Origin of the sequence: Mycetocola zhadangensis (genome assembly GCF_003668565.1) — a bacterium.
Classification (GTDB): Bacteria; Actinomycetota; Actinomycetes; order Actinomycetales; family Microbacteriaceae; genus Mycetocola_A; species Mycetocola_A zhadangensis.
The window spans coordinates 1-115,343 of the sequence record NZ_RCWJ01000001.1 but is presented as its reverse complement, the minus strand read 5'-3'; the positions used below and the strand labels follow the sequence as shown (position 1 = coordinate 115,343).

Annotated in this window: 107 protein-coding genes and 2 rRNA genes (1 of these 109 running past the window's edge); 19 read left to right on the top strand and 90 right to left on the bottom strand. The window is 63.1% G+C overall.

Annotation, left to right across the window (positions count from 1 at the left end):
- The 4 genes in view from D9V28_RS00540 to D9V28_RS16005 are tightly spaced (at most 27 nt apart) and all read right to left on the bottom strand, a layout consistent with a single transcriptional unit that may run on beyond the window.
- Positions 1-1,483, bottom strand: partial view of a PTS mannitol transporter subunit IIBC gene (locus tag D9V28_RS00540; RefSeq protein WP_121657787.1) — the 5' portion only. The gene continues 101 nt to the left of window position 1, outside the view; the window shows 1,483 of its 1,584 coding nt (coding positions 1-1,483); it begins with the start codon at positions 1,481-1,483; its stop codon lies off the left edge, out of view.
- Positions 1,480-3,174, bottom strand: a complete 1,695-nt coding sequence (ptsP, locus tag D9V28_RS00535; protein WP_121657786.1) for a phosphoenolpyruvate--protein phosphotransferase — start codon at positions 3,172-3,174, stop codon at positions 1,480-1,482. Before ptsP ends, D9V28_RS00540 begins: the two co-directional genes overlap by 4 nt.
- A 27-nt stretch (positions 3,175-3,201) precedes the next feature.
- Entirely contained in the window at positions 3,202-3,468 is a 267-nt protein-coding gene (locus D9V28_RS00530; protein WP_121657785.1) for an HPr family phosphocarrier protein, read from the bottom strand.
- Positions 3,461-3,820, bottom strand: coding sequence for a PTS sugar transporter subunit IIB (locus D9V28_RS16005; RefSeq protein ID WP_183086381.1), 360 nt, complete (start codon positions 3,818-3,820; stop codon positions 3,461-3,463). Before D9V28_RS16005 ends, D9V28_RS00530 begins: the two co-directional genes overlap by 8 nt.
- A gap of 229 nt (positions 3,821-4,049) precedes the next feature.
- On the opposite strand from D9V28_RS16005, the gene D9V28_RS00520 reads away from it, so the two are divergent.
- On the top strand, positions 4,050-5,966 hold the full coding sequence (locus D9V28_RS00520; protein ID WP_121657784.1) for a BglG family transcription antiterminator: 1,917 nt from the start codon (positions 4,050-4,052) through the stop codon (positions 5,964-5,966).
- 6 nt (positions 5,967-5,972) lie between these two features.
- Here D9V28_RS00520 and D9V28_RS00515 read toward each other — a convergent pair whose 3' ends face one another.
- From D9V28_RS00515 to D9V28_RS00170, 70 genes are all read right to left on the bottom strand, one after another.
- The gene (locus D9V28_RS00515) at positions 5,973-6,851 is read right to left on the bottom strand and encodes an aminodeoxychorismate lyase (RefSeq protein WP_121657783.1); all 879 of its coding nucleotides are present in this window, start codon (positions 6,849-6,851) and stop codon (positions 5,973-5,975) included.
- Positions 6,852-6,883: 32 nt separating this feature from the next.
- Positions 6,884-7,711 carry a type I methionyl aminopeptidase gene (map, locus tag D9V28_RS00510; protein ID WP_121657782.1) on the bottom strand — a complete coding sequence of 276 codons (828 nt, stop codon included), beginning with the start codon at positions 7,709-7,711 and terminating at the stop codon, positions 6,884-6,886.
- Between the two features lie 39 nt (positions 7,712-7,750).
- Entirely contained in the window at positions 7,751-8,338 is a 588-nt protein-coding gene (locus D9V28_RS00505; protein WP_121657781.1) for an adenylate kinase, read from the bottom strand.
- Positions 8,335-9,657, bottom strand: a complete 1,323-nt coding sequence (gene secY, locus D9V28_RS00500) for a preprotein translocase subunit SecY (protein WP_121657780.1) — start codon at positions 9,655-9,657, stop codon at positions 8,335-8,337. Before secY ends, D9V28_RS00505 begins: the two co-directional genes overlap by 4 nt.
- A gap of 160 nt (positions 9,658-9,817) precedes the next feature.
- Entirely contained in the window at positions 9,818-10,486 is a 669-nt protein-coding gene (gene rplO, locus D9V28_RS00495) for a 50S ribosomal protein L15 (protein ID WP_121657779.1), read from the bottom strand.
- A complete protein-coding gene (rpmD, locus tag D9V28_RS00490) occupies positions 10,486-10,668 on the bottom strand; it encodes a 50S ribosomal protein L30 (protein WP_121657778.1) in 183 nt (60 codons plus the stop codon). Before rpmD ends, rplO begins: the two co-directional genes overlap by 1 nt.
- The gene (gene rpsE, locus D9V28_RS00485; RefSeq protein WP_371869980.1) at positions 10,668-11,384 is read right to left on the bottom strand and encodes a 30S ribosomal protein S5; all 717 of its coding nucleotides are present in this window, start codon (positions 11,382-11,384) and stop codon (positions 10,668-10,670) included. Before rpsE ends, rpmD begins: the two co-directional genes overlap by 1 nt.
- On the bottom strand, positions 11,381-11,740 hold the full coding sequence (gene rplR / locus D9V28_RS00480; RefSeq protein WP_121657777.1) for a 50S ribosomal protein L18: 360 nt from the start codon (positions 11,738-11,740) through the stop codon (positions 11,381-11,383). Before rplR ends, rpsE begins: the two co-directional genes overlap by 4 nt.
- A gap of 2 nt (positions 11,741-11,742) precedes the next feature.
- On the bottom strand, positions 11,743-12,279 hold the full coding sequence (rplF, locus tag D9V28_RS00475) for a 50S ribosomal protein L6 (RefSeq protein ID WP_121657776.1): 537 nt from the start codon (positions 12,277-12,279) through the stop codon (positions 11,743-11,745).
- Positions 12,280-12,285: 6 nt separating this feature from the next.
- Positions 12,286-12,684 carry a 30S ribosomal protein S8 gene (gene rpsH, locus D9V28_RS00470; RefSeq protein ID WP_121657775.1) on the bottom strand — a complete coding sequence of 133 codons (399 nt, stop codon included), beginning with the start codon at positions 12,682-12,684 and terminating at the stop codon, positions 12,286-12,288.
- Between the two features lie 223 nt (positions 12,685-12,907).
- Positions 12,908-13,495, bottom strand: coding sequence for a 50S ribosomal protein L5 (gene rplE / locus D9V28_RS00465; RefSeq protein WP_121657774.1), 588 nt, complete (start codon positions 13,493-13,495; stop codon positions 12,908-12,910).
- Positions 13,495-13,854 (bottom strand): 50S ribosomal protein L24, encoded by a 360-nt coding sequence (gene rplX / locus D9V28_RS00460; protein ID WP_121657773.1) that lies wholly within the window; start codon positions 13,852-13,854, stop codon positions 13,495-13,497. Before rplX ends, rplE begins: the two co-directional genes overlap by 1 nt.
- 2 nt (positions 13,855-13,856) lie before the next feature.
- Complete coding sequence (rplN, locus tag D9V28_RS00455; RefSeq protein ID WP_121657772.1) at positions 13,857-14,225, bottom strand: 50S ribosomal protein L14; 369 nt, start codon at positions 14,223-14,225, stop codon at positions 13,857-13,859.
- 34 nt (positions 14,226-14,259) lie between these two features.
- Positions 14,260-14,574: a 30S ribosomal protein S17 gene (gene rpsQ, locus D9V28_RS00450; RefSeq protein WP_121657771.1), complete on the bottom strand. Its 315-nt coding sequence runs from the start codon at positions 14,572-14,574 to the stop codon at positions 14,260-14,262.
- Positions 14,574-14,900: a 50S ribosomal protein L29 gene (gene rpmC, locus D9V28_RS00445; RefSeq protein WP_121657770.1), complete on the bottom strand. Its 327-nt coding sequence runs from the start codon at positions 14,898-14,900 to the stop codon at positions 14,574-14,576. The genes rpsQ and rpmC overlap by 1 nt, the downstream gene beginning before the upstream one ends.
- Positions 14,900-15,319, bottom strand: a complete 420-nt coding sequence (gene rplP / locus D9V28_RS00440; RefSeq protein ID WP_108391772.1) for a 50S ribosomal protein L16 — start codon at positions 15,317-15,319, stop codon at positions 14,900-14,902. The genes rpmC and rplP overlap by 1 nt, the downstream gene beginning before the upstream one ends.
- Before the next feature lie 2 nt (positions 15,320-15,321).
- Positions 15,322-16,077: a 30S ribosomal protein S3 gene (rpsC, locus tag D9V28_RS00435; RefSeq protein ID WP_121657769.1), complete on the bottom strand. Its 756-nt coding sequence runs from the start codon at positions 16,075-16,077 to the stop codon at positions 15,322-15,324.
- Complete coding sequence (gene rplV / locus D9V28_RS00430) at positions 16,077-16,442, bottom strand: 50S ribosomal protein L22 (protein ID WP_121657768.1); 366 nt, start codon at positions 16,440-16,442, stop codon at positions 16,077-16,079. Before rplV ends, rpsC begins: the two co-directional genes overlap by 1 nt.
- A gap of 25 nt (positions 16,443-16,467) precedes the next feature.
- Complete coding sequence (gene rpsS, locus D9V28_RS00425; RefSeq protein WP_108391775.1) at positions 16,468-16,749, bottom strand: 30S ribosomal protein S19; 282 nt, start codon at positions 16,747-16,749, stop codon at positions 16,468-16,470.
- A gap of 12 nt (positions 16,750-16,761) precedes the next feature.
- Positions 16,762-17,601 (bottom strand): 50S ribosomal protein L2, encoded by an 840-nt coding sequence (gene rplB, locus D9V28_RS00420; protein WP_121657767.1) that lies wholly within the window; start codon positions 17,599-17,601, stop codon positions 16,762-16,764.
- 18 nt (positions 17,602-17,619) lie between these two features.
- Positions 17,620-17,919: a 50S ribosomal protein L23 gene (gene rplW, locus D9V28_RS00415; protein WP_121657766.1), complete on the bottom strand. Its 300-nt coding sequence runs from the start codon at positions 17,917-17,919 to the stop codon at positions 17,620-17,622.
- Positions 17,920-17,921: 2 nt separating this feature from the next.
- Positions 17,922-18,620: a 50S ribosomal protein L4 gene (gene rplD / locus D9V28_RS00410; protein WP_121657765.1), complete on the bottom strand. Its 699-nt coding sequence runs from the start codon at positions 18,618-18,620 to the stop codon at positions 17,922-17,924.
- Positions 18,621-18,624: 4 nt separating this feature from the next.
- Complete coding sequence (rplC, locus tag D9V28_RS00405; RefSeq protein ID WP_121657764.1) at positions 18,625-19,281, bottom strand: 50S ribosomal protein L3; 657 nt, start codon at positions 19,279-19,281, stop codon at positions 18,625-18,627.
- An 8-nt stretch (positions 19,282-19,289) separates the two neighbouring features.
- Complete coding sequence (rpsJ, locus tag D9V28_RS00400; protein WP_005050520.1) at positions 19,290-19,598, bottom strand: 30S ribosomal protein S10; 309 nt, start codon at positions 19,596-19,598, stop codon at positions 19,290-19,292.
- Between the two features lie 431 nt (positions 19,599-20,029).
- A complete protein-coding gene (locus D9V28_RS00395; RefSeq protein WP_121657763.1) occupies positions 20,030-20,239 on the bottom strand; it encodes an Rv0909 family putative TA system antitoxin in 210 nt (69 codons plus the stop codon).
- Between the two features lie 363 nt (positions 20,240-20,602).
- On the bottom strand, positions 20,603-21,796 hold the full coding sequence (gene tuf / locus D9V28_RS00390; RefSeq protein ID WP_121657762.1) for an elongation factor Tu: 1,194 nt from the start codon (positions 21,794-21,796) through the stop codon (positions 20,603-20,605).
- Positions 21,797-21,936: 140 nt separating this feature from the next.
- Positions 21,937-24,051 (bottom strand): elongation factor G, encoded by a 2,115-nt coding sequence (gene fusA / locus D9V28_RS00385; protein ID WP_121657761.1) that lies wholly within the window; start codon positions 24,049-24,051, stop codon positions 21,937-21,939.
- A gap of 87 nt (positions 24,052-24,138) precedes the next feature.
- Positions 24,139-24,609 (bottom strand): 30S ribosomal protein S7, encoded by a 471-nt coding sequence (rpsG, locus tag D9V28_RS00380; RefSeq protein ID WP_108391782.1) that lies wholly within the window; start codon positions 24,607-24,609, stop codon positions 24,139-24,141.
- Positions 24,609-24,983, bottom strand: a complete 375-nt coding sequence (gene rpsL, locus D9V28_RS00375) for a 30S ribosomal protein S12 (protein ID WP_108391783.1) — start codon at positions 24,981-24,983, stop codon at positions 24,609-24,611. Before rpsL ends, rpsG begins: the two co-directional genes overlap by 1 nt.
- Positions 24,984-25,383: 400 nt before the next feature.
- Positions 25,384-26,940: a zinc ribbon domain-containing protein gene (locus D9V28_RS00370; protein ID WP_147440886.1), complete on the bottom strand. Its 1,557-nt coding sequence runs from the start codon at positions 26,938-26,940 to the stop codon at positions 25,384-25,386.
- Positions 26,941-27,064: 124 nt separating this feature from the next.
- A complete protein-coding gene (locus D9V28_RS00365; RefSeq protein ID WP_121657759.1) occupies positions 27,065-27,703 on the bottom strand; it encodes a spermidine/putrescine ABC transporter substrate-binding protein in 639 nt (212 codons plus the stop codon).
- 18 nt (positions 27,704-27,721) lie between these two features.
- Positions 27,722-28,261: a DUF6121 family protein gene (locus D9V28_RS00360; RefSeq protein ID WP_121657758.1), complete on the bottom strand. Its 540-nt coding sequence runs from the start codon at positions 28,259-28,261 to the stop codon at positions 27,722-27,724.
- A gap of 11 nt (positions 28,262-28,272) precedes the next feature.
- Complete coding sequence (locus tag D9V28_RS00355) at positions 28,273-28,956, bottom strand: FHA domain-containing protein (protein WP_121657757.1); 684 nt, start codon at positions 28,954-28,956, stop codon at positions 28,273-28,275.
- Positions 28,953-31,370 carry a transglutaminase TgpA family protein gene (locus D9V28_RS00350; RefSeq protein WP_183086380.1) on the bottom strand — a complete coding sequence of 806 codons (2,418 nt, stop codon included), beginning with the start codon at positions 31,368-31,370 and terminating at the stop codon, positions 28,953-28,955. Before D9V28_RS00350 ends, D9V28_RS00355 begins: the two co-directional genes overlap by 4 nt.
- A 128-nt stretch (positions 31,371-31,498) precedes the next feature.
- Entirely contained in the window at positions 31,499-32,854 is a 1,356-nt protein-coding gene (locus D9V28_RS00345; RefSeq protein WP_121657755.1) for a DUF58 domain-containing protein, read from the bottom strand.
- Between the two features lie 15 nt (positions 32,855-32,869).
- Entirely contained in the window at positions 32,870-33,838 is a 969-nt protein-coding gene (locus D9V28_RS00340) for an AAA family ATPase (RefSeq protein ID WP_121657754.1), read from the bottom strand.
- 21 nt (positions 33,839-33,859) lie between these two features.
- Positions 33,860-39,103, bottom strand: a complete 5,244-nt coding sequence (locus D9V28_RS00335) for an Ig-like domain-containing protein (RefSeq protein WP_147440885.1) — start codon at positions 39,101-39,103, stop codon at positions 33,860-33,862.
- 142 nt (positions 39,104-39,245) lie between these two features.
- Positions 39,246-40,052: a hypothetical protein gene (locus tag D9V28_RS00330; protein WP_229727666.1), complete on the bottom strand. Its 807-nt coding sequence runs from the start codon at positions 40,050-40,052 to the stop codon at positions 39,246-39,248.
- Complete coding sequence (locus D9V28_RS00325; protein ID WP_121657752.1) at positions 40,049-41,671, bottom strand: protein kinase domain-containing protein; 1,623 nt, start codon at positions 41,669-41,671, stop codon at positions 40,049-40,051. The genes D9V28_RS00330 and D9V28_RS00325 overlap by 4 nt, the downstream gene beginning before the upstream one ends.
- Position 41,672: 1 nt before the next feature.
- A complete protein-coding gene (locus tag D9V28_RS00320; protein ID WP_183086379.1) occupies positions 41,673-42,953 on the bottom strand; it encodes an FHA domain-containing protein in 1,281 nt (426 codons plus the stop codon).
- Between the two features lie 7 nt (positions 42,954-42,960).
- The gene (locus tag D9V28_RS00315) at positions 42,961-43,794 is read right to left on the bottom strand and encodes a PP2C family protein-serine/threonine phosphatase (protein ID WP_183086378.1); all 834 of its coding nucleotides are present in this window, start codon (positions 43,792-43,794) and stop codon (positions 42,961-42,963) included.
- Between the two features lie 94 nt (positions 43,795-43,888).
- Positions 43,889-44,428: a hypothetical protein gene (locus tag D9V28_RS00310; protein WP_121657749.1), complete on the bottom strand. Its 540-nt coding sequence runs from the start codon at positions 44,426-44,428 to the stop codon at positions 43,889-43,891.
- A complete protein-coding gene (locus D9V28_RS00305; protein WP_121657748.1) occupies positions 44,425-46,014 on the bottom strand; it encodes a lipase family protein in 1,590 nt (529 codons plus the stop codon). Before D9V28_RS00305 ends, D9V28_RS00310 begins: the two co-directional genes overlap by 4 nt.
- A 1-nt stretch (position 46,015) precedes the next feature.
- On the bottom strand, positions 46,016-46,924 hold the full coding sequence (locus tag D9V28_RS00300) for a hypothetical protein (protein ID WP_121657747.1): 909 nt from the start codon (positions 46,922-46,924) through the stop codon (positions 46,016-46,018).
- Positions 46,921-47,415, bottom strand: coding sequence for a hypothetical protein (locus D9V28_RS00295; RefSeq protein ID WP_121657746.1), 495 nt, complete (start codon positions 47,413-47,415; stop codon positions 46,921-46,923). The genes D9V28_RS00300 and D9V28_RS00295 overlap by 4 nt, the downstream gene beginning before the upstream one ends.
- A 178-nt stretch (positions 47,416-47,593) precedes the next feature.
- Positions 47,594-48,193 carry a hypothetical protein gene (locus tag D9V28_RS00290; protein ID WP_121657745.1) on the bottom strand — a complete coding sequence of 200 codons (600 nt, stop codon included), beginning with the start codon at positions 48,191-48,193 and terminating at the stop codon, positions 47,594-47,596.
- A 104-nt stretch (positions 48,194-48,297) separates the two neighbouring features.
- Positions 48,298-49,179, bottom strand: coding sequence for a hypothetical protein (locus D9V28_RS00285; RefSeq protein ID WP_147440884.1), 882 nt, complete (start codon positions 49,177-49,179; stop codon positions 48,298-48,300).
- Positions 49,172-49,795, bottom strand: coding sequence for a hypothetical protein (locus D9V28_RS00280; RefSeq protein WP_121657743.1), 624 nt, complete (start codon positions 49,793-49,795; stop codon positions 49,172-49,174). Before D9V28_RS00280 ends, D9V28_RS00285 begins: the two co-directional genes overlap by 8 nt.
- Positions 49,792-50,391 (bottom strand): hypothetical protein, encoded by a 600-nt coding sequence (locus D9V28_RS00275; RefSeq protein ID WP_121657742.1) that lies wholly within the window; start codon positions 50,389-50,391, stop codon positions 49,792-49,794. The genes D9V28_RS00280 and D9V28_RS00275 overlap by 4 nt, the downstream gene beginning before the upstream one ends.
- A 49-nt stretch (positions 50,392-50,440) precedes the next feature.
- Entirely contained in the window at positions 50,441-51,787 is a 1,347-nt protein-coding gene (locus tag D9V28_RS00270; protein WP_121657741.1) for a hypothetical protein, read from the bottom strand.
- Positions 51,788-51,831: 44 nt separating this feature from the next.
- Complete coding sequence (locus D9V28_RS00265; RefSeq protein WP_121657740.1) at positions 51,832-52,155, bottom strand: hypothetical protein; 324 nt, start codon at positions 52,153-52,155, stop codon at positions 51,832-51,834.
- 86 nt (positions 52,156-52,241) lie between these two features.
- Positions 52,242-52,538, bottom strand: a complete 297-nt coding sequence (locus D9V28_RS00260) for a WXG100 family type VII secretion target (protein WP_121657739.1) — start codon at positions 52,536-52,538, stop codon at positions 52,242-52,244.
- 58 nt (positions 52,539-52,596) lie between these two features.
- Complete coding sequence (locus tag D9V28_RS00255; RefSeq protein WP_121657738.1) at positions 52,597-57,141, bottom strand: type VII secretion EssC family protein; 4,545 nt, start codon at positions 57,139-57,141, stop codon at positions 52,597-52,599.
- 56 nt (positions 57,142-57,197) lie between these two features.
- Positions 57,198-57,644, bottom strand: coding sequence for a hypothetical protein (locus D9V28_RS00250; protein WP_121657737.1), 447 nt, complete (start codon positions 57,642-57,644; stop codon positions 57,198-57,200).
- A gap of 4 nt (positions 57,645-57,648) precedes the next feature.
- On the bottom strand, positions 57,649-58,779 hold the full coding sequence (locus D9V28_RS00245) for a hypothetical protein (RefSeq protein WP_121657736.1): 1,131 nt from the start codon (positions 58,777-58,779) through the stop codon (positions 57,649-57,651).
- A gap of 90 nt (positions 58,780-58,869) precedes the next feature.
- Positions 58,870-59,664 (bottom strand): amino acid ABC transporter ATP-binding protein, encoded by a 795-nt coding sequence (locus D9V28_RS00240; protein WP_121657735.1) that lies wholly within the window; start codon positions 59,662-59,664, stop codon positions 58,870-58,872.
- The gene (locus tag D9V28_RS00235; RefSeq protein ID WP_121657734.1) at positions 59,651-60,385 is read right to left on the bottom strand and encodes an amino acid ABC transporter permease; all 735 of its coding nucleotides are present in this window, start codon (positions 60,383-60,385) and stop codon (positions 59,651-59,653) included. The genes D9V28_RS00240 and D9V28_RS00235 overlap by 14 nt, the downstream gene beginning before the upstream one ends.
- 25 nt (positions 60,386-60,410) lie before the next feature.
- Positions 60,411-61,235, bottom strand: a complete 825-nt coding sequence (locus tag D9V28_RS00230) for an amino acid ABC transporter substrate-binding protein (protein WP_121657733.1) — start codon at positions 61,233-61,235, stop codon at positions 60,411-60,413.
- A gap of 225 nt (positions 61,236-61,460) precedes the next feature.
- Positions 61,461-62,153 carry a hypothetical protein gene (locus D9V28_RS00225; protein ID WP_121657732.1) on the bottom strand — a complete coding sequence of 231 codons (693 nt, stop codon included), beginning with the start codon at positions 62,151-62,153 and terminating at the stop codon, positions 61,461-61,463.
- A gap of 2 nt (positions 62,154-62,155) precedes the next feature.
- Positions 62,156-62,890 carry a hypothetical protein gene (locus tag D9V28_RS00220; RefSeq protein WP_121657731.1) on the bottom strand — a complete coding sequence of 245 codons (735 nt, stop codon included), beginning with the start codon at positions 62,888-62,890 and terminating at the stop codon, positions 62,156-62,158.
- Positions 62,887-63,936, bottom strand: coding sequence for a type IV pilus assembly protein PilM (gene pilM / locus D9V28_RS00215; protein ID WP_121657730.1), 1,050 nt, complete (start codon positions 63,934-63,936; stop codon positions 62,887-62,889). The genes D9V28_RS00220 and pilM overlap by 4 nt, the downstream gene beginning before the upstream one ends.
- A 22-nt stretch (positions 63,937-63,958) precedes the next feature.
- A complete protein-coding gene (locus D9V28_RS00210) occupies positions 63,959-64,813 on the bottom strand; it encodes a prepilin peptidase (RefSeq protein WP_121657729.1) in 855 nt (284 codons plus the stop codon).
- The gene (locus D9V28_RS00205; protein ID WP_121657728.1) at positions 64,810-66,669 is read right to left on the bottom strand and encodes a hypothetical protein; all 1,860 of its coding nucleotides are present in this window, start codon (positions 66,667-66,669) and stop codon (positions 64,810-64,812) included. Before D9V28_RS00205 ends, D9V28_RS00210 begins: the two co-directional genes overlap by 4 nt.
- The gene (locus tag D9V28_RS00200; RefSeq protein WP_121657727.1) at positions 66,669-67,346 is read right to left on the bottom strand and encodes a pilus assembly FimT family protein; all 678 of its coding nucleotides are present in this window, start codon (positions 67,344-67,346) and stop codon (positions 66,669-66,671) included. Before D9V28_RS00200 ends, D9V28_RS00205 begins: the two co-directional genes overlap by 1 nt.
- The gene (locus D9V28_RS00195) at positions 67,346-68,707 is read right to left on the bottom strand and encodes a prepilin-type N-terminal cleavage/methylation domain-containing protein (protein WP_121657726.1); all 1,362 of its coding nucleotides are present in this window, start codon (positions 68,705-68,707) and stop codon (positions 67,346-67,348) included. Before D9V28_RS00195 ends, D9V28_RS00200 begins: the two co-directional genes overlap by 1 nt.
- A gap of 99 nt (positions 68,708-68,806) precedes the next feature.
- On the bottom strand, positions 68,807-69,244 hold the full coding sequence (locus D9V28_RS16395) for a type IV pilin protein (protein ID WP_121657725.1): 438 nt from the start codon (positions 69,242-69,244) through the stop codon (positions 68,807-68,809).
- 178 nt (positions 69,245-69,422) lie between these two features.
- Positions 69,423-70,652: a type II secretion system F family protein gene (locus D9V28_RS00185; RefSeq protein WP_121657724.1), complete on the bottom strand. Its 1,230-nt coding sequence runs from the start codon at positions 70,650-70,652 to the stop codon at positions 69,423-69,425.
- Entirely contained in the window at positions 70,653-72,254 is a 1,602-nt protein-coding gene (locus D9V28_RS00180) for a type IV pilus twitching motility protein PilT (protein WP_280524725.1), read from the bottom strand.
- 76 nt (positions 72,255-72,330) lie between these two features.
- On the bottom strand, positions 72,331-74,001 hold the full coding sequence (locus D9V28_RS00175; RefSeq protein ID WP_121658815.1) for a GspE/PulE family protein: 1,671 nt from the start codon (positions 73,999-74,001) through the stop codon (positions 72,331-72,333).
- 251 nt (positions 74,002-74,252) lie between these two features.
- Positions 74,253-76,733, bottom strand: a complete 2,481-nt coding sequence (locus D9V28_RS00170) for a M66 family metalloprotease (protein WP_183086377.1) — start codon at positions 76,731-76,733, stop codon at positions 74,253-74,255.
- On the opposite strand from D9V28_RS00170, the gene D9V28_RS16000 reads away from it, so the two are divergent.
- Positions 76,717-77,487 (top strand): hypothetical protein, encoded by a 771-nt coding sequence (locus tag D9V28_RS16000; protein ID WP_183086376.1) that lies wholly within the window; start codon positions 76,717-76,719, stop codon positions 77,485-77,487. The genes D9V28_RS00170 and D9V28_RS16000 overlap by 17 nt on opposite strands.
- Before the next feature lie 469 nt (positions 77,488-77,956).
- Here D9V28_RS16000 and D9V28_RS00165 read toward each other — a convergent pair whose 3' ends face one another.
- The 4 genes from D9V28_RS00165 to rpoB all read right to left on the bottom strand — a co-directional run bounded on the left by D9V28_RS00165 (position 77,957) and on the right by rpoB (position 87,047).
- Positions 77,957-78,676 (bottom strand): hypothetical protein, encoded by a 720-nt coding sequence (locus D9V28_RS00165; RefSeq protein ID WP_121657722.1) that lies wholly within the window; start codon positions 78,674-78,676, stop codon positions 77,957-77,959.
- 97 nt (positions 78,677-78,773) lie between these two features.
- A complete protein-coding gene (locus tag D9V28_RS00160) occupies positions 78,774-79,409 on the bottom strand; it encodes a hypothetical protein (protein WP_147440882.1) in 636 nt (211 codons plus the stop codon).
- A gap of 219 nt (positions 79,410-79,628) precedes the next feature.
- Positions 79,629-83,510 carry a DNA-directed RNA polymerase subunit beta' gene (locus D9V28_RS00155; protein WP_121657720.1) on the bottom strand — a complete coding sequence of 1,294 codons (3,882 nt, stop codon included), beginning with the start codon at positions 83,508-83,510 and terminating at the stop codon, positions 79,629-79,631.
- A gap of 45 nt (positions 83,511-83,555) precedes the next feature.
- Positions 83,556-87,047: a DNA-directed RNA polymerase subunit beta gene (gene rpoB, locus D9V28_RS00150; RefSeq protein ID WP_121657719.1), complete on the bottom strand. Its 3,492-nt coding sequence runs from the start codon at positions 87,045-87,047 to the stop codon at positions 83,556-83,558.
- 389 nt (positions 87,048-87,436) lie between these two features.
- Here rpoB and D9V28_RS00145 point away from each other — a divergent pair, with 389 nt between their 5' ends.
- Positions 87,437-88,399, top strand: coding sequence for an endonuclease domain-containing protein (locus tag D9V28_RS00145; protein ID WP_121657718.1), 963 nt, complete (start codon positions 87,437-87,439; stop codon positions 88,397-88,399).
- 694 nt (positions 88,400-89,093) lie between these two features.
- Here the strand turns inward: D9V28_RS00145 and D9V28_RS00140 are convergent.
- Genes D9V28_RS00140 through D9V28_RS00130 form a run of 3 tightly spaced genes read right to left on the bottom strand, consistent with a single transcriptional unit; the run spans position 89,094 to position 91,341 of the window.
- Entirely contained in the window at positions 89,094-89,969 is an 876-nt protein-coding gene (locus D9V28_RS00140; protein ID WP_121657717.1) for a 5-oxoprolinase subunit C family protein, read from the bottom strand.
- Entirely contained in the window at positions 89,966-90,586 is a 621-nt protein-coding gene (locus tag D9V28_RS00135; RefSeq protein WP_121657716.1) for a 5-oxoprolinase subunit B family protein, read from the bottom strand. The genes D9V28_RS00140 and D9V28_RS00135 overlap by 4 nt, the downstream gene beginning before the upstream one ends.
- Positions 90,583-91,341 (bottom strand): LamB/YcsF family protein, encoded by a 759-nt coding sequence (locus D9V28_RS00130; RefSeq protein WP_121657715.1) that lies wholly within the window; start codon positions 91,339-91,341, stop codon positions 90,583-90,585. Before D9V28_RS00130 ends, D9V28_RS00135 begins: the two co-directional genes overlap by 4 nt.
- A gap of 76 nt (positions 91,342-91,417) precedes the next feature.
- Here D9V28_RS00130 and D9V28_RS00125 point away from each other — a divergent pair, with 76 nt between their 5' ends.
- The 5 genes from D9V28_RS00125 to D9V28_RS00105 are packed head-to-tail and all read left to right on the top strand — an operon-like array spanning position 91,418 to position 95,104.
- Positions 91,418-92,293: a spermidine synthase gene (locus tag D9V28_RS00125; RefSeq protein WP_121657714.1), complete on the top strand. Its 876-nt coding sequence runs from the start codon at positions 91,418-91,420 to the stop codon at positions 92,291-92,293.
- Position 92,294: 1 nt separating this feature from the next.
- Entirely contained in the window at positions 92,295-93,461 is a 1,167-nt protein-coding gene (locus tag D9V28_RS00120) for a PQQ-dependent sugar dehydrogenase (protein ID WP_121657713.1), read from the top strand.
- Positions 93,462-93,509: 48 nt separating this feature from the next.
- Complete coding sequence (locus tag D9V28_RS00115; protein ID WP_229727665.1) at positions 93,510-94,040, top strand: hypothetical protein; 531 nt, start codon at positions 93,510-93,512, stop codon at positions 94,038-94,040.
- A 45-nt stretch (positions 94,041-94,085) separates the two neighbouring features.
- On the top strand, positions 94,086-94,580 hold the full coding sequence (locus D9V28_RS00110) for a SprT-like domain-containing protein (protein ID WP_121657712.1): 495 nt from the start codon (positions 94,086-94,088) through the stop codon (positions 94,578-94,580).
- Entirely contained in the window at positions 94,577-95,104 is a 528-nt protein-coding gene (locus D9V28_RS00105; protein WP_121657711.1) for a DUF1697 domain-containing protein, read from the top strand. The genes D9V28_RS00110 and D9V28_RS00105 overlap by 4 nt, the downstream gene beginning before the upstream one ends.
- A gap of 37 nt (positions 95,105-95,141) precedes the next feature.
- On the opposite strand, the gene D9V28_RS00100 is transcribed toward D9V28_RS00105, so the two are convergent.
- Positions 95,142-95,741: a helix-turn-helix domain-containing protein gene (locus D9V28_RS00100; protein ID WP_121658813.1), complete on the bottom strand. Its 600-nt coding sequence runs from the start codon at positions 95,739-95,741 to the stop codon at positions 95,142-95,144.
- 68 nt (positions 95,742-95,809) lie between these two features.
- Here D9V28_RS00100 and D9V28_RS00095 point away from each other — a divergent pair, with 68 nt between their 5' ends.
- From D9V28_RS00095 to D9V28_RS00080, 4 genes are all read left to right on the top strand, one after another.
- On the top strand, positions 95,810-96,868 hold the full coding sequence (locus tag D9V28_RS00095) for an NAD(P)/FAD-dependent oxidoreductase (protein ID WP_183086375.1): 1,059 nt from the start codon (positions 95,810-95,812) through the stop codon (positions 96,866-96,868).
- A gap of 5 nt (positions 96,869-96,873) precedes the next feature.
- Positions 96,874-97,536 (top strand): SAM-dependent methyltransferase, encoded by a 663-nt coding sequence (locus D9V28_RS00090; protein WP_121657709.1) that lies wholly within the window; start codon positions 96,874-96,876, stop codon positions 97,534-97,536.
- Positions 97,537-97,694: 158 nt separating this feature from the next.
- Positions 97,695-98,468 (top strand): helix-turn-helix transcriptional regulator, encoded by a 774-nt coding sequence (locus D9V28_RS00085; protein ID WP_183086374.1) that lies wholly within the window; start codon positions 97,695-97,697, stop codon positions 98,466-98,468.
- A gap of 115 nt (positions 98,469-98,583) precedes the next feature.
- On the top strand, positions 98,584-99,288 hold the full coding sequence (locus D9V28_RS00080) for a hypothetical protein (RefSeq protein ID WP_147440880.1): 705 nt from the start codon (positions 98,584-98,586) through the stop codon (positions 99,286-99,288).
- A gap of 12 nt (positions 99,289-99,300) precedes the next feature.
- Here D9V28_RS00080 and D9V28_RS00075 read toward each other — a convergent pair whose 3' ends face one another.
- Positions 99,301-100,587: an alpha-amylase family protein gene (locus tag D9V28_RS00075; protein WP_121657706.1), complete on the bottom strand. Its 1,287-nt coding sequence runs from the start codon at positions 100,585-100,587 to the stop codon at positions 99,301-99,303.
- Positions 100,588-100,707: 120 nt separating this feature from the next.
- Here D9V28_RS00075 and D9V28_RS00070 point away from each other — a divergent pair, with 120 nt between their 5' ends.
- Positions 100,708-101,394 carry a CGNR zinc finger domain-containing protein gene (locus tag D9V28_RS00070; protein ID WP_121657705.1) on the top strand — a complete coding sequence of 229 codons (687 nt, stop codon included), beginning with the start codon at positions 100,708-100,710 and terminating at the stop codon, positions 101,392-101,394.
- On the opposite strand, the gene D9V28_RS00065 is transcribed toward D9V28_RS00070, so the two are convergent.
- From D9V28_RS00065 to D9V28_RS00055, 3 genes are all read right to left on the bottom strand, one after another.
- Positions 101,384-101,686: a DUF427 domain-containing protein gene (locus tag D9V28_RS00065; RefSeq protein ID WP_121657704.1), complete on the bottom strand. Its 303-nt coding sequence runs from the start codon at positions 101,684-101,686 to the stop codon at positions 101,384-101,386. The genes D9V28_RS00070 and D9V28_RS00065 overlap by 11 nt on opposite strands.
- Positions 101,687-101,757: 71 nt before the next feature.
- Entirely contained in the window at positions 101,758-102,303 is a 546-nt protein-coding gene (locus D9V28_RS00060) for a 2-phosphosulfolactate phosphatase (RefSeq protein ID WP_121657703.1), read from the bottom strand.
- A gap of 51 nt (positions 102,304-102,354) precedes the next feature.
- Entirely contained in the window at positions 102,355-102,813 is a 459-nt protein-coding gene (locus D9V28_RS00055; protein ID WP_121657702.1) for an EVE domain-containing protein, read from the bottom strand.
- A gap of 81 nt (positions 102,814-102,894) precedes the next feature.
- Between D9V28_RS00055 and D9V28_RS00050 the strand changes: the two genes are divergently transcribed.
- The 3 genes from D9V28_RS00050 to D9V28_RS00040 all read left to right on the top strand — a co-directional run bounded on the left by D9V28_RS00050 (position 102,895) and on the right by D9V28_RS00040 (position 105,823).
- Positions 102,895-103,428: a hypothetical protein gene (locus D9V28_RS00050; protein ID WP_121657701.1), complete on the top strand. Its 534-nt coding sequence runs from the start codon at positions 102,895-102,897 to the stop codon at positions 103,426-103,428.
- A 251-nt stretch (positions 103,429-103,679) separates the two neighbouring features.
- Positions 103,680-105,149 carry a DEAD/DEAH box helicase gene (locus D9V28_RS00045; protein ID WP_121658812.1) on the top strand — a complete coding sequence of 490 codons (1,470 nt, stop codon included), beginning with the start codon at positions 103,680-103,682 and terminating at the stop codon, positions 105,147-105,149.
- Between the two features lie 158 nt (positions 105,150-105,307).
- Positions 105,308-105,823 (top strand): GNAT family N-acetyltransferase, encoded by a 516-nt coding sequence (locus tag D9V28_RS00040; RefSeq protein WP_183086373.1) that lies wholly within the window; start codon positions 105,308-105,310, stop codon positions 105,821-105,823.
- Between the two features lie 81 nt (positions 105,824-105,904).
- Here the strand turns inward: D9V28_RS00040 and D9V28_RS00035 are convergent, their stop codons facing one another.
- Positions 105,905-106,474: an NUDIX hydrolase family protein gene (locus tag D9V28_RS00035; protein ID WP_121657699.1), complete on the bottom strand. Its 570-nt coding sequence runs from the start codon at positions 106,472-106,474 to the stop codon at positions 105,905-105,907.
- A 67-nt stretch (positions 106,475-106,541) separates the two neighbouring features.
- On the opposite strand from D9V28_RS00035, the gene D9V28_RS00030 reads away from it, so the two are divergent.
- The 3 genes from D9V28_RS00030 to D9V28_RS00020 are packed head-to-tail and all read left to right on the top strand — an operon-like array spanning position 106,542 to position 112,733.
- A complete protein-coding gene (locus D9V28_RS00030) occupies positions 106,542-107,183 on the top strand; it encodes an alpha/beta hydrolase (protein ID WP_121658810.1) in 642 nt (213 codons plus the stop codon).
- Positions 107,184-107,230: 47 nt separating this feature from the next.
- Positions 107,231-111,964: an Lhr family ATP-dependent helicase gene (locus D9V28_RS00025; protein WP_371869979.1), complete on the top strand. Its 4,734-nt coding sequence runs from the start codon at positions 107,231-107,233 to the stop codon at positions 111,962-111,964.
- Positions 111,957-112,733 (top strand): DNA-formamidopyrimidine glycosylase family protein, encoded by a 777-nt coding sequence (locus D9V28_RS00020; protein WP_121657698.1) that lies wholly within the window; start codon positions 111,957-111,959, stop codon positions 112,731-112,733. Before D9V28_RS00025 ends, D9V28_RS00020 begins: the two co-directional genes overlap by 8 nt.
- A gap of 10 nt (positions 112,734-112,743) precedes the next feature.
- Here the strand turns inward: D9V28_RS00020 and D9V28_RS00015 are convergent, their stop codons facing one another.
- The 3 genes from D9V28_RS00015 to D9V28_RS00005 form a co-directional block, all read right to left on the bottom strand.
- Positions 112,744-113,229 (bottom strand): FBP domain-containing protein, encoded by a 486-nt coding sequence (locus D9V28_RS00015; protein WP_183086372.1) that lies wholly within the window; start codon positions 113,227-113,229, stop codon positions 112,744-112,746.
- A gap of 158 nt (positions 113,230-113,387) precedes the next feature.
- Positions 113,388-113,504 (bottom strand): 5S ribosomal RNA (rrf, locus tag D9V28_RS00010).
- Between the two features lie 170 nt (positions 113,505-113,674).
- Positions 113,675-115,343 (bottom strand): 23S ribosomal RNA (locus tag D9V28_RS00005); the annotation flags it as partial.

Here is a 115,343-nt window from a genome sequence, read left to right as displayed (position 1 = left end):
ACTTGTCACGGGCCCGTTCGGTGAGGTCCTGGTGGGTGATGACCAGGTCAGCGTCGCCGGTGAGGTTGGCGATGGACTGGTTGGTCACCTTCACGTCGGTGACGCCGGCTTTCTTAATCTTGTTGCGGAGAACCGATGCTCCCATGGCGCTTGAGCCCATTCCGGCGTCGCAGGCGAAGACGATGTTCTTCACGAGGGTTGCCGTTGCGGTACCCGTTGCCGAACCGGTGTCTGTTGTCCCCTCGGCGACGAGGCCGCCGAGCACCGAGCTTTCCTTGCCCTTGTTGGCCTGAGTTGCTGCGACAGCAGCACTCATGTCGCCGGCGTTGCCCGAGGCGAGGTCACGCTTGCGAGAGGCACGGAGGAGGACCGCCGCGATGGCGAACGACACAGCTGCTGCAGCGAGCACGGAGAGGATCACGCCGACCATGCTCGGCAACGGCGTCTGGATGATGATGGCGATGATGCTGCCTGGCGAGGCCGGTGCGCGCAGTCCGCTCTGGAAGAGCACGTTGACGGCAACACCGGTCATACCTCCAGCGATCGCCGCGAGGACGAGGATCGGCTTCATCAGCACGTACGGGAAGTAGATCTCGTGGATGCCACCGAAGAACTGGATGATGATCGCGCCTGGAGCACTCGCCTTGGCGATGCCGAGCCCAAAGAACGAGTATGCGAGCAGGATACCGAGGCCGGGGCCGGGGTTCGACTCGAGGAGGAACAGGATGCTCTTGCCGCTCTCCTCCACCTGCTGCACTCCGAGCGGAGTGAAGACACCGTGGTTGATCGCGTTGTTGAGGAAGAGGATCTTGCCTGGTTCAACGAAGATGCTCACGAGAGGAAGCAGCGAAAGGCTGACCAGCCAGTTCACGGCACCCTCGAGCCAGGAGCTCAGGGTCGTGATGATCGGTGCAATACCGAAGAAGGCGACGATCGCGAGGATCGCGCCAAGGATACCTGCCGAGAAGTTGTTCACGAGCATCTCGAAGCCGGCCTTGATCTTGCCTTCCCAGAGAGCGTCGATCTTCTTCATCAGCCATGCAGCGAGCGGGCCCATGATCATGGCGCCGATGAACATCGGGATCGAGGATCCGACGATGACACCCATGGTTGCAATTGTTCCGACAACACCACCGCGCTCACCGTAGATCATGCGTCCGCCGGTGTTGGCGATGAGGAGAGGAAGCAGGTAGGTGATCATCGGACTGACGAGTCCGACGTACTGCTGGAATGTTGCGCCGTCATCGGTCTGGGCGAGCGCTGTTGCAGCACCCTGCCAGCCGATGGCATCGGCGTCGCCGAACCCGCCGAGGATGCCGTTGGGCAGCCAGCCGGTCGCGATGAAGAATGCGGTGATGAGGCCCCAGGCGATGAACGCTGCGATGTTGGGCATCACCATCCCGGAGAGGAACGTGCCGAACCGCTGGACGCGGACGCGGGCACCCCCGGGTTTTGTCGTGGTCGACGTCGTCGTCGTTGTCATGATTGAGCCTCTTTCAGGGTGAGGGCAGCGGCGGCAACCGCTGCTCGGGATTCAGCTGCTCCGTCGGCAGCCAGGGCGATCTCGGCGAGCTGTCGTGCCTCGTCGATGGTGTATTTCAGGAGGGACGCTCGTACGTCGACGAGCGCGGGGGTGGACATGGACAGGGTGGTTGCGCCGAGGCCGACGAGGACAACGGCGAGCAGTGGATCAGCTGCGGCTTCACCACAGATTCCGACCGGCTTTCCGGTTGCGGCGCCTGCAGCTCCCACTTCACCGACGAGTCGGAGGACGGCTGGGTGCCACGGGTCCTGCAGGGCAGCGACGGATCCGAGCATGCGGTCGGCCGCGAGAGTGTACTGGGTGAGGTCGTTGGTTCCGATCGACGCGAAGTCGCTCGCGGCGAGCACCTGGGGTGCAAGCAGCGCAAGCGACGGCACTTCGACCATGACGCCGGCCGTTTTGATGCCGTACTCGCGGGCGATCTCGACAAAGTACCTGGTCTCCTCAACGGTCGACACCATCGGTGCCATCACCCACAGGTCAGCCTCGGTGGCTTTATCGGCGTCGGCGAGCGCTGTGAGCTGTTCACGCAGGATGTCTTCGCTTGCCCGAAGAGCGCGCAGTCCGCGAAGCCCGAGTGCGGGGTTTTCCTCGTGCGCGTCGTTGAGGAACGGCAGTGGCTTGTCAGCACCGGCGTCGAGCACACGCACGACAACCTTCTTGCCGGGGAATGCCTGCAGCAGTCGGGTGTAGTGCTCACGCTGCTGTTCGACGGTCGGAGCCGATCCGCCGGCGTCGAGGAACAGGAACTCGGTGCGGAAGAGCCCAACACCCTCCGCTCCGGCGTCAGCTGCGGCCTGGGCGCCAGCCGATGAGCCGAGGTTGGCGAGCAGTGGAACCGCTGTGCCGTCCGCGAGTGCGCCCGGAGTGACCGGTGCGACCGCTGCCGCTTCGCGCTCGGCGATGCGGCGCTCGGCGTCGGCGACCTGGTCGTCGCTCGGAGCCGCCGTCACGGTGCCTGCCGCCGCGTCGACAACGACAGTCGTCCCGTCTGCGAGCGTCGCAGCATCCGTCACACCAACAACAGCGACGATCGACTTCTCGCGCGCCAGGATGGCGGTGTGGGAGGTTGGGCCGCCGTCACTGGTGACGAGGCCGAGCACCTTGTCGAGGTCGAGCATCGCCGTGTCGGCCGGCGCCAGGTCGCGGGCGACGAGCACGAACGGGTGATCGGGGTTTGGCACGCCTGGAGCGGCAACACCACTCAGGTTGGCGATCACCCGCTGCGAGACGTCGTCGAGGTCGGCTGCGCGCTCCCCCAGGTATCCGCCCATGGCGGCAAGCTGGTCACGGAAGCTGGCGAACGCCTCGAACACGGCGCGCTCGGCTGTGGTGCCTCGAGCGAGGCTCTCGTCGATGATCTCGGAGAGCATCGGGTCCTCGGCCATCATGGCCTGCGCTTCGAGCACGTCGGCGGCTGTTCCACCCGCGGTCTTGCCTCTGGCTTCGAGGTCTCGTGCGACGACGCTGAGCGACGCCCGTGCGCGCTCGGTTTCTTCGTCGACCGTGCGGCTGCTCGGGGTGTCCTGTGGCTCGGGAAGCGGATCGGACATGCGTGCGACGACGCCGACGACGACGCCCTGTCCGATGCCAGTTCCGGTCAGCGTGCTGTGGGTTGCTGTGTCGCTCATGAGTGCCCTCCTCGGCGCTGAGTGCTGTTATTCGTCATGGTCGGTCACGAGCAGTTCGACGAGCTGGTCGAGTACAGCGTCTGCGTTGTCACCGTCAGCGGTCAGCGTGACGTAGTCTCCGAAGTCGACACCGAGTGAGATCACACCGAGGATGCTTGAGGCGTTCACCGGTTTGCCGCTGCCCTTCGCCAGGGTGACCTTCGCGCCTGACGCCGCAGCAGCCTGCGTGAACAGCTTGGCTGGGCGAGCGTGAAGGCCGTGTGATGATCCGATTCGAACAGTTCGTTCAGCCATGAAATGTGTCCTCCGTCGCGTGCCGGTGTGTTTCCCCTCGAGCGACCCCTGCTCCGGCAGCAGTGAGAGCGAGGTCGAGGGCTTCATCGCCTCGAGGCGACGAGAAGACTGAGGCTGGCATCGCGACGACGGCAACGCCAAATCCACGCGCGAGCGAACGGATGCCATCCAGTTGCGTTGTGAGGTGTGTCCCGACGAGAACCACGTCGGCTCCGGCAATTTGAGAGTCGAGCCCACTGAGTGGGCATGCCTGGGCTGAGACATCGATGGCGCGGCTTTTCGCGGCTGTGCGCACACGCTGGGCCACGAACGTGCTTGACGCTCCCGCGCCGCATACCACGAGGATCCTCATTGATCCGCCTCCGAAAGACTTGGTGCCGTTGCTGTGGTTCTGTGCCGGGGAATGCCCAGCCTCACTACTCTGTCTGCACTTGTCAGCCTGCGCCAACATGTTCTCTTCCGCCCGGTAGGAAACCTGCCGGGGAAGTCCCGCGGAAACCGGCGGAAGATGATTGACTCGGTGTAACGACAACACGAGTCGGAACCGGTGGCCGTGAGCTCGGGGTCCGACGGGAGCGCAAGTGACACGCGAGAGACAAGACCGCATTGGGTCGTACTTGGCGCGCGCCGGCGACTGGGTGACCGCAGCTGAACTCGCAGATGCACTCGGGGTGACGACTCGGAGCATCCGCAATTACGTGTTGGCGCTTAAGGAACGCGCGGCGGGGCTCGACCTGATCACGGCTGGCCCGAACGGCTACCGCCTGTCGCCTGACGCGTGGGCCGAATTTCGGCAGGGAGCTGGTGAACCGGCGACCGAGACGCCGCGCGACCGGCTCTACGGAATCGTCCGCCGACTCGTCGACAGCCCGGACGGCCTTGACGTTTTTGATCTCGCATCGGCGCTGCACGTCTCGGAGTCAACACTCGAGGCCGACCTGTCACGGGTGCGACTGCTGCTGTCGGAAGCCGAACTGACCCTCGTTCGTTCGGGCAGCACCGTGACGCTGAGCGGCACCGAGCTTGCCCGCCGTCGCCTGCTCAGCAGGATGTTCCGCGACGAAACCGAGCGCGGACTGATCGAGTTTGAGGCCATCCAGCGGGAGTTCTCATCGCACAGCCTGAGCGAGTTCAAAACGGCACTGCTGTCGATGCTCACCGACCTCGGCTACCTGCTCAACGACTACGGCATCGACAATGTGCTTCTGCACGTCGCGATCGCCGTCGATCGTGTCTCGAAGGACCGGCTGGTGCCAGAGGTCGGCACCGAGCCGCACCTCGCATCCACAGAACTCACCCGTCGTCTCGGCGACCTGATCGAGACCCACCTCGACACCCGCCTGGGCGCGGCAGATGTCGAATACCTGGCCTACCTCCTCGCCACCCGCGGCGTTGCGGCGCCCGGCCCAGCAGACGGGTCTGGGGCACGCCCCGACTACCTCGACTCGTCGGACCTTGAGACAGTGCGCTCGATAGTGCTTTCGGCTGGCAAGGAGTACCTGGTCGACCTCAGCGATGAGGACTTCATCACCCGGCTCACCCTGCACGTGCAGAACCTCCTCCGCCGCGCCCAGGATCACTCCTACTCGCGCAACCCGCTGGCGCGCAGCATCAAGACGTCGTACCCGATGATCTATGAGCTCGCCGTGTTCATCGCCAGCCAGCTGCAGCGGCAGGGTTCGATCGAGATCAACGACGACGAGATCGCCTACATCGCCATGCACGTCGGCGCTCACCTGCAGCAGCAGGTGCGCAGCGATGAACTGATGCGCTGCGTAATTGTCTGCCCGAACTACTACGACATGCACCTCATGCTGCGCGACCGCGTCATGGTGTTGCTCGGTGACGCCCTTGAGGTGGTCAAGGTTGTCACGCGCAGCGACGTGGTGTGGGCGGACCTCGACGCCGACCTCGTGCTGACGACCATCGAGCCGCCGGTGCCGTCCGAAACCATCCTCACCGTGCAGCCGTTCTTCACCGACACCGACGCCGACCGGGTGCGGCAGGCGATCGCACGGCTCAAACGGGTACGACGTCGTGCCCTCATCAAGGATGAGGTGCTCAAGTACTTCGACGGAGCGCTCTTCCTTCGCAACGCCCACGCGAAAGACGAGGAGTCGATGATCCGTGCTCTCGGCGAGCTGATGCGTGAGCGCGGCGTGATCGATGACAGTTACATCGAGGGTGCAATCGAACGCGAACGGATGTCGTCAACCGCGTTCACCGATTCCCTGGCGGTTCCGCACGCAATGGCCATGACCGCAACGAGCACCTCCATCGCCATCGCCGTGAACGAGTCCAGCATGCCCTGGGGCGACAACCGGGTGAACGTGGTCGCGCTCATCGCGTTTAGCGAGGCGGGGCGCGCGAGCTTCCAGCGGGTCTTCGACCAGTTCGTCGAAGTGTTTTCGGAACGTCAGGATGTGCAGCGCATCATCCGAAGGTCGACGAGCTTCCCCGCGTTTATCGATGAGCTCGTGCACACCATGGATTCCTGACCGGACTCAGGACAGCAGCGCCGCGTTCATCCGGCCGGTCAGGCCCAGGTCGGTCGAGATCGTTTGTCCGTCAACCTCGGTCACCGGAATGGCGAGACGCACGCTTGAAACCAGCCAAATGGCATCCGCTTGGTGTAATTCTTCGACTTTGATTTTGCGATAGTCACAGGTGAAGCCCTCGCCCTCGAGGAAGCCGAAGAGGTCGGCCTGGGTGGTGCCGGCAAGGATGCCGAACTGGATGGCCGGGGTGCTGATGGTGTTGCCCTTCCGCACCAGGAGGGAGGAGGTCGGCCCTTCGAGGGCGAAGCCGTCCGTGGAGGTGAAGACGACGTCGTCGGCTCCGCGACGTTTCGCCTCCCGGAGAGCAGCCATGTTGATCGCGTAAGACAGCGTTTTCGCGCCGACGAGCAACCACGGTGAGGATTCCCCCACGTCGTTGGCGTAGCCGCGGCTCAGGGTGACGACGCGGACGCCGGCGGTGCGCTCGGGAAACTCGGCGGTGATCGCCGTACCTGTTACCCAGCAGGTAGGCCCAGCCGCGTCGGTTCCCCTGGTGATGGTGAGCCGGATCGAGGCCTGCCCGTCGCTGGGAAGTTCGGCCATCACCCGGACGATGGCGGAGCGCCACTGGTCGGAATGCGGTGCGGGCAGATCGAGTTTCTCGGCCGAGGCGGCGAGGCGCTGGAGATGCGCGTCGACGCCGCGAACCTGCCCGTCATGCGCTCCGAGGGTCTCGAAGATGCCGTCGCCGCGCCCGGCACCGGCGTCGAGGGCGGTGAGGATCGGTTCGTTCGCCGCAACGAAACGCATCGTCGACTCGAGTTCGACGTGCGTCGGGGTCGTGTCGGCAGGAAGCGGGTCGAGAAGCAGCACGAGCGAGGTCATGGGAAAGACACTAGCGCGGTCGACCGGCCGGCTCAGGCGATGGGTGTGGGCTTCACGCCGAATGGGGCGAGTCCAGCGGCTCCGCCATCTTCGGCTGTCAGCACCCAGATGCCGTCCTTGTGCACGGCGACGCTGTGCTCCCAGTGCGCGGCGGCGAGACCATCGTCTGTCGCGACCGTCCAGTCATCGTCACGAATGTGAGTGTCGATGCCGCCGAGAACAACCATCGGTTCAATCGCGACGACGAGCCCCGGCTTCACCTCGGGGCCTTTCTGGCGCACCCGGTAGTTGAACACGGGAGGTGCTTCGTGCATGGAGCGACCGATTCCGTGGCCGACGTAGTCCGTGAGGATTCCGTACGTGCCGTGCTTCTCGACGTACTCCTGCACGGCTTCGCCGACCTCGTTGAGGTGGCTCGCGCGGGCCAGGCGGGCGATGCCTGCCCACATCGACCCTTCGGTGACGTCCGAAAGCTTCTGACGCTCGGCGACGAGCTCCGGACGTGTCGGGTCGGGCAGCACGACGCTGATCGCGGCGTCGCCGTTCCAGCCGCCGAGGATGGCACCGCTGTCGACCGAGAGGATGTCGCCTGGCTGGAGCGCACGAGAGGTGGGGATGCCGTGAACGACCTCCTCATTCACGGAAGCGCAGATGGTGTGGTGGTAGCCCTGCTCGAGTTTGAAGTTCGGCTGTCCGCCGAGCGCGACGATGGCCGCTTCAGCCGCAGCGTCGACCTCAAGCGTTGAGGCCCCGACCGCGATGGCCTTGCGCGCAGCGACGAGGGATGCTGCTGTTGCGAGTCCTGGCTCCACCATCAGGCGAAGCTGGGCGGGTGATTTATAGATGGACTTGCGCAGCATGTGTTGTATTTCTTGTAGTTCGTCGCGTGAGCGAGGACGTCAGACGGCGACGGTGATTCCGCGGGCAGCGAGAGCGTCCCGCACGCGCGCGGCGACATCGTCGACCGCGCCAAGCCCGTCGACGTCAACAACGAGTCCGCGTTCGGCGTATGCGGCGATCACGGGCTCGGTCTGGTCGAGGTACACGTCCTGACGGTGACGGATGACTTCTTCGGTGTCGTCAGCGCGGCCCTGCTCTGAAGCCCGCTTGAGCAGGCGGGCGACGACCTCGTCTGGGTCAGCGACCAGACGAACGACGGCGTCGAGTTCAGCGCCGGTCTCGGCGAGGATCGAGTCAAGCTCTGACACCTGGTCGACAGTCCGCGGGTATCCGTCGAGGAGAAAGCCATCGACAGCGTCCTGCTGCTGGAGACGATCGCGAACGATCTCGTTGGTTAGCGAGTCGGGAACGTATCCGCCCGAGGACACGATCTCCTGAATCTTGAGACCAAGTTCGGTTTCTTCCTTGATGTTCGCGCGGAAGATGTCACCGGTCGAGATGGCCGGAATGCCGAACGTGTCAGCGATGATCGCCGCCTGGGTTCCTTTACCTGCGCCGGGCGGACCGACGATCAAAAGGCGGGTCATCGGAGCAGCCCTTCGTAGTTCCGCTGTTGCAGCTGCGAGTCGATTTGCTTGACCGTCTCAAGGCCGACACCGACGATGATCAGGATGGACGCGCCACCGAACGGGAAGTTGGCGTTCGCTCCGACCAGGGCGAGAGCGATGAGCGGAATCAACGCGACGAGTCCGAGGTATACCGAACCGGGCAGCGTGACTCGGGTGAGCACGTAGTCGAGGTACTCAGCGGTCGGTCGACCTGCACGAATACCGGGGATGAACCCGCCGTACTTCTTCATGTTGTCTGCGACCTCTTCAGGGTTGAAGGTGATCGCGACGTAGAAGTAGGTGAAGCCAACGATGAGCAGGAAGTACAGCGCCATGTACAGCGGGTGATCGCCCTGAACGAGGTAGCTGGTTACCCAGGTGACCCAGGCGGCCGGCTCTTCACCTGCGGCTGGAGTGTTGAACTGCGCGATGAGTGCGGGCAGGTACAGGAGGGACGAGGCGAAGATAACGGGCACGACACCGGCCATGTTGACCTTGATCGGGATGTACGTGTTATTCCCGCCGTAGGTCCGCCTGCCGACCATGCGCTTCGCGTACTGAACAGGAATGCGTCTCTGCGACTGTTCAACGAAGACCACGAGCATCATGATGACGACACCGACGGCCAGAACGAGGAGGAACGTCTCGAAGCCCTTTGCGGCCCAGATGGCGCCGAGCGAGCTCGGGAAGGTGGCTGCGATGGACGTGAAGATGAGCAACGACATGCCGTTGCCGACGCCGCGCTCGGTGATCATTTCGCCGAACCACATGATGAGGCCGGTTCCTGCTGTCATGGTGACGACCATAAGCAGAACGGCGTACCAGGTGTCGTTCGTCAGCAGCTGGCTGCACTCGGCGCTCGCGTTCGTACCGAACAGCGCGCCGGAGCGGGCAACGGTGATGAGCGTCGTCGACTGCAGGATGCCGAGGAAGATGGTGAGGTACCGGGTGTACTGGGTGAGCTTGCCCTGGCCGGACTGACCCTCCTTGTGGAGCGTCTCAAAGTGAGGGATCACCACGCGCAGCAGCTGCACGATGATCGAGGCCGTGATGTACGGCATGATTCCCAGCGCGAAGATCGACAGCTGCAGAAGCGCGCCACCTGAGAAGAGGTTGACGAGCTCGTAGAGACCGGAGGTTCCCTGGTTCTGCGCCAGGCAGGCCTGGACGTTGCCGAAGTCGACGAACGGTGCGGGAACGAACGAACCGAGGCGGTACAGGGCGATGATGCCCAGTGTGAACCCGATCTTCCGTCGAAGGTCTGGAGTGCGGAAGATCCGCGCAACGGCGCTAAACAAAAAAGGCCTCCTGGTTTTCGAACCGACAATTTCGGCTCTTAATGCCGGTTGATGGCCCCGTATCGAACAGGCCCGGCAATCGAATCTACTCGATTACCGGGCCTGTCGAACAATCGGTGACCTACTCGCTAGTGCGAGCGCTCGACCGGCGTCTCTTTTTTTACTTTACAGAGCCGCCTGCAGCGACGATCTTCTGCTCAGCTGATCCGGAGACTTTGTCAACCGAAATGTTCAGCTTCACGTCGATGTCGCCGTTTCCGAGGACCTTGACCTTCTCGTTCTTGCGAACGGCACCCTTGGCGACGAGGTCGGCGATTGTGACGTCGCCACCCGTCGGGTAGAGCTCGGCGAGGCGCTCGAGGTTGACGACCTGGTACTCGACGCGGAACGGGTTCTTGAACCCGCGCAGCTTCGGAGCACGCATGTGCAGCGGCAGCTGGCCACCGGCGAAGCCGGGGCGAACCGAGTAGCGTGCCTTGGTGCCCTTGGTACCACGGCCAGCAGTCTTACCCTTTGAGCCTTCACCGCGACCAACACGGGTACGTTCCTTCTTCGAGCCCTCAGCGGGACGAAGGTGGTGCACCTTGAGCACCTGCGGGCGAGGAGCGGACTCCTCAGCCTTCTTGGCGGGGGCCTTCTTCGCAGGAGCCTTGGCCACGGGGGCGTCAGCGGCTGCGGAGTCAGCCTTGGCGGAAGCCGCCTTGGCCGGAGCCTTCTTTGCGGGAGCCTTCTTTGCAGCGGGCGCCTTTGTGTCAGCCGTCTTTGCAGCGGCCTTCTTCGCGGGAGCCTTTTTGGTGGTCTCCTCGGTGACGTCGTTCTTGTCAGCCATTAGTCGATCTCCTCAACCTTGACGAGGTGAGCAACAGTGTTGACGTAGCCACGGTTCTGCGAGTTGTCCTCACGGACAACAACAGCACCAATGCGCCTCAGTCCCAGGCTACGCAGTGTGTCGCGCTGGTTCTGCTTCTCACTAATTTTGGATTTGATCTGCGTGATTCGCAATGACGCCATTACGCACCTACCTTTGCGGCTGCGTTAGCAGCGGCCTGGGCCTCGACCTGCAGCAGCTTGGCAGGAGCGATCTCGTCGTACTCCTTGCCACGGCGTGCGGCAACGGCGCGGGGCTCTTCGAGCATCTTCAGCGCCGTAACTGTGGCGTGAACGATGTTGATCGTGTTCGACGAACCGAGTGACTTGCTCAGAACGTCGTGGATGCCTGCGCACTCGAGGACGGCGCGGACAGGACCACCGGCGATAACACCGGTACCCGCAGCGGCCGGACGCAGGAGAACAACACCTGCGGCTGCCTCACCCTGGACGGGGTGCGGGATGGACGAGCCGACGCGAGGAACGCGGAAGAAGTTCTTCTTCGCTTCCTCAACACCCTTGGAGATGGCGAGAGGCACTTCGCGAGCCTTGCCGTAGCCGACGCCGACCATGCCGTTACCGTCTCCGACGACGACGAGTGCGGTGAAGCTGAAGCGACGACCACCCTTGACGACCTTGGAAACGCGGTTGATGGTGACAACGCGCTCGAGGAACTGGTTCTTGTCAGCGTCGCGGCTGTTACGCTCGCGGCCCTGATTGCGCTCTCCGCGTCCACCACGGCGGCTGTCACGTGAGTCGGTGCGACCCGAGCTCTCGGTTCCAGCAGCGGTTTCGACCGGCTTCTCAACGGCTGGCAGTTCTGCAGCAGCCGCAACTTCGGTCTTCTGTACATCACTCACAGGTTCAACCCACCCTCTCGAGCACCTTCAGCGATTGCCGCAACGCGACCCGCGTAACGGTTACCACCGCGGTCAAAAACGACTTCTTCGATACCGGCGCTCTTCGCACGCTCTGCAACGAGTTCACCGACCTTCTTGGCCTTGGCGGTCTTGTCACCGTCAAAGGTACGGAGGTCAGCTTCGAGGGTCGATGCCGATGCGAGGGTGAAGCCCTTGCTGTCATCAACGACCTGCACGAATACGTGACGAGCCGAACGGGTCACGACGAGGCGCGGACGAACCGCTGTTCCCTCGATCTTCTTACGGAGGCGCGCGTGACGACGGTCACGGGCAGCCGACTTGGACTTTACGGCCATGGTTACTTACCAGCCTTTCCGGCCTTGCGGCGAACAATCTCGCCGGCGTAACGCACACCCTTGCCCTTGTACGGCTCAGGCTTGCGAATCTTACGAATGTTGGCAGCAGCCTCGCCGACGGCCTGCTTGTCGATACCAGACACCGTGAGCTTGTTGTTGCCCTCGACGGTGAGTGTGATGCCGGCAGGCGGGTCAATCAGGACCGGGTGGGAGAAACCGAGGGCGAACTCAACCGAGCTGCCCTTCTGTGCCACGCGGTAACCGGTTCCGACAACTTCAAGGCCCTTGGTGTAGCCCTGTGTGACGCCGATGATCTGGTTGCTGATGAGTGTGCGGGTGAGTCCGTGCAGCGAACGCGACTCGCGCTCGTCGTCGGGACGGGTGACCAGAACCTGGCCATCCTCAACCTTGACCTCGATGGGGCTAGCTGCGTTCAGTGCCAGCTCACCCTTCGGGCCCTTGACGGTGACAGCTGAGCCGTCGACCGATACGGTGACCCCTGCAGGGATCTCAATGGGAAGTCTTCCAATACGCGACATATCTGGCTACCACACGTAGGCGAGAATTTCTCCGCCCACGCCCTTCTTCTCAGCCTGCCGGTCTGTGAGCAGACCAGAGGAGGTGGACAGGATGGCGACGCCGAGGCCGCCGAGAACCTTGGGGATCTCCGTCGACTTTGCGTAGACACGGAGGCCGGGCTTCGAAACACGCTTGATGCCCACGATGGAGCGCTCGCGGTTCGGGCCGAACTTAAGGTTCAGCGTGAGGGTCTGTCCGACGCGAGCGTCAGCAACTTCCCACCCTGCGATGTATCCCTCAGAGGTGAGGATGTCTGCGATGTGGCTCTTGAGCTTCGAGTGCGGCATGGACACGGTGTCGTGGTGCGCCGAGTTCGCGTTGCGCAGTCTGGTCAGCATGTCTGCGACCGGATCTGTCATTGTCATGTGTTATTTCCTTTGTTCACCAGGTTTCGTTCACCCGTTACACGAATGACGACCTGTGGTGGTTAGGGGAGAAACGGATGCTCCGCCCCCCTGATCTCCACGCTCGAGTGCGCCGGACACCTGATTGTTGCCAAAAAGGTGCCGGCGCAGCCGTGCGAGAAAAATCTTCAGTTGTCAGCGACCGCAGTGTGGGCCGGCTGCAAGCAACCGACCCACTCTACCGCTACTTTGCTGAGTCTGTTGACGTGAAGGGGAATCCGAGCGCCTTGAGAAGCGCGCGGCCCTGCTCGTCGGACTTCGCCGTCGTAACAACGGTGATGTCCATTCCGCGGACGCGGTCGATTTTGTCCTGGTCGATTTCGTGGAACATCGACTGCTCGGTCAGACCGAAGGTGTAGTTACCCGTGCCATCGAACTGCTTCGGGCTCAGGCCGCGGAAGTCGCGGATACGAGGAAGCGCGAGGCTCAGCAGGCGGTCGAGGAACTCCCACATGCGGTCGCCACGAAGCGTTACGTGGGTTCCAATGGGCTGTCCTTCGCGCAGCTTGAACTGTGCGATCGACTTGCGTGCCTTGGTAACCTGCGGCTTCTGACCGGTGATCTTGGTCAGGTCGGCAACTGCACCGTCGATGATCTTGCCATCGCGGGCTGCCTCGCCGACACCCATGTTCACGACGATCTTGGTGAGCGTCGGAATCTGGTGAACGTTGGTCAGGCCGAGGTCCTTGAGCAGCTGCTGCTGGATCTCTGCCTTGTACTTCTGCTTGAGGCGGGGCTGGATTTTGCCAGCCTCCACTGCCGTGTCAGTCATTAAAGGTCCTTACCTGACTTCTTGGCGTAACGAACGCGGACCGTCTTGGTGACGCCGTTCTTCGTTACTTGCTCATTACGGTGGCCAACTCGCGTCGGCTTCTTGGTCTCGGGGTCAACGAGAGCCACATTCGAGATGTGGATCGGAGCCTCGTGTGTCTCGACGCCACCGGTCTTCGTTCCGCGCTGGGTCTGACCCTGGCGGACGTGCTTGGTGACGTAGTTAACGCCCTCAACGATGACGCGGTTCTTCTCGACCAGGACCTGGAGGACACGACCCTGCTTGCCGCGTGAACCGCCGCGAGCCTGGGTTGCGCCTGAGATGACCTGGACGAGGTCGCCCTTTTTGATCTTCGCCATGACTAAATAACCTCCGGTGCCAGCGAGACGATCTTCATGAACTTCTTGTCGCGAAGCTCGCGACCGACCGGTCCGAAGATACGGGTACCGCGGGGGTCGCCGTCGTTCTTCAAAATCACTGCTGCGTTCTCATCGAACTTGATGTAGGAGCCGTCCTGACGACGAACTTCCTTCTTGGTGCGAACGATGACCGCCTTGACGACGTCACCCTTCTTGACGTTTCCGCCCGGGATCGCGTCCTTCACAGTGGCGACAATCGTGTCGCCAAGGCTGGCGTAACGACGACCGGATCCACCGAGAACGCGGATGGTGAGAAGCTCCTTGGCGCCGGTGTTGTCGGCAACCTTGACTCTGGATTCCTGTTGAATCACTTTTTACTCCTTCGCTCAAGCAAGCCGCGGGGGCTTACTTGGCCTTCTCGAGGATCTCGACCAGGCGCCAGCGCTTGGTAGCGCTGAGCGGACGGGTCTCGCTGATCAGGACGAGGTCGCCGATGCCGGCGCCGTTGAGCTCGTCGTGCACCTTCCTCTTGGAGGTGCGGCGGATGACCTTGCCGTAAAGCGGGTGCTTTACGCGGTCCTCGACCTCAACGACGATGGTCTTGTCCATGCGGTCGCTGATGACATAGCCACGTGCGGTCTTGCGGTAGCCACGGACAACGGCCTCAGCCTCTGCTGCGGCGACCTCGGGAGCTGCGCCCTTAGCGTCAGACTTAGCCATTACTTGGCCTCCTCAGTCTCGGTTTCGGGTGCCGCGTCAACGGCATCCTTCTTCTTGGTCTTCTTCGCAGCCTTGGCCGGAGCCGCAGCAGGGGCCGCAACCGGGGTGGCCCGAATGCCGAGCTCGCGCTCACGGATAACCGTGTAGATGCGAGCGATGTCACGCTTTACAGCGCGCAGGCGGCCGTGTGTCTCGAGCTGGCCGGTAGCCGACTGGAAGCGCAGGTTGAACAGCTCTTCCTTGGCCTTGCGCAGCTCGTCGACAAGACGTTCGTCTTCAAATGTGTCGAGCTCAACGGGGGTGAGCTCCTTGGAACCGATCGCCATTATGCGTCGCCCTCCTCGCGCTTGATGATGCGTGCCTTGAGAGGCAGCTTGTGGATTGCACGGGTCAGTGCTTCGCGGGCGAGTGTCTCGGGGACACCAGCAACCTCGAAGAGCACACGGCCGGGCTTGACGTTAGCGACCCACCACTCGGGCGAACCCTTACCGGAACCCATGCGGGTTTCAGCAGGCTTCTTGGTGAGCGGACGGTCGGGGTAGATGTTGATCCAGACCTTTCCACCACGCTTGATGTGACGCGTCATGGCGATACGAGCGGACTCGATCTGACGGTTGGTCACATAAGCGGGTGTGAGGGCCTGAATGCCGTACTCTCCGAAGCTGACAACGGTTCCACCGGTGGCCTGGCCAGTGCGGTGTGGACGGTGCTGCTTGCGGTGCTTGACACGACGTGGAATAAGCATGATTAAGCCGTAGCCCCTTCTGCAACCGGTGCGTCTGCACGAGGTGCGCGACGCGGACGGTCACTGCGCTCGGGACGGCTCGACTTAGCGTTTGCCTGCTCGCGAGCGAGTTCCTTGTTGGTGATGTCGCCCTTGTAGATCCAGACCTTCACGCCGATACGGCCGAAGGTGGTCTTTGCCTCGTAGAAGCCGTAGTCGATGTTCGCGCGGAGCGTGTGCAGCGGCACACGGCCTTCGCGGTAGAACTCCGAACGGCTCATCTCGGCGCCGCCGAGGCGGCCGGAGACCTGGATGCGGACACCCTTGACTGTCGAGGTGCGCTGGGCGCCCTGCAGACCCTTACGCATCGCGCGGCGGAAAGCCACACGTGCGGAGAGCTGCTCGGCGATGCCCTGTGCAACCAGCTGAGCGTCAGCTTCGGGGTTCTTGACCTCGAGGATGTTCAGCTGGATCTGCTTGCCCGTGAGCTTCTCGAGGTCGGTACGAATACGCTCCGCTTCAGCGCCACGGCGACCGATCACAATACCCGGACGGGCGGTGTGAATGTCGACGCGGACGCGGTCACGGGTGCGCTCGATCTCGATGCGCGAAACACCGGCGCGGTCAAGCGAGGTGCCGAGCAGGCGACGGATCTTGACGTCTTCAGCAACGTAGTCGCTGTAGCGCTGGCCAGGCTTGGTGCTGTCGGCGAACCAACGCGACACGTGGTCGGTGGTGATGCCGAGGCGGAAGCCGTATGGATTTACTTTCTGACCCATTACTTCGTACCCTCCTCAGGAGTGGCGAGCACAACAGTGATGTGGCTGGTGCGCTTCAGAATCTGGAATGCCCGGCCCTGTGCACGCGGCTGGAAACGCTTGAGGGTTGCACCCTCGTCAACGTATGCCTTGGCGATGTACAGGTCCTGCTCGTCCAGGAACTGGTTGTCCTTGTCTGCCTTGACGCGAGCGTTCGCGATAGCAGAAGCAACCAGCTTGTAGACGGGCTCTGACGCACCCTGAGGTGCAAACTTCAGAATGGCCAGGGCCTCGGTGGCCTGCTTTCCGCGGATCATGTTGACGACGCGGCGGGCCTTCATGGGGGTGACGCGGATGTGACGCACTCGTGCGACTGACTCCACCATTTCTCTCCTCCTTTTCGTCACCGCGTTAGCGGCGACGACCCTTCTTGTCATCCTTCACGTGTCCACGGAAGGTGCGGGTGGGTGCAAACTCGCCGAGCTTGTGCCCGACCATCGACTCGGTGATGAACACCGGGATGTGCTTGCGACCGTCGTGCACCGCGATGGTGTGCCCAAGCATGTTGGGGACAATCATCGAACGGCGCGACCAGGTCTTGATGACGTTTTTGCTGTTGGCCTCGTTCGCACGAACCACCTTGCGGAGCAGGTGGTCATCAACGAAGGGGCCCTTCTTAAGACTGCGTGGCATCTTCTACAACTCCTACTTACGCTTCTTGGTGGCGGTACGGCGACGAACGATGAGCTTGTCGCTTTCCTTGTTCGGGTGGCGGGTGCGGCCTTCTTTCTGACCCCACGGGCTGACCGGGTGACGTCCACCGGAGGTCTTGCCCTCACCACCACCGTGCGGGTGGTCGACCGGGTTCATGGCGACACCGCGGACGGTCGGGCGGATGCCCTTCCAGCGGCTGCGGCCGGCCTTACCCCAGTTGATGTTCGACTGCTCGGCGTTGCCGACCTCGCCGATGGTTGCGCGGCAGCGTGCGTCGACGTTGCGGATTTCACCCGACGGCAGGCGGAGCTGCGCGTAGGGGCCGTCCTTGGCGACGAGACGAACCGATGCGCCTGCTGAACGTGCCATCTTGGCGCCTCCACCCGGACGCAATTCGATTGCGTGGATGACGGTACCGGTTGGGATGTTCTTCAGCGGCAGGTTGTTGCCCGGCTTGATGTCAGCGCTTGCGCCCGACTCGACAACGTCGCCCTGTGAGAGCTTGTTGGGAGCGAGGATGTAGCGCTTGGTGCCGTCAACGTAGTGCAGGAGCGCGATGCGCGCCGTGCGGTTGGGGTCGTACTCGATGTGAGCGACACGGGCGTTGACGCCGTCCTTGTCGTTACGACGGAAGTCGATAACGCGGTACTGGCGCTTGTGGCCACCACCGATGTGACGGGTCGTGATGCGGCCCTGGTTGTTGCGACCACCGGTCTTGGAGAGCGGACGCAGAAGCGACTTCTCCGGGGTCGAGCGGGTGATTTCAGCGAAATCAGCAACGCTCGATCCGCGACGACCAGGTGTCGTGGGCTTGTATTTGCGAATAGCCATAGTTTTTCCTTACGCCCCTTAGCCGACAGCCGTGAAGATGTCGATGGAACCGGACTTGAGCGTGACGATCGCACGCTTGGTGTCCTTGCGCTTGCCGATACCGAACTTGGTACGACGAGTCTTACCTGTGCGGTTCAGTGTGTTGACGGACGCGACCTCGACCTTGAAGATCTTCTCGATAGCGAGCTTGATCTCGGTCTTGTTCGAACGGGGGTCGACAACGAAGGTGTACTTACCCTCGTCGATCAAGCCGTAGCTCTTCTCGGAGACCACCGGCGAGATGATGATGTCGCGCGGGTCCTTGTGAATGTTGGACATGACTAGGCCTCCTCAGTGACGTCAGCAGACGAAGCAACTGCCTTGACCGACTTGCCCTTGACCGGACCGGCGACGAAAGCGTCGAACGCGGCCTTGGTGAAGATGATGTCGTCCGAGACGAGAACGTCGTACGCGTTCAGCTGGTCGAAGTTGATGACGTGAACGGATGGGATGTTGCGGACAGCCTTGTAGCTGAGCACATCGTCGCGCTCGAGAACGATGAGAACGTTCTCCGAGTTGGCGATCTGCGTCAGGTACTCGGTGGTTGCCTTGGTGACACGTTCCTCGGCGACGACGAAGGTCTCCACAACGTGGATACGCTCGCCGCGTGCGCGGTCGGAGAGTGCGCCGCGGAGTGCAGCAGCAATCATCTTCTTGGGGGTGCGCTGCGAGTAGTCGCGGGGCACTGGACCGTGGACGATGCCACCGCCGCGCATCTGAGGAGCACGGATCGAGCCCTGACGAGCGCGACCGGTTCCCTTCTGCTTGAACGGCTTGCGGCCTGCACCAGAAACCTCGCCACGACCCTTGGTCTTGTGAGTTCCCTGGCGGGCTGCTGCGAGCTGAGCAACAACGACCTGGTGGATGAGCGGGATGTTGGTCTGGACGTCGAACACCTCGGCGGGAAGATCGACCGATCCGGTCTTCTTTCCCTTGGTGTCGAGAACGTCGACCGTTGCGATGCGAGTTGCGTCGGTCATGTGACTACGCTCCCTTTACTGCGTTGCGGACGAAAACGATGCGGCCACGAGCACCGGGAACGGCACCCTTGACGAGCAGCAGGCCCTTTTCGGCGTCAACCGAGTGGACGTGCAGGTTCAGCACGGTAACGCGCTCTCCACCCATACGACCGGCCATGCGCATGCCCTTGAAGACACGGCTCGGGGTCGACGAAGCACCGATGGAACCGGGCTTGCGGTGGTTACGGTGTGCACCGTGAGATGCGGAAACACCCTTGAAGTTGTGGCGCTTCATGACACCGGCGAAACCCTTACCCTTGCTGGTTCCAACGACGTCGACCTTCTGGCCGGCTTCGAAGGTGCCCTCAACGGTGAGCTCCTGGCCGAGTGTGTAGTTCGATGCATCAGCGGTGCGAACCTCGGTGACGTTGCGGCGAGGCGTGACGCCTGCCTTGTCAAAGTGTCCTGCGTCCGGCTTGTTCACCTTGCGAGGGTCGATCTGGCCGTTGGCGATCTGAACCGCGTTGTAGCCGTCAACCTCTGGCGTGCGAATCTGCGTCACAACGTTCGGGGTGATCTCGATTACGGTCACGGGCACGAGCTTGTTGTTCTCGTCCCAGACCTGAGTCATGCCAAGCTTCTTGCCGAGCAGACCCTTGCTGGTCTTGTTCTGCGTAGACATGCGTTCCCTTAGAGCTTGATCTCGATGTTGACGTCGGCAGGCAGGTCGAGTCGCATGAGCGAGTCAACGGCCTTGGGCGTCGGGTCAATGATGTCGATCAGACGCTTGTGGGTGCGCATTTCGAAGTGCTCCCGGCTGTCCTTGTACTTGTGAGGTGAACGGATGACACACACCACGTTCTTCTCAGTCGGAAGCGGCACCGGGCCAACTACCGTGGCACCCGCGCGGGTTACTGTGTCGACGATCTTGCGCGCCGAGGTGTCAATGACCTCGTGGTCGTATGACTTAAGTCGAATGCGGATCTTCTGTCCCGCCATGTTTGACTCACTCTCTGTCTTGCGTCTTACGAATTGCTTCGCATTGGACGCGCTTCTTAGCGTTTTTCAACGCTGGGCACCACTTGCTGTCGCACCACTATTTTTCTGTCAAGTCTTTGTCGCTCCCCCGCCGCCTGCCGGGCCACACGCACAGCAATGCTCTACGTCTGTGGCTCATCTGCCAGTGTTGGGATTGTCGACCAAGTCGATGCTCTGCTGCCCGCGGCCTAGCTCTACTCTCGAAACGAGGGTGATCTATGCACTACCTGGCAGTGATTCCGGCGCGAAGGCACGGAAATGTTGAACTAGACGAGTCTGACAGATGGATGCCGTTTATGCAACCCGGGCGTGTCGCGTTGGGCGTGGCGGAATTCCGGGGAACGACGAAGCGGCCGATCCGATCGGACCGGCCGCTTCCGTTCGAGGTCGCCCTATTCGTTCCCGACGGCTTTGTCGGCACCGTCACGGGCCCTGTCGATCTGCCCGTCGAACTTTCCGCTCGTCACTCTCTTGGCTGCATCCGCCACCGAATCCAGAAGCTTGTCGCTCGCGCCCTCCGCCTTTTCGCTTTTAAGGGCGTCCTTGACCTGGTCGCTCTGAAGGAAGGCCTGCGCCTTCTTCGTGTAATCGTTGAATCCCATGTGCGTTCTCCTCTACCCGGCTTTCGTCTCAGCCTGTTCGGGCCCGCAAACATTCTGCCTGCTGGCGTCAGCCCGATGCAAAGGAATAGAAGAACGGATGCCAGAACTCACATCGCGAGCGAAATCATCGCCTGTGCGCGTGGGAGGTTCCCCAGCCGGCGGCCCCTGAGGGGGGTGGGGCCGCCGGTGGTCGTGACCGAGGGGGGTGTTGTCACGGTGGACTTCACTCTATCGTTACCTGAGGATTCGTCATATATGGAGACGCGCGTCAGGCTCCCCCAGTTCGGGTGACCGCTTTCGGGCACCAAAAAAGGGGCCGGGCCTGCTGGCCCGACCCCTTTGAGGAATCGTCAGTAGTGAAAACTACTTGATGATCTTGGTGACGGTACCTGCACCGACGGTGCGGCCACCCTCACGGATTGCGTAGCCGAGGCCCTCTTCCATGGCGATGGGCTGGATCAGCTCAACGGTCATAGCGGTGGTGTCGCCAGGCATAACCATCTCGGTGCCCTCGGGCAGCGTGATGACGCCGGTGACGTCCGTGGTGCGGAAGTAGAACTGCGGACGGTAGTTCGCGTAGAACGGGTTGTGACGTCCACCCTCTTCCTTCGACAGGATGTAGGCGGTGCCTTCGAAGTTGGTGTGAGGGGTAACTGAACCCGGCTTCACAACAACCTGTCCACGCTCAACGTCTTCGCGCTTCGTGCCACGGAGAAGAAGACCACAGTTCTCGCCGGCCCATGCCTCGTCGAGCTGCTTGTGGAACATCTCAATACCCGTGACGATGGTCTTCTGCGTCGGGCGGATGCCAACGATTTCGACCTCGGAGTTGAGTGCGAGGGTTCCACGCTCGGCGCGGCCCGTAACAACGGTTCCACGACCGGTGATCGTGAAGACGTCCTCGATCGGCATAAGGAACGGCTTGTCCTTGTCGCGAACCGGGTCAGGAATGTTTGCGTCAGCAGCTTCCATGAGCTCCAGAACAGCGTTGACCCACTTCTCGTCGCCCTCGAGAGCCTTGAGGCCCGAGACGCGAACAACAGGAGCGTCGTCGCCGGGGAAGCCCTGGCTGGAGAGGAGCTCGCGAACCTCGAGCTCAACGAGCTCAAGGATCTCTTCGTCGTCAACCATGTCGGACTTGTTCAGTGCGACCATGAGGTACGGCACGCCGACCTGCTTTGCGAGCAGGACGTGCTCACGGGTCTGGGCCATCGGGCCGTCGGTAGCAGCAACCACGAGGATTGCGCCGTCCATCTGTGCAGCACCGGTGATCATGTTCTTGATGTAGTCGGCGTGGCCGGGTGCATCAACGTGAGCGTAGTGACGGTTAGGCGTCTCGTACTCAACGTGCGAAATGTTGATCGTAATACCGCGCTGGCGCTCTTCAGGAGCCGAGTCGATCGACGCGAAGTCGCGCTGAACGTTCGTTGCCGAAGGGAACTTGTCAGCAAGCACCTTCGAGATGGCGGCGGTAAGGGTGGTCTTGCCGTGGTCGACGTGACCGATCGTACCGATGTTTACGTGCGGCTTGGTCCGCTCGAACTTGGCCTTAGCCACTATGGTCCTCCTCAGGACTGATGTAGCGACGCCGGGCACTGGATTGCAACCGGTTTACTACGGGGATTTATGTTCTTTATGTTACTAGGTCGCGGCTGGGGATCGCACGAGTGCTCGTGTTATCCCCAGCCGCAGGGCGATTACTCGCCCTTGCTCTTCTGGATGATCTCCTCGGCGACAGCCTTCGGAACCTCCGCGTAGCTCTCGAACGCCATCGAGTACACGGCACGGCCGGAGGTTTTGCTCCTCAGGTCGCCGATGTATCCGAACATTTCGGAGAGCGGAACTTTGGCGGTGATGACCTTCACACCGGCAGCATCTTCCATCGCCTGGATCTGTCCACGACGAGAGTTGATGTCACCGATGACGTCACCCATGTACTCCTCGGGGGTACGCACTTCAACGGCCATCAGCGGCTCAAGGAGAACCGGGTCAGCCTTGCGTGCGGCTTCCTTGAAGCCCATGGAACCCGCGATCTTGAACGCCATTTCTGACGAGTCAACATCGTGAGCAGCACCGTCGAGCAGGATCGCCTTGACACCGACGAGCGGGTACCCGGCAAGGATACCGACCTGAAGTGCGTCCTGGAAACCAGCGTCGATGGAAGGGATGTATTCGCGAGGGATACGTCCACCGGTGACCTTGTTGTCGAACTCGTAGGTCTGTTCTGCGGTGATCTCGAGCGGCTCGAGGCCGAACTGGATCTTCGCGAACTGGCCGGAGCCACCGGTCTGCTTCTTGTGGGTGTAGTCGTGCTTGACAACCGCGCGGCGGATCGTTTCGCGGTAAGCAACCTGGGGCTTGCCCACGTTGGCTTCAACCTTGAACTCACGCTTCATGCGGTCGACGAGGATGTCGAGGTGCAGCTCGCCCATTCCGTGAATAACGGTCTGGCCGGTCTCCTGGTTCTGCTCAACGCGGAACGTCGGGTCCTCTTCAGCAAGCTTCTGGATAGCTGTTCCCAGCTTCTCCTGGTCCTGCTTCGTCTTCGGCTCAATTGCAACCGAGATGACGGGCTCAGGGAAGGTCATCGACTCAAGCACAACCTGGTTGTTCGGGTCACAAAGGGTGTCACCGGTAGTGGTGTCCTTGAGGCCGATAACCGCGTAGATGTGACCAGCGGTCACGAAATCCACGGGGTTTTCCTTGTTGGCGTGCATCTGGAAGATCTTGCCGATGCGCTCTTTCTTACCCTTGGTCGAGTTGATGACCTGGGCGCCGGAGTCGAGGTGACCCGAGTACACGCGAACGTAGGTCAGACGACCAAAGAACGGGTGAACGGCAACCTTGAACGCGAGAGCCGCGAACGGCTCAGCAGCGTCGGGGTGACGGAGAATAATCTTCTCTTCGTCGCGCGGGTCGCGAGCCTCGGTTGCCGGCACGTCGAGCGGGTTCGGCAGGTAGTCGATGACAGCGTCAAGCATCGGCTGGACGCCGCGGTTCTTGAACGCCGAGCCGCAGAGAACCGGATAGATCTCACTGTTGACCGTGAGCTTGCGGATCGCAGCCTTGATCTCAGCAACGGTGAGGTCTTCGCCACTGAAGTATTTCTCCATCAGTGCGTCGTCGGTCTCGGCGACGGTCTCGAGGAGAAGCTTGCGGTACTCAGCAGCCTTCTCAGCGAGGTCGGCCGGGATCTCTTCGATGGCGTACTTGGCGCCCATCTCGACGTCACCCTTGCTGTCGCCGCGCCATGTGAGCGCGCGCATCTCAACGAGGTCAACAACACCCTCGAAGTCACTCTCAGCGCCGATGGGCAGCTGGATAACGAGGGGCTTGGCGCCGAGGCGCTTGATGATGGTGTCGACGGTGAAGTAGAAGTCAGCGCCGAGCTTGTCCATCTTGTTGACGAAGCAGATGCGCGGGACGTCGTACTTGTCGGCCTGGCGCCAGACGGTCTCGGACTGGGGCTCTACGCCCTCCTTGCCGTCGAACACTGCGACAGCGCCGTCGAGGACGCGGAGCGAACGCTCCACCTCGACCGTGAAGTCAACGTGGCCGGGGGTGTCGATGATGTTGATCTGATTGTCGCCCCAGAAACAGGTGGTAGCGGCGGAGGTGATCGTGATGCCACGCTCCTGCTCCTGCTCCATCCAGTCCATCGTGGATGCACCGTCGTGCGTCTCACCGATCTTGTGGTTGACGCCCGTGTAGAACAGGATGCGCTCAGTTGTAGTGGTTTTACCGGCATCGATGTGAGCCATGATGCCGATGTTGCGGACCTTGTTCAGGTCGGTGAGCACGTCAAGTGCCACTGGGTTCCTCCAGGAAGTTTGGTGAGATGAGGGTGAACAGGCAGGCGGATGCCCCGGCACAGTTGCCGAGGCATCCTCCCGACGCGACTACCAGCGGTAGTGTGCGAATGCCTTGTTCGACTCGGCCATCTTGTGCGTGTCTTCGCGGCGCTTGACCGCGGCACCGAGGCCGTTTGAGGCGTCGAGGATCTCGTTCATGAGACGCTCGGTCATGGTCTTCTCGCGACGACCCTTGGCGTAGCTGGTGAGCCAGCGGAGTGCCAGGGTGTTTGCGCGGTGCGGCTTGACTTCGATCGGCACCTGGTAGGTCGAACCACCAACGCGGCGTGACCGAACCTCAAGGGTCGGGCGAACGTTGTCGAGCGCCTTCTTGAGTGTGACGACGGCATCCTGGCCGTTCTTAGCCGAAACGCCTTCGAGCGCCGTGTAAACGATGCGCTCTGCGAGGCCCTTCTTGCCGTCAACAAGAATCTTGTTGACGAGCTGGCTGACGATGGGTGCGCCGTAGACGGGGTCTGCGACGACGGGGCGCTTTGGTGCTGGTCCCTTACGAGGCATTACTTCTTCTCCATCTTTGCGCCGTAGCGGCTACGAGCCTGCTTGCGGTTCTTCACGGCCTGCGTGTCGAGAGCGCCGCGGATGATCTTGTAACGGACACCCGGAAGGTCCTTTACACGTCCACCACGAACCAGGACCATCGAGTGCTCCTGGAGGTTGTGGCCTTCACCTGGGATGTAGGCGGTGACCTCGGTGCCGTTGGAGAGCTTCACACGAGCGACCTTACGCATCGCCGAGTTCGGCTTCTTCGGGGTAGTGGTGTACACACGGGTGCATACGCCACGCTGCTGGGGGTTGGCCTTAAGAGCGGGAGCCTTGGTCTTGGTGACCTTCGGCGTGCGACCCTTACGGACCAACTGCTGAATAGTTGGCACTACTTCTCCTTGTTTGTGCTGCACGGTGACAGCGGCAATGTTGCTAGCATTCGCGCGAGGCGAGTTCAATGGACCCACCGGCTGCGCAGAGGAGCGCAGCTTTTGGTGTGGTGGGTATGCCGTGGGAGTCGGCGCTTTCGCTATCCGACCCGGTGTGTGAGAGTTGCCTAACCTCAAGCGGACCGTTTCGGGCTCGAGTTAAGAGCGCGACAAAGCGCACACCCGTGAAATACTACCCGGGGGTCAGGCTGCGGTCAAGCGAACGAGGCGCCGATTGAAGCCCCGTCGCTCACCTCAGCCGACGCAACCCACCCGGTCCCTTTGTTGGTACGGAAAAGGCCGCAGTTCACGCGGAACTGCGGCCTTTGCCACGCTCGATGACCGAGGCTGTGAATGCGCCTTACGGGGCGTAGACGAACATCGCTCCGTCTTCCCCAAACGCTTCGATGACGCCGTCGATATCGAAGTTGAACGGAGGCGTTGATGTCGGGAAGGTCTCACCCGTGGCTGGGTCGCGGCCGTCGGCTGTTGGTTCGGCAGAGCCTTCAGCGTCCGTGGAGACGGGCCAGACGCCATCGGCGAACTCACCGATCGAGAAGGTCGGCTTCGTGACGTTCCACTTGATGTTGCTCAACTCGAAGTTGCGCGGGTTCGTGGTCGCGAACGGGCATCCTGCCGGAGCGAGTTCGGTTGCAGCGATACAGGCGTCGAGCCAGGCATTGACGGCGTCTGTCGCGGCCGCTGTGCCTTCCTCGGTCATCGCGATCTCCAGGACCTGCGCGTCTGCTTCGTCTGCCTCAGCTCCGAAACCGAGCACTGACGCCTCAAGCTCCTCTGCGCTGAACCAGTCTGCGTCTCCCCCGAGTGCAACGGGGTACGTGCCGGGAAGGGCGCGGAGGGTGTAGACACCACCCACCTTTTCGAGCGTTGAGACGTCGACGCCGGCTACATCGATTGGAGTGTCGTCCGGTGCGTTTGCCCCGACGGCGATGCTGGAGATCGGAGGTGACTCCAGCTTCCACTTGTCGAAGAAGACCGCGTCCTTGCCAGCCTTGGTGAGTGTGAACTCCTGGTCGTACTTTTCGCCGCCCTGGGTGATGCTTGCCGTGACGCTCGCTGTTTCGCCCTCGGTCGTGACCTCACCGAGGGTGTACCGGGTGATGCGGTCACCCGCTTCGGCATAAGCCTTCTTGGTGAGCAGGAGATCGGTCTTCTCAACCTTCGTCCCTGACACGTCGAACGCCGCGGCGACATCGCCCTTTTTGAGGGCGTCGAGGTACGCCTTTACCTGCAGCTCAGGCGCGTGAGCTGCGGAGCCGAGGCTGAAGCCGACGACGCCACCGATGATCAAGAGCAGAGCTACGGAGCCACCGGCAATCCACGGTACGAGGCTCTTTTTCTTTTTCGGGTTCGCCGGAGGTGTCTGCGAGCCCGCCGGGTATGCGCCGGCGGGCGGCTGTGGAGGGTAGCCACCCGTTGCGTTGGGCTGGGCGGGGTACGCGGCTGTCGCCTGCTGCGAGTACGCACCCGACTGTTGTGGGTACTGCGGTGCCTGCGCGGGGACCGGCTGTTGCGGGTACTGCTGCGTCGGCTGTGCGGGGACCGGGTACTGCGGTGCCTGCTGCGCGGGGACCGGCTGCTGCGGGTACTGCTCGGTCTGCTGAGTGGGCACCGCCTGCTGCGGATACTGCTCGGTCTGCTGTGCGGGAGTTGGCTGCTGCGGCGTGTTCTGCACGGGAGCCGACGGGTACTGCCCTGGCTGCACGGCGGCAGCGGGTAGCTGCTGTGGATACGGATGCTGCTGGGCGGGCTGCTGATATGGCGGGTGAGTCGGCCCCGGAGCCGGAGCTTGCTGAGTGGAAGCCTGGTCGCCTGAAGGCTGCTGCGCCTGTCCCCATGGGTTCGGCACCGGAGGCCACGGATTCTGCTCGTGTGGGCCTGTGTGGTCGGTAGTCATGTATCCCCCGGGTTCGAGTGCTGGCGTCGGTAGCGCCAGCCTACTGAGCAATCGGCGCCCGGTCGCTGGGGAGAACTCCCCATGCCGCGGGCCGGGGAACTGACGTGCGTTGACGAGTCGCGAGCTACCAGGACGGAGGAGCGTCGAGCTCGAGTGTCAGGTCGGCAAGCAGCGCTTCGATCTGCGGTTCGACATAACGCGCGACGGCTTCGAGGATGCGCTCGCGGTGCGGCTCAATGGCCAAGCACACTAGTTTACCCGCGTGGATGGCGCACTCGTCGGCGAGCCGAATCTCGGTGCGGAGTGCCGCCTTCTCTTCTTCGGTGAGCGGCGCCGGCAGGTCTTCGGCAACGGGCTCCTCCGCTCCGGCGAGACCGGCCAGGGTGAAGAGGTAGGGTTCACCTGGCACCGGGTCAGGGTCGACCGGCAGGCCGTCAAACTCCGGGTCGAGCCCACGGTCTGGCCGATACGACCTGGCCTTGCGCTCCTCGGCCGCGTCGAGCTCACGCTGAAGCAGGGGCAGGTTGCGCACCGTGTACTCGTCGACAACATCGTCGACGATCGACTTGATTCGGGTGGACAGTCCGTGCTGCACGGCGTGCGGCACGTCGTGGTCAAGACCGACGGCAGCCATCACGGGGGATCCGAAGCAGCGGCGGCAGAGCCGCGTTCGGCCCTGGTGCGTCGAGGGTTGCCAGCGAGGAAGCCACTTGAGCCACGCGTCGACCGCCTGGCTGACCCTCGTGTCGAGCGACCGATCCATGATTCTGAGGGTACCTCTCTACTTCTCCCACGGCCACAGTGGACGCGCCGGGTGCGAACCACCCGCTGCGAGGATCAGTGCGAAAGCGAGGTAAATCAGCACCGCCAGGAGACCGACGGCCACAGCGTAAAGCTGCAGGATGGCATCCGCTGCGAAAAGAAGTCCTGAGAACAGTTGGCCAACCGTTTCCCCGTAGAGGAATGAGCCGATCAGGATGTACGCGAAGAATGCGACGACGCCCGTTGTGATGGCGCGACCGAGGGGCACGCGAACCGGGTCACCAATCAACGCTTCCCTGGCCCGGACGACCGAGGCTTCGTAGCCTCGTGCCCCCTGGAGCAACGCGAGCAGCACCGTGAGGACGGCGCTGGCCGTCGCCGCTGGGCCGACGAGGGGGCCAGCGTCAGGTTGGGAGACCACGTCGGTGTTGGTGAGCAGGCTGATGAATCCGAAGGCACAGACGACGAGGGCGAAGTAGGTGAAGGTCGCGAAAACGGCGAGCACATACGAGTAGGCGACCGGCTGTGAGCCGTCGTTCCCTGGCTCGGTGTCGTGCATGGTGCGCTCGCTCAGTCGAGGGCGACGCGGACGCGATATTCACCAAAACGGATGTCAGCACCCGGCTCGAGCGGGGTGGCGACCTCGGGCGGGCAGGGTGTGAGTGTTCCGTTCGCGGCGACCATGTATGTGCCGTTGGTGGAGTTGAGGTCGATGATCCAGACGCGGCCATCGGAGACGCCGAGCACAGCGTGCGTTTTGGAGACGCTGCGTTCGATGTCGTGAAGCGGCGCGAGCGCGGTCACGCCGTATCCGTCCTGCTGCTGAGGGTCGCGACCGACGATGAGGCCGGAGGTGAGCGGAAGCACAACTCCGTCGGGGAGCACGAGTCTGGGGCCGATGTCCGGAGCGGCTGGTGCCACCGGGGCGACGGGCCCCGTCGGTGCAGCCGGCGCTTGCACTGGGGCAAGAGCTTGCACCGGGGCCGGTGCTGCCGGGGGCGGTGGGGTCGGCGTCCGGCCATACAGGGTGGGCGCAGGGCCAAACTCAGGCTTTGCAACGGGGATCGGTACGGCGTGATCCGAAGACGGGACCGTGTCGAGGTTCACGTCCATGCCTGGCGGCATCCCGATCTTAAACTTCGGCGGCTCGGGGGCGGGCTGGGCGTCAGTTGGGGCGCCGGTGGGAGGAAGCGGGGGCCGCGGTGGAATCGACGTGCCGTTCCAGTCAGCGGGGAGGTCGGAGTTGTTCGTCATTTGTCGCTGCTCCCCCTTCGGCGTTTACGCGTTCCCCCGGTCGGTGTCGTCTTGCGTGCTGAGTTCGTTGGCCGCGAACTGATGCGGAATTTACTGAGCTGACGACGCCACCAGCCTACAGCGGAGGCCGCGATCTTGGAGGAGCTCTCCGATGCCGACCAGAGGTCGTCGACGCGGTCGTCTGGCGCGTCGACACCGGCGAACACTGCCTCGTCCGCTCCCGTCGCGAGCCGGGTCAGGAAGCCGGAAGCTGACTCGGGTGCGCTTGGCGCAGCATCCGTTCTCTCACGTTCCAGAGTCGTCGTCGCCGAAACCTGCGCACCGAGATCGCGCGCGAGCATGCCGCGGGTGCCGACAGGCGGAACAGTGAAACCGAGTTCGGCGTAGCTGTCGAGCGCTTCGTCCCAGGCACCGGCGGCGCGGGCGTCAGCCGTCGCGGCCTCCCGCCGCCGAGTGCGGCGCTTCGCCTTCAGCGCAGCGATGATGAGGAGCGGAACAAGGTAGAGAACGAGCGGGATGCCGACGATCCAGAGGATAGCAACCAGCCACCCGGGAAGGGCGAACTCGTCGTCATCCTTCTTGTCGTCGTCGCTGTCGTTGATATCGACGTTGGTGAGCAGGTCTTCGGCCTGCTTCTCGGCACGCGGGGGCTGGCGCACCTGGGGCTGGGGCTCGGTCTTGGGTTTCGGGTTCTGGTCCTGCGGAATCTCTTTTTCGTCAGGCGTCGGCTGGAACGAGATCCACCCGATGCCTTCAAACGGCACTTCGACCCAGGCCGTGACGTCCTCACCCGTGATGGTGACCGCTTCGCCTTCTTCGACGTTCTCGGGGGCGAAGCCCATGACGACGCGCGCCGGGTAACCGAGCGAACGCGCCATGAGTGCGAACGCTGCAGCGAACTGCTCCTCGTCACCGATCATTTGGTTGCGGGTGAAGAGTTCTTCGATCCGGTCGGCGCCGTGGCCGGCACGTGACGGGACGGCGTCGGACGCGAGCCCGTGACTGAGGAAGCCGTTGACCTTGAGCTGGCGCTCGATCTCGCGCAGCTGGCCAATAGGATCGGTTGCGGTTCCGACGTATTCCGCCGCTTTGGCGGCGACGACGTCGGGAACACGGTCGACGGCGGGAAGCGTGACGTCGGCTGTCGGAACGTTCTTCAGTGCGTCGTCCGAATAGGCATCCTGCATGTCGGCATCGAAGCTGTAGCTGTATCCCTTTTTCACGCCAGAGGTGAGGACCGTTGTGGCGGTGGCTGCGTTGTATCGAAGGTCCTGCGTTTTGTCTTCGGGCTCGGTGGGTAGAGCAAGCTGGCTGGGGTAGCCGACGACCGGGAGCCAAACCCCCGAGTAGGCCTCAACGGAGACGGAGACGGAGCGCGTCGATCCCGACTTGAGCAGCGGCGCCTCCGGCATGGTCTCACCGACGAGGGTGAACGAACCGGATCCTCCGGTCTGGGCTTCGGGACCAGCGACATCCCAGAGCCTGCCGTCATAGGTGTCCATGACCGCGAGACGAACCTTGTCTGCAGCTTTCAGGCCTGAGACCTTGAGGAGTTCGGACTCGCCGAGGTCCTTGGTGTACTTTCGGAACCCACCGAGAGGGCTCGGGTAATCCTGTGGGTCGAACGGAGGCACGATTTTCTCACGCAGCACGAACCGGGACTCCGATGCGGGGACGAGCGCGGAGCCGGCGAGACCGGTGACGAGGACAGCCGCTACAGCGATGATGGCAGTCCCGATGAGTTTGTTCTTGTTGAGCCCCTTGCGCTCCTGCAGGCTCGCGTTTGTCGCCGATCCCCGGCGCCAGCCCAGCCAAATCAGGGCGACGACAGCGAATGCGATGCCGCGGACGCTAGCGAGGAACGGCGTCTGGGTCCCGATCAGGACGCCGAGCACGTACAGCGCGATCGGCCCAATGAGAAGGACGGCGAGCCTGCCGGGGGTACGGTCGTGGCGCGGCATCCAGCGCAGCACCAACACCGCCGAAACGAGGCCAACGATCCAGCCAGCGACGTACGGCAACACGGTGATGTAGTCGGGCGCTCCCACCGGCGCGGCGAGGGTCACGATGTCGGCCCAGCCGAAGACGGCTCCGAGCGCGAGGCCACGGATCGTGGTGAGGGTCGGGATCACCCCGAACAGCGCGTAGCCGGGCATCGCGAGAGCACTGCCGAGGACGAAGTAGACGACAATGGCGCCGAGCCCTGTGACGAAGGCGTTCAGACGGAACCGGTGTGAGAGGTACCCGGCGCCGGTTCCAATCAGAACGCCGCCGATTCCGGCGAGCAGGTAGCCGCGTTCGCCGAACGCTGGGGCGAAACCCCATACGCCGATGAGAGACAACGCGGTGACCACGGCGAGGTCTCGCCAGGTTGCCCGAGAAACAGTTCCGCGCGGAAGCGGAGGCTGCGGCACTTTCGGCTCCTTCGGCACGCGCGGCGCTTTCGGTTCCTTCGGAGCCTTGGGCGCCCGCGGTGCTTTGGCAGGCTTGGTCGGCTTTGGGGTCTTACCCGGCTGAGAGTTAGGGGTATTCATCGGCTCACTCATACGGCCCTCGCCATCACTCGAGGCAGATCGGAGAGCGCGCCGATCGTGACAATCGCGAGGCCAGCGACGTCCTGGATACGCGCGCGTGCACCTTCCTCGATCCGGAGGGCCATCACGTTGGTTTCCCCGCCGAACAGGCGCTGGATCGCGCGATAGTCGGAGGCGTCCATGAGCGACCCGGCGATGATGACTACGACACTGGGTGGCGGCAGGCGTTTCGTCGCTTCGCGGGCGAAGTCCCTGGCCGTTGCCGTTGACCCGGTGAGGGGCTCGATCCGGCAGGTGTCATCGAGCAGAGACGTAACCGAATGGGTCTTGAGCACCCGGTTCTCGGTCACAACGCTGATCTGGGTTCCGTCGCGGATGACCTGTGACCCAATGGATGCTGTCACCGAGATCGCGAGCTCCAATTCGGCGTCGCTGGCGAAATAGCGCGTGTCACTCGAGGAGATGATGGTCAGCTGGCTGCGGCGAGACTCTTCAAACTGACGCACCATGAGCTGCCCGGTTCGGGCGGACGTGCGCCAGTGCACATAACGCACGTCGTCGCCTGTGACGTAGGCGCGAAGGGCGTGGAAGGAAATGTCGTTGTTGGTGATCTTCTTGGTGATCTGACCCTCGAGGTCACGAACAAGGCCGGCAGCGGTCGGGTGCAGCCGGGTGGTGATGGGGTGCACGAACAACTCGATCTGGTCGGTCCACCGGACCGCTCGTCGGAACAGACCGAGCTGGTCACCTCGCACCGAGACTGCCGGCCCCGCGAGGATGACTGCGCGGCGGTTGGTCGGTACAGCGAAGAGCTCTTCGGTGTTCTCGCCGGGCTGGAGCCCACCGATGGCGAACTCCGCCAGCCCCTCCCCCACGGGCACTTCGAGTGTGGTGGCCGTCGACGGGCGCTTGCCAATGTTCGTGACCAGCACTCGACCAATCGCACGGTCGCCGACAATCACTCGTCGAGGATTCAACTCGATGTCGATGGAGTAGGTCGACCGACCGATGAGGAACAGCAACGCCACAAGAACGGCCACAAGCAGCGCGATGCCCATAAACGTGAGTTCCGGCCAGCCCAGCAGCAGTCCGAGAACCAGCGCAACGATCCCTGAGAGCAGGACAAGAGCACCAAGCCCTGAAACGACCTCAACGTATGGCGCGACAAGGCCCCAGCCCGCGCGCACCACCCGCGTTGTCGCCCTGGCACCGATCTGAGCGCCAGCGCGGAACGACGCCGCTACAGGCGCGAGGCCGCTGAGCCGCTTCTCCTTCGCGGGAGGCAGCACAAATTCCGGGGTCGCCTGAGCAACGTCCGCGTCTGGTTCAATCGCGATCGGAGGTGCGTCGAGGCTGGTCGTCATTGGGAGTGCGTGCGCCTAGGCGGCGCGGTAAGCGGGAACGGGCAGGTCAACCAGGATGCCGGCGATGATGTCCTCGGCCTTAACTCCGGCGAACTCGCTTTCGGCGTCGACGATCAGACGGTGCGCAAGCACAGGGATCGCCAGAGCATTGACGTCGTCGGGAGTCGCGTACATGCGACCGTGTGCGAGCGCCCATGTCTTGATCATGCGGGCGAGTGAGAGACCGCCGCGCATGCTCACGCCGAGCGCGACATCCTTGTGCGAGCGGGTTGCGTGCACAATGTCGGTCACGTACTCCATCACCGAACGGTCAACATGAACTTCGGATGCCAGTTGAGACATCGCGAGCAGCGAAGGTGCCGCAATAATCGGGCTGATCTTCGACGAACGCGATCGGTTAGCGGCGTCCAAAAGAAGGTCCACGGCAGTGGTGCGGTCCGGGTACCCGAGCGACGTCTTGATCAGGAAGCGGTCGAGCTGAGCTTCCGGAAGCTTGTAGGTACCTGCCTGCTCAACCGGGTTCTGGGTTGCGATCACCATGAACGGCTTTCCGACCGGGTAGCTCTCACCGTCAACGGTGACAACTCCCTCTTCCATTACCTCGAGGAGCGCGGACTGGGTCTTCGGCGACGCACGGTTGATCTCATCGGCGAGCACGACAGACGAGAAGATCGGTCCCTTGTGAAACTCGAACTTGTTGGACGCCTGGTTGTAGATCGTGACACCGGTGACGTCCGACGGCAGCAGGTCGGGCGTGAACTGGATGCGCGAGTTCGTTCCCTCGAGCGTGTTCGCGAGTGCCTTTGCCAGCACCGTCTTTCCGGTTCCCGGGAAGTCCTCGAGCAGCACGTGGCCCTCGCTCAGCATGGCGGCGATGACGAGCTTGATCGTCTCCTCCTTGCCGAGGATCGCCTGGCCCACGTTGTTCACGAGCGAATCGAACGCTCCCGCAAACCAGGCTGACTGTTCCTGTGTGACGCTCACTTTGCAACTTTCTGTTCAAGATTATGGACGGAAATCAACGATTTTCGATTCCTTGTCGGCGACGATCACCTTGGTGTCCGGGAAGCCCGAGAAACAAGTTCTTGGGGCTTCATCAAAGCCACCGTTACCGTTCGTGGTCAGGGAATAAGTACGGAAGACACTGCCGTTTGCATAACAGCTCCAGCTGTATGAGGTGTTGGGCGCCCAGTTGGTCATGGTGATGTGATAGAAGAACTTTCCGCCACCCGCATCCGGGCCCTTCTTCAGCGAGAGGGTGCGCTTGTCCTCGGGCTCCACAGGGGGTGGAGGCGGAGGAGGCGGCTCTTTCTCGATCGCCACGCTGTTTCGTGCCTGAACCGGGTCACTACAACCCACGCGAGAACACGCCTGAACAGTACCGGAGTACGTGCCCTCCTTGGCCTTCGAAACCGTAGCGCTCGTTCGAGTCCCGCTACCGCTCGATCCATCAGTAATCGACCAGCGGTATTCAAACGTCGGGTCACCACCCTTGTCGGACGAAGCTGCCCACTCCATCGTCACCGACGAGCCCTCGTAACGCCCGCTTCGGCTCATATCTGGAACACCCGGCTTGGACGGGACGCCGTACGAAACGGCCGACGCGGAAGGCGATGGGGCGCTGAGCCCGACATTGTTCTTCGCGGTGACGGTGAACGAATAGCTCACTCCGTTGACGCCAGCGAAGTTGACCGGCGCACCCAGGTTTCCCCTTGCCGTGACCGAGCCCTTATCACCACCGGTTCGCGTGATCATGTATTCGGTGATCGGTGCACCGTTGTTAGACGGCGACGGCTTGACGAGCACACTAATGTTCTCGGATCTGGACCCGTCGAGCGTAGGCGCTGGAGGCGCGTCCGGCGCGCTGGTCACAACTACATCCGCGCGACCCTGCGCCTGACGGGTGGCATCTTTGGTCGCATCCTGAACCGTGTAGATGTAACTGATCTGCTGGCTCTTTTCGGGACCAGGAGTGATGATGAGGTTCGATCCGGAGATCGTGTACGACGCGTTGCCCGAGCTGAGCTGAACATCGACGATAGTGAGCGGTTGGCCCGGGAAAGGGTTGTAGTCGTTTCCGAGAACGTTGAGCGTCACCGCCTTGCTGCTGCGACCATTCGGCTCCGAGTCGTCCACCGTCGACGGCATCGGCCGTGACGACGCAACAACACGAACATTCACGGAGCCATCGATCACAAACTCGCGGTACTTGACCTGGAACGTGAGCGTTGCTGCTGTGCCGGTCGGCGTGCCGAACGGCGCAGAGACGGTGATCGTTGACCCCGACAGGTCCGCCGTGATCCCGCCGGCCATGCCACCGAGTCCCGAATAGGCCAGATCTGCGAGAACTTCCGGGTTCTGGTGGAAGCTCGCTGCCCGCAGGTCGAGGGTCTGTGGCTCTCCGTTCGCTTCGATCGTCATGTTGGGGGGCGTGAAGGTTGGAGGTTCGTCCTTCATCTCCGGGTCGCCAACAATGATCGGAAGCACGAGTGTCGCCACGCCCGTCGATGAGCCGTCGGTCGCTTCAAAGGTGATGTTGGCGGGTCCCCGGTAATCAAGAGCCGGTGTGAAGGTCAGCGTCTGGTTGTCCACGAAGCTCGATGCGCCGTTGCTCCTCGCACTGGTGACCTTTTTGGCATCCGTGATCTTGATCTTCTTGCCGGTTGGCGACATCGCAATGTCGTCGAGCTTCCACGTGCGGGTGGCGTTCTTGTCCACGTACTGCGTCGGCAAGTCGCGCATCACCGGAGGCAGCCCGTCGGAGAACGGCGGTACAACGATGAACGCCGCTGAACTGAGGTCGTCGATCGTGTTGGTCAGTCGGTAGGTGATCGCCATGCGGTTGTCGACCAGGGTGACTCGAACCTTGCCGTTTCCGAGGTTTTCGGCGCTTGCGGCGTTGGGTCCTTCAATCGAAATTTCGAGGTCTTCCGTGCGCCCGCCGGAGTTATTCGCGCCTTTGAGCACGTCGATGTCGACGGTTTTCTCACCCACCACGTCGCCGGCCTCGACAATGTGGTCGATCAGTGTCGGTGGCTCTATGGTGGCTTCCTTCGTCACCCGCACCTGAACGAACGCCGTGTCTGTTCCACCGTTGTTGTTGGTGATCTCGTACCGAATCGACAGCGTCGTCTCTTCTTCAGGCGCCTCAATCTCGACGAACTGCTTCTTCTTGACTGTTGCGACGACGCCCTCCGGAACTTCCTTGAGCGCCTTCACGACCTCGATCTCGTACCCGTTGGGATCTGAGTCGTTGCCGAGGACCGGCACGGTGGCGACGCGGCCCGGCTGAACCTCGATGGTGTCATCGACGGCGATGGGCGGTGAGTCCTGCGCCGCGCGCTGAATAACGCCGATGCGCACAGTTCCGATCGCGGTCGCACCGAAGGTGTCTTTGAGAGTGTAGGAAAACACGTCGGTTCCCGCCGAACCGGGAGCCGCCGTATAGGTGAAGGTTGTGCTGTTCGAGTCGGTCACACTTCCGAGCGCCGGCGAACTCGCCAGCCCGTCGAAGACGAGAGAGTCGCCGTTGGGGTCGAGCCCGTCAAGCGGCACGTTAACTTCGACGGACGAGTCGGCGAAAACGCGAGCGGTGAGCGTCTTGGGAGCAGGGGCCTCGTTCTTGTCCTTATCGGCCCCGACCACATTGAAGGTCACCCGTGCGACCGCCTGCTGCTTGAACGCATCCGTCACCATGTAGGCGGCCGTGTACACACCAGGGTCCCGCGGAGCCTGATAACGAACTCGGTCGTCCGTGACGAAGGCAAGACCGCCTGTCGACGGCTCGACGAGGTCAGGAGCAAGAACCATCACCGCGTTGTCGGGGTGAACGTCGTTCTCGAGCACCGGAACGCTCGCGATATCTCCCGCCCGCACGGTAACGGTGTCGTCGGCGGCGATGGGCGCCTGGTGCTTCGTCAGCGGCGGCACCGGAACTATCGAAACGGTTGTTGTCGCTTCGTTCGTGCCGTCAGAGAGGGTGTAGCTGAATTGGAGTTGGTCGGTCACCGCTCCGGATGAAGTCACCCGGATCACCGAGGAGTTGAGCACCTCAATCGAGAGCACCCGCGACTCATCAGGGATGTCGAGCGAGCGAATGGCGAGGACGTTACCGCTGGGCGCCACATCGTTCGTGAGCACGTTGAGCGAGGTCGGCTCGTTCGGTCGCAGGTACCCGGTGTCGTGAACGGCGATCGGTTTCTGCACCTCGGTTGGCGCGTCCCGAACGTCGACCCGCAGCATACCGATGCTGGTGGCAGCGCCGGCGCCGAGTGTGTACTGCACGTAGTAGACACCGGCGTTACCCGCAACGAGCTGCATCGAGTTCGAGTCGGGCTTGAGAGTGATGGTGAGGCCACCGCTCTGCGCCTCTGCACCGAGGAGTGCGAGCTGTGAGCCGTTCGTCGACAGGTCGTTGTCGAGCGGGAACGCATCGATCGGCTCACCCACGAATGTTTGAACGTGGTCGGGTGTTCCGATCGGGCCGAGGGTTCCCGACGGTTTCACATCAACAGTGAAAGTTCCGGATGCTGTTTCGTAGCCGTCGGAAACAACGTAGACAATGTCCCGAGGGCCCTCCTGGGCGGAGGTGTGCGTTACGGTTACGAAACCTTCGTGCGAGAACCGAACGAGATCGCCGTTGTTGGAGACGGCGGACTGGAGAAACACGTCGTCGCCGTCGGGGTCGCGCCAGTCGATGAGCGGGTTGTACGAGATCGACTGTCCGACCTCGACGCTCACGGCTCCCTTGCGCTGTTCGACCGGAGGCGCGTTCGTCTCCATCGGCATGATGGTGACACTCACCGTTGCTTCGGCAACGCCGCCGGTGCGGCCGTCTGACACCGAGTAGCGGAACGAGATGGTTCCGGCAGATTGCTCTGGGTTCGGGGTGAACTGAAGGGCACGGCCACCGTCGATGAACTCGATGAGTCCGGACTCAGGGGCGAGGCCCTGCAGGTTCTCACCGATGGTGAGCACGTCACCGTCAGGGTCTGTGTCGTTGTCGAGCACCGGAAGGATTGTGCTCTTGCCCGGACGAGCACCGAGCGCGTCGTCGCGCGCGATTGGCGGCCGGTTCTGCTCTGTTCGGTCAGCCAGCGTGTCTTCGAATGACTGTGTCGACGCCTTCTCGTCGCCCTCTTCTCCGTCGTCTTCCTGGGGAGGCGTGACCTCTTCCCAGTTTTTGACGAGGCGCATGTTGGCGTCGACGAGCCAGACGTCACCGGTCTGCAGGTTGTTGAGGGCGATGACGTTCTTGTTGACACGGAATTCGAGGGTCGCTCCCTCGGCCAGCGGCTCGATCGGCTGGCGAGACGGCGATGCCTCGCCGCAGACCGCGAGGTACTTGCTCGCGCCAGACCATGCGCCGTGCGCGCAACCGTTGAGGTTGACCGGTGAAGAGATCTCGTTGGCCTTCGTCACCGGGTTGGTGATCTCGGCCTTGATGGTCTGCGGTGAGTCGTCGTTGAGACGGACGCGAAGCAGCGAGGATCCTGTCGCAACAATCACCTCACCTCCTGTCGCACTGACCTGTTGCAACTTCACGCCCTGATCTGGGAGCGAAATGGAGCTTGTGGCATCCGTCAAAATTCGGTTCTTGTCGCGGTCGAGAATGACCGCCTGCTCACCCGCGGCGGTGAGGAGATAGTCGTCGAGCTTCGGCAGCTCGGTGATTGTCGGGTCTCCCCCACCGGCCGGGTAGGCGTAAAGCTTTTTCTTCTCGGGCGACACAGCGAATGTGGTGCCATCGGTGGAAACAACGGCCTTTGCGTTGTCACCGAGCTTCGCCAGCGGTTTGGTGTCGACGGTGGAGAACCGCAGTTCGCCTGCGGTGTTGGTGATCCACAGCTCGCCGGTCTTTGGATCGACGATGCTGAGTTTGGTGTCACCGAGGGAGAGCTCGGCACCTGGCGGCATGTCTGCACGCTCAATCAGGGTGGTGAACGCCGAATCGACGCGCTCGACCGTGGAGCCGGACCTGTCGTGCAGCAGCACGTCCTCGCCGTTCTGCAGCACGTCAATGTCGTTCGACACTGTGGCGACCGAGGCGTTGAGCTCTTCGATCTGACGGTTGAGACGGCCAGCCATGAGCTCGGTGCCGTTGGTCACCCAGACGTCGCGCGCGCTGAGGTCGACGTCGGTGACGGGGAAGCCTTCGTGGAGCACCGCGACGGTGACCGGAACGGCGACGAGAACGGAAAGTGCGACGACCGAGGCCGTGACTTTGCGACCCTTAAGCCATTTCAACACGTTCTTGTCCCCCTGGGTTGACACAGTTGTGGGGTTCTACAACGCTCGACCCTCATCGAGGTGACACAGAAACCCAAGCAACGCTAGCATGTGCGGAACACCGCGATCTCATGCGTTCGCATGGACGGTGCAGTGGTGAGAATTATGGCCGAGTCAGCGCCCGTGGTGAGCTGTCTTCGGCCGCAGCTGAACCGGTGTGAACAATCCCGGTGTCCCCATTGTCGGACGTGGCCTTGGCTGCCTCAGCCGACTCGCGTTCGAACTTCTCGCGATCGAGGAGCACGAGGTCGTTCGCGTCGACGAGTCGTGACGAAACGGCGTACTCGACCAGGCGCGCCCGGCGGCCCGTGGCGAGCTTGCCTCGTCCACCGCGGAGCCCACGCACGCCGATGCGATCGAGCTTGTCGCAGACGTTGTCGAGTTTGCGGTTGAATGCTGTCTGCGTCCAGCCGAGTCGCGCGGCGGCGTCGACCGAAGCGGGGATCTCGCCTCGGCCCGGAAAGTCCTGACGCAGGACGTTCTCTGCCAGAGCGACGATGAGCAACCTCTGGCTGCTCGTGAGGTGCACAGGTCCGACTGTCGTGGTTCCCGCTGACAGTGCCGTCATGTCGTTCGTGCCGAAGTACTCGGCTTCAGCGTGGATGGTGAACTCGTAAGTGGTCGAGCCGGCGCTGAACATCACTGTCAGCTCGGGGAACACGATGGGAAGGCGTGCCCCAGGTGCGAGCCACGCCTGAACCTGACCGGTCGTGTCTGTCACGGTCGCGGAGAGGAGGTTGCCGACGTTTGACAACCACCACAGCCCGTTCTCATCACTGATCGACAGAAATCGGCGGTGCAGGAACGGGTTCTCGTCAATGATCAGGTCGGACTCGCGCCCGACGAAGAACGGCTGCCCAGGCGTGATGTCATACCACTCGCCACAGAATTCAACGCGTGGAGCTTTCACGATGTGCACATCTCCAAAGGGTCCCCCGATACTTTCCCTGAGCTTCGCCGAACGGCGACCTCGATACAAACCTGGCTGCCCGGAGCGAGAGAGTCCAGCGTCACCGTCGGTTCCTTGGTGCTGGTCGGCATCTCATCAGCTGTGCCGCCGGTGCGGCGCCACTGGAATGTGTCACCATCTTCCGGTTCCGGGTTCGACCAGGTGAATGTCACGCTGCTGCCATCGCCGATCGGGGCGACGGAAACCGACTCTGGTGTGGGCACGCCGGTCGTCACAATGTCTGAGGTCGCTTTGGGAGTCGGGTTGGCGTTCGGGTTCTGCGCGTCCGGACCGAGCACGATGGCGGCGATGAGTCCCCCCGCGAGCACGACGACGGCCGCGGCTCCGCCAAGGATCGGCACGAGACGGTTGCGTGTCGGGGCTGGCGGCGCAGTTTCCTCCGCGACCGGCGCCTGGGGGCGCTGGCGAAGAACCGTGTGTTCCGGCGCCTCCGCTGGCGCCGTAGCGCCCTGCGGTTGCACCGTCGGCATTCTCCGAATCACCGTCGGATCGGCCCCATGAGACACCGGCGCCGGGCTCGGGGCAGCTGTCGGCGGACGAATCGGCGCCGACGGCTGGGCGTGAACGGTTGCGACACCGCGAATGCGCGTTTTGTCGCCCGAATCATCGGTTGCGTTGCCTGGGCGGTCGAGAACCGTGAGGTTGGGAACATCGATCGCGGTCGGCGCATAGGAGAGTTCCATCTCCACACGCTGCAGTGCCCGCGCGAAGTCGATGGCCGTTGCGAACCGATTGTCGGCCTGCACAGACATGCCCTTGGCGAGGATCGTCGTCAGGGAGCGCGGGATATCGCTGCGCTCCATCGGTGTGACACTCCCCCGCTCGATCCGTCCAATGAGGTCGACAGTTCCATTGGGCTTGCCCGGGATTTCAAAGGGCGTGTGACCGGCGAGCAGCGTGTACAGGGTGGCGGCCAACGAGAAAACATCGCTGCGCACGTCGGGCTGCGGGTTGTCGTCGAACATCTCCGGCGGTGACCACGGAATGGACATGCCGATCGAGCCAGTCGCTGTCGCTCCTGACGAGTTCAGAGCCTCACGAGTCGTCGTGTTGACGGGCAGTTCGATGTCGACGGCACTCGAGATGCCGAAGTCGGTGAGCGCAGGCCAGCCGTAACCGTTCGTGAGCACGTTGGCCGGTTTGATGTCACGGTGCAGGATGCCAGCGGCGTGTGCGGTGGCGACCGCGCTGGAGAGCCGCACTCCCGTGCGAAGCGCATCGGCCACACTGAACCGGGAGCGCTTGTACTGTTCGGCCAGGCTCGGCCCCGAGCAGTACTCCATCACGAAGTACGGGCGCCCGTCCGGTGCAACAGCGGCGTGGTAAATCGTGACGATGTACGGGTGAGCCGAAAGCTGCGCCATGAGGTTCGCTTCGGCGACGAACGCAGCCCGCGTGCTGTCGGTAAGGTCGTCAGACGCGAGAACCTTCACGGCGACATTGCGCTTCGGCAGCTCCTGCTCGTAGAGGTAGACGTCGCTGAAACCACCGGCTCCGAGCGGACGGACGTAGTGCAGGCCGGGCAGTTCTGGCGGAGTGGCGACCGAGCGACCCGCCACCTTAGGCCTCCGTGATGCGCAGCAGGATATCGCTGCCAAGGTCGATGGTTGTTCCGACGATCACCGGTGTCGGCTCGCCAGCGCGCAGCAACTGCGGTGGCTTGCCGGGCGCGATCACATGGGTGCCGTTGCTCGAGTGCAGGTCGGTCACAACAACTGTGCCGCCCTCAACAGCGACTCGCAGGTGACTGCGCGAGATGTCATCACCGACGAGGGTGACGAGGTGAGGAAGAACGGATGCCGGCACGTTCGACACACTCGGAGCGCGGCCCAGTATGACGGGAGCGCTGAGCGCCTGCCTTCCGCCGTCGGGGAGCTCGAGAACGTACGCGTGCGACGGAGGCAGTACGCTCGACGCCTGCGGAGCGGTCGGCACCGGCGGTGCCTGCGGGGCCGGAGCCTGCGCCTTGGCGCGACGGCGAGCCTCGAGGATGTCAGCGGCGAGCATCGTGTGTCCGTCGTGATCGCCGAGCGTCGGGGCCGCGGGCTGCTGCGGCGGCGCCGCTGCCTGCGCGGGGGCGGGGACCGACGCAGCGGGTGCAGCAGGTGCAGCGGCATCGCTGTCGTCGCTCTCGGCTTCCTCGACCGCGGCGGAACCGACAGTGCGAAACACTGTTGCTCCGAAGAGATAGTCGTATCCGTCGGCTTCAGGTTCACCCTGGTGGCTTACCTTTTCGGCCCGAACCCCGGTCGTGGTGTGAAAGACGCGAGTCTCTTCGGTGCTCTCGGCGAGCACACTCGGTTCGACAGTGGGCTCGGGGCGCTGCGGAACCGGTTCGGGCGAGACTGCCGCACTCACGGCATCCGTCGTCACCGCTTGCGGTGCATCGTTGTCGAGCCGAATCGATGACACCCACGCTGCGCCCTGCGACAGCGGAAGCAACTGATCCGTCGCGCTACTCCCACCGGTCTCGACGGTGAAGCTGACCGCGTTCTCGATCACCTGCTCTGTCCAGGTCGTCACGCCGCGCGACGAGACGACCACTGTGTCGTCGTCGGTGATCACGCTGACGGTCGCACCGCCGCGCACGATGACGCCGAGGCCGTTGCTCCTCATGGCGCCGTCAACCCAGAAGACGAGGGCGAACGGTCCGACGTTCGACAGCCCCTTCGCGGTAAGCATTTCAAGAACATTTTGAACGGATGCTGTTGCGTCACCGGCAGCAGCAACCTGGGCGATACGTTCAGAATCGCCGCCGACCCGGGCGACAAGCACGCGGCCGGCCGTCGCGACAGCGAGCCAGTCGTGTTCAGGCGCGTCGGCGTAGAGATACCCTGTCATGCCACCCTCAGATCCTCGGCAGGGTCTGCTCGAGGAATCCGAGCGACCGATTTTCATGATAGCCCGGGCGCGGCGGCGTCGTATCGACGCTGGTGGAATCGACGATGAGGATCGTCACGTTGTCGTGAGCCCCTGCGTCGAGAGCGAGTTGCAGCAGTCGGTCGGCCGGGTCTTCGACTCCTGAGCGCAGAACCGCTTCGATTTGCTCTGGGGAGACCTCGCGGGTGAGCCCGTCAGAGCAGATTAGGAACGTTTGGTGGTCTGACGCCGGCAGGAGCCACACGTCTGGGTCGGCGTCGGTCTCGACTCCCACCGCCCGGGTGACGACGTTGCGCTCGGGGTGAGTGAGCGCCTCGAACTGTGTGATCGAGCCTGCGTCGATCAGTTCCTGGATCGCCGAGTGGTCGACGGTGACCTGGCGCAGTTCGTGGTCATCCCAGAGGTACACCCGCGAGTCGCCGATGTTGAACGCCATCCAATGGCAGTCGGCCTGGCTTGAGAGCGAGACGAGGGCGAGACCGGCAACCGTTGTTCCGGCGATGCCTGTGGTTTCGGCCCACGACGCGATGAGCGAGTTGGCCGCGGTGATCGCCGTGAATACCGCTTCTGGTGTTGTCGGTTCACCCCGGCGGATGCTGTACGACAGTTGGTGCACCATGGCCTGGCTGGCCAGATCACCACGGGTGTGGCCGCCCATTCCGTCGGCGACAGCGAAGATCGGTGCCTCAGCGATGAGGCTGTCTTCGTTGTGGGCGCGGACGTGTCCGGTCTCACTCCGCCCGGTGACGCTGACCGTCACCTTCGAGCGGGGAGTCGTGATGGTTTCTACGTGGGCAGGCATGTTCATGCAATTCTATGGATGTTGGCTGGCGGTCTCGATGGGGAGGAGTCCCCATCGAACCACGTCGCCGTCGATGACCAGAAACTGAGGGGCGTCACTCACTGACGCCCAGCGAGGCGGGAGGCGGAGGAATTTCACCCGGCCACGCTCCGTATGCGGCAGCAACGTCATCCACCGGGATGCGCACGCTCCAGTCATTCTTATTGTTCTGATCGACCGTGCCTGGGAGTCCGATTTCCGCTGCGAGTGCGACGAGGTCGAGGTCCTGGCCCTCAATGCCGAGTTCGACCCGAACCGTTGTGGTTGGTCTTTGATCCGTTGAGGACCACGCCTGCCGAATGATGTACTCGAGCAGTTCGGCGGGATTCGCAGAATACCCGGCTTCAGCCGATACCCATGCGAGGAGTTTTACCTGGCTCGGAAGCCCGTCGGTCGACGTCGCGATCTCCGCGGAGGTGATCCCCGGCAGCTGGGCGACAGCTTCAGCCGCCTGGACATGGGAATACTCCGCCCGAGCGGGCTCGGATGAGCCTCGGCCTGTCCCCCCGAACGAACAGGCGGCCAGCATGCTCGAGGCAAACAGAGCGGTCAGACAGAGCAAAACGGTGCGCGTTACGACGGTTCGGCCGGTCATGGGCGTTTCGCTCCGTAGTCGACGACGGTTCCGTCTGGCCTGAGAAAGCCTGAGGCCGAGTCGACGAAATGCTCGAAGCTCGGGTCGCCCTGTGTGGCGGCCGCTTGAGCGGTCATACCGTAACGCTCAGCGCTATGGGCTCCAGCGATGCCAGGGGCCTGGTCCTCGCTTGCCAACCAGGGAGCATCGGTTTGCACGGTTGTCCAGTTCGAACCAACTGGGTTTCCCCGTCCGTCGAGCCGCGCAACCGGATCTTCGGAGTGCTCAAGCGCCAGCACTTGAATGTCCGGGTCAATAGGAAACCGGGCGATGGGTGAACCGGCCGTCACCACGTGGGTGACGTTGAAAGGCAGGCTCTTGTCAGCGGCCATCATCCCTGCGGTGATACCGCCGAGGCTGAAGCCCTCAAGCATCACAGGATCTGTCGCACCAATCCCCGCTTCGGCCATCGCCTGCCTCACCGCATCGGCGAGCGCAGTCGGGTACCCAGCCATAGCGTGCAAATCGCTTGTGACATCGTTCGGCGTTGAACCAGCTTCGGTGGCCCAGCCTTGTGTGCTTGGAATCTGCACGACCCAGTGTGGTGGCTCTCCCCCCGCTTCGACAATTCGGATGCGAGCAAAGGAGCCATCGCCGTCCCGATCGTCGATCTCACCTGAGTTGTGCATGAGGTCGGCGATGCTCGTTGGACTGGTGGCAGTGTCAGGGGGCCCCGGATCGAACATCGTCACCGTGCCGTCATCGAACTGGCCGAACTTCTGTCCGCCGCCCAAAATCGCCTGAATCGCTTCTTCGTAGGAGCGCGGTGGCCACGGTCCGCCGGTGATCGACGAAAGCAAGCGACCGGCCTCATCGGGACCGAGCAGCGCAGCGAGAGGAAAGGTCAGCCCGGAGAGGAGCCCTGGTGCACCGTTGGCGATGACGTCGACAAACCAACTCTGATCACCCGCGAGTTCGTTGAGGTCCTGCATGGCGTCGGTCATCGTGTCAGTGAAGTCGGCCGCCACATCGTCGCCCGAGAAGTTCGCTGCGGTGCGCCGAGCCAATTCGGCCAGAAGAGCAGCAGGGTCGCCGGCAAGCCAAGGGTTCTTGATGAGAAGGACAGCGGTGCCGGCCAGACCCGCCTGAACGGCACTCACGGCTTCATCGACGGCGGCATCGACGCCGGCCGCTCCTGTGAAAATGAGGGCACCGCCAGCGCCGATGATCGCGAGTGGCACCGCAAATACTCCGGCGGCGAAGGTGCCAGCGTTCGCCAGCCCTTCGGCAAGAGCGGCCAGGGTCGAATCGGCGAGCCGATAGGCGATAACGGCTCCATCGAGGAACAGGCCGATGACCGTCGTCTCTGTCGCCAGGAGAGCGAGGCCACCCGTGACCACCGCGACCTTGGCTCCGACAAGCGATGCGGTGATCGGAGAGAGCACGACCGACTCCAGGTAGTCCCCGTCCAGCAAAACGCGGCCAGATTCGATCCCTTTGTCGACGAGAAGCCCGCCAAGGTCACGAAGCTTCCCGGCCTGTCTGCTCATATCGTCGAGGTTGGCACCGACGCCACCAACACCACCCGAGACTGTGATCCCACTCATCTCAGTACCCCATCCGGGTCAGGAGCGCGGCGGTGACATCTGCCGTGATCGCGGTCTTGGAAACGGTCCGGCAGCTCACTCGCCCGCTTTCGACGAGGTCGTGGGCTGTGACCGGCTGTGTGCCGATGTCGACGCCGAGTCGGATCCAACCCTCATCGGAGAAGAACCAGGCGGGCGCCCAGGATTCGCCGGTGAGCGTGTCGTGCATTCGCAGAACGAACCCGCCGGTGATGGTCGCAGCGAGCTTCGCGAAGGTCGTGTTGTCCGGGTCAAGGTCCACTCGACGGAGGGATTCCCGCACCACGTCCTGGTTGCCGGTTCGCGCCGCAAGAACGAGTGCGGACGCGTCAGCCAGCGAGACAGTGCAGACCGCTTCCGACCCGGTTGAAGGACTGTTGTCGACCAGATCGAGAGAGCGAAGTGCCTCGTCGATGAGGTCGCTGGTACCGCACGCGGTGATCTCGACCGAGTTCTCGTCGAGAACGCGAGGCGTGGCATCCGTTTCTGTATTTTCACTCTGCACCTGCTGGGTGCGCGCGAGCCCAAGGCAAAAAGAGCCAGCCACTGAAAGCGACTGGAGGACACTTCGCGACGGCCCCCATGCGGCGATGTCAATCACCGTCGTTGCGACCTGCGGCAGAGAGAGCACAGCGCCCAATGCGGGGCGGAGGTTTTCGGTGAGGTCGGGATCGCCGGCCACCGCCTTGTCGTTGACCAGCCGGCGGCGCTGGAGAGAGGCGAGCGCTGCCTCTTCCCGCAATTGCCGCTCGGCAGGAGCAACGGTGTCGCCCCACTCGGAGACGAACTCGACGGGCACACGAATCGCTTCGATACGCGACGTAAGCAGGTGCCACTCGTCGGCCGAGAGAAGAATGCGGGTGCGCCGCGTCTCTGTGTGTGGTGCGCTCATTCGGCCCATCCGTTCCTCTTGGTGTGAGCTGCAGCGTCGAGCCATTCGACCGAACCCTGTTCGGGAAGACGCGGGACACCGGTAACCAGGTTCTTCGCCTGTGCGACGAGAGAAGGGGGAACTTCCCTGCCGAGGAACTCGAAGACTCGGACAGCGCCCTCTTTGAGACTCTCAACTGTGTTGTTCACCAGATTGCTTGCCGCGTTCCATCGATCGGTAAGCCAATTGGCGGCGTCTTCAATCGCGGCCTTCATGGCGTCAACCGCCGCCGCGTGGTCGTCGACGGCCTGGGCTGCATCATCAGCGCCATCGGCGAGCGCGCGGAGCTGCACGGCTTTCTGTCGAGCTTCCTCCGCGTACTTCGCCGCAGCCGTAGACACCCAGTCCGCGTCGGCTGCGCTGAGCATGACCGCCGCCTGGTCTCTCAGGTCGGTCGCGATACCGCGCAGTTCAAGGGCGCGGCTCCTGATCTGTTCAGAGTTGCCGTACACGGTGCCACCGGTTTGCAGGTTGGGGGAGGTTCACGCTTCCCACCCTAGGAGTTGAGTGAGACACGACCAATGGGCAGCACTGCCCATCGGCCCGTGGGACGGGACGCGGGAGATCCGACGGCCGCGGATGCGATGGGCACCGCTGAGCCGGGTCATGTCGACGGCGATGCCCTCCCCGCTACGGGGCCAGCTCCAGTTCGACAGCGTCCACGATCAGTGCGGTCTCCGCGGCCATATCGGTGAACGCGTCTGGGCGCGCCGTACGGAATGTGATCTGCACCATCTCCTCAGCGCCGGGAGGGAAAATCGCAAAGACAGCGCGCTCCTCGAGCTCACCGTGGTCCTGACCCTCCTGGGTCAGGAGCGCGAGATGACTGAAACCGATGAGTTCTCCGTTCGGGTGGGTGCCGCGCCACGAGGTGAACCGGCTCACAGCGAACTCAGTCGAACTGAGGGTGCGGTGCGATTCCGCGAACTCAAGGTAGGTCTCTGGGTTGTCGTCCGGGTCCAGCTCGAGAACACGCAGCACCATGGCGGCGGCGATGAATCCGCCGTTTGGCTCGGGCAGCATGATCGCGGCGACGTCGACACCGTCGGCGATGAACTTCGACCGAATGGAGTCGAGCGCGCTCGACACACGGTCGACATCCGCTGAGTCCGTGTACTCGATGTCGAGGCCGGCGATCCACTCTGACGAATCTGCGCTTTCCAGATCGACGTCGAACCAGTTCTCGGGGAGGGTGAGTGATACGCCTGTGATGTGAGAGCCTGTTGCCATAGGCGTCTACGCTAGCAATTTACGGGTCGGCGGTGTAGCCATCCGCCCGCCTGTCACGACTTCGAGAGCCGTCACCCCGGGACCCGGCGTCCGAATTAATCGTCCTATGTGTACGACTCGACGCGCTCGACAGGCAGCCCTGACCGCCATGCGTTCAGTGCCATAACAATGGACGCGATCAGCAGCCCGACTCCAGCCGCCGCGAACGAGAGCACATAAGCCGAACTGTCCACATGGAAGCCGACGGGCGCGAGGCCCAGCGCCCCTCCGGCGACGGCTGCCACCATAAGCTCACCACGCCAGATGTGGGAGAAACGACGCCAGGCAACCTGCGTCGCTGACCCATCGACGATTGACGCACGATTGCGGTCCAACAGCCGGTTGTATGTGAGTTTCTTCAGCAGCGAGACAAAAACGACGGAAGCAATCGCTCCAGCAATGGCCCCGTAGGCGATGGCGGCGAACCAGAACTGCCGGGCCGACGACGAACCGTCCTCGAGTGCAAGTTTGCCGACGACGTCCAGATAGACCGGAAACGGCAAGACGAGAACCCAGGCGAGAATGGCGAGCAGCCACAGCGTCGTATGGAGGGCCACGCTCGTCGGGTTGAGGACAATCCGGAATGTGCCGCTACTCCAGGCGGACATGTTCTCGCCAACTCCCCAGCGTCCACGGCTGGCGAACTGGCCAAAGAAGAACCCGATCATCGACAGGAACAGCATCAGAATCGGGAACGACGTTGTCGTCGATCCGGACCGGTCGTCCTCGAAGACGTCGCTGATGGAGACGCCCTCTCGGGTGAACCACAGGATGGCAACGAGGGCGGCGATCGCGACGGCCAGTGCAACCGCGCCGATGCTGTTGCCGACCACCGCGACGATTTTGCGAACGCGCTCGGTGCCAGCTGACGATTCGCTTTCTCCCGAAGGAGGAGCTTCGGCCATCCGGTCTTTTGTTTCCACGTTCCAGGAATCGCCGTTAGACAACCTTTGCTCCTTCATCTTCGAGCGACGCTCGATTCAGCCAGCCGAGGGAACCGACAATCGCGTCGAACAACTCAAGCCACAACGCAGGGGTGTGGGCCATCGGCGCCTTGATGTGTACCCGAGCCAGCCGCGAACCGTCCCCGGCGGGCAGCCAATAGTTGATGCGCAAGTCCGTGGACGTTTCGGTTTCGTAAGTTGTCGTTACCACCTCGTGGCGCCGAACGATCGGCCGGTCCGATTCTTCGTCTATCAGTGTCGCGCCCGGGTAGGTGGCAAGAAGCCGTTCCGTCTGGGTGCTGTCGTCGTTTTCGAAAGCAGACGGCCAGTTGACCGGGATGATGATCAGGGACGCAGGAAACGGGACTCCTGGGAGAATCTCAAGCGAGATCGCGAGGCCGACCGCGCCAAACGTAATGGCTTCCTCCGCAGCTTGAACGAGGCTTGTCTTAAGCTCGCGCCGCACGCTCGCCAAGCGATCGTTTTTCCCCATCTGCTTTTTGATGAGCGCCGTGATCCGCGCCTGGGCGGCGTCACGGTCGGTCAAGGGAACCACAGCCCATGACCCTGGAAGAATCAGCGACAGGTCGGCGCCGGTCAGAATCACTTTGCGGGTCATGCCGGCTCCAGGTCCAGTTCGATGTTTCCGACCATCGTCGACGTTTCTTCGGCGATGTCGTCAAAAACACCGAGCCGCGCGGTCCGGAATGTGATTTGAACGAGTTGAGTGGCCGACTTGGGGAAGAGTGTGTAGACGGCCCGTTCTTCGAGGGCGCTCTCCTCGCGTCCAGGTGTGGTGACCAGCGCGAGATAGGTGAAAGCCACATACGGGCCGGATGGGTGCTCGCCGGTCCAGGACACGAAGGAACTGATGTCGAGCTCAGGGGTGCGCAAATCCTTATGAGACTCTGCGAACTCGAGGAAGCTCTCCGGTGTGTCGTGTGGGCCACGATTCAGCAGTTCGAAGAGCAACGCCGCGCCGACATTGCCTCGGTTCGGTGACTTCAGCTGAATGGCCGCGACATCGACCTCGTCAACGAGCATCGCCTCCCGCAGCGAGGCCATCAATCCGGCGAACAGTTCCTGGTCGACGCTGCCATCGAACTTCACGGGGAGGGACGCGATCCACTCAGCCGGGCTTTCCGCTTCGAGATCGACGTCGTACCAGTCCTCAGGAAGGTTGAGCCGAACCCCGACGATCTCTGATGCAGTCACTTACGCAACCCTACAGAGCCGGGCTGGTGTGAGAAAATTCGTCGCTCCACTATCGGGCATCGATTGAATTGCTCAGGCTGGATGTCACAGCGTCGGTTCCCTTGCCGATGAGGGAATCGATGGTGAGCGGCACATCGGTGAACGGCGCAGCAATCGTCTCAGCTGCTTCGCCAAACACCTTTGCACCCTCAAGGATGACTTCCGCTTTGAGCTCGGGAGGCATATCGGACCAGTCCATCGACTGGAGCGCTTTGGAGAAGTCGGTCACGTCGCCCTGTTGAAGCAGCTTCCAGATCTTGCCATTCTTCCCTTCAGCGAGCGACCGGAGGAACTCGGATGCTTCCGGGCCCTTGAACGCGTCCTTGAAATCCGTGAATGGCTTAGTCGCGTTCTCCAGCAACTCCTTGCCCAAGGTCTTCGGAGCGAATGTGTTCCTCAGATCGTTCATGTTCTCGCGGTGATTCCTGTCCGCGAGGTTCCGTGCCCGGGTGACGGGGCGAGACGGCGTCTGCGCGTTAGCGTTCCGTAGCACGTTGTCCCGAGCAGCGTTCGCTCGAGAGAGCGCACGTCCGCTCCGAGCGGCACGAATCCCCTTGATGGCAGCCATGATGGCTTTTCCACCGATGAGGCTGAGAACCACGCCGACAGCGGCACCGATGACTTCACCGAGCGACATCTCGCCGCGTGTGAACTTCATCAGCGAATCGATGAGTTTGATGATGCTGATTAGCGCTGAGACCGCGAGGAGAATTTGGCCAAGAATGGGCACCCACGACAGAAGAAGCGCAACGATGGCGATCCAATCACCCCACTTCTCGACCCAGTCAACGAGGTGGTCCCACCAGCTGTCGCTCAGGTCGTCGTCAGAGACGACCGCTTCGATGGCGTTCGCCGCGACGTTGCCTGCGGCCTCTTTCTTTGCGACGGCCTGGTCGTACTTCGACTGGGCAGACGAAGCCGCTGCCGCGAAAGTGCTTGCCTGCCCACTCCACACCGTCTGCGAGTGGCTGTCGGCTGCCTGAGCTTCGCCCGGAATCGCTGCCTTGTCCGCAAATTCGTCGGCTTTCGCCTGTGCTGCAGCGTGATTCTGACTTGCGCCTTCATGGGCAACCCGAGCTTCGGCAGCCTCGGCCTGCGCGTCTTCGAGTGCCGTTGCGTATGTGCTCAGCGCCGTCGCGGTCGTACGGTAGCGGCGTTCCGCTTTGCCGATGCTCTCCGCGCTTTTTTTGGCTTGGACCCGGATTTCGTCGACAGCCTTCGACCTGTTTCCGTCGGAGTTTTCGCCAACTGCTTTCAGCGTGGCGGACGCGTTTTGAATGGCATCAGCCAGATTCAAATAGCGGGTGGCGTACACCTTCAGCTGGCTTGGATCGCCTGTGATTTCAGGGAAGGACATCGATTTACGACCTTACTGTCGAGGGGAAAAGCGAAAGGTGGCCGCTAGGAGGCACTTGGCACGCCCGGAATCGGCGTTCCGGAGGTCTTGGTCAGGGCCTTGGCCAGGTCCGCGTCAAGTTGCGTGAAGGTGTCAGCGATCGAGCCGACGCTGTCTTTGATTGCCTTCACCGATTCGATCGTTTCATCGCGCTTGATGTTCCAGCTCGATGCGAAGTCTCTCACCCGGCCAGCGAGGCGCGGGTGACCCGTCAGGTCCGCGACGGCTTCGCTGAACTTTTCGGCCCCCTCAAACTCGGTCAGGATCGACTGCAGGTCGATCTGCGTCTGCTTGAGAAGTTGACCCTTGACGATGAGCTGCCCGCTCATGAAAAACCCCCGGAGAGTTGGAGAAAAGTGAAAGAGATTCGGGGAGGGGCGGCAGCGCCGACCCTCCCCGAAGAAGCTGTGAGGCCTTAGCCGCGGATGGCGTTGGCCAGTTCGGCGTCTGCGCTTTCGAGCGAGTTGGCTGCCTTGGTGAGGTAGTCAGCCATGCCCTGTGCACCGCCGACTGCCTGGGTAGCACCCTGCGTGAAGGTGGTGAAGGATTCCTGGAACGCGCCGGACGCCTGGTCGGTGACGAAGCCGCTCGACACGAGGTCGGTCACGAGGCGCTGCAGCTCGTTGATCTTGTCTTCGAGCGCACCCTTGCCCGTGATGATCTGACCGGAAGCAGCCTTGAGGTCGTTGAAGGTTACGTTGATGTTTGCCATGGTGATAGTCCAATCCTTGGTTTGGAGATCCCGTCTGGATCGTCCCCACGTGAACAACCTAACTGAGGACGAACCCACTCGTCGATGGGGACCACTCCCCATCAGCCTTCTCTGCCTCTTCGACCGCGAGCGGCAGCTGCACTCGGGCAAACTTTCCGCCCGAAACCAGCACACCACGGCCCTGCGGGAATTCGGCACGCTGCATCCGCGGCAGGCTCGTCTTGAGCACGATGTCACCATCGATGGTCTCCGGCTGCAGCAGGAGTCCTCTGCGCGCGTTCTTGAACTCGCCGAGCAACGGCCACGAGCTCGACCAGGAGCTCGACTCGGCCTCGGCCACGATGAAGTGGTCGCTGCGCTTGATCGCCCGGATCATATCGACGATCGGGTTGTCTGCCGCTGTCTGAAGGAAGTCACCGATCTGCTCGACAACGACCGCAATGGTGCCCTCGGTGTCTGGGTCGACAATCGCAGCGAGAAGCTCCTTTGCGAGCGTCGCCGCATCCTCGATAGCCACAGCTGCGGAAATGAACCGCGGGTCACGAGAGACGGGCGATCGCTTGTTTCCGATGTAGTACAGCCGCACCTCTGGATCGAACCGCGCGATCGACTGGACGATTCCTCGGAGCGCCGTTGTGCGACCGCTCGCCGGCGGGCCCGAGATGAGGAAAGTGCCGACGAGTTCGATACCTGTTGGTCCGAGGTCCTCGTCGCTGATGCCGATGGCGGGGAACGAGCCGACTCGGGTGGGCAAGTCGCTCACCGGGTATTCCTTCGGCAGCGAACGCACCGGCTGAGCGGGAATCACACCGGCACGGGTCATGGCCGCTGCGAGTCCCTTGGTGGCGACGGACTGGTCGGAGAGCGACGACGATCCGCCGAGGACGGCGATCTGGGTCTCCTCGCCGTCGACAATGGCGCGGCCAGCTGGCGACGATGTCGAGAGGATGTCTCCGGGCACGTCGACCATCGCGTACGCGGTCTCGTCGGCGAGCCGAAGTACGACACGACGCTGAACGCTCGAGCTGATCGAGCTGGGTACAGAGCCGGTGCGGTCCGCTGTAAAGGCGACGTGCATGCCGAGCTGGCGTCCGCCAGAGATGATGTCGGAGAACACCCCGTACCACTGCGATCGACCTGCCGGAATTTCGAACTCAGAGCGGAAGTTCTGGAACCCGTCGATCAGCAGGAGGATTCGTCTTTCGGTTGGTCGATTGGCGAGGCGTCGATAGTCGACGATCGAGGAGGCGTTTGCTTCGGCAAAGCGCGGTCCGCGGGCCTCGAGTTCCTGCTTGAGCTGGCGCATGAGGCGGATCACCCGCTCGGTGTCGTCCCCATTGATGATCGACCCGACGTGCGGGAGGTCCTGCAGCATGCGCAGGCTTCCGCCACCGAAATCGAGTCCGTACACCTCGACAGGTCCACCGCGGGGGGTGATTGCCGCTGCGGTCGCCAGCGTTCGAAGGACCGTGCTCTTGCCCGAGCCGCCGGTGCCATAGATGACGAGGTGACCATCGACATCCGGGGAGAAATAGACCGGAAGCTGTAGCTGCTTCTCGGGCAGGTCGCTCACGCCGAGCAACAGCTGCGCGTCAGTACGCTGGCGCAGCTTGCCAAGGTCGTACGCCGGCGCGAGTTCATCCTGCCATGGTCGACGCGGGGCGGGAATGCGAGCCTGGTCGGCGGCCTGGACGATCGATGCCACGAGCCGCTGCTGATCTGTCGGACCGAGGTCGCGCGATTCGTCGACATCGCCGCGACCGGGTTCCTCCCAGCGGGCCTGCGCGCCGAACCGGAGTTCGGTCACATCGATGCCGGGGCGTTCGGGCTCTCGTGAGGTCCAGCCGCCAGCGTAGGCGGACTGGAAGGTCTGCAGGCGGCCCGGACCGGTCTTCGCGAGACCACGACCTGGGATGGCCGGGTCGAAGTGTGCTGCGTCCTTGACGCCGACGACGTCGGTGCTGTCAGACTCGTCCGCCATACGAAGGGCGATGCGCAGGTTGGTGTTCGCGCGCAGGTTGTCCTTGATCACGCCGGCGGGACGCTGGGTTGCCATGATCAGGTGAATGCCGAGCGAGCGGCCGCGCTGGGCGATGTCGACGACACCGTCGACGAACTCCGGGACCTCTCCGGCGAGCGCCGCGAACTCGTCGATGACGAGGACGAGGGCAGGCGGGCTGTCTGGGTCGCCACGCTTTTCGAGCTCGAGCAGGTCCTTGGCCTTCTTCCGGTTGAGCAGGTGCTCGCGGAAATGCAATTCAGCGCGGAGGCTGGTCAGTGCGCGGCGCACCAGGTGCGGGCTCAGGTCGGTGACGAGGCCAACACAGTGCGGGAGGCTCACGCAATCGGCGAAAGCGGATCCGCCCTTGTAGTCAACAAAAAGGAACGTGACGCGGTCGGGACTATACTCCGCGGCCATGCCAAGAACCCAGGCCTGAAGGAACTCACTCTTACCGGAACCGGTGGTTCCACCCACGAGGGCGTGCGGCCCCTGGGTGCGGAGGTCGAGGTGCATAGCATCGACGCCCGCCGAACCGATGGTCGCGCGGAGCTTGCCCGCACGGCGCTTCTTCGGCTCGACACCGGGGGTGCGGTCGTGAATCGAGGTGTTCTGGCGCCAACGGTCGATGACCGCGTCACTGTGCTCAACAAGGTCATGGCCGAGAAGCGCCACCATGGAAACGGAACGTGGCAGGTCGCTGGAGTCTGAGACAAGGGCACCGGCGTCGATGACGGGCGCCATCCGGCGGGCATAGTCGAGCGCCGTCTGCGGGTCGATAAGCTCCGTGACCACATCGGTGATCGCCTCGCCAATGCGGACATAGCCGACGGTTGCGAAGCCGTCATCGTCTGGCACGGACAGGTACGTGCGGCAGACGGCGGGAAGGGCTGGGACGTCGCGAGCCATCCAGATCGGGTAGACACCGGCATCCGCTGCCACTTCGGCGAGTTGCACGAGTCGTGCCCGGTCGACCGAGACGTCGTCGGCGATGAGCACAACGATGGCAGGAAGCGGAGCCTGGAAGCCCTCGTCCTTGGACTCGCCCACATCGGCGCCGCGTTCGAGCGCAGCGGCCTTCTGCGCCATGGCACCTCGGCGCTGCAGCTTGGCCTTCTGCTCGGCAATACGAGACTGGATGATCTCCTCGAGAGCCGACATGAGGTTGGCCGCACTACCGGCGCTGTCAGCGAGGTGAATGCCCTCAATCGGCGAGTGCGGTGAGGAGGTGTGCGGGATCCACTTGAGCCAGGCCAACTGGTCGGACCACTGCGGGGTCACCATGGCGGCGACCGCGAGTTCTGACGGAGAGTGCAGAGCGGTGAGCTGCACGAGGATCGAGTTGAGCGAGCCGATCGCGGCCGAGGGGGAACCGGCGATGCCGAGGGCACCGGAGTCGTGAAGGTTGTCGATGATGGGCACGCCGGCGACGTACTTATTCTTCTCGATCAGTGCTTCAAGTCGTTCCTGGAACTTGGGCAGAAGGTCTCCGTGCTCGCTCGACTTGATCGAGTTGCGCGACGTCATCGACCCGACGCCGAGCCGCACGTTGAGGAAGGACCAGTGCTCCGGACGTCGGGTCCAGAGGAGCGAGCCGCGCCGCATGGCGCCGTCAAGCGCTTCAGCCGTTGATGGAGCCTCGGCGAGGCGCAGCACGCGCTCGGTGACGCTCTCCTTCTGCAGCCGCTCGTCGAGGTCTGCCAGCCGAGTGTCGAACTTGGCGATCGCCTTCTTGAGAGCTTTCTTGTCGCGGCGCTTGCTGGTGATGTAGTTACCAATGAGCATCAGCGGTGTCATGGCGACGAAGATGAGCGACATCGGGTTTTTGGTCAGCATGAATAGCGCACCACCCATGAGCATGGGGGTGAGCATCGCCAGCAGCGGGAACGGTTGTGGTTCCTTCTCGGCGGGCACCTCGGGAGCCGTGAACTCCTGGCCGGCGTACCGCTGCTCCACCTTCGGCGACCGGTTGAAGAAGATGGGTCCGGCCTTCGGAGCGACCCCGGCTTCGGCGACGGACTCGTGCAGGGCGATTCGCAGTTCCGTGTCGCCGAGGCGAATCGTCTCCGTCTCGGTGACACGCAGCCGGGCGACGATACCGCCGTCTACCTCGACACCGTTCGCCGACCCCAGGTCGACGACGTCAACGGCGTCTCCGACCTCAAGCCGCGCGTGCTTTTTCGAGACCATCTTGTCGTCGAGAACAATCTCGCAGGACTCGTCGCGACCGACCGTGCAACTGCCTGCGGTGAGCGGGATGCTGCGGCCCACCTCCGGACCGGAGAGCACCGTGATCGTCGCGAGTGTCGGCGCGTGCCCCGTTTTCGCCTGGGAAAAGTATTTGCCAGCGTCGGAGATGTGCACTGTTGCACCCGAGCCGATCCATGACTCCCCCACGGGAGCGTCCGGCGGAAGCGCCAACCACTCCGAGTGCCCCGGCAGCGCCGCCTGAAGCGTGTAGTTCCCATCCCTGGGCAACGCTTCGGCGGGGTCGACCCGCGCGATTGTCGAGGCAACCTCGGCGATGGTCGCTCCGGCATCCGTTGTGACGATGATGTCGTCGCGGGCACCCGTCGGGCGGGCATAGGTCAGTTTGAGGCGCATGTTCGTCCCTTAGTCACACGTCGGTCCCGGCGAGAGAATCGCCAGGACCGGTCCACTTACCCTACCGAGCGCGAACCGGCGTCGCGATGTGGAGGAGTCCCCATCCGAAACACAACGGCGGCAAGCGCAGACAGCACGGCCACGACGTAGACGCCCGGTGCGCTGAACTGCATGAGAACGAACGTCGGTCCGCGCAGCGGATCACCCGACCCCAGTCCGAAGAGCACTCCCCCGACAACGAGAAACGCCGCGACAGCGCCAAGCGTTGGTAGAACAATCGACGTGAGAATTGCGGATGCTTCGCCAAGCGTCAGCAGGACGGCCAGATACCCAGCCGACGCCCCAACGATCATCGCCCCGAGGAGCCAGCCAGAAACATCCGCTTCGAGAAAAGAGGTCAGCGAACCGGTGAGAACCGCTGTGCCAATGAGCACGACAAGGAGACCCCCTGCGGTGACCAGCGCGACACGCAGGCGCCGAGGATCGGATGGAACTGAGCTCACCGGATCAGGCGACGACGGGACCCTGCTCGAGCACCCGCTCGTATTCTGCTTGCGCCTCGGCGTTGCGCTCACGCACCTTGCGGCCGCGCGCTGCGATCCATGCGCCGAACCAGATCGGCACCTCACGGGCGACCAGGAACGCGATGATGGCTGCGGGTGAGAGCAGCACCCGACGCACGGTGTCGCCGACCTGGGCGGGGGTGATCGTTGTGGCAACGTCGATGAGGACACCGCCGAGGTAGGAGCCGTAGACGATCGCCGCAACGGCGAAGCCGCCGAGGACGTATGCCCACCAGCCGCCGCGGTTGACGATGGCGACCAGAAGCGCCATCGCCAGGAAGAAGAAGAGCACCGGGATCCAGTACGGGGCGCGGGCGAGAACGTCGCCGACGACGTCGACCGAACCGTTGTTCGCGAGGAGGATCAACGCAAGGATGCCGGCGTAGAGCACGGCGAACGCCAGGGTGGCGAGGAGCGACACCAGGATGCCGAAGCCGCGGTTGCTCTTCGGCTTCGGCTTCGACGGCGCCTGCACGTAGATCGGCTGGCGTACGGGGGCCGCTGGCGATGCGGCCTCTGTGCGGTTCGCGTCAGCCGCGGCACGGGCTTCGGCTGCGCGCTGCGCTTCCTTGTCGGCACGCTCGGCCTCAGCACGCTCGGCTTCGACGCGCTCGGCTTCGATCCGCTCGGCTTCGATCCGCTCGGCTTCGACGCGATCTGCCTCGGCCCGCTCGGCCATTGCCCGCTGGGCGACGGTCTGCTCGGCGCCGACCGCTCCGGTTCCGGCCTCAGCGTCGCGGATCTCGGCTTCTCGGAGGTCAGCCTGAGTGAGCACGGTCGGTTCTGTTGCCGACAGCACGTGGGTGTCTGGCTCTTCCGCGTATGCCTTGTCAGCCACCTCGGGAACGTGGTGTTCATGCGCGACGGGGAGAGCAGCATCCGTCTCGCTCGAAGAATTCTCGGGCTCAGGATCAACGGCGGAGTCGTAATCGATGACGATCTCGCGGTCGGCGTCCGCGGGCGGCGCGGTCGGCGCAACGGCGGTGTCGCTCTCGGGATCAAATGCGACGGGTGTCGTGTTCTGCGCGTTCGGGTCGAGCTTGTCGTTGCCCGAGTCCGGGGTGGTGTTGCTCATGGTGGCACTCCTCGTCGATCAGGGCGTTGTGTGCCCCAGTGTGGTCACTTTAGCGCGAGGAAGCGCGGGTTTCGGGGAACCGCGCGGGTGTTAGTCGTCATCGAGCGGGTGAAGAATGCGGTGCAGGAACTGCTGCGTGCGCTCCTCACGCGGAGCTGTGAAAATGTCGCGGGGCGCACCACGCTCGACGATGACCCCGCCGTCCATGAACAGCACCTCATCGGCAACCTGGCGCGCAAAGGCGAGTTCGTGGGTGACGACGAGCATGGTCCAGCCCTCGTCGGCGAGCTCCTTCATCACGGCGAGCACGTCTCCGACGAGTTCGGGGTCGAGCGCGCTCGTCGGCTCGTCGAACAGCAGCAGGTCTGGCTTGAGCGCGAGCGCCCGCACGATGCCGACGCGCTGCGCCTGGCCCCCTGACAGCTGAAACGGGTACACGTCACGTTTCTCGGCCAGGCCAACGCGTTCGAGCAGCGCCTCCGCCTCGGCAATCGCCTGCGCCTTCTTCACGCCCTGCACCTGCGTCGGGCCCTCGATAATGTTCTCGATCACGGTCATGTGCGGAAACAGGTTGTAGTGCTGAAACACCATCGCCGTGCGGTCGCGGAGGGCGAGAATGTCCTTTTTTGCGGGCTTCGCCGCATAATCCACACGGATGCCGCCTGCCGCGGTCACGACACCCGCTTCCGGAATTTCCAGGCCGTTGATTGACCGAAGCACAGTGGTTTTGCCAGAGCCTGATGGACCGATCAGCACGAGCACTCTGCCGCGTTCGATCGAGAGGTCGATGCCGCGGAGCACCTCGTGCGAGCCGAACGCCTTGCGGAGTCCGGAGACGTCGAGGAGCTTCTCGCCCGAACCGGGGGTGGGGTTAGTGAGCGACATATCGGTCCAACCTTTTTTCCAGCAGGCCCTGGCCAGACGACAGCACGAGGCAGATCAGCCAGTAGATGAGCGCCGCTTCCAGGTACAGCAGCATGAACTCGGAGGTGAACGCGGCAATCTTCTGCGCCTGGCGGAACAGTTCGGTCACGAGAATGAGCGACGCGAGCGACGTGTCCTTCACGAGACTGATGAAGGTGTTCGATAGCGGAGGCACCGATACCCGGGCCGCCTGCGGCAGAATCACCCGGCGCAGCGCCCGCGAGCGCGACATGCCGATCGTGTACGCCGCTTCCCACTGGCCTTGGTGCACCGAGAGGATCGCCGCTCGAATCACCTCGGCCGCGTAGCCGCCAACGTTCAGTGAGAACGCGATGATCGCGCTCGGCCACGGGTCGATGGTGAGGCCGATCGACGGAAGGCCGTAGAAGATGACGAACAGCTGAACGAGCAGCGGCGTCCCACGGATGATCGAGATGTAGATCCTGGCGATGCTCGACACGATGCGGCTGCGTGAGAGCCGCATGATCGCGACAAACAGCGCAAGGACAAGTCCGATCGCGAACGAAATCAGCGCGAGCGGAATCGTTCCGGTGATCGCTCCAGACAGCAGAGGCCAGAATGAACTGACGAACAGGTCCCAGCTCGTCTCCGTGACCACATCACTCGTCGCCGTCGGCGCGGCGGCCGACAGCGACGTGCTCAGAAATTGCCACTCGGTCATGAGGGCAGTATCGCAGCCGCGAGGGCTACTTGCTTACGTCCTCGCCGAAGTACTTTTCGGAAAGCTTCGTCAGGGTGCCGTCTTCGCCGAGTTCAACGAGTGCGTCGTTGATGGCGTCTGCGAGGTCGTCGCTGCCCTTCTTGAGGGCGAAAGCGCTGCGCGAGGCCTCGTCGGTTTCGGCTACAACCTTGATGGCGGCGTCCGGGTGCTCTCCGATGTAGTCGATGTAGGTGAGCTTGTCGTTGACAGTCGCGTCGATGCGGCCCTGCTCGAGCAGCTCAACAGCCTGCGCCCAACCTTCGACGGCTTCGACGTTTGCGCCGGCTTCATCAGCGATGGTGTACCAGTTGCTCGTGAGCGACTGGGCAGTGGTCTTGCCGTTGAGGTCAGCGACCGAGGCGATGTCAGTGTTGTCCTTACCGACGATAACGACGCCGGGCGAAACGGTGTAGGGCTCGGTGAGTGTGTACTGTTCTTCACGCTCGGGGCTGATCGACACCTGGTTGGCGATGATGTCGAACCGGCCGGCTTCGAGTCCGGCAAAGATGCCGTCGAACTGGGTCTCTTCGAAACTCACGTCGAGTCCGAGCTTGTCGGCGACAGCAGTCACGACCTCCACGTCGTACCCGGTGAGTTCGCCTGCTCCACCCTCGTGGTAGCTGTATGGCTTGTACGTGCCCTCGGTTCCGACAACGAGCTTCCCAGCTTCGGTCACGCGCTCGAGTGCGCTTCCGCTCGATTCCTTCTCAGCTCCTCCGCCTCCTGCGTCGACCGAGCAAGCCGAGAGGGCGACGGCGAGGCCGGCGGCGACGGTTGCGGCGAGCACCTTTGTGAGGCGGCGTGAATTCATGCTGAAGGGTTCCTTTCGAGAGCGCGGAAGCAGCTGATCGATCGGATCCAGCGGATGCTCCGCCTTACGACCCTAGATTGCCCCCGCTCGCACGCGAACTCGCGTGACGTGCTGTTACGAGGGGTGCAACGCGGAGTGGCCCAAAAATATGCCCGCCTCCACCATCGATGTCTGAAATGACGTGTGTCGACGGTGGAGGCGGACGGTGCGCGACGGAGCTAATGCCTAATTGAGGAGCGTGTATACGTACCCGGCCACCTGGGTGGTGTACTGGCCAGGCTTGTCATCCATGGGCTTCATCGTGATCGACGTGGCCATGAACAGCCGTGTTCCGTGCTGCAGGCCATCGATGAAAGCCCGCGCTCCGGCACGGTCGCCTTCAACCGTGACGTCCACCGGAATCGCGACGAAGTTCTCTGACGTGATACGCGGGTCCGTGATTGTCGGGGGTGCCAAAGGTGCGGCCGGCGCTTCCGGAGCCTCGACGGCCTCATCCGCCTCACCCTCGGTGGACGCAGCCTCAGCATCACCCTCAACGGGTTCCTCGACCACCACGACCGAGGTAGCTGGCGCCGTGTACGGGATCGCTTCAGAAACGGTCAGGTCCGTCACCTTCGTGGCGCTGCCCGCTGCCAGGCTGTCGAGTTGACTCAGGAAGCCGGGAAGTTGCCCGTCAGCCGGGATCGAGCTGCGCAAACCCGCAAGTTCGACCTTAAGTTCGTCGATCGACTCGAAGTCCTTTTTGAGCTTGGCGATAACAACCTCGGTGGCCTGGTTTTGAGCTTCGACCGCGACACGCTGCTCGTCGGTCGTTGCCTTCGCCTGAAGCAGAGGATCGATCCCAGTGAACCACCCGAGGGCGAGCACTCCAATCATCACGATCGCGGAGCCGAGAACCCAGATCTTTGTCTTGTCCATGATCAGTCGTTCTCCTTTGTAGCTGCTTCGGAACCGTTCGTGGTCTCCTCAGCGGCGTCCTTCTCTTGGTTTGCGAGCTTTTCCTCTTCGGGAACGAATCTCTCAGACCAGGCCCTCTCATCGATGTGCATGGTGACCTTCGTTTCGTACAGCTGTTCCTCTTCGTTGAATTTGATCGAGTCCGGGTTTGCGTCTGCAAAGCCGGGGAGGCCGCTCAGCGCGACGAGCCAGGCATCGGTGTCGGGCAGTGCGGTAGTGAAAGCACCAAAGGTGAGCGTCGCGACGCGCAGACCCTGAAGCGGCGCCTCTGCCTGGGCGTAGTCCGTCAAAGGCGATGCGGCGTCGACAGTCACCTCTTCGAGCGTGACGTTGGCTGGCAAGCTCGCTTCGATAGATTCGACATAGGCTTTCCAGTCGACCTCGGTGGCTGCGCCAACCCGCTGGCCGGCTCTGACGTTTCCGAGCTCGTCCTGAACGACGCGCACTTCGCTGTAGAGCTGTTGCTCAGCGAGAAGTTCGGTCGTGCGCTCTTGAGCCGCTATGAGCTGCATCGCAGAGGTTAGTGAGAGGAAGTAGCTGGTGCCGGTTCCAACGATCACCAGAATAATCACCCCGAACACGCCAAGGATCATCTTCCGGCGGAGCTGGCGCCCCTTGTGCTCCTTGTGAATCTCCAGAGGGAGCAGGTCAGCACGAGGAGTCCCGCCGACGACTAGTGTTTCTGCTGCTTTGCTCATGCTGCGCTCCCAAGGGCGAGACCCAAGGCCACCAGAATGGCGGATTGGTTTTGACGGAGTTCTTCGATTTGCAAGGTTTTTGAGATCGTCAATCCTGCAAAGGGGTCGACGGGAGCGACGGGCGTACGGGTCAATTCCGCCAGAGCGTCTGGCAGTCCGTCCAGCTGAGCGCCACCGCCGGTCAAGAGGATGCGCGCGACGGGGGATTCCGGTCGCGACTGTGCGAAGTAGTCGAGGGTGTTCCGTGAGCTTCCGAGGAGTTCACTCGTTACTTCGTTGATGATCTCCATCGGTCGCTGGAATTTTGGGTCCGAGACGCGAGTCTTCAGGCCGACGCTGCGCTTGAGGCTCTCGGCATGCGCTGTCTCGATCTCGAGCCTCTGTGCGAGGGCGGTTGTGACGTCGTCACCGCCTGCCGGAATGATTCGGAGAAATTGCGGTACGCCGTTGGTCGCGATTACGACAGTCGTAGCGCTCGCACCGATGTCGATGATCGCGACGGTCCCGGCCGCATGCCTCTCGCGAAGCAGGACTCGAGAGAGAGCGAAGGGGATGAGGTCCACGCCGGTCGTCGTCAGTCCGGACTTCTCGACGGCGCGCACGTTGCCGAGCACCGCGTCCTTGATCGCGGCGATAAGCAAACCGTGAACCATCGGTCCCGCGTCGGTTGTCTCTTCCGAAACCGGGTAGAAATCGAGAATGGCTTCGTTCACGGGCACCGGAAGAAACTCCTGCACCTGATATGGCAGGGTTTCCCGGATGCGCGTCTGCGACATCTTTGGGACCGTGAGGTCACGAGCCAGCACGCGCTGGTTCCCCATACCGAGAACGACATTCTTCGAGCTGAAGCCACCGGTGGACCAGAGTTGTTTCAGCACAGAGGAAACAGTGTTCGCCTCGATTACTTCTCCGCGGTTAACGGCACCAGCCGGCAACGGGAGCTCCGCGTACCGCATAAGCGTCGGCTTCGCCTTGTCCGGGTCTCGAAGTTCGACCGCTCGGATCGCGACACTACCGATGTCGATACCCACAACGCTTGTTGACATGATTCTCCTTGCTTTCCCGTACCTAGGCCGCACCGAGCAGCGCGAGGTAGGAAGTCCATAGTGTGTTGCCGGCGAAGATGCCGGTCCAGGCGCCCGCGAGCATCCAGGGCCCGAAAGGAATTCCGCTCTTACGCCCCGCCTTTTTGAGGAGCACGAGCGCGATGGCATAGATACCGCCAAAGAGGAAGGCCGCGAACGCGCCGACGGCCAGCGCACCCCAGCCAATGAATCCGAGATAGAGGCCGAGGACGCCAGCGAGTTTGACGTCGCCGAAGCCCATGCCGCCCGGGTACAGCATTGCCATTAGGAAATAGGCGAGCCACATGACCGCCATCCCAACGCCCGCGCGCACCAACGCTTCAGTGTCGCCGGACAGGACCCCTGCGACAGCCAACAGCACTCCCCCGACCACATAGCTCGGTAGGACTATCGCGTTTGGAAGCTTGTGAGTGTCGAGGTCAATGAGGGCAAGGGCGACGCTGACGCCGGCGAGCCATAGGAAAGCTACGAGAGCCAGAATCCCGGCCACCACCTCGTTAGTCGCGAGAGGCATCTGCGGAAGGGTCTGCCACAGCCAGAAAGCTACAAGAGCGAAGAACACTCCGACTCCCGCTTCGACCAGCGGGTAGCGCGACGAGATCGGTTCGCGGCAATCGCGACACTTGCCCCCGAGCGCGATCCAGGAAAGAACAGGCACGTTATCGAATGCCTTGATTTCAGAATCACAGCCGGGGCAGGCGCTCGGCGGAGAAACGACGGACATTCCGTTGGGCAGTCGGTATACGACGACATTAAGGAAGGAACCGATCAGGAGTCCCAGGACACCGACGAAAGCGACGCCGATTCCCAGTTCCACGCTCAGTTGGGGAAACGTCATCGACAGTCCCCTGCGGCCTTCACGGCGCATGAGCCATCCGCGTTGAACGCGTCACCGACGTCGGCGAGGGAGGTAACGCCATATGTTGTCGCCGCGGGAGCGAGGAACTTCGGCGGTGCTGTCTCCTTCATCCGCTCGTCGTAGTCGTAACGCTTGGTATAGCCGCCTCCCTGGGAGATGATCCCGCGATATTTTTGCGCGATCGCACCGAGAATTCGCAACTCACCTCGTGCCGGTGACGTCGTTACGTTCTGAACGAGGAAGGTGTTCTCGACCGAGAGAATCGCGGCGTGTATCGTGCGGTTCTTCGTGGTATCCATTAGGGCACCCTCGGTGTCTTTCGGGTTCCAGACCCAGACAGCTTTTCCTCCAACGAGACCCAGCATGTCGAGGCTCGTGTCCGCATAGGTGATGTCTCCTGTCGCGTAGACGAAGTTGCCCGCTGCAACGGTGACCCTGCCCTTGAGCGTGCCTTGAACGAAAACGTCTCCGCTGCGGCAACCATATGAGGATGACGAGGGTGCTGCTTCAGAAATGGTCTTTGCTGGGGTACCCGGCCACCCCCACCCTCCGGGAACAGCTGGCTTGACGCGACTCGACGGGAAACCGATTCCGTTGCCCTCGGTCGTCCCGTCCGTGCCTTTGCACGTGAGGTTGTGTGGTCGCGCGTCTGCTGCCCAGTAGTTCGGGTCGCCAACCGTGCCAGGCACGCCCTGAACGTAGATCAGGTTATTGTCGGGGACATTTACGGTTTGACCACCCACCGCACCGAGACCGGTCTGTCCACCCACGACGGACGGGGTGCCGCAGTTCGGAACTGTGACCCCAGGAGAGATGGTTCCGGTTCCGCCGTGCACGTTCTTCGTCCAGGGTGAGTAGACCGTCATCTTCCCGTTGGCCAGGAATGTGATGCGAGTCGGCCCGGTGTAAAGGCAACCCGGTCGAGGAACGTCATCCGGGATGTCGGCCTGTGTCTCGCGCAGCATCGAAAGGTTAGAGACCGGCATGGGCACGTTGCTGTCGTAGCTGGGCGCACCACCGTCAAATTTTTGCTGGGTGCAGCTGCCGGCCGAGCCACCCGCCGCGTTCTTTGCATAACGCGGGGAATAGAAGGGAGCATTCGGGTCAGCCGACGTGACCTTACCGGTGAAGGTTGCCTTACAGATATGTACGGTGTCGTTCGAGTGGGCAGGTCCGTCGACCTTGTCATCGCCGTCGAACGTGATGCCCGTGCACCCCAGCCTGTTTGGATCCGGCTCCCACTCGTGCTTGAAGTCCTTGCAGGTGGGGTTTCCGTCTGCGTCCACGCGAAGCGAGGGATCCTGAATTTCGAAGTCGGTGAAGTAGAGGAAGTCGATGAAACCACGAGCTTTCAGATCTGCGACGACGCTTCGCGTCTCCTTGCCCACTTTTCCGGTTGATCGAATACGCAGAACACCCGATTCTCCGAGCTGAGAGTTGTCCACTTCATATCTGAACTTCGCCGGGCTGTCCGTGTCACCGACGGACGCCCAACTCCCGGCCGCGCCCACCCCAAAAGCAGGGTTGACGTCTGCCCCGATGGGAAGGTCGACGACACTGCCTGTCGCCTGAGTAAACGCAGACTCACCGTTCCCATACTTGCTGTAGGTGCTGTCGGCGAGTAGACGGCTCTTGTACTCGTCGACGCCAGCGTACGCCGCCGCGAGGGCTCCGCTGGCGTCCTGATCCTGGCGGCTCTTCTTCATCCCGCTTGTCGAGAACGACATAGCCGTGACCACCATGATTGTCAGCAACATTCCGATGCCGAGTACCATCACCAGCGCGTATCCGCTGTCTCGGTCGGACCCATGGAGCAATTTGGAAATTCTGTTCATCAGGGTGTTTCCGTCTCTGAGAAGCCCAAGTTCGGCATGCCAACAGTATTTTTCAGGATGACCGGAGTCCCGCTGGCCCTCGCGTCCCCGTGCACGGTGACTTCCACCGTCACACTGGCGATCAACCCGAGTTGGGCCGCGGTCGGAGCGGGCACGGCGTCGCCGGCGGCCGTGTTGTATGTAAAGACGTTTCCGTTCGTCAGAGCGCCAGGAAAGGTCCTCGAGGAGATGAGGGTGGGAGCGGTGAAGTCCCAGAAGCCGTTTGCCGCGGCGGCTGGAGCCCATCGCTTTTCTACCAGCTGCAACGAGGTGGGGTCGCGCGTGAACTCGATTCGCACCGGTCGGGGATCCACGGCGTCGGAATCGGCGAGCGAATACATCACCAGCTCTGTCGGGGTGGCGGTGATGAGCGCAGGAGCGTTTGGAGCCCCGGACACACGGACGGTAGTCCCCGAGCGGATTGCCTTACTGACCGCGTTCATCACGTTGGAGGCCGTACCGGTGTCGTTGTGAATCGCGCTGGCCATCGACACAGTTTGTGTGGCGCTTAGAAAGAGCCCGATCACGATGGTGCTGGCCACTCCGAGCAGGACCATGGCGACGAGGAGCTCCACCAGGCTGATGCCCGATTCTTTCGCCCGTCTCAGCTTTCTGAATGCCTGGATGATCCTTTGCATCAGAGCACGTCCCGAGGGTCAAGCGTCACAATCCCACCGAGCGAAACTGAACCTCGAGTCTTCGGGGTCAGACCCACAAGGAATTCAGGAGAAGCCGCCGAGTCGCCCTTATAAAGTTGCCAGGATCCAAACGGAAGCGCCGCGAGAATTGTGCTGTTGCCATTCGTCACCGTAAAGGTGTACGTCATTGTGAGTGCCGCGCATCCCGGATCGGCGGTGCCAGCCGGGCCTGCGCTCTGAGACACGGCGGTGATGGTTCGGATCCCGCTTTCCTTAGCGATCGACACGACCCCCATCGGCACAGAGAGTTTTGCTCCGGTGCCTGGCGCGGCGGATTCGAGTGGCGCGCTTTCCAGCGTTTCGGCCCCGACAACGGTCGTGGGCCATTCGGCTGGGTTGGTCGACCGGCAACCTGCGGTGCCGTCATTGGCTTCCACATAGCGACCCGCGACGGCTTTGTAGGGCTCCGCAAACGGGTACAGATTGTGAGTCAGAGTTTTCGAATTGCCACCATCGACACTGTAGATCGGATCGCTTTCGTGCATGAAGCTCGTCGTTAGGTTGTCAGGGAGCACGACTGCCGGGTCGGTGTAGTTGCTCGCATACGTGACCTCGAGGGGCTGTTGCGGGGCGGCTCGGAAGAAGGCCGCGCCGGACTCGCCCTCCTGCACCGTGACGGTCTGTGTCGGGGGCTTTTTCTGCTCCGCGTCGACAAAGTTGGGGGTCGTGACGGTCACTTTGTATGTGCCGGGAGTGACCTTGGGGATGTAGCTACATCCCTGCGCGTCGGTAGGAGTGGGGGCCGGGGTGACGGCTGGGTCTGTTTCGATGGTGACCCCCGGAGTGCCGCCGCCAGACGGGTTCTCGACGTAGACGAGAATGGTGCTTTGCTGGGGACCGCTTACCCGGGCCCCTGGCGCGATCAACGTGTCGGCGTAAACGGGTCGCGCTCGGTTGCGCATACCGTCCCACGTGACTGTAACGCTCACGAGTTTGTACTGCAGGTCTCGCGCTGTTGTTCCCGCGACTCCGCCGCACACAGAATCTGCGTCTGGATCCGTAACCCACTGGGCGGATCGCGTGACCGTGAAATTCTGGCCCCCGATCGGATCGGGGGTGTATGTCTCGTCAAGCAGGGTGAAGAGGTTGTCGGTGGATCGCACAGAATCGATCTCCTGCGAGGCCAGGTTCGTCGCGATCTCACGTGCTTTCGAATCCCGCACCTGAATGGTGACGGCCAGAAGCGAGTGAACGATGCCGACGGAGACGAGGGCGAAGATCATCATCGCTACGAGAACTTCAATGAGCCCGACGCCGCGGGACGGATCTTCCATCACTCGGTTGATTCTTGACTTCAACATCGTTGCGTCACCTCGGTTCTCGTGTCGTGCTCTGGTCTGGACCTGCGAACGGGGCGCTGCTCTCGCACCGCCCCGTTCACTTTCACCAAGCGCTAATGGCTACGGAGCCACGCCACAGGCACGAGCGACGGGTGAGGAGCTCTCAGTGACGCTCCACGTCTTGCCATTTGTCGCGGTGCCCTGGATGCAGAATGTTGGTTTTGCCGGCGTTCCCGCGGCGGTAAACACAGGCTGCGTCGTGTAGTTGCCCGCGTCGACCTTCACCGTTGCCGTGAGGGCTGCAATGTTCGCCGGAAGCGCCTGCGTGGGAGAGTCCGTCTGGAACGCGATCGCTGCCGTCTTGAGGTTGGTGAGGTCGGCCTTTACAGCGCTGTCCTTCGCGTTGCTCTGCACACCCAGGTAGACCGGGATGGCGATCGCGGCGAGGACACCGATGATGATGACGACGACGAGGAGCTCGATCAGGGTGAAGCCCTTTTCCTTCTCCTGGATGGCCTTGTAACGAGCCGCGAGTGCGGCGGTGATGCGAGAAACCATGAGGCTTTCCTTCTGATTGGGGGGGGTATTTGGTGGGGCTTGGGCTCGCCTGAAAGGCCTGCCGGATAGAACTATAGGGGTGCAAATTGCTAAAGGAAGACACGCATACGGGGGTGAAATGAGCATTCTGCGCCCCCAGAGTAGGGGCTATTGTGCACTTAGCTGAGGCAAGCTCACGTTATTGCATCACTGTGGCGATGTTAAAGATCGGGAGGTAGAGGGCGACGATCATGCCGCCGACCACGATGCCGAGGAAGGCGATGAGCAGCGGCTCAATGAGGGAGGTGAGCTGATCTGTCATCGTCTTGACTTCCTGGTCATAGAAGTCGGCGATCTTGTCCAACATCTGCTGCAGCGCACCCGAGTCCTCACCCACGGCCACCATCTGGACCACCATGGGTGGGAACACGGACTCGTCTGCCAGAGGCGCCGCAATCGACTTTCCTTGCCGCACAGAGTCAGCGACGCCTTTGAGCGATCGTTCAATCACATAGTTGCCCGAAGTTTCGCCGACTATTTGGAGCGCCTGCAGAATAGGCACACCTGCGCCGATCATGTCCGCGAAGTTGCGCGAGAACCGCGCGACCGCAAGTTTTGTCATGAGACCACCGAAGACCGGGATCTTCAACTTCACCGGGTCCACCACTTTACGAACGGCTTCGGTGTGCTTGTTCTTCTTCCACCAGATCGAGAAGACGATCGACCCGACCAGCACCAGCGGCCCAAACCAGATCATCTGTTCAGACATCGTGACAAGTAACTGAGTTGGGAGGGGCAGACTCCCGCCCATACCCTCGAACATTTCCTTGAACACCGGAACGATGAAGATGAGCATGCCGGCGACGGCAATCACCACCATGCCGACCACAACGACCGGGTAGGTCATGGCACTCTTGATGGTGTTCTTGAGCTCGGCTTCTTTTTCGAAGTTTGTGGCGACAGTTTCGAGCGCTTTATCGAGGAATCCGCCGGTCTCTCCCGCTTTGACCATGTTGATCATGATCGGTGGAAAGTCCCGGTCGTGCTTGCGCATCGCGTCGGAGAGCGACACGCCAGTCTCGACATCGTCGCGTACCGTACCGAGGATCCTTGCCAACGGCTTGGACTCCGTCTGCTCAGAGAGGATCGACAGGGTCCGCATGAGCGACAGTCCCGCGCTCGTCATTGTGGCCATCTGCCTGCTCATGACCGCGAGGTCCTTGAGCCCAACACCCTTTGAGAGACCAGGAATGGTGATCTCTCGGCTCAGACCCGTGCCATCAGGGGCAGCGTCGATCGAGACAGGTGACAGGCCCATCGTGCGCAGGCGAGCCGCGACGGCCGCCTCACTCGTGGCGTCCAACGTACCCTTGACGATCTTGCCCGCCGCGTCGCGGCCCTTGTACGCGAAGCCGACTGAAGCGGCCATCTATCGGTCTACTTTCACTGAGTACGAATCTCCAAAGTCAATTCCGGACGCCTGCATGGCACGCGCGGCCTGCTCGGTCGGCGACTGGACACCATTCACCATCCGTCGGAAACCCTCGGGATCGTGCGCCTTAGCCTCGGCGGCCTGCTGAGTCACTCGTCCGCTGTTCACGAGCTCAGCAAGGTGCTGGTCCATCGTGTGCATTCCGAGTTCCTTACCCGCCTGCATGGCCGAGAGGATCTGGTACGTTTTGCCCTCACGAATGAGGTTGGACAGCGCTGGAGTGATAACCATGACCTCCGTTGCCACGACTCGGCCCGAGCCGCTTGCCTTCGGCACCAGCGTCTGGCTGACGACTCCCTGTAACGTTCCGGCCAGTTGCGTGCGCACCTGGTCTTGCTGGTGGGACGGGAACACGTCGATCACACGGTCGATCGTCTGGGCGGCGTCCTGCGTGTGCAGGGTCGCGAAAACGAGGTGACCTGTCTCAGCAGCGGTGAGGGCGACGGAAATCGTCTCGAGGTCGCGGAGCTCACCGATGAGGATGACATCGGGGTCCTGGCGCAGCACGTGCTTGAGTGCGTTCGCGAAGCTGTGCGTGTCAGCGCCGACCTCACGCTGGTTCACGATCGACTTCTGGTTCTTGTGCATGAACTCGATCGGGTCCTCGACCGTCACGATGTGGTCGGCACGGGTGCGGTTGACGAGGTCGATCAGGCCAGCCAGCGTTGTCGACTTACCGGAACCTGTTGGGCCGGTGACGAGGACAAGTCCACGAGGCAGCGCCGCGAAACGAGTGACCGACTCAGGTACACCCAGGTCTACAAGCCGCTTGATCTCCGTCGGGATCAGACGGAATGCCGCACCGATCGCACCGCGCTGCATGTAATAGTTCACACGGAAACGGCTCTCTTCCGTAAGCGTGTGAGCGAAGTCGAGCTCGAGGTTCTCCTCGAACATCGCCAGCTGACGCTCATCGGCGATCGCCCGGAGTTCGGCATTGATCGTTTCGCGCGACCAGGGCAGCGCTCCTTCAATGGCGACGAGTCCACCGTTCACGCGGATCATCGGCGGCGCGTCCGCCGTCACGTGGAGGTCCGACGCGTTGAGGCTCACGACGATATGAAGAGCTTCGGCCAAGGTCACGTCCCGCATCGCGATGTGCTCGGGCTGCGAGGGGCCGAAACGCGAGGTGTACGGGCGCGCATCCGACTGCGGGTCTGTGTCGAGCAGGGTCGTCGGCTCATCCGACATCGCGAGACTCGGCGCGGTGCTGGTGTAATCGTCGCGGAACGTTTCCGCGAACGGCAAAGCTTCTGCGAGCGGCATAGCTTCGGTCGGCGCCTCGGCTCGATACGACTCCGGCAACGCGGGCTCGGTGAACCGACTCCGCCTGGAGACCGGCTCGGCGATGTCGAAGCTGGCTGTTGGCGCCTCATCTGCGCTTGACTCCTGCTCAGACTCGGCCGCTACAGCTGACAAGTCCTCCTCCGGGGTCGCCGCTGCGGCCTCTGCCCGGCTGCGACGGCGGATGCCTGGCGTCCAACCGTCGACGTTCGTTCCTGGCGACAGGACCGGGATTTCATAAATTGGGTCGCTCAAGCGTCACTCCCTCTGTGTGCTTTTTGCTGGGCGCAGTCGTGTACTGCGAGTAGAAAAATCTGAACAACGGATGTCACTAGACGACAACCCGCAGGATCTCTTCGAGCGAGGTCAGCCCCATGGTCGCCTTCGTGAAGCCGTCTTCGCGAAGGGTCAACATCCCCTGCTCTCGGGCGACGCGGCCGATCTCCGCGCTGGACTTGCGGGCAACGGCGAGGCGCTCAATTTCTTCGGTAACCGTCATGACCTCATGAAGCGCCAGTCGTCCGCGGTACCCCGTGTTGGAACACTGCTGGCAGCCGACAGGCTTGAAGAGTCCTGGCATCCGTCGACTGATCTCGACCTGCGGGAAGCGCAGCCTCGCGAGGTCCTCGGACGAGTAGTCCGCTGGTTCCTTACAACGGTCGCAGAGCTTGCGGGCGAGTCGCTGGGCAACAACACAGTCGAGTGCGGACCCGACGAGGAACGGTTCGATGTCCATCTCGGTCAAGCGGACGACCGCACTCGGCGCGTCGTTGGTGTGCAGCGTCGACAGCACGAGGTGGCCGGTGAGCGACGCTTCGATGGCGATCTGCGCGGTCTCGTGGTCTCGGATCTCACCGAGGAGCACAACGTCGGGGTCGGACCGAAGGATCGAGCGCAGCGCACTCGCAAAGGTGAGGCCGGCTTTCGGGTTCACCTGGACCTGGTTGATGCCCTTCATGCGGTACTCGACCGGGTCTTCAACAGTGATCACGTTGATCTCTGGCCGGGCAACCGAGTTGAGCGTCGTGTAGAGCGTCGTCGACTTTCCGGATCCTGTCGGACCGGTGACGAGGATCATGCCGTACGGCTTTGTGTAGGAAGCCTTGTACGCCTCAAAGTTGCGCTCGAGCAGCTGCAGGTCGCGCAGGTCAAGGCTCGTGTTTGAGTTGTCGAGAATACGCATGACAACCTTTTCGCCCCACACCGTTGGGAGGGTGGCGACACGGAGGTCGATCTTACGTCCGCCGTGCATGACGGACATGCGGCCGTCTTGCGGTTTGCGGCGTTCGGCGATGTCGATCTCGCTCATGATCTTGAGCCGGGAGATGACACCGTTCTGAATGCTCTTGGGCGCGCTCTGCATTTCGTGCAGCACGCCGTCGATGCGGTACCGCACCCGGAGCTCGTACTCCCCCGGTTCGATGTGGATATCCGACGCGTTGTCCTGAATGGCCTGCGACACGAGCAGGTTGACGAAGCGCACGATCGGCGCTTCATCGTCGTGGGCGTCGCCGATCGCGAGGTCAGACTCCTGCGGTGCCGATTCTTCCTCGAGCGTGGTGGTGAGGTCGCTGAGCTCACCATCGGCGCGAAGGTATCTGTCGATGGCGGCGTGAAGATCCGCTTCCTCAGCGAGGACCGCCTCCACCTGCAGGTGTGTCGACGCACGCACATCGTCGATCGCGAAGACGTCGCCCGGGTCGACCATGGCGAGCTTGAGCACCTTGTCGTCGAGCCCGATCGGCAGCACGTCGTGGCGCCGGCAGAGAGCAGAGGGTACGAGGGTGACCGCCGTGCGATCGACCGGGTACTCGAGAAGCTCAACGAACTCGATGCCTGCCTGCACGGCACGCGCTCGCGTCATTTGAACTGGTGTTACCAAACCCTGGGTGAGGAGGCCGGAAAGTGTCGCCTCGTCATCGCCTTGGTTGCGTGAAACTCTTTCGAGTTGGTCGAACGGGAGGATCCCCTGGAGGATCAAAGTCTCCATGATGGACGCCATCTCGATCACCTCCGGGGAATAGGCAGCCTTGCAAAACTAACTTCGAACGTTCGGCTGGCACAGTCCCCCATTGGGGATTTCAACACCCCCGTTCGGGAACCCAATAGCTTGTGCCAGCCGGGCTCCCGCAGCGAATACCGTCTTTCAGACGGCGTGATTGTGCCGGTCGGATTCGCGTGATGTGTTCACGCAACCCGACCGGCACAGTCCTCCCGGTACACGGTGCTGAGCCGTGTGCCAGGAGTGTTCTGTTATTTACCGAAGTCGAGGCTGTACAGCGTCTTGATGCTGCTGGCCTTCAACGTGGCGAGTGCAGGGTTGGTGGCCTGAGTCAGGCCCTTCCAGATCTGGTTCGACCCTGTGGTCTTGCCGTACATTCCTGCGATCTGTTGGTGAACGTGGAAGTCAAGGTAGTTCCACGTTGCGGCCTTGATGTGGCCATCAGCCTCGGCGATCCAGACCTGCGATGCCGTAGTCACGGAACATGCCGACACCGAAACGGGTGTGCCTGGTGTGAGGCACAGGTCCGGGCGCTCCTCGTTGTGGATTGCTCCCCGAGCATCCATGAACCACCGCTGATTCGGTGTGTCAGCGCAGAGTGCCTTGTCGCCAGGCACTGTAACGCCGAGATTCTCCCCGAGCACGAGGCAGTGTCCGCCGTTCACGAGCACGCGACCGCCCTGCGGAAGCACCTTGGTTGGGCTCTCGACCAGGCCGAGCGATGTCATGAGCTTCGCGAGCTCGGCAGTGGTGTCTGCGTCCTTCGCTTCGAGCTCTTTCTTATTGAGCTCGATGAACGCATCGACCGATGCCGATGCAGCTGTCTGAGCCTGCACCTTGGCGGCGACCGCCTGGGCCTCCGGGCTCAGTCCGCTGAGGTCGTCTTTCCAGCTCTCGAGGAGAACCATTCCGTTGGTGTCGAGCACCGGAACCGGCTTGTTCGCGACAGCCTTCAGCTTCGCCTCGAGCTCAGGCAGTTCAACAGCGCGCAACGCTTCGTAGCCGGCGTCCTGACCGATGACAACCGCGGGCCGCAGGGGCTCCAGGTTGGTCGCGATCTCGATGGAGTTGCCGAGCTTCGTTGTCTCGCCGTTTGCCCGGCAGGAGATCGATGCACCCGTCGGACGGTCCGAGTGAGCGACGTTGATGTTGAACTGTTTGACACCGTCGTTAGCGAGCAGGGTGTTCTTCTGAACACGGCCATCCTCGAAGGTGACTTCCACCCAGCACCGACGCGCGGCATCGGTGGACGTGGTGTCTGCCTGCGGCAGGTCAAACACGTTGCCGTAGTTGCTGCGGAACGCGGGGTAGAGCACTGTCTGCTCCGGCTTCGCCGGGTTGTAGCCCCCGAGCAACGTGAAGACCGGCACGCCGACCTTCGACGGCTTGGGCAGGGCGAACGCGGGGTTCTTGACCTTCGCGTCGACGTACTTGCCCGCCTTGGCATCCCAGTCACGGTAACCGCTCGGGTAGGAGACGTCAGGCACGAGTGTCTTCAGCGAACGCTGGGTGATCTCGGTGCTGTATCCGGTGACGTGGGTGTAGCGGGACAGGCTGCTTGAGCCCCATCCGCCGGACATCGTGTCGCGGTGGAAGTTGTAGATGCCCATGTAGTTCTCGGTGAACCGACCGGCGCTCAGGTCGAGGCCGTTGGGATCGAACCCGGAGTCCGCCACGAGGTTGGAGCGCATCCGGTCGCGGTAGGCGATGTAGCCCCAGCCGCTGTCGGCGTGGTGGCTGGCCCAACGGACCTTGTCGTTGCCCTGCTTCGAGTTGTCGGTTCCCGGGTAGTGCCCGAGACCGTAGGAGTGGCCGAGTTCGTGGCTCAGCTCGTTGCCGACCGAGTCGTACAGGGTCGCCATGCCGTTGCCACCGCTGAGGCCGTGCGAGTGCACGCCATTGGCGTAGCTTCCGGCGGAGTGGTGGATGATTCGCTGGTTGAAGTTTGCCGGCTGCTTCTGATCCATCGGACCACTTGTTGTGCCGAAGTTGGCCAGGTTGATTCCGGTGCTCACCTGGGCCTTGCCGACGTTCTCGCGCATGTCGCCCGAGTACACGTCGCCGTTCACGGCGCTCTTGTCGGTGTAGATCACTCCGGACGAAACGATGACCTTGTCGAGCTTCACCGGCTCATAGATAGCCATGGTCAGCTTCGAGACGGGAATCGTCTGGAAGTAATCGGCCCCGGACTTCTCCGGCTGGTTGAACATGTAGTGTCCGCTGCCCGTGGGGTAGCTGGTCAGCATGCCGAGCTCGATTGAGCTGATGATCAGTTCGGCAGGTGCCGCGAACTCGATCTTGTCGGACCCGAGAACTCCGGTGCCCTCGTTGGTCGTGAACGTCAACTCAAGACCCGGCTGCATCAGGTTCCACGGCAGCTCTGTCGTCCATGCGGTCGACGAGTATGCAACGTCCGGACGGTTGCCCGAGATGTTCATGTCGGAGCGGGGAATCTCAGCGGGAGGCGCGAGCTGGATGACTTTCTCGGCTCCGTTGAGCTTGGCAGTGACTGTCGCGCTCTTGGCCTTGCCCACAGGTGAGAACAGGAGAAGTGCGGCCCTGTTCGTCACGAGAGTCGGCATCTTCAGCTTCGCGTTGCCGCTCGGGTCGACTGTGTGGCTCTGAGCGAACTGGACCTGGCCCTTGATATCGCCGGCGAGGTCATTGCGGAGTTCGCGCTTGTCACCCTTCGAGTCGGTGTCGTAGAAACCCGCGATGTCGAGCGGGAGCACGGCGGGCGTGTTGTCAACCGGCGGCTTCGGCGCCGGAGTCGGCGTCGGGGTTGGCGCTGGCGTCGGCTCGGGCGTCGGTGTGGGGGTCGGCTCTGGCGTGGGCTCGGGTGTCGGTGTCGGCTCTGGAGCAGGGGTCGGCGTTGGAGTCGGGGTGGGCTTCGGCGCCGGGGTCGGCTCGGGAGACGGGGTGGGCTTCGGCGCCGGAGTCGGCTTCGGAGCCGGGGTCGGGGTTGGCTTCGGAGCCGGAGTCGTTGCCTCGGGAGCGGGAGTTGTCGGAGCTGGAGCCGGCGTCGTGGGCTTCGGCGCCGGAGCAGGAGTCGTCGGCGCAGGGGCGGGGGTGTTCGGCTTCGGCGCTGGAGCGGGAGTATTCGGCTTCGGTGCAGGACTCGGAGCCGGCTTCGTCGGGCTCTTCGGCGGTGTGCTCGGCTTGGGCGCGTTGGCATCCGGGGTCGGAACCGGTGCGGTTGTCGGCGGCACAGCGGGCGCGGAGGTTTCGGGTGCTGGCGACACGGGTGTCGTCGGTTCAACGCTCGGTTCCGGTGTCGATTCCACTGGGCTCGGTGCTGGAGCCCCAACTGGTTGGTTGACCGGACTCGTCGGCAACATCATCGAGCAACCGGCAAGTCCGAAAACAAGGACCGTTCCGATTGTCGTGGTTGCGAGTCTGGGAAACAGTGGGCGTTTCTGGCGGGGAGCGTTTCGCTGCATTCGGATTCCTCGTCGGCCCGCGGTGAATCGACGATCTGACAAATAGTCAGGGGCGGGCAGAATTTGATCGTCGCCGTAAGGGTACTGGGATCTACAACCGGGAGTGAGGCTTGTTCAACACCGTTCAATTGCTCCCAGGGCCGGATCACACATGGGTAATTTTCCATTCAAAGCCATAGAACCGCGTAATCATGGGACGTCTGACCTTTATAAAGTCACCGATGCTTCTCCTGCTCCGATCGGTTCGCGATCCGATGCCCCCTAGATTTGGGGGTGATTTTTCAGCGTTTTCGCACGCTCGGCAATCGATTGCCGATCCGCACGACTCCGCCTCCGAGCTCCGAAGCGCCGCCCGAAACTCGGACGATCACCCCCAATTGCTCCGACGTACGCGACGCGTAGCCGGACTTTTTCGAGCTGACTGCCCATGTCAGCACGCACCGGGCATCTGTCCGACTGCTCGAAACGCAACGCCGCTTTGCCGCACGAGGCGTGGCATCCGCTCTGCTCGATCATCACGCCCAGAGGGTGCCGATGATGTCTTCGGTGTAGCCGCTGAAGTCGATTTGAGTCCAGTAAGACGAGATCCAGCCGTTGCCACGGAGGTAGTGGGATTCGCCCGCCGCAGCGAATTCACCGGTGTCGTCGAGAAACTCGATGGTGCAGTGGGTGCCACCGAGTTCGTCAGCGCAGGTGTAGCCGTCGGCGCCGAGCGCTGCGATCGCGGCGTTGCGCTCGGCTTCGGTGACGATGTTCACGGCGGACAGGATGCCGGTCTCGCTGGCCGCTCCCCAGGTGCAGCGAAGGTGAGGCAGGACCGCGCGCAGCCGCTCTACCGACACGGATTTCGTGATTGGCGACTCGGCCACCGTCGGGTCGTTGAGAGGCAACCCATACGACAGGAGCAACTCGAAGTAGGCGGGGCTGAAAGCTTCGTCGCACTCGTCCGGCAGGGCGATCGAGTCAGGGTCGAGCGGTGTCGGCGTTGGCGTTGCCGTTGCAGAAGGCGTCGGGCTCGGGCTCGCCGAGGCGGTCGCCGTCGGGGTGGGAAGCCCCTCCGAGCCGCTCGTGTTGCGCACGCCCCAGAACACGATCAGCGCGATCACCACGGCGGCTACAAGGCCGAGGGACGTCCAGAGGACAATACGGCGGCGGCGCTTTTCGCTCGCCTGGGGCGAGCCCTCTTCGAAGCCCTCACCAGGGCCGTCGCTCGGCACACCGTTTTCGATCGACATGGCGTTCCTTTCGCGCGGCTTTCCCCACAAACTACCGGGAAGCGACCGGCTCGTGTCGGAGCGCAGGTCACGATTCGGATAACACCGCGAACGGCCGTCACGGCCAAAGCGCCGCGACCATCCCTTCGGTGTAGCCGTCGACCGGAGCGGTGATCCACCGAGTCGACAGCCCGATGGTTCCGCGCAGGTAGTGTGATTCGCCAACCGGAATGCCGTCTTCTTCTTCATTCTGGCCCACACAGGTGACGGCTTCGGCCGTCGCCGTGCAGGCGAACCCGCTCTCCTGCATTGCGGTGTGCGCTGCGGCCGCCCGCTGCTCGGTGATGCGCGATACCGCGGTGACAATCGCGCCTGGCCCGGCAGTCCCCCACGTGCACACCAGCGGTCGTCCCGCCCGAATCGAAGCGTCGAGCCGTGGGATGTCGGAGAAGGTCACGTCGACCATGGACACGTCGTTGAGCGGCGCCCGGGTGGCCTGCAGGGCGGCGAACAGCGCCGGGCTGTACGCGCCCTCGCAGTTCTTCGGCATCGGATCGGCGACCGGCGGCGTCGGGGTGGGCAGCGGGGTCGAGGGGTGGCGTTGAGTTGCCGGAGGCTGTGACGAACCGGTCGGTTGCCCGCTCGTCGAACAGCCGGCCAGCGCCGCGAGCACGAAACCAAGGGCGGCGAGACGCAACGCACGTCGCCGACGGAGCAGAACCCCGTGCCGCAGCCCTGTGGCGACGCTCCGCATGGTTGCCCCTCGATCGAACGGGCCCCTCACCGTCAGCATATCGACGGGTCGGCGCCGATCGATAGCCGGTCACCGCCCCGGCTGCATAAGAAATTGAGAACGGATGCTGTCGCTTGCGTCGCCAGCGCGCCCCGTGGCATCCGCTTAACGACGAAAGGCCCCGACTCAAAGTCGGGACCTTTCGTGCGTGTCAGCCGCCGAAGCGACTGTGCCAGCTACCTAGTTGTAGGTACCAGGGGTGAAATCGTCACTCGAGAAGGTGTCGAAGTCAACGAAGCCGAGGTCGGCCTCATCGAATGCACCATCCGTTGCGAAGATACGGTTCGGGTAACGCTCGGCCTTGGCCTCTTCGGTTGCCTCAACTGTGACGTTGCGGTACTTTCCGAGTCCGGTTCCGGCCGGGATGAGCTTACCGATGATGACGTTCTCCTTGAGGCCAAGGAGCGGGTCGCTCTTGCCCTCCATGGCGGCCTGCGTAAGAACGCGGGTCGTCTCCTGGAACGATGCGGCAGAGAGCCACGACTCGGTCGCGAGAGAAGCCTTGGTGATACCCATGACTTCCTGACGAGCCGAAGCGGTCTTCTTGCCTTCGGTGAGCGCAGCGCGGTTGAGCTCGTTGTACTTCATCCGGTCGACGAGCTCACCCGGCAGGAGGCCGGTGTCACCGTGGTCAACCACTGTCACCTTGCGGAGCATCTGGCGGACGATGACTTCGATGTGCTTGTCGTGGATGGGTACACCCTGCGAGCGGTAAACGCCCTGGACGCCACCAACGAGGTGCTTCTGAACTTCACGAACACCGAGAACCCGGAGAACTTCCTTCGGGTCGACGGCACCGAGGTGCAGCGGCTGTCCGAGCTCAACGTGCTGGCCATCCTCGATGAGGAGGGTCGCGCGCTTGAGCACGGGGTAGATCACGGGCTCGTCACCGTTGTCCGGTGTGAGGATGACCTTGCGGCTACGGTCGGTGTCTTCGATGTTGACGCGACCAGCAGCTTCTGCGATCGGTGTCGCACCCTTGGGGGTACGAGCCTCGAAGAGCTCCTGAACGCGGGGAAGACCCTGCGTGATGTCGTCTGCTGATGCCGAACCACCGGTGTGGAAGGTACGCATCGTGAGCTGCGTTCCTGGCTCACCGATCGACTGGGCCGCGATGATGCCGACGGCCTCTCCGATGTCGACGAGCTTTCCGGTTGCAAGTGAACGGCCGTAGCAGGCTGCACACACACCGACAGCGGACTCACAAGTCAGCACCGAGCGCACCTTGATGCTCTCGACACCTGCCTCGACGAGCTTGTCGATGAGAACGTCTCCGACGTCCGAACCGGCCTCCGCAACAACGGTGCCCTTCGGGTCGACGGCTTCAGCAGCGAGCGAACGAGCGAACACGGAGTTCTCAACGTTGGCGTCACGGACGAGAGTTCCGGTGGAGTCGACAGCGGCGATCGCGAGCTCGAGGCCCTTGGTCGTTCCACAGTCTTCTTCGCGGATGATGACGTCCTGCGACACGTCGACGAGTCGACGTGTGAGGTAACCCGAGTCAGCGGTACGAAGCGCCGTGTCAGCAAGTCCCTTACGAGCACCGTGGGTTGCGATGAAGTACTCAGCAACACTCAGGCCTTCGCGGTAGGACGAGATGATCGGGCGAGGGATGATCTCACCCTTCGGGTTGTTCACCAGGCCTCGCATACCCGCGATGTTGCGGATCTGCAGCCAGTTACCACGAGCACCAGACGACACCATGCGGTTGATCGTGTTGTCCTCGGGGAAGTTGGCGCGCATCGCCTCAGCAACCTTTTCGGTCGCCTCGGTCCAGATCTTGATGAGCTCCTGACGACGCTCAGCGTCGGTGGTCAGACCCTTGTCGAACTGGCCCTGCACCTTGGCTGCAAGCTTCTCGTAGCCCATAACGATCTCGCGCTTGTTCGGCGGGGTGAGAACGTCGCTCAGTGCAACGGTGACGCCTGAGCGGGTTGCCCAGTGGAAACCAGCGTCCTTGATGTTGTCAAGGGTCGCGGCTACGACTGTCTTCGGGTACCGCTCTGCGAGGTCGTTGACGATCGCGGAGAGCTTGCCCTTGTCGGCAACTGCCTCGACGTACGGGTAGTCGGCCGGAAGCGCCTCGTTGAACAGGGCGCGACCGAGTGTGGTCTCGACAAGTGCAACTCCGGTGCCTTCGTAACCCTCTGGACCCTCACCCTTCGCGAAAGTGATGTCGTGAAGACGAATGCGCACCTTGGCGTTGAGGTCGAGTGACTTCTGGTCGAACGCGAGAATTGCTTCCGCGATCGACGAGAACGCACGACCTTCACCGGCGACGCCCTCCTTGAGGGTGGTCAGGTGGTGCAGGCCGATGATCATGTCCTGCGTTGGCAGGGTGACCGGGCGTCCGTCAGACGGCTTGAGGATGTTGTTCGATGCCAGCATCAGAATGCGAGCTTCAGCCTGCGCCTCAACCGAGAGCGGCAGGTGAACAGCCATCTGGTCACCGTCGAAGTCAGCGTTGAATGCAGCACAGACGAGGGGGTGCAGCTGGATGGCCTTACCCTCAACGAGCTGAGGTTCGAACGCCTGGATTCCGAGGCGGTGGAGCGTAGGTGCTCGGTTCAACATGACCGGACGCTCGCGGATGATCTCTTCGAGAACGTCCCAAACCTCGGGACGGCTGCGCTCAACCATGCGCTTCGCTGCCTTGATGTTCTGAGCGTGGCTCAGGTCGATCAGGCGCTTGATAACGAACGGCTTGAACAGCTCGAGAGCCATCTGCTTCGGCAGACCACACTGGTGCAGCTTGAGCTGCGGTCCAACGATAATGACCGAACGACCGGAGTAGTCAACGCGCTTTCCGAGCAGGTTCTGACGGAAACGACCCTGCTTACCCTTGAGCATGTCGCTCAGGGACTTGAGGGCACGGTTTCCCGTTCCTGTGACCGGACGACCACGGCGACCGTTGTCGAACAGTGCGTCAACAGCCTCCTGAAGCATGCGCTTCTCGTTGTTGACGATGATCTCGGGGGCACCGAGGTCAAGCAGTCGACGCAGACGGTTGTTGCGGTTGATCACACGACGGTAGAGGTCGTTGAGGTCGGAGGTCGCGAAGCGGCCACCGTCGAGCTGCACCATCGGGCGCAGTTCCGGCGGGATGACCGGGACAACCTCAAGCACCATCGCGGCCGGCGAGTTGCCGGTCGAGAGGAACGAGTTGACGACACGGAGGCGCTTGATGGCGCGGATCTTCTTCTGACCCTTGCCTTCGGCAATCTGCGTGTGCAGCAGCTCAGACTCAGCGGCCAGGTCGAAGCTCAACAGACGCTTCTGGATGGCCTCTGCGCCCATGAACGCCTCGAAGTACAGACCAAAGCGGTCCTGCAGTTCGTGGAAGACAGCATCCTCAGGCTTCAGGTCTCCGACCTTCAGGCTGCGGAAGTCGTCCCAGACACGCTCGAGGTGAGCGATCTGCTCGTCGTACGACTTGCGGGCCTGGCTCATCTCCTTCTCAGCTGCGTCCTTGGTGCGACGCTTCTGGTCAGCCTTGGCGCCTTCTGCCTCGAGGGCAGCCAGGTCGTCTTCGAGCTTCTTCAGACGGTCAGCAATACGGGTGTCGCGCTGGTCGCCAAGCGTCTTGATCTCGAGACGGATCTCGTTCTCAAGGCCGGGCATGTCTTCGTGACGAGCTTCCTCGTCGACGGAGATGACCATGTAAGCGGCGAAGTAGATGACCTTCTCGAGGTCCTTCGGTGCCATGTCGAGCAGGTAACCCAAGCGCGACGGAACGCCCTTGAAGTACCAGATGTGGGTGACGGGTGCAGCCAGCTCAATGTGACCCATGCGCTCACGGCGCACGGACGACTTGGTGACTTCGACTCCACAGCGCTCACAAACGATGCCCTTGAAGCGGACACGCTTGTACTTGCCACAGGAGCATTCCCAGTCACGGCTCGGGCCGAAGATCTGCTCGCCGAACAGACCATCCTTCTCGGGCTTCAGGGTGCGGTAGTTGATTGTTTCAGGCTTCTTGACCTCACCGTACGACCAACGACGAATGTCGTCAGCTGTAGCCAGGCCAATGCGAAGCGCATCAAAAGTTGTTACGTCGAGCAATTTCTCTCCTAAAGAAAGTTCTCTGAGGTCTTCAGTTGGCCAGGCTTAGATCTCGTCAATTGACGAGGACTCGAACCTGGAGGAAATGTTGATGCCGAGTTCTTCCGCAGCGCGGAAGGCGTCGTCGTCGGTGTCTTTCAGGCTGACGACAGTTCCGTCAGCTGACAGGACCTCAACGTTCAGGCAGAGAGACTGCATTTCCTTGATCAGAACCTTGAAGGACTCGGGGATGCCGGGCTCCTGGATGTTCTCACCCTTGACGATGGCCTCGTACACCTTGACGCGGCCAAGAATGTCATCGGACTTGATCGTCAGCAGCTCCTGGAGCGCGTAAGCGGCTCCATAAGCTTCGAGCGCCCACACTTCCATCTCACCGAAGCGCTGTCCACCGAACTGTGCCTTACCACCGAGCGGCTGCTGGGTGATCATCGAGTACGGTCCGGTCGAACGAGCGTGAATCTTGTCGTCGACGAGGTGGTGCAGCTTGAGGATGTACATGTAGCCAACCGAGATCGGCATCGGGAACGGCTCACCGGAGCGACCATCGAACAGGCGGGCCTTACCGCTTGATCCGATGAGGCGGTCGCCGTCACGGGTGACGTTCGTCGAGTCGAGAAGACCAGCGATCTCTTCCTCAGAAGCACCGTCGAACACGGGGGTCGCAACCTTGGTTCCTGGAGCAGCTTCGTGAGCCTGCGCCGGGAGGCTCTTTGCCCAGTCGGGTGTTCCTTCAACCTTCCAACCCTGCTGGGCAATCCAGCCGAGGTGAAGCTCGAGGACCTGGCCGAAGTTCATTCGACCCGGAATACCGAGCGGGTTGAGGATGATGTCGACCGGGGTTCCGTCTTCGAGGAACGGCATGTCTTCGACAGGCAGAATCTTCGAGATAACACCCTTGTTGCCGTGACGACCAGAGAGCTTGTCACCCTCGGTGATCTTGCGCTTCTGGGCGATGTAGACGACAACGCGACGGTTGACACCCGAGCCGAGCTCGTCGTCGCCATCTTCGGAGTTGAACTCCTTGACAGCGATGATCGTGCCGCGCTCACCGTGGGGAACCTTCAGCGAGGTGTCGCGAACTTCGCGGCTCTTCTCGTTGAAGATCGCACGGAGCAGGCGCTCTTCGGCTGAGAGCTCGGTCTCGCCCTTCGGCGTGACCTTTCCGACGAGGATGTCGCCGGGGCGAACCTCAGCACCGATACGGATGATACCGCGCTCGTCGAGGTCCTTGAGGAGCTCGGGGCTGACGTTCGGAAGGTCACGGGTGATCTCTTCCTTGCCCAGCTTCGTGTCGCGCGAGTCAACCTCGTACTCTTCGATGTGAATCGAGGAGAGGGTGTCGTCCTTCACCAGGTTCTGGCTCAGGATGATCGCGTCCTCGAAGTTGTGACCCTCCCATGACATGAATGCCACGAGGAGGTTCTTTCCGAGTGCGAGCTCGCCGTTCTCCGTTGCGGGACCGTCAGCGATGACCTCGCCGGCCTCAATGCGGTCGCCCGCTGAGACGATGACGCGGTTGTTGAAGCTGGTGCCCTGGTTCGAGCGGTCGAACTTGCGCAGGTAGTACTCCTGCGTTCCACCCTCGTCGAGCTGAATGGTGACGACCTCAGCGGAAACCTCGGCGACAACACCTGCCTTGTCAGCGGTGATCACGTCACCGGCGTCGATGGCTGCGTAGCCCTCCATACCGGTTCCGACGATCGGCGACTCCGAGCGAAGCAGCGGAACAGCCTGGCGCTGCATGTTGGCACCCATGAGTGCGCGGTTTGCATCGTCGTGCTCGAGGAACGGGATGAGGCTCGTCGCGACGGAAACCATCTGACGAGGCGAAACATCCATGTAGCCGATTTCCGAAGCGGGGAAGAGGTCAACCTCTCCGCCCTTGCGACGGGCGAGAACGCGGTCCTCGGTGAAGCGGCCATCGTCCTTCAGCGGAGCGTTGGCCTGGGCGACGATGTAGTCGTCCTCTTCCATTGCCGTGAGGTAGTCGATGTCCTTCGTGACCAGTCCGTCGACAACACGACGGTACGGGGTCTCGATGAAACCGAATGCGTTGATGCGTGCGAACGATGCCAGCGAACCGATCAGACCAATGTTCGGGCCTTCAGGCGTCTCAATCGGGCACATACGGCCGTAGTGGGACGGGTGAACGTCTCGAACCTCAACACCTGCACGCTCACGCGACAGACCACCAGGGCCAAGAGCCGAGAGACGGCGCTTGTGGGTGAGGCCCGCGAGCGGGTTGTTCTGGTCCATGAACTGCGAGAGCTGCGACGTTCCGAAGAACTCCTTGATCGCTGCGACGACGGGGCGCACGTTGATCAGGGTCTGCGGGGTGATCGCTTCGATGTCCTGCGTGGTCATGCGTTCGCGAACGACACGCTCCATGCGGGACAGACCGGTGCGAACCTGGTTCTGGATGAGCTCGCCGACGGCGCGGATACGACGGTTACCGAAGTTGTCGATGTCGTCGATGTCGAGGCGGATCTCCGCCTTCTTGCCGTCGCGGAGACCGGTGAAGGAGGTCTCACCCGAGTGCAGGCGAACCAAGTACTTGATCGTCTCGACGATGTCGTCGACGGTCAGGACGCTGTCGCTGAGCGGTGCTTCAAGACCGAGCTTCTTGTTGATCTTGTAACGGCCGACCTTCGCGAGGTCGTAGCGCTTCGAGTTGAAGTAGAAGTTGTCGAGGAGCGCGCGGGCTGCCTCAGCGGCGACCTGCTCGCCCGGACGGAGCTTGCGGTAGATGTCGCGAAGCGCATCTTCCTTCGTGAGGATGGTGTCCTTCTCGAGGGTCAGCTCGATCGACTCGAAGCCCTTGAACTGCTCGAGGATGTCTTCGCTGGTCAGGCCGAGGGCCTTGAGGAACACGGTGACCGACTGCTTGCGCTTGCGGTCGATGCGGACGCCGACCTGGTCGCGCTTGTCGATCTCGAACTCGAGCCATGCACCGCGGCTCGGGATGATGCGAGCGGAGAAGATGTCCTTGTCGGAGGTCTTTTCCTGGTTGCGGTCGAAGTACACACCCGGGCTACGAACGAGCTGGGACACAACGACACGCTCGGTGCCGTTGATGATGAATGTGCCCTTTTCGGTCATGAGCGGGAAGTCGCCCATGAACACGGTCTGAGTCTTGATCTCACCGGTGAGGTGGTTCATGAACTCGGCCTCGACGTAGAGCGGAGCAGCGTAGGTCTTGCCACGCTCCTTGCACTCATCGATCGAGTACTTCTCCGGCTCCAGGAACGGGCTGGTGAAGCTCAGCTGCATCGTCTCGCCGAGGTCCTCGATTGGAGAGATCTCCTCGAAGATCTCGTCAAGGCCGGAGTGAGTCGGCAGGTCCTGACGACCAGCGTTCGTGGCTTCTTCGACGCGTGCTTTCCACACGTCGTTGCCCACGAGCCAGTCAAAGCTCTCGGTCTGCAAAGCAAGCAGATCCGGAACCGTCAGGGTGTCGGTGATCTTCGCGAACGACAGACGCGATGCGTCGCGGCCGTTCTTGGGTGAGTTGGTGGATGCGTTGCGCGCAGCAGCCAAGGAAATAACCTCCGTGGGCCCTCGTACAGGCTCTAGTTACTGGTAGTAATGGAGAACTCGTCAAACGCCATCAAAAATGGTGCGTCTTTCTTGAGAAAGAAACACTGGGCCGACCGCAATATGAAGGCATGGGGAACGTCTGGGAGCGCAAAGGTCTACTATATGCCTTCCCCTACGCCATGTCCAGCGATCTGGGTTGACTGAGTTCGACCGCTGCGGTATAAAGCCGGGCAACCCGCAGCACCGCATTCTCACGGATCCCTAACATCCGCGGAATCCCGCGCGTCGAGCCAATTTCTCGGTCCTCCCCAGCGCTCAGAAGGCGTTCTCTGATTCACAGAATTCGTACAGCGGAACACGGCCAGAAGCACTGGCGCGACGCTGGAGGAATGACGAGGCGAAACCCGCTGCCGGCCGAACTGATCGGCCGAGCATTCACCAGCGCTGAAGCATCTGCTCTCGGTGTCAGCCCGGGCCGCCTTGCCGCGGCCGATCTTGAGAAGCCGTTTCGCGGCATCCGTATTCCTTCCGGTTCGGCGGTCCGCCCTCCGACGTCCGACGCAGAGTGGCTGGCTATCTTCACCGCACACCAGCGTCGAAACCGGCAGCTCTGTGCCGCATATTCACTGCGGATGCCACGTGGCGGCTTTTTCTGCGGCCCTACGGCTGCGCTTCTTCATGGCGTTCCACTGCCGTACCGGCTTTCGGCGGATCGGCGCCTGCACGTCGGTCTTCCGCCGGAGCGGCGAGCCGTGCAAACCGTCGGCGCGATCGGCCACAGTTTCAGCGTCGATCCGGCCGAGGTGGTGTCAAGCTCTGCGGGGCCGTTGACCGCTCCCGAGCGAACCTGGTGTGATCTCGCGCGGTGGCTGGAGCTGAAGGACCTCGTCGCGGCCGGCGACTACCTCATCCGCCGAAATCGCCCGCTCACGTCGATCGAACGCTTGACGCGGGCGGTCGAATCGTGCGCGGGGCAGCGCGGTGCCAAGAACCTGCGCGCGGCACTCGGGCTACTGAACGACCGCGCCGAGTCACCCAAGGAGTCGATACTGCGGGTGGAGCTTGTCCTGGCCGGGCTGCCGACCCCCGAGGTTAACGTCGATGTGTACGACAGTCGGGGTGTCTTCCTCGCTCGGGCTGACCTGATGTACCGCGCGCACCGCCTCATCATCGAGTACGAGGGCCTGCAACATTTGCTCGATGCCGACCAATGGGAACGGGATATTGAGCGCGTCCGCCTGCTGCAGCGGGCGGGGTGGACTGTGATTCGAGTGTCGAAGGCCGACCTCAAGGACCCGCGCGGTGTGATCGAACAGGTTCGGGAGCATCTGGCGCGCACGCCGGTGGCGTAGGGACTCCGCGCGGCGGTGGTTGCGGCCCGAGGCCCGCGCCTCGAACGCCCAAGCTCGGGCGGAGGGCGGCCGACCACGGCTAGGCCACCTCTCCCACGACCTGCTGACTTTGCGGGGTCCACCCGCCACGCACCCCACATACTCAGCACTTCGCGGCTCGGGCGGAGAGTGGCCAACCACGGCTAGCCCACATGCTTACGGCAGGCCACGTCTCCACGGGCAGGCCCACATATCCCACGACCTGCTGGCTTTGCGGGGTCCACCCGCCACGCACCCCACATACTCAGCACCTCGCGGCTCGGACGAAGGGCAGCCAACCACGGCTAGGCCACCTCTCCCACGACCTGCTGGCTTTGCAGGGTCCACCCGCCACGCACCCCACATACTCAGCACCTCGCGGCTCGGACGAAGGGCGGCCAACCACGGCTAGCCCACATGCTTACGGCAGGCCACGTCTCCCACGGGCAGGCCCACACCTCCCACGACCTGCTGGGTTTGCGGGGTCCACCCGCCACACACCCCACATACTCAGCACTTCGCGGCTCGGGCGGAGGGCGGCCAACCACGGCAGGCCACCTCTCCCACGACCTGCTGGCTTTGCGGGGTCCACCCGCCACGCACCCCACATACTCAGAACCTCGCGGCGCGAGCGAGGGGCCGCCGCACGAAGGCAACCGCGCGCCTCAGCCGAAAGTCAGCGCCCGTGCCGGAAGCGAACCTCCTGGCCCGGACGCAGCTGCGCGAACCGGTCGAGGGCGGCGGACGCCACGACGGCGATCACCGGATACCCACCGGTGGTGGGGTGGTCGGCGAGCAGCACGGTCGGCAGGCCCGACGGCGGAACCTGCAGAGCACCGGCGACCATCCCCTCGCTCGGGAGTTCACCCCGGCCGAGGGCCTCCGCGGACCGCTGGAGCGGGATGCCGTCGAGACGAGCTCCGACACGGTTGGAAGCTGGGCTCAGTTTCCAGGTCGTGGTGAACAGGGTCTCGAGCGAGGCTGAGGTGAACCAGTCCGCCCGCGGCCCCACATAAAGAGGAACGGTGACTGGCCCAAGGTCGGGCGGTCCCCACGGGGAGATGTCGACGGGGCGCATCGCCTCAGGGTGCGGGTGTCCAAGCGGCAGGGCATCTCCGTCTTTCAGCACGGCCGGGCCGGTGCCCGAGAGGAGGTCCGTCGAGCGCGAACCGAGCACCGGTGGCACCTCAATTCCCCCACCCACCGCCAGGTAATAACGGAGTCCCGCCTCGGCCATGCCGATCTCGAGGCTCGTGCCAGCTGCCAGTCGCACCGGCTGGTTGATGTCGATCGGTTGCCCGCCCGCGGTGGCTCGCCCCCAGGCCCCGGTCACGGCGATCCAGACGTCGGCGTCGAACACGCACGAGAACCCGCCGACCGTGATCTCCAGGCCGGCCGCGCCCTCAGCGTTTCCGATGAGTCGGTTGGCCAGCGCAAGCGCGCCCCGGTCGAGCGCACCTGAGCGGCTCACGCCGACGGCCGCGAAGCCGGGCCTGCCGAGGTCCTGAACGGTGGACAGCGGCCCAGCCGTGGTGACGCGCAGGCTCGTCATGTCGCCTCCCGAAACCGCACCACACGCCCCGGCACAAAGAGAGCTGGCTCGTCCGCGGCCGAGTCCCACAGCACGGCGTCGGTGCGCCCGATGATCTGCCAGCCACCCGGCGACGAGCGCGGGTACACCCCGGTGAACTCACCGGCGAGCGCGACCGAGCCGACCGGCACGCTCGTGCGCGGTGAGACACGACGCGGAACGGTCAGTCCTGCGTCGTCGGCCACGAGATACCCGAAGCCAGGTGCGAACCCGACAAACGCCACGCGCCACCTGGCCACGGTGTGCCGCTCGACGACCTCGCGTTCGGTGCACTCCAGAAACCGGGCCACGTCGGTGAGGTCCTCTCCCGAGTACTCCACGTCGACGAACACAACGTCTGCCGCATCCGCGGCCTGTGCGGGTCGGGACGGGACGTCCCGAGCCCAGGCGGTCACCCGGTCGACGGGCAGCACGGCAGGGTCGACGGTGATGAGGACGGTGCGTGCGGCCGGCACGATGTCGATCACGCCTGCCGGCGGGTTCACGGACAGCGCCGCAGCCACGGCGAGCACCTCGTCGAGCGACACACAATCGATGAGAACGCCGCGGTCCCCCACAGGGTTCACGACCCGGCTCATGCGAACGCTCCCACTTCAACACCTGCTGCGGCGAGCGCCAGGCGAACCGCCGTCGCCATCTCGACCGAGTCCGGAGTGTCGCCGTGCACACACAGCGAGTCCACCTCGACGTGCACCAGCCGCCCGTCGAGAGCCCGAACGGTGCCATCGGTCACCATGGCAACCGCGCGCTCGGCCACCTCCGACGCACCGTGCAGCACGGCACCCGGCAGTTTTCGGGGCACGAGCGTTCCATTGTGCTGGTAGGCCCGATCGACGAACGCCTCACGCACGAACGGAAGCGAGAACCGTGAAGCGGCACGCTCAGCCGCCGACCCGGCCAGACCCATCAGCGGCAAACCGGGTGAGAATTCTGCGATCGCGCGAGCGACAGCATCCGCTCGGCGATCATCGGAGACAATCTTGTTGTACAGCGCTCCGTGCGGTTTTACATAGCGGATGCGTGTGCCCGCGTTGCGAGCCGCCTCGGCGAGCGCCGTGAGCTGCTCGATCACCTCATCGGTGAGGACGGCTGGCAGGACCTCGAGGTCGGCTCGACCGAAATGCGCCCTGTCACGGTAGGAGACGTGGGCGCCGACGCTCACTCCGTTCTCAACGGCGAGCCTGCAGGACACGAGCATGGAGTCGGCGTCACCGGCGTGGAATCCGCAGGCGATGTTGGCGCTGGAAATGAGCCGAAACATGGCGGCGTCGTCGGCGGTCGGGGAACCATCCACCGTCTCGCCGAGGTCACTATTGAGGTCAACGCGCACGATCTCAGGCTAGCGCCGCGCACCCGAGTGCGTGAGGCCCTTCGCTGCTCGAGGGGAGGCTCAAAGGTAGGCTCGAACCATGGCATCACGCGAAACCGACAACCCCAGCATCAAACTGGCCCTGAGCGGTTTCCAGGCGGTCATCGAGGCCGACCGGTTCAACCCCGGCAGCTTCCAGCTCGTTGTCGACGGCACTCCGCAGTCGCACGTTCACCTTGAAGACCCGAGCCAGCTGTTCTTCGAGTACATCCAGCGGATCGGGCACGTCATCGACGAGTTCCGCGACCCGGGTAAGGCGATCACCGCCGTTCACCTCGGCGCCGGCGCGCTCACCCTCCCCCGTTACATCGAGGACACCAGGCCTGGCAGCCGCCAGCAGGTGATCGAGATCGAGCAGGACCTCGTCGACTTCGTGCGTGAGCACCTGCCCTGGCCCAAGCGCGCCGCCATTCGTGTTCGCTATGGCGACGCTCGTGAGGTGCTCGGCCGACTGCCAGGCGGGCTCGCCGGAACCGTCGACCTCGTTGTGGTCGACATCTTCTCCGGGGCCCGCACCCCCGCCCACGTGACCAGCCTCGAGTTCTATCGCGCGGCATCCGCTCTTCTTGCTCCAAACGGTGTGATCGTTGTCAACGTTGCAGACGGGCCTGGCCTCGCCTTTGCCCGCAACCAGGTGGCGACGCTCGGTGCGGCCGTCTCGACCGTCGCCGTGCTGGCGGAGACGCAGATACTCAAGGGGCGCCGGTTCGGCAACCTCGTGCTCGTTGGATCCAACGCCGAGCTGCCGATGGATTTCCTCCCGCGCCTGCTCGCCGGAGGGCCACACCCGGCGAAGGCCATCGCGGGCAGCGAACTCAAGCAGTTCGTCGCTGGCGCGCCGGTGATGACGGATGCCACGGCTATCCCGTCTCCTCCTCCGGCCAAAAGCATTTTTCAGGTGAAGTCCGGGAGCTGACATGACCAGCCACATTGCACGGCCAACCGTCGCGGCGCTCGCCGCTGTGCTGCTCCTGGCCGGCTGCACCAAGAGCGAGCCGCAAACGCAGGCACCGACGGGTTCACCGGCGACAACACCGGCACCCGCCATGCCGGCTGGAGCGGGTCCGGTCGCACCGACGGGCGAGACCGCTGTGCTCGCCACGGGCCTCGAGGCGCCGTGGTCGATCCTCCCTCTCGGCGACAGCACACTGATCAGCTATCGCGACACCGGCCAGATCATGGAACGCACGATCGCGGGCGACCTGCGCGAAGTCGCAGTGATCGCCGATGTCGACGCGGGAGGCGAGGGCGGTCTCCTCGGCCTGGCGTCACGCAAAACCGGTGAGACCAACTGGATTTACGCCTACCTGACCACAGACACAGATAACCGCATCATTCGGATGCCACTGGCTGGCGAGTTAGGCTCCCTCACTTTGGGAACAGCGGAGGTCGTGCTCTCAGGGCTGGCAAAGGCGAGCAACCACAACGGTGGCCGAATCGCGTTCGGACCCGACGGAATGCTCTACGTCACCGTCGGCGATGCCGGCGACCCGCGAAGCGCGCAGGATCCCCAATCTCTCAACGGGAAGATCCTCCGGATCACTCCGACCGGGGAAGTGCCGCAGGACAACCCGTTCGCGTCGCCGGTGTACTCACTCGGTCACCGCAATCCGCAGGGCATCGCATGGACTGAAGACGGTCGAATGTGGGCGAGCGAGTTCGGGCAGAACACCTGGGATGAACTCAACCTGATCGAACCGGGTGCGAACTACGGCTGGCCGATCGTCGAGGGACACGGCGGAAACGCGGACTACGTCGACCCTGTGCACCAGTGGTCGACGAGCGACGCCAGCCCGAGCGGCCTCACCGTCGTCGACAACACCCTGTTCATGGCAGCGCTCCGCGGCGAGAAGCTCTGGTCCATCCTCGACGGGGTGCACGTCCCAGAGGGAAGCCAGGGCCTCGAGGGCGTGATCACCGCCAACCCGTTCTTCGCGGGGGAGTTCGGTCGCATCCGCGACGTCGTTCCCGGGCCGGACGGGTCGCTCTGGATGATCACAAACAACACGGACGGCAGGGGAAATCCGACGCCGGATGACGACAGGCTGATCGAGGTCACCCTCTCCCCGCTCGTCGAGGGTTAAAGTCGACATTAGCCCCGGGGAAATCGGCGACACCGGGCAGCACCACCCTTGGAGTACATCCTGAGCATCATTCTTGGCTACGACGCCAAAACATTGCGCGAAAAAGTAGACCTCAAGGCTGTGGGCGAACGCCTCGAGGAACTCGGCGATATGCGCAGCCTCAACGCGCTCTGCGAGAAGGCCTGGTTGCTCAAGGTCGCGGGGCAACTCGACGACGCACTCGACGTCGCCAACCAGTGCGTTCGCCTTGCGCGATTCACCGGTGACCGCAAAGGACTCATGCAGCCACGGATGCTTCGGGCGCAGGTACTGCAGTTCCGTGGCGCTTACGACGAGGCCATTCACGAACTGTCCTCTCTTATTGACGAAGCTCACACGCACGAGTGGAAGCTGCACGAGGCTCTCGCCCTCCAGCACCGCGGCAAGGTGTATTTCGACCAGCGGGAGTTCAAATCAGCGCTCGCTGATTTTAGGGCCGCCGTGTCCCTTCGAACCGAGCTGGGCGCATCCGATGATCAAATCGAGTCGGCTCTGATTGCTGTAGCGGTGACAGAGTCATTTGTCGGTAACAGGGCCTGAACTGGGGAATCCCGCAATGTCAGAGCCAGCCGCTAACGTGATGGCATGTCAGATTTGGTGAAGGTTCGGCTCTGGGCCGATTCCTTGATTCGCTTGCATCTTGACCCGGCCGTGTGGACGTTCGGGTTCGACAATGCCAAACGCCGCGCTGGTCTGTGCAATTTCAACACCAAGCGCATCACGGTGTCACGTTACCTCGCCGCCCGGTATGACGACGATGAGGTTCATCAGATCCTGCTCCACGAGGTCGCGCACGCCCTGGCCGGCCCGAGAGCCGGGCACGGCCCGACGTGGCGGTCAACCGCTGAAGACCTGGGCTATGTCGGTTCCCGGCTGCACCACGGTGAAACGGCCGATGAGCTGGCGCCGTGGGTTGGCGCCTGCCCGAACGGGCATACCCTCTACCGCTACCGCAAGCCGCGTCACGTGACGAGTTGCGGTGTGTGCTCCCGCAGCTTCGATGAGCGGTTCCGCATCAACTGGCAGCACCGCGAAATCACGCCGTCCATGCGGCGACGGGCAGCGGCACCGGGGCTATGACAGACACACGCTGGGTCGCCCTGCTCCGCGGCGTCAATGTCGGCGGCGTGACCGTGAAATCCGCTCCGCTCGCCGAGGTGTTTCGCCAACTCGGGTTCGATGACGTTCGAACGGTCCTCGCGTCTGGCAATGTACTGTTCACCACGAACGACGTCGACCCGTCGACGCTGACGTCTCGCATCGAGAAGGCACTGACCGACGAGTTCGGATATGAAGCACGCGTCATTCTTGTGCGGCGGTCAGCCCTCGCCGACGTCGTCGCCGCTTATCCCTTCGACGAAGTGGACGAGAAGCAGCCGTACGTGGTCTTCGCCTCAGACCCGACCATCTTTGACGAGCTGGGCGCGACGGTCGAGGATTTGGACGAGTCGATTGAGCGGATCGCGGAAGGCGACGGTGTTCTCTATTGGGAGGTGCGTCGCGGCCAGTCGACGCAGAGCGCGTTCTCGAAACGCACCGCCCGACCCAAGGCGTCCGTCGTGACCACAACCAGAAACCTCAGAACCCTGCGCAAGCTGCTCTAGCCACCAGGCCGGGCGAGCGGGTCGGTCAGCGAGCAGCTCAATTACCCGCTGAGGTATCAGATTTGGTCGTCGGGCTAGCGCGCAAGTGGATGCGCTTGCCTTCCTTGCTGAAAATCGACAGCATCTCCACCGGTCCGGCGCCGGTCGCCGAGAGCCAGTGGGGAATACGCGTGTCGAACTCGGCAGCTTCCCCCGGCCCGAGGACAACCTCCTGCTCCCCGATTACCAGCCGCAGGTGCCCGGAAAGAATGTAGAGCCACTCGTGGCCATCGTGCACTTTCGGGTCAGGAACCGCGACAACTCCCACAGGATTCGCCGGGAACGTGACCTTATAGGTTTGAACGGGGCTTGATTCCGGGGAGAGCGTCTCGAATTGAACCTTGCCGACGTGCTTGGTCGTGCGCGTCACGCGCGGGTCCGGGGTTGCCCTCGGCACGATGTCGTCGAGCTCAAGTCTCAGCGCCCGGGCGATGGGAATGACGAGTTCGAGATTTGGGGCTCGTTTACCTGCCTCAAGGCGTGACAGCGTGCTGGATGAGATCCCCGTGGTCTCCGAAAGTTCAGCGAGAGTCATGCTGCGCTTCTCACGCCAGCTTTTCAGGCGCGGGCCGATCAAGGTCAAAGAGTCATCCTGCATGTCGCTCGCTTCTTGCTAATTCAGCATCATTAGTTGCTAATAAACTAGCACGAGTGCACGATTGCGTCATGACACGTCACGAAGACTCCTCAGCAACACCCGACTCGCTCCTCGATGCCTCGATTTCTCCCGAGCAGTGGGACGCCATCATCATCGGCGGCGGCGCTGCCGGGCTCAGCGCCGCGCTCATCCTGGCTCGCGCTCGTCGACGCGTGCTCGTGTTCGATGCGCAGGAGCCGCGCAACCGGTTCGCGGCACATATGCACGGCGTCCTAAGCCGTGACGGATACTCGCCGCTCGATCTCGTCGCGGATGGATATCGCGAAGTACGGGCAGTCGACGGCGTGATTGAGAACGCCCGTGTAATCGAAACTCACGCAACAGCCAATGGATTCGAGGTGGTGACCGATAAGGGCGCGCGTGCCACCGCGCGCCGCCTCATCGTTGCAACCGGAAACCGAGATCAACTGCCCGCCATCCCCGGCCTCGCCGAGCAGTGGGGCCGCGGTGTCGTGGCATGCCCTTACTGCGACGGGTATGAATCGAGCGGTCGCGCAATAGGAGTACTCGCGGGTTCCGTCATGGGTCTGCACAAGGCACACATGCTGACGCCCTATTCAACCGACATCACCGTATTCACCGCACTGGCCGGCGCGATCCCAGATGTCGACAGGCTCGTTCTGGAACAGCGCGGTATCCGACTCGAAGATCGCGCCGTTACGCGCGTCATCACCGAAGGTGGCGCGATCACCGGCCTCGGCCTCGATGACGGGACGGTCGCGCTGATCGATGTGGTGTTCGCGGAGGCGACTCCCATCGCGTTGGACGAACCGTTACGACAGCTCGGCGTCGAACGCACCGACACGCCCTTCGGCTCGTGGACCGCCGTGGACGCGGCGGGCAAAACAAGCGTTGAGGGGGTTTGGGCGGTCGGAAACACGAGCAATCCGAGCGCACTCGTTCCCATCGCGGCTGGGGCGGGCGCCACCGCGGCACTCGCCCTCAATGCAGAACTCGTGGCCGAGGAAGTCGCGACAGCGACTGAGCGAGTTCTCACCATGTTCAGCGGGAGCGCGAGTCACACCGCTCTCGCTCCCCTCTTGTCCACCAACCCGACGGGAAACTGATCGCCATGACGCATTCAACAAATGGACAGCTTGCTGACCCCGCCCAGTTTTGGGAGGCGCACTACCGTACTGGCCGGAGCGAAAACGGACAGGTGTGGAGCGGCCACGTCAACGCGACGGTCGCAAACGAGTTGCGCGGATTGGCTCCCGGCGCCGCGTTGGAACTCGGATGCGGGGAGGGAGCAGACGCGCTGTGGCTCGCTGCCCGCGGCTGGACCGTGACGGCAGTCGACATTTCGGCGACCGCACTCGCAGTCGGCGCCGCGAGGGCAGTCGAGGACGGACTCGCGGATCACATCTCCTGGCGTCAAGCCGACCTCGCGATGTGGGAGCCGTCCGGCGAGTTCGATCTCGTGACTGCCGCGTTCCTGCATTCCACCGTCCATCTCCCTCGCGAGGAGATTCTGAGGCGGGCAGCCTCGGCCGTCGCGCCGGGTGGTCGGCTCCTCGTTGTCGGACACGGAGCCTTCCCTCCCGGGTCTGGGCACACCGAACATGCCCATGATGCACCCGCGTTGCCGACGCCTGATGAGGTGCTCGCCAACCTCCACCTTCCCGACGGATGGGTTGTCGAGACTCAAGGGGTGGTCGACAGACCTGTTTCTTCGGCCGACGGGAAGACCGTGACACTCGTCGACACGGTCGTGCGAGTACGCCGCGAACCATAATCGGTGCGCTCGGGCCAACGAGCCGGCTGTCCGTTCGCCGCGTGCGCGTTGCTTGCTGCATCATCGTCCGCACCGTCGGACAAGGCCTAGCCTCTCGCACGAACACTGGCCATACTGGATGGACCGGGGCGTTCGAGGGCACACAGATGAGGCAATCCATGCAGTTCGCTCGCAGTCAGTGGCTGGACGTGATCACGGATGCGCTCAGCGGATTCGGCAGGCCGTTTCCCTGGGACCCGGTGTGTCGGCTGCTTGGGGGCCAACTCAACGCGCCGGTCACAGGCAGGTTCCACTGGGACACGCACGGCCACGGCATTGTGATGGCCTACCCGTTCCCGGATTGGTTTGACCTTCGCGACGTCGCCGGGCGCGCACCGGCCGCGCATCCGCTGGCGCGCTACTACTCGACACATGCCACAACGGCGCCTCTCAGTACGCTGCAGGTCCCTTTTTCCGCCGGGCCCGACGAGCGAGCCTACGAGGACGAGCTTCGCGCCTTCCAGATCGAGAACCACGTGTGGATCCCCGTCGACCGGGGCGACTCGGGTGTTCTCGTCGTTGGGGTATGCCGCCCGGCCGAGCCGTTCGACGAGCGATCATTGCAACTGGCGGTGCTGGCGCAGGGAGTCATCGTCGCGATGCACCGTCACTGGCAGGTGCTCGACGAGTGGGTGGCGGATCATCCGCTCCCTACCGGTGCATACCTGGCAGCCGAGGAAGCGCGGTTGACCTCACGGCAGGTTGTCGTTCTCAGCCTGGTCGCCCATGGCATGACCTCACGTGCCGTCGGTGATCGGCTGCACATCTCATCGCGAACCGTTGAACGCCACCTGGAGAACATCTACACCCGACTTGGGGTGGGTGACCGCGTCTCGGCCGTTCGCCTCGCCACCCTCGCGGGGGTTGTCGCCTCGTCGCCAGTCGAAACCTGACCCGTGCAACTGCTGGGCTCAGCCGTCGCCGGCAGATACGTAGAACTACGCATAGTGGCCCCGTATGACCCGGGCTACGTTCGAGGAAGGGGCCGGCGCTGTTTCGGAGGTCATCATGCCTGGTTTTGATTCGGTGATGCGTTGGGTGGGTGCGATCGGCATTACGCTCGCTCCGCTCTGCGTGTTCCTCATTCCGTTGCTCATGTACCCGCAGAACTTTGCGACTCCCGCGGACCAGTTCAGGGCGATCGCCGAAGGAAGCACCGGCGGATACGCGGGACAGGTGATGCAGATTACCGGCGCGGTGGCTCTGATGGCGGCTGCGCTTGGGATCGGCGGACTCACAATCGCGCGGCGTCGTGGGCGAACACTCGGCATCATCGGTTTGGTCACGGGAGCGGTCGCCGCGATTTCGATTCTGGTGGTGTTGGGATTCGAGACGGCTGTCGCCGTCACCCTGATCTCGTCCAGCATGGGTACCGACGCTGCGGTGGCATTGGCCGTTGAACTATACGGCTCGCCTGCGTTCACCATCCCACTCCTCGTTGGCCTCGGCGGCTTCATGGTGGCGTTATTGATTCTCGCGTTCGCCCTCTGGCGGAGCCGAGTGGTGCCGATCGTTGTTCCTCTGTTGTTCCTGCTGCCGCTTCTGGTGACCTTCATACCGCTGCCGGCAACCGCGTCGGCTCTGGTTCCGAACCTTCTCATGCTCGTGCCGTGCCTATGGATTTCCGTGCAGCTGGTCCGCGGCCGGCTCCGCTCAGCTGCATCGCCGGCCGCCGTGCCGGTCGCTGGCGCCAGGGATCCAGTGGAGTCCTGATCGGCCGCCGGGTCAGGCCAAAATGGCCCACGCGTGCGGCGGCACCGAACAGCCGTTGTCACCTCGGTCGGCCGATCCGGCGACGAGCGCCAGACCGGGAGTGTTCGATCCGGAAACCACGACTGCATCGTCGCCCAGGTTGAGAGCGACCACAAGCCGCTCCGACCCCGCCCGGACCTCGTACACGTAGGAGGTGTTGGTGAGTTCGAGGGGCGTGCTAGTGGCCCGGTGCACCCAGGAGTAGCGGCGTCGAACGCTCATCAGCTCCTGGTGGAGGGCGTGAACCCTCTCACCATCGGAAGGAAGACCTGCGGGAGAGTCGGGATAGGCGGGGCGGATCGCGTCGTCGCCGCCGAACCGCTCTTCCTTGACCGCTTCGAACCCGCGCTCGTCCCCGTAGTACACCGCTGGCGTCCCGCCCAGTGTGAACAGCAGCACCAGTGCGTGCTCCCGGTGCCGCGCGTCCGGGATCTGGGTCGCGATGCGTGTCACATCGTGGTTGCCCAGGAAGGTGTACGGCGCGAACGACTCGAGGAACCCGTTGTGCCGCTTCAGCGCCCAGTCAAGTTCGAAGAAATTCGAGTCGGCGATGCTGTGCCAGATCGCTTGCCACAACTCATACTGGGTGACACTGTCGAGCCCGCCGTCACGCACGAACCCGGCATAATCGCCATGCAACACCTCGCCGAGGAGATAGACCTCCGGGTGCCGTTCCCGCACTCGCGGAAGGACCCCGGCCCAGAAACTCGTCGGCACCGAGTATGCAGCGTCCAATCGCCACCCATCGATACCGCGGTCAAGCCAAAAATCCAGAACTGAACGGACGTACTCGGCGACCTCAGGGTTGCTGTGGTTGAGAGCCACGAGCGCACCGTGCCCTTCGAACACCTCGAGGTCACCATTCCCTGAGTATCGGAACAGCGCGTTCTCCGGTGCGTCAGGGTTCGACAACGCTGTCTGAAGAGGCGCGAACTCACGCCCGACGTGGTTGAAGACGCCGTCGAGAATAACGCGGATACCGCGAGAGTGAGCTGCGGCGATCAGGTGATCGAGATCGGCGTTTGTACCCAACCGTGGGTCAATCTCGAAGTAGTCGATCGTGTCGTATCCGTGAGTGCTCGATCGGAACACGGGACCAAGGGCCAGGCCGTTCGCTCCGAGGGCGATCAGGTAATCGAGCCAGGGCTCGAGCTTTTCCAGTCGGTGAACCTCCGTGCGGTCGTGGCCGGTCGTGTCAGCTCCGAGGAACCCCAGTGGGTACACGTGCCACCAGATGACGTGTTCCGTCCAGTCAGGCATCGCGCGCTATCCGTCCACCGTGAGAAAGTACATGGCATCCCAACGTACCTTCCGACGCCTGCGGAGATGCCGCCGCTCGCACCGGAATTCGCGCTACGGGTAACTCACTACCATGGTTACATGCACCTCACAGCGCAGGATTCGCCTGCAACCGGCACGCCCTCCAACCCGCACAGCACGACTCGCGAGATCCGAGGACCCGGCACCGGGGCGCAGAGTTCGACCGGCCAGTGGCTGGTGACCGATGGGACGCGCTGGTGGTTCGACACCAGTTCGCTCGCCCTCGATTTCGCGTACACCGGCCCGGTGAGCAGCGACGTGTCGAGTGAGGATTCCGAGAGCGAAACGTTCACAGGCCCAGCCGACCTCACTGCCTGGCTCTCGAACCGTCTGCCGAGCGTCGCCGCAACAGGCCGCGACCTGCAGGACGCGCTCATGCTTCGGGGTTCAATCGCGCGGCTCGCGCTCGCGGCGAGCGCCGCCCGAGAGCCAGACGCCCACGACATCGACCTGCTCAACCTCTATGCGGCAACTCCCGATATCCCGCCGCGGCTCTCAGGTGGCACCGTCCAGGCCGGCCGCACCGCACCGCGCACGGCGCAGGCACTATCGACGGTGGCACGCGACGCCGTCTCGCTGCTCTCCGGTGAGACGCTCGGTCGGATCCGTGAGTGCGACGCCGACGACTGCTCGCTCATCTATCTCGATACCTCGCGGGCGGGCAACCGTCGCTGGTGCTCGATGCAGCGGTGCGGCAACCGGCACAAGGTTCGTGCGCATCGCGCACGCGAAGCGGCTACTCGCTAAACGTCACTGAACGGTCGAACGCAATGTAGCCGGAGAAGTCCAGACCAGCCCTGTCCACAGCGCTCGGGTGGATCTCCGGATAGCTCCAGGCCAGGTCCTTCTTCTCTACACCGTTCACTGTGACGTTCCAGTACTGGCAGGCTCCCTTCCACGCGCAGGTATAGGGAGTCGGGCTCGTCGAAAGAAGATCGTCAGCGACGCTCGACGGCGGGAAGTACCAGTTGCCCTCGATTTTCACGAGGTCATCGGTCGGGGCTTCGGCGATTACGGTGTCCTGATAGGTAGCCTTCATGCGCACGACCCTATCTTCGACTCCCGGGGAACCGGCCGTTGATGCACGAGTTCGCAGGGAGCTTCCAGATTTCAAGCGGAGGTACGCAGAACCGATACCTCGGTCGACGAATCAATTTTCGCCGCAGAGGTAACCCGCTCGCGCTGGTCGGCGGCGATGAGCTCCTGCCCGGCGACCGACGCGGTGAACAGGTGGCCGACAGCGTTTCTCAGACCCTCGAATGCCGCGCAGGCGACGGCCGCTTCGGGGGAGGTGAAGTCGATGCCGAGGGCGACAAGCGCGTCGATGACCGCACCGGACGCGAGGAGATCGTTGCTCGCGAACCCGCCGACGGTTGCGGCGGCCACAACGGCGACCGACACCCGGCGCCCTCGCTGCACCTGCGTGTCGAGCACCCACTGGGCCACAGCGGTCCGGTTCGTCAGGTCGGCCACAACCACACTCGTCGACGGGTCGAGCGTCTGGAGCACTGCACTCGTGTCGCTCAGCGCAAGCGAGTCCACCCAGATGACGATGTCTGCCGCACCGATCCGAGTCAGTCCGTCGACACCGACGTCAAACCGCACCTGGTATTTCGATTGGGCGGTCGGCGCGTTCTGAGCGAGAAGTTCGGGCATGATATCAAGGCTAGCCGTGGCATCCGTTCGAAAAAGTGGATGTTACGTCGTCTAACGTCGCGGTTCGGGAAATCTGCGGTCGTCAGCTGACGGGCGCTGCATGGCCTGCCGGATCACATCGAAGTCGTGCCTCGAAATTTCGATCAGCCCGCGCCGCAGCTGGTAACCCCACTGCGGCGAATCGCGAGTGAAGTCGAGCATGCCGAGCATCGACCGGATTCGAGCTGGCTCGGCGTCGCGCTCGTATTCGACACGGCGGCGCCACGGCCGACGGTCGAGCGACAGCGCCTGGTACGGCGCGCCGGCCGCTATCCGGCCGATCGCAGTGAACTCGCGAATGGTCTCGCCGTCGGGATACTCGGCTTTCGGGGAGTAGTAGACGAGCCCGTCTGCCTCACCCATCACGTCGAGCCCGCCGCGCTGCCCATGGTTGACCTGGGCAATGCCGAGGTCAACGGCGTTGTGCACGTGGTCGCGCGATGCCACCGCCAGCCAGTACCGAATCGCCATGTTCCCTGTTTAGCGCATCCCACCGACCCGCTACGCGCGCCTCTCAGCTCGGCGGCGGCGAAACAGGTACAGACTGGGCGTATGCGAGTTCAACTCAAGCTCATCCTCGACTGCGAACCCGACGACGCCTGGCGGGCGCTTCGCTCCCCCACCGTGCTGCAGGAGCTCTACGGGCCCCTGCTGACCCTCGCACCCGATTCACCAATGCCGACCTTGTGGGAGCCGGGTGCAATGCACGTCACCATGAAGGGCGCAGGTGTCGTTTCGGTCGGGCGTCAGCTGATCGACCTCGATTTTGACCTGAAGCGGATGCCAGGGGTACGGATTCTTGTCGACAACGGTCGACCGCTGAGCGGCCCGCTCGCCCTCCTCGACGGTTGGCACCACCGCATGGCCGTCGCTCCAGCGCCAGGCAACCCGGGCAAGACGTTGTACAGGGACAGGCTCGACATCACCGGCCCTGCGGCGGTCGCGCTGTGGATGCCACTCTGGACGATGTGGCAGTGGCGGGGACTCCGGTTGACGCAGATGGCGCCGCATTGGGCATTCGAACCTGTGCAACCCGAACCGGTGCAGCCTCAACCTGCCGCAGAAGCGAATAACCCCGAAAACTAGGCGCTCACGGCGTCCTGCCAGTCGCCACCCCGTGGCATCCGCTAGACTGGAAAAACTTGCGGGCCCATTTACGTGCCCCTTGCGTCGTAGAACGCTTCCTCTCTCCCCGAAAAACTCACCGAGTTTCGGGTCGATGACTCTTCATACGGCGAACGGATGTGGCCTTCGCCACCTTCGCCACTTACTCCCCGCTCCAGTGATTTCGCCTGTCGAGATCCGTACGGGAGATTGATGCTGTGAAAGGCACCACCTTGTCAGAAACTGTCCCAGACACCACTTTCGCTCAACTCGGCGTTCCCGCGCCCCTCGTCTCGGCTCTCGCCGCTGACGGCAAGACCCTCGCCTTCCCGATTCAGGTCGACACGCTCCCTGACACCCTCGGCGGACGCGACGTTCTCGGCCGCGGAAAGACCGGCTCTGGCAAGACGCTCGCGTTCAGCATTCCCATGGTCGCTCGCCTCGGTGGCAAGCTCGCCGGTGGAAAGCGCCGCCCCGGCCGCCCGCTCGGACTGGTGCTCGCACCGACCCGCGAGCTCGCCACGCAGATCTCCGCGGTGCTCAACCCGCTCGCAGCGGCATACGGACTCAACACCACCACGATCTTCGGTGGCGTCAACCAGACCCGCCAGGTCACCGCGCTCAAGGCCGGCGTCGACATCGTCGTTGCCTGCCCCGGCCGCCTCGAGGACCTCATGAAGCAGGGCTTCGTCAACCTCGACGCCGTCGAGATCACCGTGCTCGACGAGGCCGACCACATGGCCGACCTCGGCTTCCTGCCTGTCGTCACCCGCATCCTCGACAAGACGCCGTCCAACGGACAGCGTCTGCTGTTCTCGGCGACGCTCGACAACGGAGTGGACAAGCTCGTCCGCCGTTTCCTGCACAACGAGGTTCTGCACTCGGTTGACGAGGCCACCAGCCACGTCTCCGCGATGACCCACCACGTGTTCGAGGTGAACGGCCCCGACGCGAAGAAGGAGCTCATCGAGACCCTCGCATCTGGGACCGGTCGCCGCATCCTCTTCATGCGCACCAAGCACCACGCGAAGAAGCTCGCCAAGCAGCTCACCGACTCGGGCATCCCGTCCGTCGACCTGCACGGTAACCTCTCGCAGCCGCAGCGTGACCGCAACCTCGCCGCGTTCAGCGACGGAACCGCCCGCGTTCTCGTGGCAACGGATGTCGCGGCTCGCGGCGTGCACGTTGACGACGTTGAACTCGTCATCCACGTTGACCCGCCGATGGAGCACAAGGCATACCTGCACCGCTCGGGCCGTACCGCCCGCGCTGGCAGCGCCGGAGACGTCGTCACCATCTGCCTCCCGACCCAGAAGAAGGACCTCGCTGTCCTTCTCCGTAAGGCCGACATCAAGGTGACACCTGTCGCAGTCACAGCGAAGAGCACCGAAGTTTCCGCTCTCGTCGGTGAGGTCGCCGCATACGTCAAGCCGGTTCCTCGTATCGTTCAGGCGCAGGGTGGTGGACGCTCACAGGGCGCGAACGCACAGCGCAAGCGCGTCGCTCGCGACGGCCAGGCTGGTGGACGTTCACGTTCGGGTTCGAGCTCGCGCGACTACTCGACGTCGTCGGCCGGCACCTCGGGCCGTCGCCATGAGGGCGCCGCATCGGCTCGCCCCGCTCAGTCCCGGCCTGATCGCGCGGCTCGCCCTGCCGCATCGGGCGGACAGCGCACGAACCGCCGCGTTTCCAGCGGCAGCTAAGCACCAGCACGTCTAAGAACACCGGTTCGGCCGGCTCCCCAGCTCCTGGGTGAGTCGACCGGCCGGTGTTTTTTGTGGCCGCACGGGAGCTGCGCGGAAGCATGTCAAATCGGTTTCGAGGATTTCTCATGACGAACCGCACGCGGTATGGTCGCGGTATGAGCACCGATGCTACCGTCACCCCTACCCGCGACGTCATTATCCGCCCCGTCCGCGATGTTGACGCGGAGTCACTCGGCCGGGTTCACGCCCAGTGCTGGCATGAGGCCTACGACGAACTCATCTCGAAGGCCGCACTCGAGCACCTTTCGCCCAGGCGCATGGCTGAACTCTGGACGCATTGGATGAATCAGGGTCCCGAGTACCTGCAGTTCGCCGCCGTCATGGACGGCGAGATCATCGGCTTCGTTGGCTCAGGACCTGCCCGCGACGACGACGCCCCTCGCGACCGCGAGCTTTACTTCATGAACATGCTCGCCGAGTACCGCAGCACAGGTACCGGCCAGAAACTGTTCGACGCAGCCATCGGCGACGCCCCCGCATACCTCTGGGTGTCATCCGCGAACGCACGCGCCCGGCACTTCTACGAGAAGAACGGGTTCGTGGCAGACGGCGCCGAACACACCGAGCCGTTCCTCGGTGAAGAGATCCACGAAGTGCGGTACGTCCGCTAGCCAAAGCACCGCATCACGCCACGCACAACGGCTGAGGTCCTCGCGAACCTCAGCCGTTGTGTCGTGAAAAAAGCGCGGGTGCTACCTGAGTCGGCCAACAGAAGCGAGCGCGAGCCGAAGCAGAGTCCCGCGTCCGCCCTCCATCTCGTCGCTGACAGCATCCGTCTGGGCTTCATCCGGAGTCATCCAGGTGATCTCCAACGCGTCCTGGCGCGGGTCACACGTACCGGTCACCGGAACGACGAACGCGAGGGCGACGGCGTGCTGCCTGTCGTCGGTGTACGGCGAAATCCCAGGCATCGGGAAGTACTCGGCAACGTGGAACGGGGTCGGCGACGCAGGAAGCAGCGGGAACGCCATCGGCCCGAGGTCCTTCTCGAGGTGACGGAACAGCGCGTCGCGCAGTGTCTCGCCGTAGAGCACCCGGCCCGAGACCAGGGTTCGTGTCATCTGCCCGGTCGGCGTCGCACGCAGCAGCACGCCAACCTCGGTGACAATGCCGAGTCCGTCCACACGAACCGGCACGGCCTCAACGTAAAGCAGCGGCAGGCGTCGTCGCACCTCGGCCAGTTCAATGTCGCTGAGCCAGCCCGGTGTCGGGTTCGACGACGGTTCCTGCGGCTGGTCTGGGTCGGGAGTGCGAACGCTCATGGTCCATTCTTACCAGCGTTCCCCTCTGTAGGCTTGACCGAAGGCCCCAATGAAAGAGAACAGCCGCATGACAAAGCCCACGATTGACCGCGACGCTGTTCTGTGGTCGGCCGCAGAAGAAGACCAGGACGACCGCTCGCTGCTTCTCGTGCTGCACGGCTACGGCTCGAATGAGGCCGACCTGTTCAGCCTCGCGCCGTACCTGCCGCTTGAGCCGGTGATCGCCTCGCTTCGGGCGCCGCTGGATGCACCGTGGCCGGTCGAGGGATACTCCTGGTATCCGATCGACGCGCCGGGCAAACCCGATGAAGCTGGCGTCGACGGCGCAACGCAGGCCATTCTCGACTGGCTCGACACGCTGCCCAACCAGCCGACGACGATCGGTGTCCTTGGTTTCTCGCAGGGCGGGGCCATGGCCATGCAGTTGTTGCGGCACGCGCCCGAACGGTTCGCGTACGCCGTCAACCTCTCCGGTTACGTCTCCCCCGGCGTTGTCAACGGCGATGCCGTCCTGGCCGAGCGCCGTCCCCCTGTGTTCTGGGGACGCGGAACCCACGACCAGGTGATCCCGGCGTCCGCCGTCGCCCGCACCGTGGCCTGGCTGCCCGAGCACACCAAGCTCGCCGGCCGCATCTACGAGGGTCTCGACCACTCGATCTCCCAGCAGGAGCTCGCAGACATCCGTGCATTCATCGAACGCCAGTTGTAAACCCCTCGGGCATTTAACCCCGAAAAACGGATGCTGTCAGTGGCGTCATGCAGGATGGAACCGTGCGTGACGTACTCGATAGATTCTCGCCAGCCACCCGTGAGTGGTTCAGCGGGGCATTCCCCGAACCCACTGCGGCCCAGGTCGGTGCCTGGGACGCCATCTCCCGGGGCTCGCATGCCCTCGTCGTAGCTCCAACCGGGTCAGGCAAGACGCTCTCCGCGTTCCTCTGGTCGCTCGACCGCCTGATGTCTGAGCCACGCACCGAAGACACCGGCACCCGGGTGCTGTACATTTCCCCGCTCAAGGCGCTCGGTGTCGACGTGGAGCGCAACCTGCGCGCTCCGCTCACCGGCATCACCCAGACCGCTCTTCGGCTCGGCGCCGAGCCGCCGCACATCTCGGTTGGGGTGCGCTCGGGAGACACCCCAGCGGCCGACCGCCGTTCCCTGGCGAAGAACCCGCCGGACATCCTCATCACCACACCCGAGTCGCTCTTTCTCATGCTCACGTCCGCCGCTCGTGAAACCCTCCGCTCGGTCGAGACGGTGATCATCGACGAGGTACACGCCGTCGCTGCGACCAAGCGCGGCGCCCACCTCGCGCTGTCCCTTGAGCGACTCGATGCTCTCCTGGCGAAACCGGCCCAGCGCATCGGACTCTCCGCGACCGTTCGTCCGCGCGAAGAAGTGGCACGGTTCCTCGGCGGGTCGTCCCCCGTTGAGATCGTCGCTCCTCCCTCTTCAAAAAAGTTCGACCTCAGTGTGATTGTGCCCGTCGACGACATGACCGACCTGGCCTCAGGCGCGCCAGCCATCCCCGAGGGGTCAACCTCGGGCGCGCTCGACGGCGAACGCACTGGCTCGATTTGGCCGCACGTCGAAGAAGCCATCGTCGACCGCATTCTCGACCACCGATCGACCATCGTTTTCGCCAACTCGCGCCGTCTAGCCGAACGCCTTACCGCACGATTCAACGAGATCTACGAAGAACGGCTCGAGGCAGAAGCGCTGGTGGTTGAGCCGGAGCTTGCCAGCACAGCGGTCGGCACTGCCGCGGCCCAGTCTCGTCCACCGGCGGCGCTGATGGGCGGAAGCGGCCAAACCCAGCCAACCTCCGACGACGGGCCCCAGCTCGCTCGCGCACACCACGGCTCCGTGTCGAAAGAACAGCGCGCGTTCATCGAAGACGACCTCAAATCCGGGCGGCTCCGCTGCGTTGTGGCAACGTCGAGTCTCGAGCTCGGTATCGACATGGGTGAAGTCGACCTGGTCGTCCAGGTCGAATCTCCACCGTCCGTCGCAAGCGGGCTGCAGCGCGTTGGCCGCGCCGGCCACCAGGTCGGCGAAACGTCCCGCGGCGTGCTGTTTCCGAAGCACAGGTCCGATCTGGTCAACTCCGCCGTCGCGGCGGAACGGATGGTGGCCGGCCAGATCGAATCGCTTGCCGTTCCAACCAACCCGCTCGACATCCTCGCCCAGCAAACCGTCGCGGCCACAGCGCTCGAACCGATCGGCGTCGAGGAGTGGTTCGAGCAGGTCAAGCGCAGCGCCCCGTTCGCACGGCTCCCCCGCTCAGCGTACGAAGCCACCCTCGACCTGCTCGCCGGCCGGTACCCGAGTGACGAGTTCGCCGAGCTGCGCCCCCGCATCGTCTGGGATCGCGACGCCGGCACCCTCACCGGTCGCCCCGGCGCACAGCGACTCGCCGTCACGAGCGGTGGCACCATCCCCGACCGTGGGCTGTTCGCCGTGTACATGGTGTCAGGCGACGCGACCCCAGGTTCACGCGTCGGCGAGCTCGACGAAGAGATGGTGTACGAGTCCCGTGTCGGCGACGTCTTCGCGCTCGGAGCCACCAGCTGGAAGATCCAGGAGATCACGCACGACCGCGTCCTCGTCACTCCCGCCTTCGGCCAGCCCGGACGTTTGCCGTTCTGGAAGGGCGACAGTCTCGGCCGTCCCGCCGAACTCGGTGAGGCCGTCGGAGCGTTCAGGCGAGAGATCGATAGTGGAAACGAAGCGGATGCCACGGAGCGGCTTCGCGGGGCAGGTCTCGATTCGCGCGCTGCAACAAACCTCGTTGCTTACCTGACCGAGCAGCGCATAGCCACGGGGCACATCCCGTCCGACAAAACACTCGTGGTCGAACGTACCCGCGATGAGCTCGGTGACTGGCGGGTCATCCTGCACTCCCCGTATGGCATGCAGGTACACGCCCCATGGGCTCTGGCGGTGAGCGCCCGGGTTCAGGAACGCTTCGGCATCGACGGCGCCTCTGTCGCGAGTGACGACGGCATCATCGTCCGGATTCCTGACACCGAGACCGAACCACCCGGCGCCGAGCTGTTCGTCTTCGACGCACCCGAACTCGAAGCCCTCGTCACCGAGCAGGTCGGTGGCTCTGCCCTGTTCGCTTCACGCTTCCGCGAGTGTGCCGCACGCGCGCTGCTCCTCCCCAACTATTCGCCTGGCAAACGCGCTCCGCTGTGGCAGCAGCGCCAGCGATCAGCACAGTTGCTCGACGTGGCACGCAAGTACCCGTCCTTCCCGATCATCCTCGAGACCGTTCGCGAGTGCCTGCAGGACGCATACGACCTTCCCGCTCTGCTGGGCATCACCAAAAAGCTCGCCAGCCGCGCCATCCGCATCGTGGAGACCACAACCGACCTGCCGTCCCCGTTCGCCAAGTCGCTGCTCTTTGGTTACGTCGGTGCGTTCATGTACGAGGGCGACAGTCCTATCGCTGAACGCAAGGCAGCAGCGCTGACGTTGGACAGCGGTCTGCTGGCCGAACTCCTCGGCCAGGTCGAACTGCGCGAGCTCCTCGACCCGGGCGTCATCAGCCGAACCGAGTCCGAGCTTCAGCGGCTCGCTGCCTCACGCCGCGCCAAGGGGCTTGAGGGCGTTGCCGACCTGTTGCGCATGCTCGGCCCGCTCACCGTCGAGGAGGTCGCCGAACGGCTCGAGTTTGCCCCGCCGACTACAACCACAGCGGACCAAGGGGGCGAGCCCACCGAGGCGCCCGTTGAAACGACAACCCCACGACCCGCACCAACCACCGACGAACTCGCCGTGGCCGCCCAGCACCTCGCCGGCCTCGGCCAGGCTAAACGCGCCATCGCCGTGTCGTTCGCTGGGACCAACTGGTGGGCCGCCATCGAAGACTCCGCACGACTGCGTGACGCCCTCGGCGTTCCCCTGCCCATTGGTGTTCCGCTTGCGTTCATCGAGCCGGTCACCGATCCCGTCGGCGACCTCGTCGCCCGATACGCTCGAACCCACGGCCCGTTCACGACTCAGCAGGTGGCCGACAGGTTCGGGCTGGGCAGCGCCGTCGCCGCTCACACGCTCGTCCGACTGGCCGACGCTCGCCGGGTCGTGCGTGGTGAGTTCCTGGCGACGGGTCGCGAGACCATCGGTGACAACACCGAGTGGTGCGACAGTGAAATTCTTCGCCGCCTGCGGGTGCGATCGCTCGCTGCCCTTCGACACGAGGTTGAGCCTGTCGAGCAAGCCGCCTTCGCGAGGTTCCTCCCGGTGTGGCAACACATCGGAGGCCGCCTGCGCGGTGTCGACGGCGTTGCAACCGTCATCGACCAACTCGCCGGAGTTGCCCTCCCCGCCTCCGCATGGGAATCCCTCGTTCTGCCCCAGCGCGTGACCGACTACTCCCCGGCGATGCTCGATGAGCTGACCGCGACAGGCGAGGTTGTCTGGGCTGGCGCTGGCTCACTGCCAGGCAACGATGGCTGGGTCACACTTCACCTCGCCGAGGCGGCACCACTGACCCTCCCGGTTCCCGCAGACGCCGAGCCAGACGAACTGCAACGCGAGGTGCTCCTCGCGCTCGGCGGCGGAGGTGCGTTCTTCTTCCCGCAGTTGGCTGAAGCGACCGGAGCCCAAAACGACGCGTCCCTCGTCACAGCGCTGTGGGACCTCGTCTGGGCCGGCCTCATCACCAACGACACCTTCGCCCCGCTCCGCACACTTACCGGCCACGGGAAAGGCGCTCACCGCACGACCCGGGCCGTGCCGCGATCCCGGATGTACCGTGGGCGCCCGATTCGGCCAGCCACGATGGCCACGCGGGTGGGCGCACCCATCCTCGGCGGCCGGTGGTCGATCCTGCCCCTCGCCGAACAGGACGCAACCATCCGCGGCGCAGCAACGGCCGAGATCCTGCTCGAGCGGTACGGCGTCGTCACCCGCGGCTCCGTGATGACCGAGGGGGTACCTGGCGGATTCGCGTTGACCTATCGCGTCCTCAGCGGTTTCGAGGACTCAGGCCGGGCCCGTCGCGGCTACTTCATTGACGGCCTCGGTGCCGCTCAGTTCTCTCTGGCCGGCACCGTCGACCGCCTCCGCGGATTCACTCGCGCCGATGACGATGAGCCGAAGGGCCCGGTCGATGTCGTCACGCTAGCCGCAAGCGATCCCGCGAACCCCTATGGCGCAGCACTGCCGTGGCCAGTACTCGAGACAGAAGGAACCAAGCACCGTCCCGGCCGCAAGGCCGGTGGGCTGGTCACGTTGGTGGACGGTGAACTCGTGCTCTACTTCGAACGCGGCGGGAAAACGCTCCTCGCGTTCACCGACGACGAAGCGAAGCTCTCCGCGGCCGCCACATCGGTCGGCACACTCGTCAAGCGTGGGGCCATCGACAAACTCGCGGTCGAGAAGGTCAATGGCGAGTTCCTCCTTGGAACGCCGGTTGCCGCTGCACTCCGAGAGGCGGGCTTCAGCGAAACACCGCGCGGCCTGAGGATGCGGCATGCCTGAGGGCGACACCGTCTACCGGGCGGCCGCTCACCTCAATCAGGCTCTTGAAGGTGCGACCCTCACCGGCTGGGACCTCCGGGTGCCCGCGTTCGCAACGTCCGATCTCACCGGCGAACGCATCGACAACGTCGTTAGCCGCGGCAAGCACCTGCTCCACCGGGTCGGCGACTTCACGTTGCACAGCCACCTCAAGATGGAAGGGTCGTGGCATCTATACCGCCCTGGCTCGCCCTGGAAACGTCCCGCGTTCCAGGCGCGTGCCGTGCTCACGACGGCCGACTGGGTGAGCGTCGGATTCGAGCTCGGTGTGCTCGAACTGATTCCGCGATCGGATGAGGAGTCGGTCGTCGGACACCTCGGTCCCGATCTCCTCGGGCCCGACTGGAATGTCGCGGAGGCGATTTCCCGGCTGAGTGAAGCCGGGTCGGTTCCCGCGGCCGTCGCGCTGCTCGACCAGCGCAATCTCGCCGGCCTTGGCAACGTGTACGCGAACGAGTTGTGTTTCCTGCGCGGCATACTGCCGACCCGGCCCATCGGCGAAACGGACATCCCGGCGATGGTCGCCCTCTCCTACAAGCTCATCGTCGCGAACCGCGACCGTACCGAACGCACAACAACGGGCGACACTCGTGCCGGCCGTCAGGTGTGGGTATACGGCCGCGGCGGCAAACCGTGCCGCCGCTGTGGAACCAGAATCCGTTCCGGATCGATCGGAGCAGACCCGACCCGGCTTCGTGACAGCTACTGGTGCCCTCGCTGCCAAACCTGAATTCCGTCCTTTAGACGCTGTCGACTTTCGCGACGAACCCATCCAACCTGCTCTTAAGCCCGGCGATCTTAGTCTCAACGACGACGGCCGGATCCGGCTGAATTTCGGACACCGGCGGCGCGACGCGCACATGCGCTGAACAGTTCAGACCGGCGCAGAGGTAGGTGCCGATCGTGTTGCCGTTGCGTCCCGCATCCCCGGAACGCGGAGCAACGTAAAGCGCGACATTGTCAGATGGCTGTGGCGTCTGGCACAGAGAACACATCTGAAAGCGCGCACGTGCAGCAGCCGGATCAGCTCGGCGCAGGACGATGCCGACCGGCTCATCACCTCGCCAGGTGACGAGGTAAGCACGTTGCGGTGCCTTGGGGTCATGCCAGCCCAGATAGTCGCGGCGGTCCCAGTCCAGATGCTCGAGACCGGCGGGGACCATGATCCTGAAGGCCTCGCCTTTTGAACAGTTCATGAATGATGTCCGGATGTCGATTTCGCTCAACTCACGCATGGTTCCCTTTCGGATGTGTGGCAGGCCCAGCCTACGGAACGTCTCGTTAAATACGTAGAGCCCGCTGGGAGGCGGGCTCTGTCGTCGTTGTGGTGTGTGGGTTAAATGCGAAGAGCCCACCCGGTGTGGGGTGGGCTCTTCTAAGTTAAGTCCGGCGGTGTCCTACTCTCCCACAGGGTCCCCCCTGCAGTACCATCGGCGCAAAGAGTCTTAGCTTCCGGGTTCGGAATGTGACCGGGCGTTTCCCTCTTGCTATGGCCGCCGAAACACTTGTTGACGTGTAGTCAATAGTTGAATCGAACAACACAGTAATGTGTGTGTTCGGTTCTCGACCGTACATCGAGAACCACATAGTGGACGCTACGCATCGTGAATTTTTTCGATCACGAAATTCGATTTACCTTCAAAACTCATGCTCCACCACGGGGGTGGGATGATTGGTAAGTTATCGGCTTATTAGTACCGGTCAGCTCCGAGAGTCTTTAGTCCTCTCTTCCACATCCGGCCTATCAACCCAGTAGTCTAGCTGGGAGCCTCTCGCCCGAAGGCATGGAAATCTCATCTTGAGGCCGGCTTCCCGCTTAGATGCTTTCAGCGGTTATCCATCCCGAACGTAGCTAATCAGCGGTGCTCCTGGCGGAACAACTGACACACCAGAGGTTCGTCCAACCCGGTCCTCTCGTACTAGGGTCAGATCCTCTCAAATTTCCTGCGCGCGCAGCGGATAGGGACCGAACTGTCTCACGACGTTCTAAACCCAGCTCGCGTACCGCTTTAATGGGCGAACAGCCCAACCCTTGGGACCTACTCCAGCCCCAGGATGCGACGAGCCGACATCGAGGTGCCAAACCATGCCGTCGATATGGACTCTTGGGCAAGATCAGCCTGTTATCCCCGAGGTACCTTTTATCCGTTGAGCGACAGCGCTTCCACAAGCCACTGCCGGATCACTAGTCCCGACTTTCGTCCCTGCTCGACTTGTCAGTCTCACAGTCAAGCTCCCTTGTGCACTTACACTCGACATCTGATTGCCAACCAGATTGAGGGAACCTTTGGGCGCCTCCGTTACTTTTTAGGAGGCAACCGCCCCAGTTAAACTACCCACCAGGCACTGTCCCTGAACCGGATTACGGTTCGAAGTTAGATATCCAATATGACCAGAGTGGTATTTCAACAATGACTCCACCGACACTAGCGTGCCAGCTTCACAGTCTCCCACCTATCCTACACAAGCCACACCGAACACCAATACCAAGCTGTAGTAAAGGTCACGGGGTCTTTCCGTCCTGCTGCGCGTAACGAGCATCTTTACTCGTAGTGCAATTTCGCCGAGTTCGCGGTTGAGACAGCTGGGAAGTCGTTACGCCATTCGTGCAGGTCGGAACTTACCCGACAAGGAATTTCGCTACCTTAGGATGGTTATAGTTACCACCGCCGTTTACTGGGGCTTAAATTCTCAGCTTCGCCTTGCGGCTAACCGTTCCTCTTAACCTTCCAGCACCGGGCAGGCGTCAGTCCGTATACATCGTCTTGCGACTTGGCACGGACCTGTGTTTTTAGTAAACAGTCGCTTCCCACTGGTCTCTGCGGCCCTACCACGCTTCCCGGAGTGAATCCGTTGACGTGTCAGGCCCCCCTTCTCCCGAAGTTACGGGGGCATTTTGCCGAGTTCCTTAACCACGATTCTCTCGATCTCCTTGGTATTCTCTACCTGACCACCTGAGTCGGTTTGGGGTACGGGTGACTTGAACCTCGCGCCGATGCTTTTCTTGGCAGCATAGGATCATCGGATCTTGCCCTTGCGGGCTCCCCTTCAGTTCTCAGCCTTATATGAGAGACGGATTTGCCTATCTCTCGGCCTACAACCTTGGCCTGGGACAACCATCGCCCAGGACCGACTACCTTCCTGCGTCACACCTGTTAATACGCTAACCGCACCAGCATAGGGTCGAGCGCTAGGCCCACCGTCTCACCCCGAAGGGATCAATCAGTGGGATTCAGACTCTTAGCATCACTGGATTAGCTTGGGCGGTTCTTCGTCAGTACGGGAATATCAACCCGTTGTCCATCGACTACGCCTGTCGGCCTCGCCTTAGGTCCCGACT

Coding starts and splice junctions, on each gene's coding strand:
- ptsP (WP_121657786.1), bottom strand. CDS start 3,174: ATGAGCGACACAGCAACCCACAGCACGCTGACCGGAACTGGCATCGGA.
- D9V28_RS00530 (WP_121657785.1), bottom strand. CDS start 3,468: ATGGCTGAACGAACTGTTCGAATCGGATCATCACACGGCCTTCACGCT.
- D9V28_RS16005 (WP_183086381.1), bottom strand. CDS start 3,820: ATGAGGATCCTCGTGGTATGCGGCGCGGGAGCGTCAAGCACGTTCGTG.
- D9V28_RS00515 (WP_121657783.1), bottom strand. CDS start 6,851: ATGACCTCGCTCGTGCTGCTTCTCGACCCGCTTCCTGCCGACACGACC.
- map (WP_121657782.1), bottom strand. CDS start 7,711: ATGCTGCGCAAGTCCATCTATAAATCACCCGCCCAGCTTCGCCTGATG.
- D9V28_RS00505 (WP_121657781.1), bottom strand. CDS start 8,338: ATGACCCGCCTTTTGATCGTCGGTCCGCCCGGCGCAGGTAAAGGAACC.
- rplO (WP_121657779.1), bottom strand. CDS start 10,486: ATGGCTGACAAGAACGACGTCACCGAGGAGACCACCAAAAAGGCTCCC.
- rpmD (WP_121657778.1), bottom strand. CDS start 10,668: ATGGCGTCATTGCGAATCACGCAGATCAAATCCAAAATTAGTGAGAAG.
- rplR (WP_121657777.1), bottom strand. CDS start 11,740: ATGGCCGTAAAGTCCAAGTCGGCTGCCCGTGACCGTCGTCACGCGCGC.
- rplF (WP_121657776.1), bottom strand. CDS start 12,279: ATGTCGCGTATTGGAAGACTTCCCATTGAGATCCCTGCAGGGGTCACC.
- rpsH (WP_121657775.1), bottom strand. CDS start 12,684: ATGACAATGACAGATCCGGTCGCAGACATGCTGACCAGACTGCGCAAC.
- rplE (WP_121657774.1), bottom strand. CDS start 13,495: ATGACTGACACGGCAGTGGAGGCTGGCAAAATCCAGCCCCGCCTCAAG.
- rplX (WP_121657773.1), bottom strand. CDS start 13,854: ATGGCGAAGATCAAAAAGGGCGACCTCGTCCAGGTCATCTCAGGCGCA.
- rpsQ (WP_121657771.1), bottom strand. CDS start 14,574: ATGGCTAAGTCTGACGCTAAGGGCGCAGCTCCCGAGGTCGCCGCAGCA.
- rpmC (WP_121657770.1), bottom strand. CDS start 14,900: ATGGCGATCGGTTCCAAGGAGCTCACCCCCGTTGAGCTCGACACATTT.
- rplP (WP_108391772.1), bottom strand. CDS start 15,319: ATGCTTATTCCACGTCGTGTCAAGCACCGCAAGCAGCACCGTCCACAC.
- rpsC (WP_121657769.1), bottom strand. CDS start 16,077: ATGGGTCAGAAAGTAAATCCATACGGCTTCCGCCTCGGCATCACCACC.
- rplV (WP_121657768.1), bottom strand. CDS start 16,442: ATGGTGGAGTCAGTCGCACGAGTGCGTCACATCCGCGTCACCCCCATG.
- rpsS (WP_108391775.1), bottom strand. CDS start 16,749: ATGCCACGCAGTCTTAAGAAGGGCCCCTTCGTTGATGACCACCTGCTC.
- rplB (WP_121657767.1), bottom strand. CDS start 17,601: ATGGCTATTCGCAAATACAAGCCCACGACACCTGGTCGTCGCGGATCG.
- rplW (WP_121657766.1), bottom strand. CDS start 17,919: ATGTCCAACATTCACAAGGACCCGCGCGACATCATCATCTCGCCGGTG.
- rplD (WP_121657765.1), bottom strand. CDS start 18,620: ATGACCGACGCAACTCGCATCGCAACGGTCGACGTTCTCGACACCAAG.
- rplC (WP_121657764.1), bottom strand. CDS start 19,281: ATGTCTACGCAGAACAAGACCAGCAAGGGTCTGCTCGGCAAGAAGCTT.
- rpsJ (WP_005050520.1), bottom strand. CDS start 19,598: ATGGCGGGACAGAAGATCCGCATTCGACTTAAGTCATACGACCACGAG.
- D9V28_RS00395 (WP_121657763.1), bottom strand. CDS start 20,239: ATGGGATTCAACGATTACACGAAGAAGGCGCAGGCCTTCCTTCAGAGC.
- rpsG (WP_108391782.1), bottom strand. CDS start 24,609: ATGCCTCGTAAGGGACCAGCACCAAAGCGCCCCGTCGTCGCAGACCCC.
- D9V28_RS00370 (WP_147440886.1), bottom strand. CDS start 26,940: ATGACTACCGACCACACAGGCCCACACGAGCAGAATCCGTGGCCTCCG.
- D9V28_RS00365 (WP_121657759.1), bottom strand. CDS start 27,703: ATGGATCGGTCGCTCGACACGAGGGTCAGCCAGGCGGTCGACGCGTGG.
- D9V28_RS00360 (WP_121657758.1), bottom strand. CDS start 28,261: ATGCACGACACCGAGCCAGGGAACGACGGCTCACAGCCGGTCGCCTAC.
- D9V28_RS00355 (WP_121657757.1), bottom strand. CDS start 28,956: ATGACGAACAACTCCGACCTCCCCGCTGACTGGAACGGCACGTCGATT.
- D9V28_RS00345 (WP_121657755.1), bottom strand. CDS start 32,854: ATGACGACCAGCCTCGACGCACCTCCGATCGCGATTGAACCAGACGCG.
- D9V28_RS00320 (WP_183086379.1), bottom strand. CDS start 42,953: ATGACAGGGTATCTCTACGCCGACGCGCCTGAACACGACTGGCTCGCT.
- D9V28_RS00315 (WP_183086378.1), bottom strand. CDS start 43,794: ATGCCTGCCCACGTAGAAACCATCACGACTCCCCGCTCGAAGGTGACG.
- D9V28_RS00310 (WP_121657749.1), bottom strand. CDS start 44,428: ATGACCGGCCGAACCGTCGTAACGCGCACCGTTTTGCTCTGTCTGACC.
- D9V28_RS00305 (WP_121657748.1), bottom strand. CDS start 46,014: ATGAGTGGGATCACAGTCTCGGGTGGTGTTGGTGGCGTCGGTGCCAAC.
- D9V28_RS00300 (WP_121657747.1), bottom strand. CDS start 46,924: ATGAGCGCACCACACACAGAGACGCGGCGCACCCGCATTCTTCTCTCG.
- D9V28_RS00290 (WP_121657745.1), bottom strand. CDS start 48,193: ATGGCAACAGGCTCTCACATCACAGGCGTATCACTCACCCTCCCCGAG.
- D9V28_RS00280 (WP_121657743.1), bottom strand. CDS start 49,795: ATGACCCGCAAAGTGATTCTGACCGGCGCCGACCTGTCGCTGATTCTT.
- D9V28_RS00270 (WP_121657741.1), bottom strand. CDS start 51,787: ATGTCCTTCCCTGAAATCACAGGCGATCCAAGCCAGCTGAAGGTGTAC.
- D9V28_RS00265 (WP_121657740.1), bottom strand. CDS start 52,155: ATGAGCGGGCAGCTCATCGTCAAGGGTCAACTTCTCAAGCAGACGCAG.
- D9V28_RS00260 (WP_121657739.1), bottom strand. CDS start 52,538: ATGGCAAACATCAACGTAACCTTCAACGACCTCAAGGCTGCTTCCGGT.
- D9V28_RS00255 (WP_121657738.1), bottom strand. CDS start 57,141: ATGCGCCTCAAACTGACCTATGCCCGCCCGACGGGTGCCCGCGACGAC.
- D9V28_RS00245 (WP_121657736.1), bottom strand. CDS start 58,779: ATGAGCAACACCACCCCGGACTCGGGCAACGACAAGCTCGACCCGAAC.
- D9V28_RS00240 (WP_121657735.1), bottom strand. CDS start 59,664: ATGTCGCTCACTAACCCCACCCCCGGTTCGGGCGAGAAGCTCCTCGAC.
- D9V28_RS00235 (WP_121657734.1), bottom strand. CDS start 60,385: ATGACCGAGTGGCAATTTCTGAGCACGTCGCTGTCGGCCGCCGCGCCG.
- D9V28_RS00230 (WP_121657733.1), bottom strand. CDS start 61,235: ATGAATTCACGCCGCCTCACAAAGGTGCTCGCCGCAACCGTCGCCGCC.
- D9V28_RS00225 (WP_121657732.1), bottom strand. CDS start 62,153: ATGGACAAGACAAAGATCTGGGTTCTCGGCTCCGCGATCGTGATGATT.
- D9V28_RS00220 (WP_121657731.1), bottom strand. CDS start 62,890: ATGAGCAAAGCAGCAGAAACACTAGTCGTCGGCGGGACTCCTCGTGCT.
- pilM (WP_121657730.1), bottom strand. CDS start 63,936: ATGTCAACAAGCGTTGTGGGTATCGACATCGGTAGTGTCGCGATCCGA.
- D9V28_RS00210 (WP_121657729.1), bottom strand. CDS start 64,813: ATGACGTTTCCCCAACTGAGCGTGGAACTGGGAATCGGCGTCGCTTTC.
- D9V28_RS00205 (WP_121657728.1), bottom strand. CDS start 66,669: ATGAACAGAATTTCCAAATTGCTCCATGGGTCCGACCGAGACAGCGGA.
- D9V28_RS00200 (WP_121657727.1), bottom strand. CDS start 67,346: ATGCAAAGGATCATCCAGGCATTCAGAAAGCTGAGACGGGCGAAAGAA.
- D9V28_RS00195 (WP_121657726.1), bottom strand. CDS start 68,707: ATGTTGAAGTCAAGAATCAACCGAGTGATGGAAGATCCGTCCCGCGGC.
- D9V28_RS16395 (WP_121657725.1), bottom strand. CDS start 69,244: ATGGTTTCTCGCATCACCGCCGCACTCGCGGCTCGTTACAAGGCCATC.
- D9V28_RS00185 (WP_121657724.1), bottom strand. CDS start 70,652: ATGGCCGCTTCAGTCGGCTTCGCGTACAAGGGCCGCGACGCGGCGGGC.
- D9V28_RS00175 (WP_121658815.1), bottom strand. CDS start 74,001: ATGGCGTCCATCATGGAGACTTTGATCCTCCAGGGGATCCTCCCGTTC.
- D9V28_RS16000 (WP_183086376.1), top strand. CDS start 76,717: ATGTCGAGCGGGAGCACGGCGGGCGTGTTGTCAACCGGCGGCTTCGGC.
- D9V28_RS00165 (WP_121657722.1), bottom strand. CDS start 78,676: ATGTCGATCGAAAACGGTGTGCCGAGCGACGGCCCTGGTGAGGGCTTC.
- D9V28_RS00160 (WP_147440882.1), bottom strand. CDS start 79,409: ATGCGGAGCGTCGCCACAGGGCTGCGGCACGGGGTTCTGCTCCGTCGG.
- D9V28_RS00145 (WP_121657718.1), top strand. CDS start 87,437: ATGACGAGGCGAAACCCGCTGCCGGCCGAACTGATCGGCCGAGCATTC.
- D9V28_RS00140 (WP_121657717.1), bottom strand. CDS start 89,969: ATGACGAGCCTGCGCGTCACCACGGCTGGGCCGCTGTCCACCGTTCAG.
- D9V28_RS00135 (WP_121657716.1), bottom strand. CDS start 90,586: ATGAGCCGGGTCGTGAACCCTGTGGGGGACCGCGGCGTTCTCATCGAT.
- D9V28_RS00125 (WP_121657714.1), top strand. CDS start 91,418: ATGGCATCACGCGAAACCGACAACCCCAGCATCAAACTGGCCCTGAGC.
- D9V28_RS00120 (WP_121657713.1), top strand. CDS start 92,295: ATGACCAGCCACATTGCACGGCCAACCGTCGCGGCGCTCGCCGCTGTG.
- D9V28_RS00110 (WP_121657712.1), top strand. CDS start 94,086: ATGTCAGATTTGGTGAAGGTTCGGCTCTGGGCCGATTCCTTGATTCGC.
- D9V28_RS00105 (WP_121657711.1), top strand. CDS start 94,577: ATGACAGACACACGCTGGGTCGCCCTGCTCCGCGGCGTCAATGTCGGC.
- D9V28_RS00100 (WP_121658813.1), bottom strand. CDS start 95,741: ATGCAGGATGACTCTTTGACCTTGATCGGCCCGCGCCTGAAAAGCTGG.
- D9V28_RS00095 (WP_183086375.1), top strand. CDS start 95,810: ATGACACGTCACGAAGACTCCTCAGCAACACCCGACTCGCTCCTCGAT.
- D9V28_RS00090 (WP_121657709.1), top strand. CDS start 96,874: ATGACGCATTCAACAAATGGACAGCTTGCTGACCCCGCCCAGTTTTGG.
- D9V28_RS00085 (WP_183086374.1), top strand. CDS start 97,695: ATGCAGTTCGCTCGCAGTCAGTGGCTGGACGTGATCACGGATGCGCTC.
- D9V28_RS00080 (WP_147440880.1), top strand. CDS start 98,584: ATGCCTGGTTTTGATTCGGTGATGCGTTGGGTGGGTGCGATCGGCATT.
- D9V28_RS00075 (WP_121657706.1), bottom strand. CDS start 100,587: ATGCCTGACTGGACGGAACACGTCATCTGGTGGCACGTGTACCCACTG.
- D9V28_RS00070 (WP_121657705.1), top strand. CDS start 100,708: ATGCACCTCACAGCGCAGGATTCGCCTGCAACCGGCACGCCCTCCAAC.
- D9V28_RS00065 (WP_121657704.1), bottom strand. CDS start 101,686: ATGAAGGCTACCTATCAGGACACCGTAATCGCCGAAGCCCCGACCGAT.
- D9V28_RS00060 (WP_121657703.1), bottom strand. CDS start 102,303: ATGCCCGAACTTCTCGCTCAGAACGCGCCGACCGCCCAATCGAAATAC.
- D9V28_RS00055 (WP_121657702.1), bottom strand. CDS start 102,813: ATGGCGATTCGGTACTGGCTGGCGGTGGCATCGCGCGACCACGTGCAC.
- D9V28_RS00050 (WP_121657701.1), top strand. CDS start 102,895: ATGCGAGTTCAACTCAAGCTCATCCTCGACTGCGAACCCGACGACGCC.
- D9V28_RS00040 (WP_183086373.1), top strand. CDS start 105,308: ATGAGCACCGATGCTACCGTCACCCCTACCCGCGACGTCATTATCCGC.
- D9V28_RS00035 (WP_121657699.1), bottom strand. CDS start 106,474: ATGAGCGTTCGCACTCCCGACCCAGACCAGCCGCAGGAACCGTCGTCG.
- D9V28_RS00030 (WP_121658810.1), top strand. CDS start 106,542: ATGACAAAGCCCACGATTGACCGCGACGCTGTTCTGTGGTCGGCCGCA.
- D9V28_RS00025 (WP_371869979.1), top strand. CDS start 107,231: ATGCAGGATGGAACCGTGCGTGACGTACTCGATAGATTCTCGCCAGCC.
- D9V28_RS00020 (WP_121657698.1), top strand. CDS start 111,957: ATGCCTGAGGGCGACACCGTCTACCGGGCGGCCGCTCACCTCAATCAG.